This window comes from Pantoea sp. RG18 (assembly GCF_025910075.1).
Classification (GTDB): Bacteria; Pseudomonadota; Gammaproteobacteria; order Enterobacterales; family Enterobacteriaceae; genus Pantoea; species Pantoea agglomerans.
Map to the genome: position 1 here is coordinate 228,751 of NZ_JAPCIL010000002.1, position 115,343 is coordinate 344,093.

Sequence of the window (115,343 nt, forward strand, 5' to 3'; positions counted from 1 at the left end):
TGTTGTGCGCCCTGAGTGGCGTTGCAGTGCACGCGGCCTTTGCCGCACCGTTACCTAAAGCCGAATTTAACTGGCGCGCCGCGCCCACCGAAGAGCAGATTGCCAGCTTAACGCTGCGCGACGCCATTCTTCGGGCCTTCGCCCGCAATCCGAAAATCTCGGAAGCGGCGGCACAGATCCACATCGGTGAGGGGGATCTTGATGCCGCCCGCAGCGCCTGGTATCCGCAGATCTCACTGCAGGGCGCGGCGGGGCGCTCTCATCAGACTGACTCCGCCGGGAGCCTGAACAATAACGGCTCCGGTGGCATCACGCTTAGTCAGCTGCTCTACGACTTTGGCCGCACCGGCAGCGCCATCGATGAGCAGCACGCGCTGTCGGATGCTTATCGTTACAGCCTGTTCGACTCGATGACCACCGTGGCGGAAGATACGCTGCAGGCCTACCTCGAAGTCAAACGTTACCAGGCGCTGGCAGAAACGGCGCATACCAATATTGCCTCGCTGAAGCGCGTGCGGGATATCGCGAAGCTGCGCGCCGATGCCGGCCTCAATTCCCAGTCCGACGTGCTGCAGGCGGAAACCCGCATCGCCGCGATGCAGGCTACGCTGGAGCAATATCGTGCCCAGCACCGTTCCGCCACCGCGCAACTGACCGTGCTGACCGGCGTGGTCCCCGCCACGCTGCCTGAACTGCCACAGGCGCTGCTTAAGCAGCAGATCACCCTCGACAAAATCGCCTATGAAAGCAGCGCGGCGGTGCGCAGTGCGCAGTCGAAGCAGGAAGCCGCTCGTGAACGGGTGCGCCAGGCAGAGTCCGGTCACTGGCCGACGATTAAAGTGCAGGCGGGCCGGACCCGCTATGAAAACGATCGTCAATCTTACTGGGATGATGAAGTGCAGCTGCAGGTGGAAGCACCGCTTTATCAGGGCGGCCTGGTGAATGCGAAAACTCAGTCAGCAGAGGGCGATCGTGAAGCGGCGCAGGCCGCTATTCAGCAGGCCAAGCTCGCCATCAATCAAAACGCTTCTACCGCCTATGCCGACATGATTGGCGCGCAGCAGCGGCAGGCTGCCGGGGAAGTGCAGCTGGCCAGTGCCGACCATACCCGTAATGTCTACGCCGATGAATATCGCCTGAGTAAGCGCAGCCTGAACGATCTGCTTAGCGTGGAACAGGATGTGTTTCAGGCTGACAGCTCACGTATCACCGCGCTTTACGATGGCTGGGACGCCACCGTGCGTTATGCCGCCGCGGTAGACAATCTGCTCGATATCATGGGTATCGATCGCCAGCAAAGCAGCGGCGATCTCCTTCCTTCGCTGCAATAGCGATAAGGCATTAATAATGAGTACATCAACCCTGAATACCGATAACTGGATTGCCGCCATGCTGCGCGTAGCCGCGCGATTCGGTAAACCTGCCGATGGCAAAACCCTGCGTCAGCAGATGCGCTGGTTTGAACATCTGCCGGTGTCACAGCAGCTGGAACGACTCTCCGGCCTGCTGGGACTGCATCTGACTATGGTGCCGCAGAACAAACTGCGCTGGCGTCAGGAGATCACCCCGGTGGTGCTGGTGCTGGAGAATGCCAGCGTGGCGGTGCTGGAGAGCATCGATTCAGACAACAGCGCGCGCTACTGGCTCAGTGAAGGTGGCGATGTGGTGCGTGAAAGCGCGTTATCAGAACTGCTGGCACGCGCCCAGGGCGATGTCGGTGTGATTGGCGTAGCGGCGCGTGGCCGTGATGCGCGCATCGACGAATTCGTTCAGCCTTATGAACCACACTGGTTCTGGAAAAATTTTCGCGGTATGGGCCGCCGTATCACGGAAATTTCGCTGGCCTCGGTGATCAGTAATGTGCTGGCACTGGCCGGTATTCTCTTTTCGATGCAGGTCTACGATCGGGTCATTCCGGCCCAGTCGCAGTCCACGCTGTGGGTACTGTTTGTCGGCGTGCTGATCGCTGCGGCCATTGAGTATCTGATCCGGCTGATGCGGACCCAGGTGTCAGACTTAATGGGCAAACGCATCGACCTGAAAGTCTCGGCCATGCTGTTTGCCCGGGCGATGAGCATACGTAATGAGGCGCGTCCGAAATCGACCGGTTCGTTTATCTCGCAGCTGCGTGAGATCGACCAGGTGCGTGAGCTGCTCACCTCGACCACGGTAGGCGCAGCGGCCGATCTGCCGTTTGTTATCCTGTTCCTGTTTATTATGTCGTTTGTTGGCGGCTGGCTGGTGCTGATTCCGCTGGCGGCGATCCCGCTGATCGTCATTCCCGGTCTGCTGGTGCAGATCCCGATGGCGCGGCTGGCCAAAGAGGGGCTGCGCGAGGGCGCGCTGCGCAATGCGGTGCTGGTGGAGACCATTGAAGGGATTGAGGATATCAAGGCGCTGCAGGCGGAACCCTATTTTCAGCGTCAGTGGGAGCAGACGCACGAAGTCAGCGCCTCAATCAGTAACCAGCAGCGGTTGTGGGGCGCGCGTCTCACCGGCTGGGCCGCGACTGTGCAGCAGCTCACCTATGCGGGCATGCTGGTATTTGGTGTCTATCTGGTGCTCGATTCGCAAATCACTACCGGTACGCTGGTTGCCTGCAGCCTGCTCTCATCACGCACCATCGCCCCGCTGATGCAGCTGACCATGGTCTTCTCGCGCTGGCAGCACGCCAAAATGGCGATGAAAGGGCTGGATGAGTTGCTGAAAAAGCCGCTTGATCAACCTGAAGCGACCACGCTGGCACACTGCCCGACGCTCACCGGCCAGTACGATCTGCGCAATGTGCATTACAGCTATGACGAAGAGAATGAAAAAAATGTGCTCAACGTTCAGCAGCTGCAGATTAAGCCCGGCGAGAAGATTGCCATTCTGGGCAAAGTCGGGGCAGGGAAATCGACGCTGCTGAAGATCCTCGCCGGTCAGGCGCTGGCTACGCAGGGCAAAGTGATTGTCGATGGCGTCGATATTGAGCGTATCGATCCCACCGATTTACGTCGTCAGCTTGGCTGGCTGTCGCACGACTCCCGCCTCTTTTTTGGCACGCTGCGGCAGAATCTGATGCTGGGCAATCCCCATGCCAGCGAACAGGAGATGCTGCAGGCGCTGCGCATCAGTGGCGCGCTGTCGCTGGTCCAGCAGGATGCCGCCAGCCTGGACCGCATTATCAATGAAGGCGGGCGCGGACTTTCGGGCGGCCAGCGTCAGATGGTGATGCTGAGCCGGTTGATCCTGCGTCAGCCGCAGGTGGTGTTGCTGGATGAACCCACCGCGGCGATGGATGAACAGCTGGAGGAGCATGTGATCCGTCAGCTACAGGGCTGGATCAGCGGCCGGACGCTGGTGCTGGTGACGCACCGTCCGGCGCTGCTGAAGATGGTCGATCGTATTGTGGTGATGGATAACGGCCGGATTGTGGCCGACGGCCCGCGCGACGAGATCCTGCGCCGTGCGACGACACCCGCGTCGGCACCGTCGCCAGGTAAAGGAGACACCGCATGAGTCTGGTTATTGTTGATAAAGATCTTGCCCGTCATGAGCGCCGGACATCGGCGATTATCTGGCTCTGCACCGCCGCGCTGGCGATTTTTCTCATCTGGGCGCACTTTGCCATTCTGGATGAGGTCACGGTCGGCACCGGTAAAGTCACCCCTTCCAGCCGCGCGCAGGTGATCGACAGCCTGGATGGCGGCATCGTCAAACAGCTTAACGTGCATGAGGGCGACATTGTCGAAAAAGGGCAGGTGCTGGCGACCCTCGATCCGACACGCTTCCAGTCGAACTTCGGCGAGGCGCAGGCCAAAGTGCGCACCCTGCGCGCCTCGTCCGAGCGGCTGGAGGCGGAGCTGTCGGGCACGCCGCTGACATTCAGCGCCGAAACGCTGAAGGAGCCGAACCTGGTGACGCGCGAACGGCAGCTCTACGAGTCGCGACGCCGTAATCTCACCGAAACCATCAGTAATCTGCAGCAGTCGCTGCGACTGGTGCAGGATGAACTGCGCCTGACGGAACCGCTGGTTGCCAAAGGCGCAGCAGGGCAGGTCGAGGTGATTCGACTGCGTCGTCAGGTCAGCGATCTGCGCGGCAAAATCGATGAGGCGCGCAATGACTATCTGGTGCGCGCCCACGAAGAGCAGGTGAAAAATAATGCCGAACTGGATGCGCAATTGCAGGTTGCTGCAGGCAAAGAGGATCAGCTGACGCGTGCCACGCTCTATTCACCGGTGCGCGGCATTGTTAAAGATATTCAGGTCACCACGGTCGGTGGGGTACTGGAGCCTGGAGGCAAACTGATGGAAATCGTCCCGCTGGAGGATCAACTGCTGATTGAGACGCGCATCAATCCACGCGATATCGCCTATATCCGGCCCGGTCTGGCGGCTACCGTCAAAGTGACCGCCTATGACTCCTCTATCTATGGCGATCTGCACGGCGAAGTTGAAACGGTGTCGCCAGATACCCTGCAGGATGAGGTAAAACGTGATCAATATTACTATCGTGTTTATGTTCGTACCCAGAAAGCCGAGCTGACTAACCGTGCCGGACGAAAATTCCCGATCGTGCCCGGTATGGTGGCCAATGTAGAGATTAAAACCGGTCAGAAATCGGTTATGGATTATCTGATTAAGCCCCTGAATAAAGTTAAAGAATCGATGCGCGAGCGCTGAAAATCCGCACCAGCAAAAATATCCGCCTGCTTAATTACGGTGATAAATTAACATGGCGGATATTTGGGCAATCAGGGCGCAAAGCGTGCGCATTTTAACAATATGTGCGGAAACAGGCCGTAGTTAATTTAACCCGGTTAAGAAAGTTTACGAAGATATAACGGAACGGTAAATAGCAGGCAAAAAAATGCCGGACAACTTGTCCGGCGGGAAATAATAAGTTGTACATCTCATTCGGGGAGAATGAAGGTAATAATGGAATAAATGATGATAGCGGGGTCTATTCTATTACCAGATGCCGTATAAGTTTTATCATTCAGTGCTTCGGAATACTCTGATGTAACCTGTTGATAACATAGCTCTCTGAATCGGTTTATCGATTTGTGCGCCATTTTTTATCGATCCGTGCTGGTTATTAGTTCCCCGTTATTTACATTATGAAATAACTGTTTCGACGTATGAAACACTTTTGGAAATTTAGTAGCATTTTCCTGGTGGATTATTGCCCGTTATAAAACAACAATGGCCTGCCGGCTGAATTTTTAATCATTCAGTTAGCAGTGGCAAATAATAAAGGCACATAACAGAGGGTAATAAAATGAAACGTCGCGTTCTCTCCCTGATGATCCCTGCGTTGCTGGTTGCAGCAGGATCAGCAAACGCAGCTGAAATCTATAACAAAGACGGCAACAAATTAGATCTCTTTGGTAAAGTTGACGGTCTGCACTACTTCTCTGATAACGATGGTTCTGATGGCGATCAGTCTTACGTTCGCTTCGGCTTCAAAGGCGAAACCGAAATCAGCAATGAGCTGACCGGTTACGGCCAGTGGGAATACCAGGCCGCGCTGAACAACGCCGAGTCTGAAGGTACGGCTGACAGCTTCACCCGTGTTGGTTTTGCCGGTGTGAAATTTGGTGATGCAGGTTCGTTCGACTATGGTCGTAACTACGGCGTAGCTTACGACATCGGCGCATGGACCGACGTGCTGCCAGAGTTCGGCGGCGACACCTACGGCGCAGATAACTTTATGTATCAGCGCGGTAACGGCATGGCGACCTACCGTAACAATAACTTCTTCGGTCTGGTGGATGGCTGGAACTTTGCAGTCCAGTATCAGGGCAAGAATGGCAACAGCACCGAGTCTCCGAATGGCCGTGACGTACTGGGTCAGAATGGCGACGGCTGGGGTCTGAGCACAACTTATGATCTGGGTTCAGGTTTCGGCATTGGTGCGGCTGCTTTCCAGTCTGACCGTACCAACGACCAGAACAGCGCAACATCAGGCATCCTCGGGAGTGGCGATAAAGCGGAAGTCTATACTGGCGGTCTGAAATATGACGCGAACAACGTCTATCTGGCGGCTATGTACTCACGCTCGTACAATGCGACCCGCTTCGGCGACAGCACCAACGACTCTTCAGCTTATGGCTATGCGGATAAAGCGGACAACTGGGAACTGGTTGCGCAGTATCAGTTTGACTTTGGCCTGCGTCCATCCCTGGCGTACGTCACCTCACGCGGCACCGATGTTCAGAACTGGGGTAAACAGAATCTGAAAAAATATATCGACGTTGGCGCGACCTACTACTTCAACAAAAACATGTCCACCTATGTTGATTACCAGATCAACCTGCTGGACGACAACGCTTTCACCGACGCAGCCGGTATCAATACCGACGACGTGGTGGCACTGGGTCTGGTTTACCAGTTCTGAGTTGTACGGGAGCGCAGTTACCGCTGCGCTCCTGCGTCACCTTTCGGGCTGAGCGCTTCAGCCTTTCGCCACTTGGTGGCTTCCGGCGCGGTTGTCACTGACGACACCACGCTGCCGAATCGCGCGCCTTCAAATGCCACGCCTGCCAGGGTGAAGGCTGAAAAGCTCAGCCAGTGATGCCATGCTGACTGCCACTTCTGTGAATTTTTCATTCTGCACCTCTCAGAGATAAACACTGTTTCAACAGTGCAGAATTCATGCCAGCTTTACCGCTCTCATAGCCACAGACCTCGCGCGCACTTTGGTACACTTGCCGCGCGCGTCAGGGCGATCTTGCCCCAATCAGGTGCAGTTAAGCCTGTTATTGGCGCGGGCGTGAGGGTGTCATGTGACGATGACGACGCTGATGCAAGACTTTATAGCTACTGAAGATAAACAGCCCCAGGGCAATGACGAGAATCAGATAGATCATCTGCCGCTCCTTACTTTGATTAACGTTAGTCGCCTGATAAAAGGCGCATACAGGGTAGATGACCGGTGAATACTGATAGGTTTCAGAGAAATATTCAACTCTCTTTAAGCGTCTTTACCCGAAGTTTATGCTTTGTAGCAGAGCTGAATAAAGTGTTACAAGTGAGGAAAGATGCGTTCTCAGATTAATCTGCTGTTTATAGCGATGTTAGCATTGATGTTAACGGCCTGTGATAAGCCAGCGACCACATCCGCGCTGGTGCTGGAAGGAAAAACCATGGGAACCGTCTGGCGGGTAAGCCTGGCCGGTGTGGCGAGTGAGCGCAGAGCGGAACTGCAACAGCGGATTCAGCAGCAGCTGGATGCGGACGATGCGGAACTCTCTACCTGGAAGCCAGACTCCGCCTTATCGCGCTTCAACCAAAGCCGTGACCTGTCACCGCAGCCGGTGAGTGAAAACATGGCAGATATTGTCACGACCTCACTGCGGATTGGCCGTAAAACCGGCGGGGCGATGGATATTACCGTCGGGCCACTGGTCAACTTATGGGGCTTTGGCCCGACGAAGCAGCCCGGCCATACGCCGGATGCGGCACAAATCGCCGCCGCCCGGGCGCAGACCGGATTGCAGCATCTGCGGGTGGTGCAGGGCGCAGATGGACAGTGGCTGCAGAAAGATCTGCCAGGTCTCTATGTCGATCTCTCGACGGTGGGCGAGGGCTTCGCCACCGATCATCTGGCGCGACTGATGGAGCAGCTCGGCATCAATAACTATCTGGTGTCTGTGGGCGGCGCCGTGCTGAGCCGTGGCCTTAATGCGCAGCAGCAGCCGTGGCGGGTGGCGATTCAGAAACCGACCGATCGTGAGAATGCGGTTCAGGCGCGCGTTAATCTGCAGGGACACGGCATCAGTACCTCCGGCAGCTATCGCAACTATTATGAACTGGACGGCAAACGCATTTCTCATGTGATCGATCCCGTTACCGGACGGCCAATTGAGCATAAACTGGTTTCCGCCACGGTGATCGCCACCACGGCGCTGGAAGCCGATGGCTGGGATACCGGACTGATGGTACTTGGCACGGAAAAAGCCCAGGCGCTGGCGATTGAACAGCATCTGGCGGTCTATCTGATCAGCAAGCAGGGCGATAAATTTGTCAGCTGGATGTCGCCGCAGTTCGCTGCTTTCCTGATCCCCGCTGAATCCGGAGAACCCTGATGTTAGATCTGTTTAGTGAAGAACAACCCTGGCAGGAGACGCTGGCTGAGGGCGCGGTGATCCTGCGGCGTCGCGCACGTGAGGATGCAGAGGCGCTTTATCAGCAAATAATGGCAATTGCGGAGCAGAATCCGTTTGCCCATCGCATTACGCCCGGCGGCCATCGCATGTCGGTGGCGATGACCAACTGTGGCGATTTCGGCTGGTCGGTGGATTCACGCGGCTACCAGTATCAGCAGCAGGACAACCTGAACGGGCGTAAATGGCCGGCTATGCCGCCGCTGTTTCGTACTCTGGCGCAGCAGGCGGCGTCTGAGGCGGGGTTCCCTGGCTTTAATCCGGATGCCTGCCTGCTTAATCGCTATGAGCCGGGCGCGAAGCTGACGCTGCATCAGGATAAAGATGAGAAAGATCTGCGTCAGCCTATCGTTTCGGTGTCGCTGGGTTTACCGGCGGTCTTTCAGTTTGGCGGCTTCGAACGGGGTGACAGTACCCAGCGTGTGCTGCTGGAACATGGCGACATTGTGGTGTGGGGCGGGCCGTCGCGCCTGCGTTACCACGGCATCCTGCCACTTAAGCCAGGCGTTCATCCGCTGGTGGGTGCCTGGCGTTATAACCTGACGTTTCGACGCGCTTTCTGACCCACCACGCCGGTTACGGCGTGGTACGAATAACTATTGCTATCATTTTGCATCCCATTACACTGCAGGCTGTTTTTTGACTGCTGGATTGCCTGCATGACGTTGCTAAGCGTTGTTTTTCGCCAGTTCCGCTGGCCTTTTATCGGGGTGATTGCGCTCACGTTGTTAAGCGCCGTGCTGGGTATCGGCATGATCGCCTTTATCAATCGCGAAATGATTGTCGCCATCAACACCTCATTTGCGGTACTGCCGCAGTTTCTGTTGCAGCTGGTGGTGCTGATGGCGGTGACGCTGGCCTCGCAGCTGGCGCTGACCATGCTTGGCCATCAGTTTGTCTGGCGACTGCGCGGCGAATTTATCAAGCGTATCCTCGATACCCGCATTGAACGCATCGAGCAACTCGGCAGTGCGCAACTGCTGGCGGGACTGACCAGCGACGTGCGGGCCATTACTCTGGCCTTTGTGCGCCTGCCGGAGCTCTTTCAGGGCGTGATTATTACGCTTGGCTCGGCGATCTATCTTGCGTGGCTGTCGACTAAAATGCTGCTGGTAACCAGTGTCTGGCTGGGTGTCACGCTGGTTGGCGGCTGGCTGCTGGTCTCGCGGGTTTACCAGCACATGGCAAAGCTGCGGGAAATCGAAGATAACCTCTATCGTGATTATCAGACGGTGATTGAAGGGCGCAAAGAGCTACAGCTTAACCGCTCACGCGCTCAGCAGGTTTACGACACGGTTTATCAGGAAGATGCCCGCGCCTGGCGACACCACATTGTCCGCGCCGATACTTATCATCTCAGTGCGGTCAACTGGTCAAATATCATGACGTTAGGCGCTATCGGCATGGTCTTTTTTATGGCCAACAGCCTGGGCTGGGCCAATACCGCCGTCGCCGCTACCTTTTCCCTGACGCTGCTGTTTTTACGCACACCGCTGCTCTCCGCGGTGGGCGCGTTACCGACGTTGCTCAGTGCCCAGGTCGCATTCCGTAAGCTCAATGCCTTTGACCTCGCTCCTTATCAGTCAGGATTCCACTCCGCCTCCACGTCCTCAGACTGGCAAACGCTGGAGTTGCGCGACGTCTCTTTTCACTATGGTGATAACGGCTTCCAGGTCGGGCCGGTTAACCTGACGCTGCGCCGGGGCGAACTGGTCTTTCTGATTGGCGGCAACGGCAGCGGGAAATCGACGCTGGCGATGCTGCTGACCGGTCTTTATCAGCCTCAGTCCGGCACGCTGCTGCTGGATGGCAAGCCGATAACGGCGGATGAGCTTGATGTGTGGCGCAGTCAGTTCTCGGCGGTCTTTACCGACTTACACCTGTTTGACCGGTTAATGGGACGGGAAGGGGTTGCAGCCAACCCGGCGCTGGTTCAGCTCTGGCTGGAGAGACTGAAGATGCAGGATAAGCTGAAGATTGAAGGCAACAAAGTGCTGAATCTGCAGCTTTCTAAAGGACAGAGTAAGCGACTGGCACTGCTGCTGGCGGTGGCAGAAGAGCGCGATGTGCTGCTACTGGATGAGTGGGCGGCGGATCAGGACCCTCACTTCCGACGTATCTTCTATCGCGAGCTGCTGCCATGGCTACAGCAGGCGGGTAAAACGGTGTTTGCTATCAGCCATGACGATCACTACTTCATTCATGCCGATCGGCTGCTGGAGATGCGTGAAGGCAAGTTGACGGAGCTGACCGGTAATGAGCGCGATCTTGCCACGCTCGACTCGGTGAAACGCACCGACACCGGGCTTTAACGGCAGCTGGCAAAGCTTAGCAAAAAAGCGTAGTGGCGTGTTTCGCCTGAACCAGGCTACGTTAGCGATCAGCAGAAACCCCGGTTTCTGCCATTCTGAACCTTTTCTTTCGTCTGTGTTACCCCCGGCTAAACCGCAAAGTTTTAACGCGTATTGTTTAGCCGGTTTTTTTAAAGCCGATGTGTGATTAGCGTGATTACCTGAGTATCCCGCCACACAAAGCTCGCCTCCAGTAACGTCCCCATCGCAAAACATCCGCTGAAGTCCTTAGTCAGTCGCAACGTCGCGCGCTGCTGTGAGAAATCTACCGACACCAGTTCCGCATCCGGAAAGTCCATCGGCTGAAGCAGTTGCGGCCACATGGCTTTATAAACGCTCTCTTTGAGGGAGAAGAGCAGGGTAGCGGCAGCGCGGAAAGAGACGGGCAGCGTCCGTAACAGGTGCTGTTCCTGCTCGTTCATCAGCAACTCAGCCGTTTCATGCGCCGTCGTCTCCGACATGAACTGCTCGACATCCACCCCAACAGCGCAGGGCTGACGGGTTGCCGCTACCACAGCGATGCCTGCACTGTGCGACAGTGACGCCTGAATGCCAGCGGGCCAGCAGGGGGATCGATCGGCTGCATTGGTCAGAATGAAATCAGCAATACCCAGTTCTGCCATCACTGACCGGACCAGCAGACGGCTGGCGAGGTATTCAGCACGCCGTTTACTGACAGCCTGCTGCAGTCGGGCGGGCAGCGGAATATCCCATTCGACAGCCAGCCCGTCATGATACTTTTGCGGATCGAAGTGACTCACCGCCAGCAAAGGATCGCTGCGGTTAAGGTGCCGGGAAAGGATAAAGCCGCCTGCAACAGGCGGCAGCGGCAGGTCGGGATAGCGCATGCGGGACCATCATCAAAACCAAAAAGGCATTAAATCAGGCGCGATGGATCAGGGCAAGCAGCCCGCCGGAATCAGTCGTTGGGAGGAATGGCAAAACTCTTCAGAGAAACAACGAAATGGTGGTGACCCCTGCTGATGCGTGCACCTCGGTCGCACCAGTGGCTTGCCAGACGAAAGAAATCGTCGCTGCCAATGTCATACGCCAGTTCCACTTTGCTAATGCCTGAATGCAGCAACGCTTCTGCATCTTTCAGGCTTTTCGCTTTGATCGCCATAAAAATTATCCGTCAATTTCTGGGGATTTCAGGGTAGGCATTTTATGTGACATTTTTGTTTCAGTTTGATGAATAAGCGCAGCCGGTAGCCGATTTTGTGAAGCAGATCAGATTATAATGCAACTGTTAACCTGCTGATTGTAAGAGGAATGTTAACTGCCACACGGGACTATTCTGAATGTTAAACGGAGAGGTAAGCTGAGATAGAAAGGCCGCGTCAGACGCGGCCCCGTGGGTTACTTCTGGTCTGGCGGGGAAGGTTGCTTATCGCCTGACTCGGGTGCTTCTGTTGGATCGTCTTTTTCAATATATGTCATGAACTCTCCTCTTGTTACCCACACGCAGTTAAGTATAGAACGGATTGTGGAAGGTGCGAGGAACGTTAAGGTTTGATGACAGGGAGCAGGTCAGTCGTGATGTGTGAATGCCTGGTGGAGCAAGTCGAATTCTGGCCAAAAATATTTATTGCACCCTCTGAATATCACAGAGAGTGAGTACTGAAAGGGCGCTGTATGGCTTAAGGTCTGGCTCCATGAGTGGAAAGCCGGTAAGGCTAAAAATCAAGCTCCAGGCCAGCGATAGTAGTGACATGCATTGTCAAATGAGAGCCCTGGTCACTATAAAGAAGCTTTTTTGTTTCTGGTGTTTTATTAATTTTAATCAAAAATCGTCTCTCAGATTAAGTTTAAAGTTCGCCCGTTAATTTTTATCACAAAAGAACTTTAACTTTCTTTACAGAGACTAAAATAATGAAATTCCGGATGATAGCTTTATTCGTGAGCGCTGTTTCTTCAGTGTCTGCTTTTGCGGGTAACTATGCTGGTCAGAGTGCGAACGGTGGATTTACTTCGCCTGATGATGTTCATGCGGGTGTATCGCCTAAAGCAGAAAAGGGATTGAATAAAATGGCTGTTCCACATGCGGCTATTCAATCTGCACCTATGGCTACGCCTCAGAAGACGCCACAAACAACACCAACAATTCAGACACCTCAAAGAGTGCCAACTATTCAGCGTACTCCATCTTACAGTGTGCCTGCTCCTACAGCACAGTTAACACCTTCCTATAGCGTTCCGACTGTTAAAGCTCAACTGACGCCACAAATTGTATCAACAAAACAATTAACGCCTACTTACAGCGTTCCTGCGGTTAAGCAACAGCTAACCCCGCAAGCCGTATCATCTAAACAACCTCAGATTACCGGTGCCTCTTACCGTGCTTACGTCACACAGTTACAGGCGTCCTTACCTACTGAATCAATCAATGCTGTAAGCGTGGACAATACCAATAAAATAAACGTATCTGTAAGTAGCTTGAAATTTTCAACGCCGGTTAATGTAACTGTGGATGGAGTAACCACAACTACTACTGCTGGTGCTATCGCTGCTATTGACCCATCTATTCAGGTTGCGGTGCCACACGTTGCCGCTTTCCGGCGTACAACTATTAAAGGTGGTACGGAGGATAAATCAGGCCATGCCTCTCTATCCGGGCATGATGGAAGAGGTAGTGACAATGCACACTCACACGCTTTCGGCGGACATGGTTACGGCCATGATAACAGCAGTTCTGAGGGTTTCGGCGGTCATTCACATTTCCACTAATGAGTAAGCGATGAAGTTATTTTTTTTGGTTATGGCTATCTCTCTATCGATGGTTAATGTCTCTTTTGCAGTTTCTGGAAATAGCCATACTGAACAATTGGGAAAGGTATCGCAGTGGAAAGGGTACGGTGTCACTGTTAAAAGAGACAGCTCAGGGATTGTCACTGTTGACGGGAAACCAGCAGCCCCGGATGAAGTCACAGAGAAAGCGACAACCTATCAGCAAGGGTTGTTTAATGTGATCATCTATAAGAGCGGTAAAGTGGCGCTGATGAAGCAAGGGCAGTTTGTCGGTTATCTGAAAAGAGATCAATTAAGAGGGGGCTGATAAGCCTAATGCCAGTCAGTTAAGCGACAGGTGATAACGCAGTCTGGTGCCGGCCTGCTCTGAAACTTCAGTGTGTATTGTTAAAAAGGGCACGAGAGTGAAGGCCTGAGCGCCTCTGCTGCTGAAAGGGCTATCCGCAGCGCTGAGGCGTGACGGCGGGCCAGAAGTCCACGCCGGGAAGCGTGGACAGTTCGGGGCCGGCCAGGGAGGGCCGATCCCCGAACGGTTCGTCGGCACGACGTCAAAGCCGAAGGAACCGCGTGAGCGGCGCGAGGACGGCCCGGCAGCAGCAGAGGTGCTCAGGCCCGCACTGCGGCTCGCTCGCCCAGAAAAAAGGCTGTCACGTTTGACCGTGACAGCCTTTACAAATCTAATCTTAACTGACCAGCATTAGCCTTTAAGGCTGCTTTTCAGGGAATTTGGTCGGCACGAGAGGATTTGAACCTCCGACCCCGGACACCCCATGACCGTGCGCTACCAGGCTGCGCTACGTGCCGAACACTGGAGGATTAGTCTACTGGTTATCACCATTAATGCAAGATACCTGCCGACTATTTGCCTGATTATTAATCAGTTAGCGATAAACCGCTTCTCTTCAGTTAATACCTGCAACAGCAGCGCCAGTTCTGGCTTGTGATCTTTCAGGGCGTTGCCCTGCGCATCATAAGCGCGATAGCTGCCGTTATTGTTGAGTACCAGCGTCACCTGCGGCGTGGTAATCACCAGCTTATTCTCTTCGCTGCTGACGACCCAGTCATGGCGACGGCGCGCAGCAAACAGATCTTCACCCTGAGAGTAGTTCACCGGATTGGTCCGCACATGCAGCAGTCGCTGCATCAGCGTCGACATCACATCCTGATGATCAGAAAGGCGATCAACGGTCTGCGCGGGCGTATCAGGCCAGTGAATCACTAACGGCACCTGCAGCGTCTGGCGGTTTCCGGCGCTGTCAGGATTGCCATCCAGTGCCAGTCCACGCTGCGCCGTAATCACCACCACCGTGTTCTTCAGTAAATCACGCGCCTGCAGGCTGCTGAGCACCGCGTGAATCTGCTCATCAACGGCAGGAGCCTGGCGCAGATAGCTGCGCTGACGCGCTTTTGCACTGTCGCCGGTGACGTCCGGGCCGTTCAGGGCAATCCATGAGAACCACGGCGCCTGTGAACCGTTCTGTTTCTCCAGCCAGTTCTGCCATTGCGCCACAGTACTGGCGTTGGGCTGGCTGGTCGTTGCAGGCAGTGAATAATCAGTCAGCAACGCCTGTCGGTAGAGCGGCGGATTAAAGCCTTCTGAGGAGAAGAGGCCAAACTGGTAACCCTGGGTGCTAAGCGCGCCCAGCAGCGCCGACGGCGTTCGGGATGCCAGAATACCGTTCATGTAGCTGGATGAGATCCCATAGAACAGGCCAAACAACCCTTTCTCCGGCGTATCACCCGCGCTGTAGTGCTGGGTAAAACGCACGTTCTCGCTGGCGAACTGATTAAGCTCCGGCAGCGCTTTGGCCAGCGTGGCGTTGTTCAGACCATCGACCGTCAGCACCAGCAGGTTGTTGCGTGTGCCGGCATCACGGAAAGTAATCTCGCTCAGCGGATATTCCACCGCCACTGCTTCCGGGTCGCCCTGCTGAATCAGCCGACGCTGATACTCCTGCGCATCCAGCAGACCATGACGCTCAAGGAAGCGGCGGGCGGTCATCGGGTAGGAGAGCGGCAGGTTGGCACGCTGCATCGTAATCGGACGATAAAAATTCGCATCGGCCCAGATATACATCAGGTGGCTGGCAAAGAAGGCGCTGATAAACAGGGCGGCGACAGGCTTGCCAAATGAACGGCGATTCAGGCTGCGAAGCTTCTGCCAGCTCCAGGTCGCAAACAGCATCTCAACCAGGAAAATCAGCGGCACGCTGATAAACATCAGCTGCCAGTCGCGCGCCATCTCGCTCTGATCAGGGTTAATGACCAGCTCCCACACCACCGGATTCAGGTGCAGGTGGAAGCGGCTGAACACTGCACTGTCGACCATCACCAGCGTCAGCCCGGCGGTAGCGACCACCGCGGACAACACCCGCATCAGCCGTTGCGACATCACCACAAAGGTCAGCGGGAAGATAATCAGCAGATAGGCGGCAAAAACAACAAAACTGAAATGGCCAACCCAGCTGGTATAGGCGTAGATGCGCCCCGCCAGCGAAGAAGGCCAGTCGGCGACCAACAGGTAGCGACTGCCTAAAATCAGCGCGAATAAGATGTTAAACAGAGCAAACCAGTGACCCCAACTGATCATCTGGGAAACTTTTTCGCGGTAGCGCTGCCGGTTGGTTACCATATTATGAAGTCAAATCAGCCAATTAATGGGCGTTATCGTCACGCACAGACGCCTGAAGGGCATCGGCGAAAGATCGTGCCAGTGAACGACGTTGCGCCGGAGCGACATCGCTGTTAATTAAGTTGGTCACCATATTTCCCAGAACCATCAGGGAGAGATCGGTGGGGGCCTTGTCCTTGTGCAGGATTTGGGCCATTTCCGCGAGGAGTTGTTCCACGCGTTCGTCACTGTAACGGGATGATTGTGCCATATCGTCGTCTAAGCTCATTTCAAAAGGCGATATATTACCGGAACAGCGCACTTTTTACCGCAATTTTATCGAAAGCAGCGCGTTCGCTATACGCATGGAGTTGAAAGCCGATGCTGGCGGTGTTTGAATACGCGCCTGTGCTAAAAGGAGAGTCTACCATGAGTCTGGATATCGACCAGATTGCCCTGCATCAGTTAATTAAACGCGATGAAAACCAGCTTGAACTGGCGCTGCGCGATTCGCTGCTGCCTGCCACCAACACGGTCAACGCGATGGTGGAGGAGTTACACCGGGTTTATAGCGCAAAAAGCAAAGCCTATGGCCTGTTCAATGCAGAGAGTGAACTGGCAGAAGCGCTGCGTAATTGTCGTAAGGGCAACGATGATTTTCTCGCTTTTAGCCGTGCCGCGACCGGTCGTCTGCGCGATGAGCTTGCAAAATACCCCTTCGCTGAAGGCGGCGTGGTGCTGTTTATTCACTACCGCTATCTGGCGGTGGAATACCTGCTGATTGCGGTGCTGAACAGCCAGTCCAGCATGCGCGTCAACGAGCAGATGGATATCAGCAGCACCCACTATCTTGACATCAATCATGCCGACATCGTGGCACGCATCGATTTAACCGAGTGGGAAACTAACCCGGAATCGACCCGTTACCTGACTTTCCTGCGTGGCCGGGTCGGACGTAAAGTGGCTGACTTCTTTATGGACTTCCTGGGTGCCGAAGTGGGATTAGACACCAAGGCGCAGAATCGCGGTCTGTTGCAGGCGGTAGATGACTACTGCAACGAATCGGAACTGGATAAGCAGGAGCGGCAGAACTATCGCCAGCAGGTCTACAGCTACTGCAACGAGCAGCTGCAGGCGGGCGAGGAGATTGCGCTGGAAGAGTTGTCGAGCGAACTGCCACCACTGGGTGAAAAAACGTTCCAGGCCTTTACCCAGGAGCAGGGGTATGAACTGGAAGAGAGCTTCCCGGCGGATCGCAGTACTCTGCGCCAGCTGACGAAGTTTGCCGGAAGCGGCGGGGGCCTGACCCTGAACTTCGATGCGATGTTGCTGGGCGAACGCATTTTCTGGGATCCGGCAACGGACACCCTGACGATTAAGGGCACACCACCCAATCTGCGCGATCAGCTGCAGCGCCGTACCAGCAGCAAATAAAAAAGCCGGGCTTAGCCCGGCTTTCATTCCCTGCACGCGGCGATCATTTCACCGGGCAGCGCCAAAAGAAAAGGGCCGGTTTCGCAACCGGCCCTTCTGCTTTCAACGAAGTTCGCGATTAAGCGCGAACGAAGTCGATGTGGAACAGTTTTGGCTTGAACGGGTGACGCTGAACAGCCTGAACTTTCACTTTAGTTTCTTTACCGTCAACTGACAGGGTCAGCACTTCGTCGTAGAAACCTGGCTTAGATTGCAGGTTCATTACGGAGTCGTGATCCAGGTCGATGGCAACAGCCGCTTCAGAACCACCGTAGATGATGGCCGGGAAACGGTTTGCTGTACGCAGGCGGCGGCTCGCACCCTTACCCTGCTCTTTACGTTCTACTGCATTGATAGTGAGCATTAATATATCTCTTTATTTAATTCCTGCTACAGGCGACCCAGTAACAGGCTGGTTATTCAATACCGCTGATGCACATGCAAAAGCGGGCGGCAGTATAGCCGTTATGCCGGGTGGTAGCAAACGATATACCCGCCAGCCGGGCTCGGCATCCGGTTAGCCGGACCCGATAGCGCTCATTAGCGCAGCTCATTGGCACGGCGATAGCGACCCTGATAATCGAACATTTTTTCGCGGATCTGCCAGAACTGACCTTTGGCCCGCGCCACCACAAAGTCGGGATGACGCAGCAGCGGCTGCAGCGCCAGCACGTCAGCGGCGCTTTGCCAGCCCAGCGGCACGCCGGGCGCGCGCTGATGCGGGCGCATAAAGAGCTGTTCAAACGCTTTGCGCTGGGCCGGTGTCTGCAGACGAAACCGTTCGCTGACGCTGGTGCCTTCCTCGTCATAATAGGTCGCCTTGAGCCATTCACCTTTGGCGTCACGGCCCTGTTCCAGCGTCATGCCGCCACAGCGCAGTACCAGCGCATCTTTAAGCTTCAGCGCCGCTTTGAGCATATCGTCAGGATCGACCAGAATTTTGTCGCACTGGTGACAGCGCCGGGCGGCAATATCATTCTCTGCGCCACAGTCGGGGCAGCTTTTAAAGCGGAAGCGGAAGTCACACTGTTCGCGCTCGCCCTCATCATCTTCCAGCACGCCCTGACAGCGTCGGCCAAAATGTTCGATAACCATGCCATCTTCGGTCGCCTTGCCCCAGAAGGTGTTGGCGAAACCGCAGGCGGGACAAAAAACCTGTACCGGCTGATTGTCGCTGGCCCCTTTGGGCGCGCCGACCTCGGGCGTAAAAAGATCGTGCGGATTACCGGCATAATCGAGAATCAGACAGTCGGTTTTACCGGGCGAGAGCCGCAGGCCGCGTCCGACGATTTGCTGATAGAGGCTGACCGACTCGGTCGGGCGCAGAATCGCAATCAGATCAACGTGCGGAGCATCAAACCCGGTGGTCAGCACCGCCACGTTAACCAGGAATTTCAGCTGCTGCGCCTTAAAGGCCAGAATCAGAGCATCGCGCTCTCTGGCAGGCGTTTCGGCTGATACCAGCGCGCTGTTAGCGGGCAGCAGCCGCAAAATTTCATGCGCATGCTCCACCGTTGAGGCAAAAATCATCACCCCCAGCCGATCTTCAGCGAACTCCACGATCTGACGGATAATATGGGGCGTCACGCGCTGCTGCTGTTTCAGTTCACGATTAAGATCGGCTTCGCTGAACAAGCCGCTGCTTTGTGCCGTCAGGCGGCTGAAGTCATACTGCACCACCGGCATATCCAGTCGCTCCGGCGGCACCAGAAACTGATGTTTGATCATGTAGCGCAGCGGCAGTTCATAGATACAGTCGCGAAACAGCGATTTTTCGTCGCCACGCACCATGCCGTGATAGTGGAACTGATAAATCCAGCCCTTACCCAGCCGGAAAGGCGTGGCGGTCAGGCCCAGTAAACGCAGTTGCGGATTATGCTGACGCAGATGATTAAAGATCTGCTGATACTGACTCTCTTTATCATCACCGATACGGTGGCACTCATCGACAATCACCAGTGAAAAGGCGCTGTCGAACTGGTCGAGGTTACGCGCCACTGACTGCACGCTGCCAAACACCACTTTGCGCTGACTCTCTTTACGCTGAAGTCCGGCGGCAAAGATATCCGCCTCCAGCCCGTAAGCCTGATATTTACTGTGGTTCTGCGCTACCAGCTCTTTGACGTGCGCCAGCACCAGCACCCGGCCACGCGCCAGCCGTGCCAGCTCGGCAATGACCAGGCTCTTTCCGGCACCGGTCGGCAGCACAATGACTGCAGGCTGTTGATGACGACGGAAATGCGCCACGGTGGCATTCACCGCATCCTGTTGATAGGGGCGTAAGGTAAAAGACATGATGCTCACTTTTGCAAAACTGGGGGTAATTATGCCATGAAAGTGCGGTAAACGCGCTGTCAGGCTGGCGCGGATCACGTTATACTTCCCGCACATTTTCAACGGTTAACCAGGCCGTTTCAGATTCCCTCCGCAGTAACAGGCAAAACGAATTCATGCGACTCGACAAATTCATCTCTCAGCAACTGGAAATCAGCCGCGCCATCGCTCATCGCGAGATCCGTGGCCAGCGTGTCACCGTTAACGGGGAAATCGTACGCGATACCGCGTTTAAACTGCTGCCCGACCACGAAGTCGTCTATGACGGCAACGTACTGCAGATGCAGACCGGTCCACGCTACTTTATGCTGAACAAACCGCAGGGTTACGTCTGCTCAACCGACGATCCCGATCATCCCACCATCATCTATTTCATTGAAGAACCGATGTCATTCAAACTGCACGCGGCGGGGCGTCTTGATATCGACACCACCGGACTGGTGCTGCTGACAGATGATGGCCAGTGGTCACACCGTATTACCTCGCCACGTCATCACTGCGAGAAAACCTACCGTGTGACCCTGGAATCACCGGTCAGTGACGATACCGCCGCACAGTTTACGGCGGGCGTGCAGCTGCACAACGAGAAGAGCCTGACTAAACCGGCACAGCTGGAGGTGATCACCCCGACAGACGTCCGGCTGACACTGAGCGAAGGCCGTTATCATCAGGTAAAACGGATGTTTGCGGCAGTCGGCAATCGGGTCCTTGAGCTGCATCGCGAGCGCATCGGTGACATCGTACTGGACGCCGATCTGGAACCGGGCGAATATCGTGCGCTGACAGAAGAAGAGATCGCCAGCATCGGTCTGCCGAAAGAGCTGCAGACAAAATAACCGGACGGGCCCGGCGGCCCGCATCACGACCATAAGGGCAGGAGAGGGTGTGCGTAAGGAAAAGAATTCGCCAACAGGACTGGTGGTCATCCTCGGTCTGTTAGCCATGCTGATGCCGTTGTCGATCGACATGTATCTGCCCGCCATGCCGCAGATTGCACGTGAGTTCGGCGTTTCAGCCGGTAGCGTGCAGATGTCGCTCAACCTCTACATTCTTGGCTTCGCGATTGGGCAGCTGATCTATGGGCCGCTGGCAGACAGCTATGGGCGTAAGCCGGTGATTGCGCTCGGGACCCTGATCTTTGCCTGCGCTGCCGCGGCCTGTGCGCTGTCGCAAACCATCGATCAGCTGATTACGATGCGCTTTCTGCATGGACTGTCGGCTGCCGCAGCCAGTGTGGTGATCAATGCGTTAATGCGTGACAGTTACTCGAAAGAGGACTTCTCCCGCATGATGTCCTTTGTGATGCTGATTACCACCATTGCGCCGCTGCTGGCGCCGATCATCGGCGGCTGGCTGCTGGTGCTCTGGAGCTGGCACGCCATCTTCTGGGCGCTGGCGGGCGCGGCGTTAGTGACGACCGTGCTGGTGACCACGCAGATCCGTGAAACCCTGAAGCCGGAGCAGCGACAGCGCTTTCATCTGCGTACTACGCTGGGCAATTTCGTAACGCTGTTTCGCCACAAGCGCGCGTTCAGTTACATGCTGTCGAGCGGTTTCTCCTTTGCCGGGCTGTTTACCTTTCTCAATGCCGGTCCCTTTGTTTACATCGAACTGAATCACGTTTCACCGCAAAACTTTGGCTACTACTTTGGCCTCAATGTGGTGTTTCTGTTTGTCCTGACGCTGATTAACAGCCGCGCCGTGCGCCGCTTTGGCCCGGTGGCGATGTTCCGGATGGGACTGCTGATACAGTTCTGTATGGGGATCTGGCTGCTGCTGGTCAGCGCCTTCAGCCTCGGCTTTTTGCCGCTGGTGATGGGGATCGCGATGTTTATCGGTTGCGTATCGATGGTCTCATCGAATGCGATGGCGGTGATTCTGGATGAGTTTCCACATATGGCGGGTACGGCATCGTCGCTGGCGGGCACCCTGCGTTTTGGCGTCGGGGCATTTGTTGGCGCGCTGCTGTCGCTGGTGAGTTTCAACAGCGCCTGGCCAATGGTCGGCACGATTGCACTGTGCGCGACAATCTCTCTGCTGCTCTTTTTCTACGCTTCACGTCCCCGCACTGCGTCCCGGTAATCGGGCGCAGTGATTTCCCTCTGCAATGACGTGCCGACTTGCACGCCTCCTGACTTTGTTTCGATATTGTGAAAATATTTAGTTAAAAAAGTAATCACAATGCAGCTAAAATGATTGTTAACGGCGTGTGAACGCGGTACATATAGGCTGAAGTGCGATGTGAGTCGCAAAAAATGCGCTTCTGCAATCCACACGGACGGGCCATTAAACCCTGTCCGGACTCAGCGGTTATCAGGCCGCTTCCAGCTGGGCTGCTTTGTGTTGCGACATAAACTCATCCGGGGAGAGTAAACTATGCTGCAACTTTCGATTGTGCATCGTCTGCCACAGCATTTTCGCTGGGCCAGCGATCACCACAGTGCTATCGAATCCGATGACACCACGCTGGACGAGCAGGATTTCGTTGCGCTGCGATTGATCAGCCATGACGGCATTCCGGCGTGGGAGATCCTTCAGCAGCTAAAAGAGGTTCTGGCGGATATTCAGGTCGATTGTAAAGTGGCCGAGTGCGAAGGACAGCCCTGCCTGTTCATTCAGCGTCGTGACGAAAGCGCCACCAACTGCTGCCTGAAAAATCAGGGCGTAGCGATTGCCGAAACCTTTATTGCAGGTTGAGTTGCGCCGACTGCAGCAGCTCGCGGGTATATCCGGCCGCGGGTGAAGCAAACAACCTTTCACACTCTCCCTGTTCCACCACTTCTCCCTGACGCAGCACAATAAGCTGGTGACACAGGGCGCGTACCACATCCAGATCGTGACTGATAAACAGATAGCTGAGCTGCCGCTGCTGCTGTAAGCGGCGCAACAGCGTCAGAATCTGCTTCTGCACCGTGCGATCCAGCGATGAGGTCGGTTCATCCAGCACCAGCAACTCCGGTTCCAGAATCAGTGCACGCGCAATGGCAATACGCTGTCGCTGACCGCCCGAAAATTCGGCCGGATAACGATGGCGACTTTCCGCTTCAAGCCCCACCTCCGCCATTACCTCGATGACCCGCTGCTCCTGTTGCGCACGGCTAAGTTCGGGCTGATGTACCGCAAGCCCTTCCGCAATGATCTGCTGCACTGTCATACGCGGATTCAGTGAAGAGTTAGGATCCTGAAACACCACCTGAATGCGCTGACGCAGCGGCAATAACTGACGACGTGACAGCTGATGCAGCGGCTGGCCGTCAAACCAGACTTCGCCGCGTGAGGCAATCAGTCGCAGCAGTGCCAGCCCGGTAGTGCTTTTACCTGATCCGGACTCGCCCACCAGCCCCAGACTTTCGCCGCGCCGCAGGCTGAAGCTCAGCCCGGAGAGCACCTGTTTCTCACCACTCTGCCGGCGGAACAGCCCGCGCCGCAGCGGAAAGCTGACCTGAAGATTATCGACCCGAAGATTGACCGGCGCGTCTGCGGGCAGCGGCAGCGCTTTTCCTTCCGGTTCGGCAGCCAGCAACTGCTGGCTGTAAGGGTGTTGCGGCTGATTCAGCAGGACCTGGCAGCGGTTCTGTTCGACGATGTGACCATTGCGCATCACGCTAACGTTATCCGCCAGCTGACGCACGATATTCAGGTTATGGGTGATAAACAGCATGCCCATATTCAGCTCTCGCTGCAGTTCACGAAGCAGCGTCAGGATTTGTGCCTGCACCGTCACATCCAGCGCGGTAGTTGGCTCATCGGCAATCAGCAGCTGAGGCTCGGTCAGCAATGCCATAGCGATCATCACCCGCTGACGTTCTCCACCCGAAAGCTGGTGGGGGAAATCATTGAGCCGGGTGGCGGGCTGCCGTATCCCGACCCGATCAAGCACGCTGAGAATTTCACCGCGTGCCGCCGGACGACGCAGGCCGCGATGCAGCGACAGCACTTCATACAGCTGCTTCTCCACGGTGTGCAGCGGATTAAGCGATACCATCGGCTCCTGAAAAATCATCGCGATCTGGTTGCCGCGAATCCCGCGCAGGCGCTGCTCGCGCGCGCGCAGCAGATCTTCACCGTTAAACAGAATCTCACCGCTGGTATAAACCACCGCAGCCTCATGCAGCAATCGCATCACCGAGAGTGCCGTGACGCTCTTGCCGGAACCCGACTCGCCCACCAGCGCCAGCGTTTCGCCCGCGTCGATGCGCAGTGAAACGTCATTCACCACCTGGCGAAGCGTCTCGCCCTGACGAAAGGCGACCGAGAGATGATTGATGGCAAGCAATGGCGTGTTCATTCAGGCTCCTTTGCCCGGATCAAAAGCGTCGCGTACCGCTTCGCCAATAAAAATCAGCAGCGAAAGCAGGATCGCCAGGGTGAAAAAGCCCGCCAGGCCTAACCAGGGTGCCTGCAGGTTATTTTTGCCCTGCAGCAGTAACTCGCCCAGCGAGGGCGAACCCAGCGGCAGGCCAAAGCCGAGAAAGTCGAGTGAGGTCAGCGTGGTAATCGATCCGCACAGAATAAACGGCAGAAAGGTCAGGGTGGCGACCATGGCATTTGGCAGCATGTGGCGCAGCATAATCCGGCCGTCGCTGACCCCCAGCGCCTGCGCCGCACGGATGTAATCAAAGTTTCGGGTACGCAGAAACTCGGCCCGGACCACGCTGACCAGGCTCATCCAGCCGAAAGCCACGGTGACCAGCAGCAGCCACCAGAAACCCGGCTGGATCACGCTGGAGAGGAGAATCAGCAGAAACAGCGCAGGCATGCCGGACCAGACTTCAATCAGCCGCTGCCCAATCAGGTCAATCCTGCCGCCGAAATAGCCCTGCACCGCGCCGACCACAATCCCGATGACGCTGGAGAAGAGCGTCAGCATCAGTCCGAACAGCAGAGAAATGCGCGTGCCATAGAGCAGGCGTGCCATCACGTCGCCGCCGTTGGCATCCGTGCCAAGCCAGTTCTGCGCAGAGGGCGGAGAGGGGAAGGGCACCTCGGTGGCAAAGTTGATGGTGCTGTCGCTGAAACGAATCGGTGCCCATACTGCCCAGCCATTCTGCTCAATGCGCTGCCGCAGCCAGGGATCCTGATAATCCGCCGTTGTCGCCAGTGCGCCGCCATAGTCGGTCTCGCTGTAGTCAAACAGCAGCGGCACTGTCCAGCGCTGCTGGTAACGCACCAGCAGTGGCTTGTCATTGGCAATCAGTTCGGCACCCATCGACAGCAGAAAGATGATCAGAAAGATCCACAGCGACCAGTAGCCGCGCCGGTTATGACGAAAGCGCTGCCAGCGCTGTTGATTTAGCAGAGAGAGCGTCATGAGCGGCTCCCGAAATCGATGCGCGGATCGACCAGCGTATAGGTGAGATCACTGAGAATATTCATCAGCAAACCTATCAGCGTAAAAATATAGAGCGTGCCAAACATCACCGGATAGTCGCGTTGCAGAGTCGCATCATAGCCGAGTAGTCCAAGTCCGTTGAGCGAGAACATAACCTCGATCAGCACCGAGCTGGTAAAGAACATGCTGATGAAGGTGGCGGGGAAGCTGGCGATCACCAGCAGCATCGCATTGCGAAACACATGGTGATAGAGAATACGGCGCTCCGGCACCCCTTTGGCGCGGGCAGTCACCACATAGAGCTTGCGGATCTCATCCAGAAACGCGTTTTTCGTCAGCATGGTCAGCGTGGCGAAGCCGCCGATCACTGTCGCCAGCACCGGCAGGGCGATATGCCAGAAGTAGTCCAGCACTTTGCCATACCAGGGCAGTGTGTCGTGCTGCGCAGAGGTGAGCCCGCGCAGCGGAAACCAGTCCAGATAGCTGCCACCGGCAAATAGCACGATTAACATGATGCCGAACAGAAAAGCCGGGATGGAGTAGCCAATGATAATAAAAGCGCTGCTCCAGACATCGAAAGCGCTGCCATTGCGCACCGCTTTGCGGATCCCCAGCGGGATCGACACAAGGTAGATAATCAGTGTGCTCCATAATCCCAGACTGATCGAAACCGGCAGGCTCTCTTTGATCAGCCCGATCACCGAGGCACTGCGAAACAGGCTGTCGCCAAAATCCAGACGCAGGTAATTCCACAGCATCTCGCCGTAACGCTGCCAGAGAGGTTTATCGAAACCGTAACGCTGTTTAATCTCAGCAATCACTTCGGGATCCAGCCCGCGTGCGCCACGATACTGATTATCGGCAGGATTGAGATGACTGACGCTGGCGCGTGAACCGGCGCTGTCTGCGCCACTGCCGGGCAGACCGGTTGTCTGACCAAACTGAATGTTAGCCAGCGCCTGATCGACCGGTCCGCCGGGCGCGATTTGCACGATAAAAAAATTAAGCGTGATGATCGCCCATAACGTCGGGATGATCAGCAGCAATCTGCGCAGAAAGTAAGCGGCCAACGGTGATCTCCTTAGCGTTTGCTGGCCGGCAGGCGTCCGGCTTTGTTTGTGTCGTACCACCAGTTTTCCAGTCCGACGCTGTAGGCTGGCTTGCGGGCAGGGTGAGAAAACTTATCCCAGTACGCCAGCCGCTGCTCTGCGTTGTACCACATCGGGATCATATACGCATTCCACAGCAGCACCCGGTCCAGCGCCTGGGCCAGCGGCCGCAGCGCGGCGGGATCACCCTGATGCGCCACAATCTGTTTCACGAAATGATCGACTACAGGCTCTTTGACCCGCGCGGTATTCCACGACGAGGCGATAAAGTCAGACTGCCACAGGATCTGCAGACTGGAGGTCGGGATCGGCATCGCACCATAGACCGTGGCAATCATGTCATAGTCGCCTTCGCGCCAGCGCCGCAGATACTGCGAGTTATCGATCTGCCGCAGGTTCAGCGTAATGCCAAGTCGGGAAAGATTGTGCTGGAACGGTAACGCCCAGTCGGTATTGGTGCCACCGCGCAGCAGGAGTTCTATGGTAAACGGCTGACCGGTTTTATCATTGACCAGACGGCGATTTTTTATCTGCCAGCCCGCCTGTTTCAGCAGGTCAGACGCTTTTAACAGGCTGGCGCGGTCATAGCCGCTGCCGTCGGTTTTGTGTGGCTGATAAGGCTGGCTGAACAGCTCAGGTGGCAGTTGCGCGCGCCAGGGTTCAAGCAGGGCCTGCTGCTGTGCATCCGGCACGCCGCTGGCCGCATACGCCGTGTTCTGGAAATAGCTGCTGGCGCGCTGCCAGGCACCGTAATAGAGCGCCTTGTTCATCCACTCGAAATCGAACATCAGTGACAGCGCCTGACGCACGCGGCGATCCTGGAACAGCGGTTTTTCATTGTTGAATGCCAGCCAGCGGGTATCGATAGCGGCATCGTTAGGCGTGGTCTCTTTAACGATGCTGCCATCGTCAAAATTGCGGCCGCGATACTGGGTAGCCCATTTCTTTGCCGATGTCTCTTCACGCAGATCGTAAGCACCCGCCTTGAAGGCTTCAAATGCCACATTGTCATCCAGATAGTAGTCATAGCGCATTCGATCAAAATTAAAGCGTCCGCGATTGACCGGCAGATCAGCGGCCCAGTAATCTTTTACCCGGCTGAACTCAATAAACTGTCCCAGCTTCCAGCGAGTGATGCGATAGGGTCCGCTCGACAAGGGTGGCTCGCTTAACGGCTCATTAAACTTCTTATCGCGCCAGAACGACTCTGCGATAACCGGCAGCGTCAGTAAGCCAAGCAGCAGATCTTTATCCGGCTTCTGTGCCTCGATGCGTACAGTGAGATCGTTCAGCGCTTTAACGGTCACGCCACGGTAGGCGACGCGAAATTGAGGCACGCCCTCGCTCATGAATTTCTGATAGGTGAACGCCACGTCGCGGGCGGTGATGGGTGTGCCATTCTGAAAACGGGCGCGAGTGTTAAGGCGGATCTCAATCCACGTAAAATCGCTGGCGTAGCGCGCTGACTCGGCAATCAGCGGATAATAACTGCCAGGTTCATCGTCTGAGCTGGTGTAAAGCCCATCATAAAGCGTGCCGGTGTTAATGCCCGGATTACCGCGAGAAGCGTAGCGGTTGAAGTTGTCGTAAGTGCCCACCACCGCCATGGTGATGCTGCCGCCTTTGGGTGCGCGGGGATCGGCGTAGTCGTAATGGCTGAAGCCGGGCGGATATTTCGCTTCACCGGCCTGGGTGAACGCGTAGCTTTGCTGGACAGAGGCCGCCAGCAGCGGGGCGCTGAGCAGGCTGCACAGCAGCAGAAGTCCGGAACGAAACAGCATGCACTCTCCTGTCAGATGTCTGGCGCGATTCGGGCCAGGTAGTGTCAGGCGTTATGACGCCGGAAATAGTCTATCAGCGTTTCCGGCCGCAGCGGACGGCTAAAGATGTAACCCTGCAGATGGGTGACACCGCGGTTAATCAGCCAGGCAGCCTGCTCGCCGGTTTCTACCCCTTCGGCCACACTTTTCAGGTTCAGCTTCTTAGCCAGCTGCAGCACGGTATCGAGCACCGGCGAGGTCAGGCTATCCGTACCGATACTCTGAACAAAACCGCGATCGATTTTCAGATAATCAAAGTCATAACGTTCCAGATAGATCAGCGCGCTGTGACCGGTACCGAAATCATCAATGGCGATATGGATCTGCTGCTGATGCAGCCAGTCAAACAGTTCTCCAACGTTTTCGTCGCGCACCATGGCTCGCTCGGTGATCTCAAACACGTAAGTAAAGTGGTTCGCAGGCATAGTATCAAGCCAGCGCAGCACATCCTGACGGAAACCGCTGTCAGCCAGATGCAGGGGTGAAATGTTGAGGCTGAGGCAGGCATGACGGGGAATGGTATGACACAGCAGGTGGGCATCACGGGAAACAAGCTGAAACAGATGTCGGGTCAGGGGAATAATCAGGTTCTGCGCCTCGGCATAGTGAATAAACACATCGGGCGGAATCGGGCCTTTCGTCGGGTGGGTCCAGCGCAGTAACGCTTCCATCCCATACGGCTGACCATCATGGGAGGTGACCAGCGGCTGATATTCGACGTGAAATTCACCGCGCTTCATGCCCCGAATCAGCTCTTTACCAGGGCGCTGATAAACCGACAACAGCAGCCAGCAAGCGCCTGAAACCAGCAGCGACAGTAGCAGGCCGCTCAGCAGGATATTCTGATAATCGCTGAACGCCAGAGTGGAACCGTACAACACAAACTGCAGCGGATAGCCTGTCAGCGCCTGCCGGTGCAGCGGCATCGGCAGGTTTTTATTCTGCATGACGACGGATTGCCAGCTGGTTAAGGCACTGCGTTGTGCCACCAGTGCCATACCGGTGATTTCCGGATGCCCGGACGCCAGCAGCTGATAGGGTGCCAGGGTAATATTCAGCGTCGCGAAAACGCCTGACTGCAGGCTGCCGGGATTTTTGATCCACAACGCCAGCGCCGGTTTATTGGGCTGCAACGGCGTGCCCGGCATCAGCTGCAGATCGATATCACGCGAAATATCACTCAGGGGCGCAATTACATTGAGCGGCAGATTAAAACTGCCGGTGGCCGAGGAGCAAAAAGCATTACCTTCTTTAACCAGCAGGATGGCACGAAGATTTCCGGCAAAGGCGGCGCGTGAGGTGAGTTCACGATTGATGGTATTGCAGGCAGTGTGGGTAAACGGAAGCAGGGGACTGAGAGTACTGTTAATCAGGCTGGAGAGCGTTTGCTGCAATGCCGTGCGGCTGTTCTCCAGCAGTTGCTGATGCTGTCGTTCGCGCTTCTGCCAGGTCTGGTGAAGCGAGAGTGCAGCAAATAACAGAAAGAATAAGCCGCCAGCCATCGCACTACTCCATGCGATACGGCGAGGATAGGTGGCATGGCGCCGTAGCGCCCCCGACAGTGGCATGAGGAGCTTCCCCTAATCAAATTATTATTATGTTATTGCGCACGACGGCTTCGGTTTAAGCGACCGAGAATATAACGAGACGGCGGGAAATGTCTTGCTATTAATCTGAGTCAGAATGCTTTTATCTTATATAACTGCTGGTAAAAATGATTAAAGGCGAAAAAAAACGCTGCATAAGCAGCGTTTCATGTTCTCTGGCTGAGAGAAGATCGAAAGTGGTTATCAGGTCGGGTTACGACTTAATACACGGCGTCCTTCACGGTAGCGCTTTTTCCAGTAATCATCATTCAGACTGGAGATCATCACGCCACTGCTGGTCGAGGCATGAACGAAGTTATCGTTGCCAAGATAGATGCCAACGTGACGGCCCGTAGAGCCTGCACGGAACATCACCAGATCGCCGGGACGCAGTTTACTGCGGGTAATCTCTTTACCGGTGTCCTGCTGCTGAGAGGTAGAACGCGGTAATTCTAAGCCAAACTGATCGCGGAAGGTGCGTTGTACAAAGGCGGAACAATCGATCCCGCGTTTAGTATCGCCACCGAGGCGATAGCGCACACCTTTCCAGACGGCGTATTGTTCCATGATGCGCGACTTAACGTCGACATTACGCACCATTTCTTCAAACTCATCCTGAGACGCCTGAAGTAAAAAACCATTGTGGTTGTTAACTTCATGATTCTCGTTATTCGCGTTTTGACTGCTATGGGTACTGCTACAAGCTGAGAGGAGTGTTGCCAGCGCCACTGCGGGCACGATCCGCAAGATATATCTCAGTATTGGTTGAGACTTGACCATTATTCGGGTTTTCCTTCGATTTCCTTACGACAAGATTGTCGCCAGCCAGATGACAAAACAGGGAGATTAATAAGCGAAACAGACTAAGACAAATCCTTAATTACTAAAATGTGTTAATGGACACATTTTAACGGTAAAAAATCCGAATTTTCTGCCGCTTTTGCCTCACTGCGACTGAGGTTAACTGATTACAGACGCCGTGGCGAGTGCTTTTAATCAATTTCATATAGGTTTTTTTGATGTGAAATCAAACCGTAACACACTGACTACTTTAGCTACAATTGTGGTCAAATGATGGTGAGAACAGGGAGTTAAAGGGGGGCTAATTCGGGGCATAGCCGCTATTTTTAGAGTTTTCTTTATTGACAGAGGATATTGGCGACTATTTAACCTGCCAGCAGGGTCATAACCTTTTCTTTTCGTGAATTTAATTAGCAGGCTAATAGTGATGGGGTGTTTTTTATAAGCGCGGGCGGTTTAAACCAGGGGTTTAAATCGTCCGCGCTTAACATTTACGTCACGGGCTTATATTTACCCGGCAATTTGCGATAAAACCAGTTAACCAATACGTCACTGGCTGGCGTTAATAGCCACCAGCTCAGACCCACTAATACCACCGACATTGAACCGACAGCAACATCGGTAAACCAGTGCGCACCGGCCATGATGCGTGGCAGTGAAAATATCACCACAATAGCCGTGGCAATTAAAAAGCGGCTGAAACCAAAATAACGCCAGATAAAGCAGGCGAAAATGATCAGCATCATACCGTGGTCGCCGGGGAAGCTATCTTTTGAAGCATCTTTTGCGGGAATACCGGTCAGTTCACTGACGCGATGCACGTTCTCGAAGAACAGTGTCGGACTGGAGTGTTTAACCGGCAATAAATGGCCCAGCTGATTGAGAACGACGGCGGTCAGCAGCATGGTGATGCCGATTGCCAGCATCCGGCGCTGCGCCTGTGGCGTTTCGCGCCGCCAGATCGACAGGTAAAGCAGACCCATCGCCAGCAATGACACCGCATCAAAACCACGGTAATTCGTGATAGCGACGATCAGCGCGAACAGCGGATGGGTCACCATCTGGCTATTGAAGCCAAAGAAAATAGATTTATCGACGCCGAACCAGAAGCCATGTTCCGGGGGCAGATACCATGACAGAAATAGCACCACGCCCAGTGCATTAAGCAGCAGGATAGTAATAAGGCGAGTTACGCGCATAGTTAAACTCATTATTATTAAAAATAACCGCCGACAATACCTCTGTCAGCGTAAACGGCACTTCAACAATGCCGATTGTAGACGATTCCAGTCAGCCTGTTGAGAATGAATGAGCTCAATACGGCTATCGGATGGCGGTGAGGGGAGTATTTCACTCTGCAGCTCATTTGCCTCGCGATTGATACGCAGGGCGCCTTCTGTCGTGCGCATCACTCCTTTAACGCGATCTACCGGCGCCTGCCGAACCCATTCCAGCAGCGTGCCGCTGTCGAACAGCGTATCACCATCAAACAGCCAGCCGCAGGCGCTATAACCCTGGCCGTGGTTCAGCGCCCGACGCCAGCGCGCCTCGCCATTCAGTCGCAACGCCGCCAGACCGCTGGTGGGACCCGACGAATGATGGTGCTGCGGCACGGGAAGCTCGCGCGGCTGCCGGGGTGTATCCAGCAGGGAAAGGGGGATCTGACCAAATTCTGTCTCTATCAGAGGGCGCGCAGGCTGCATCTGCTGCTGCCAGTCAGCCAGGCGCTGACGATCCGCCTGATCCCAGCAGTCGCGCTTATTAGCGATGACAAGGTCGGCGGCAGCCAGCTGATCGCGGAAGTTTTCATTGGCAACGATACGAGGATCAGCCAGCTGACGCGCATCCAGCAGCGTCAGTGTGGCATTCAGTTGCAGCCACGACTGATAGACGGGCGCACTCAACATCTCCAGCACCTGACGAGGATGGCCCAGGCCGGTTGGCTCGATCAGCAGCCGATCGGGTTTGCTCTTCAGCAGCATATTCAGCCCGACCTGCATCGGCAGGCCATTCACACAGCACAGGCAGCCGCCGGGGATCTCTTTCAGCGTGGCACCGCGATCGGCCAGCAGGGCGCCGTCGATCCCGATCTCACCAAATTCATTAACCAGCACCGCCCAGTTTTCCCCGGACGGCCTGGCAGCCAGCAGATGGCAGAGCAGCGTGGTTTTGCCGCTGCCCAAAAAACCGGTAATCAGATTAACGCGTGTCATGGGAGTGACTCCTGCCGGGGAATAACGTGATAATGTAATAATATAACACTATCACGATCGGCAGCAGGCTTCTGATTTAGTCTGCACGGCCCATATAGCGGCGTTCAGCAATGTGGATGCGGATGCGGTCACCGTTGCTGAGGTATTCCGGTACCTGAATCGAGAGGCCTGTACTCATACCGGCGGGTTTGGTGCGGGCGCTGGCAGAAGCACCTTTAATACCTGGTGAAGTATCCACAATCTCCATATCCACGGTTTGTGGCAGTTCCAGCGCCAGCACCTGACCTTCCATCGTCAGCACGTGAATGCCAGGGATACCGCCTTCAGGGATAAACAGCAGCTCTTCTTCAATCTGCTCCTGTTTAAAGGCGTAGGGGGTGTAATCCTCATCATCCATAAAAATATATTCGTCACCATCTATATAAGAGAAGGTCACGCTGCGACGGCTGAGCGAAATTGCATCAATAATCTCGTCGCCTTTAAAGCGCTCTTCCACTTTTAAGCCGGTGCGGACATCGGTAAAGCGCATTTTATACAGGGTGGCGGCACCGCGTGCGCTGGGGCTCTGGACATCAATATCTTTAACCAGCAGCAGTTTACCGTTGTGCGTGACGGCCATCCCTTTTTTGATTTCATTGGCTTTTGGCATTGCTGTTCTCGCTATCTTGAGAGTGAAGTGCGCGCAACGTTACTCGCGCCGATGAAAACTGGCAATATCACCGGCGTGAAATTTTGTCTCAGGCCGCGGCTTTCATGGCAATTGCCGCCCCGGACTGCTATTGTCGCCGCGACTTTCTCTGCCTGAGCACAGCATGCAATGCCGTAGCCAGGGCGGTGCCTGTGGTACAGCGCCCTCTATCTCTTCACCGATTTCTGACATGGGTGACAGTGAACGATTTAAGCAGGAAGTTAAGAGCTGAAGGGTGTGGTGTCGCTCCCTCTGAGGTTCTGTTACTGTCTGTTGTATCCTGAAGGTCGCGTGAGAGGTGTTAATGCAGTGTCGTATTGATTGTGGAGCCTGCTGCATTGCGCCGTCAATCTCCAGCCCCATCCCCGGAATGCCGCAGGGTAAACCCGCGAATGTCCGATGCATTCAGTTATCGGATGAAAATTTGTGCATGATTTTCGGTTCAGCTTTAAGGCCGAAAGTATGTGGAAGTCTGCAACCTTCAGTTGATATGTGTCTTACAGACCGTACCTCAGCCATGACCTACCTGATTGAGCTTGAAGCCAGCACACGTGCCTGAGAACCCTCCCACTGCTTAGATTTAATCCCGCGTCAGCAGTTAGCTGACCCACTCTTCCAGCTGCAATCCGGGTACCCGTTCAAACTCGCGTGTGTTATTGGTCACCAGAATAGCCCTGGCCGCAATGGCATGCCCGGCAATCGCGGTGTCGTTGGGACCAATGGGCGTTCCGGCAGCAGCCAGCGCCGCTTTGATTTCAGTGGTTGCATCTGCCGCTGCGCGATCCCATGAAAGAACAGCATCAAGACGTGCGCAGAATGCATCCACCAATTGCAAACGTATCTGCTGTAAACCGAAGCGGATACCGCGCCCTGAGGCGCTGACGCTGCTGAAGTTTTTCGGTCCACCCATTCTCACTTTACAGCAGCAGCGTCAGCCTGTTCGCCCGCTAATCACCTAAACCTGCCCGAAATGTGCGTAACGTCAAAAATCTGCTACGCCGTTTGCGCATTTTCTTGCCTGGCGAAAGCGGCTGTACCACAATCCCTGAAACGTTTCAGCGGTGACTGCGCCATCTGTTTTCCTCAGCATGGCGTAAAATCTTTCCCACTAGCTGAAACGATTCAATCTCAGCAAGCGAGGAGAATTATGTTCCAGCTCGAATTGCAGGCCATCCATACCGGAGCCAGCGCCCAGAATAAAGAAGAGGCCATTCGTCAGGTTGCTGCCGCGTTAACCGCGGCGGGCAATGTGACCGAAGGGTACGTCAACGGCATGCTGGCGCGCGAACAGCAGACCTCAACCTTTCTTGGCAACGGCATCGCAATCCCTCATGGCACCACCGATACCCGCGATCTGGTGCTGAAAACCGGCGTTCAGGTTTTCCAGTTTCCGCAGGGCATCGCCTGGGGTGACGATCAGACAGCCTATGTTGCCATCGGGATTGCCGCTAAGTCGGATGAACATCTGGCGCTGCTGCGTCAGCTGACCCATGTGCTGAGCGATGACACCATTGCAGAACAGTTAAAAACCGCCTCTGCTGAAGATCTTCGTGCGTTGCTGATGGGCGAGAAACAAGCCGCTGAATTCAGCTTCGACACCTCATTAATCACGCTCAACGTGGCTGCCAGTGATCTGATCACCTTACAGGCGATGAACGCCGGTCGGCTGCAGTCCGCTGGTGTGGTGGATGCCAGTTACGTCGCAGACGTGGTTTCAACGCCTCCGCTGAATCTGGGTCAGGGCATCTGGCTCAGCGACAGCAGCCTCGGCAACCTGCGCAGCGGCGTGGCTATCAGCCGCGCTGAACATGCCTTCGACCATCAGGGCGAATCGGCTGCGATGTTAATCAGCGTTTCGGCGACCGATGAACGTCCGCTGGAAGTGCTGGGTTACCTCAGCGCATTGCTGCAGCAGGGCAAAGCGGATCGTCTGTTGAAAGCGGATGCTGCAGGCGTTTACGCACTGCTCACCAGCGAAGTCGATGAGCAGGCTGACGTGCTGACGGCTGAATTTACCATTCGCAACGAACACGGCCTGCACGCCCGTCCAGGCACGGCGCTGGTCAGCGTGATCAAGCAGTTCAACAGCGACATCACCGTGACCAATCTCGACGGCAGCGGCAAACCCGCTAATGGCCGCAGCCTGATGAAAGTGGTTGCGCTGGGCGTGAAGAAAGGTCATCGCCTGCGCTTCACCGCCAGCGGTGAAGATGCACAGCAGGCACTGAACGCGATTGAAGAAGCGATCACCAGTGGTCTGGGTGAGGGGGCATCATGAGCAGACGCGTCGCCACCATTACGCTGAATCCGGCGTATGACCTGGTGGGATATACCCCTGAAATTGAACGTGGCGAAGTTAACCTGGTGAAAACCACCGGGCTGCATGCTGCGGGCAAGGGCATCAACGTAGCCAAAGTACTTAAAGATCTAGGTATCGATGTCACCGTCGGTGGCTTCATGGGGAAAGAGAATCAGGACGGTTTCCAGCAGTTGTTCAGTGAGCTGGGCATAGCCAACCGTTTCCATGTCGTGCCTGGCCGTACCCGTATCAACGTTAAACTCACTGAACAGACCGGTGACGTCACCGATCTGAATTTCTCCGGTTTTCAGGTGACGGCGCAGGACTGGGATCGTTTTACTACCGATTCTCTGACCTGGCTGGGCCAGTTCGATATGGTCTGTGTCAGCGGTAGCCTGCCAGAGGGCGTCGACCACGATGCCTTTACCCGCTGGATGACCGAACTTCGCACCCACTGCCCATGCATCATCTTTGACAGCAGCCGCGAGGCGCTGGTGGCAGGACTGAAGGCGGCACCGTGGCTGGTTAAACCTAACCGACGTGAGCTGGAAATCTGGGCCGGTCGCAAACTGCCAACCCTGCAGGATGTGATTGGCGCTGCGCACGAACTGCGCGAGCAGGGTATCGCCCATGTGGTGATTTCGCTGGGCGCAGAAGGTGCTCTGTGGGTCAACGCTTCTGGCGAATGGATCGCTAAACCGCCGGTGTGCGAAGTGGTCAGCACCGTGGGTGCAGGCGACTCAATGGTTGGCGGCCTGATTTATGGCCTGCTGATGCGCGAATCCAGCGAACACACGCTGCGTCTTGCGACTGCCGTGGCGGCGATGGCCGTCAGCCAGAGCAATGTTGGCGTTTCCGATCGTACTCAGTTGGCCGCAATGATGGCGCGCGTCGACTTACAACCCGTTAACTGACAGCAGGAGAGCGATAATGAAAACGCTGCTGATTAAAGACCCTACACTGGGACTGGCTTCCGCATATATGGCACAACAGCGTCTGGCGGCTGCCGCCGCTGCGGCGGGCCTGACCCTGACTGATAATCCTGCCGACGCTGAGCTGGCGATTGTGCTGGGCAAAAACGTACCGGACGATGCGGCGCTGAACGGCAAAGCGGTCTGGCTGGGCGATATCCAGCTGGCAGTACGTGAGCCAGAAACCTTCCTGAACCGCGCGAAAGCAGAAGCGAAAACCTGGCAGGCTCCGGCTGCGGTAGCAACACCTGCAGCAGGCGCACCTGCTGCACCGGCTCAGGCTGGCGCGCAGAAACGCGTCGTCGCGGTGACCGCCTGTCCGACCGGCGTGGCGCACACCTTTATGGCTGCCGAGGCCATTCAGGCTGAAGCGACCCGTCGCGGCTGGTGGGTGAAAGTTGAAACCCGTGGTTCAGTGGGTGCCGGTAATGCGATCACTCCGGAAGAAGTCGCTGCCGCCGATCTGGTGATCGTCGCAGCTGATATCGAAGTCGATCTGGCGAAATTTGCCGGTAAGCCGATGTACCGTACCTCAACCGGTCTGGCGCTGAAGAAAACCGCGCAGGAGCTGGATAAAGCGGTAGCAGAAGCGAAGCCGTATAAAGCGGCGGCTGGCGGACAGAACAATAGCAGTGAAGAAGAGAAGAAAGGCGGAGCAGGGGCTTATCGTCACCTGCTGACCGGTGTTTCTTACATGCTGCCGATGGTGGTCGCAGGTGGTCTGAGCATCGCGCTGTCGTTTGCCTTTGGTATCACGGCGTTTAAAGAGCAGGGCACGCTGGCTGCGGCGCTGATGCAAATTGGTGGTGGCAGCGCCTTTGCCCTGATGGTGCCGGTGCTGGCGGGCTTTATCGCCTTCTCCATCGCTGACCGTCCGGGTCTGACGCCGGGTCTGATTGGCGGTATGATCGCCACCAGCATCAACGCAGGTTTCTTAGGCGGTATTATCGCGGGCTTTATTGCCGGTTATGCGGCGAAGCTGATCAGCGGCAAAGTTAAACTGCCGCAGAGTATGGAAGCGCTGAAACCGATACTGATTATTCCCCTGTTCGCCAGTCTGATCACCGGTCTGCTGATGATCTACGTAGTGGGTAAACCGGTTGCTGGCATCATGAACGGCCTGACGCACTGGCTGGCCAACATGGGAACGGCGAATGCGGTCCTGCTGGGTGCCATTCTGGGCGGCATGATGTGTACCGATATGGGCGGTCCGGTAAACAAAGTGGCTTACGCGTTTGGCGTCGGGTTACTGAGTTCGCAGACCTATGCGCCAATGGCAGCCATTATGGCAGCCGGTATGGTGCCACCGCTGGCGATGGGGCTGGCGACGCTGGTTGCCCGTCGTAAATTCAATAAAGGTCAGCAGGAAGGTGGTAAAGCAGCACTGGTTCTGGGTCTTTGCTTTATCTCTGAAGGCGCGATTCCGTTTGCCGCCCGTGACCCGATGCGCGTTCTGCCTTGCTGTATCGTTGGCGGTGCAACCACCGGCGCGATCTCCATGGCGATTGGCGCAAAACTGATGGCTCCGCACGGTGGACTGTTCGTGCTGCTGATCCCTGGCGCGATTACCCCGGTTATCGGCTATCTGATGGCGATCATCATCGGCACCGCGATTGCGGGTCTGAGCTATGCGGTACTGAAACGTCCGGAAGAGCAGCTGGTGAAAGCCTGATTTGCAGAAGTGCATAATCTGCTGAAGTGAAAATAACAGGGAGCCGGATGGCTCCCTGTTTGCTTTTACAGACGGTTCCCGAAGTCAAAGCGACGGGAGCATACGCCTGGAGTAAAGCATCGCGGGCCATGGACAAAAAGCCGGGAGCGTTTTTGAACAACGCAAAGCGTTGGCCCGGCTGCGGGCGCACCTTAGGGATGAGGTGCGTAATCGCCCGCGCTGCGCCTGCCAGGGATGGCGTTTTTTTGCGTCTTTACGGAAGGCGTATGCTCCCTGAGCCAGCGTTCTCTCTAAACGAAAAGGGAGCATGCCAGCCAGTTAAGCGACAGGTGATAACGCAGTCTGGTGCCGCTCAGGGGCTGGCGGTCCTCGCGCCGCTGCGCGGTTCCTTCACTTCATTCGCCTGCCTGACGGACCGCCGGGGATGGCACATCCTGTGCCGCCCCGCCTTTCGCCCGCGTCCTGCGGGCTCTCCTGGCAGACTCATTCCGTTCAGCGCTGCGGATTGCCTGCTCCTGATCGCCACCGGCCCGCACTGCGGCTCGCTCGCACTGACAAAAAAGCTGCCACGTTTGACCGTGACAGCCTTTACAAATCTAATCTTAACTGACCAGCATTAAGCCAGCTGGCTCCCTTTTACTATCCCTGCTGTTCGGCTTTCAGCCAGGCAATCTCATCTTTCCAGATATCGGGATTAATGGTTTCCAGAATCAACGGGATGCCATCAAACCGCGGATCTTTCATCAGCCAGCTAAACGCTGTTTTGCCGATATTGCCTTCACCCAGGCTGTGATGACGGTCGACGCGACTGTCGAAGGCACTTTTAGCATCGTTAAGGTGCATGCCGCGCAGATAGTTAAAGCCGACAATGCGCTCAAATTCGGCGAAGGTCGCTTCGCAATCCGCTTCGGTACGCAGATCATAGCCACCAGCAAACGCATGGCAGGTATCAATACAGACGCCGACACGCGATTTATCTTCAACATGCTCAATAATGGTGGCGAGATGCTCGAAGCGGAAACCCAGATTACTGCCCTGACCGGCGGTATTCTCAATGACGGCGGTGACGTTCTGGCTCTGGTCGAGAGCGATGTTGATCGACTCCGCAATCCGCTTCAGACAGGCCTCCTCATCAATCTGATGCAGATGGCTGCCAGGATGGAAGTTCAGCAAAGTCAGGCCGAGCTGGTCGGCACGTCGCAGCTCATCAATAAAAGCCGCGCGGGATTTCTCCAGCGCCTCTTCAACCGGATGACCCAGGTTTATCAGGAAACTGTCGTGCGGCAGGATTTGCTGCGGACCGAATTTGTACGTCTCGCAGGCGGCGCGAAAAGCATCAATCACCTCAGTCGAGAGCGGGGCAGCCTTCCACTGACGTTGATTTTTAGTAAAGAGCGCGAAGGCGGTGGCTTCTATTTCATGGGCGCGGATCACTGCCTGATCCACGCCACCTGCCGCACTCACGTGTGCGCCAATATATTTCATGCCTTTCTCCTGGGGCTGTGCACGGATGAGACGGCATGATACCCGATGCCGCTAGCCCATGAAATGTTGCACCAGCAGATTGATTGCACCGCCGCCCGCGATTAACCAGACAAACACCAGCGCACCCAGCAGCAGCGGTTTAACGCCTGCCTCACGCAATGCCCCGAAACGGGTGGTCAATCCCAGCGCCGCCATCGCCATCGCCAGCAGCAGACCCGCCAGCTGATTCAGCGTCGCCACCACCATGGCAGGCAGCAGCTGCAGCGAGTTAAACAGTGCAACACCGATAAACAGCAGGGCGAACCAGGGAAATGTCACAGCCTGGCGCGCGTTGCTCCCTTGACGTTTGCCGCGTATCACGGCGCTCAGGCAGAGCAAAAAGGGAGCCAGCATCATTACCCGCAGCATTTTGGCAATGACCGCGCTGTTCTCGGCTTCCGGGCTGATGCTGTGTCCGGCGGCCACCACCTGCGCCACTTCATGGATGGTTGAGCCGGTAAAAACCCCGAACTGCGCCGCACTCAGTCCCGGGAACAGCTCATGCGCCAGCGGCCACAGCAGTGGATAGATAAAGATCGCCAGCGTGCCGAACAGCACCACGGTCGCGATAGCCACCGCAACTTTCGACGGCGCGGCTTTCACTACCGGCTCGGTCGCCAGTACAGCCGCAGCACCGCAGATACTGCTGCCCGCACCAATCAGCCAGACGGTATCGCGATCCAGCTTCAGCAGCCGCATGCCCAGCAGGCAGGTTATCAGGAAGGTACTGGTCAGGGTCAGCGCATCAATCAGGATGCCGCTGAAACCGACGTCAGCAATTTGTTGTAAAGTGATGCGAAAGCCAAACAGGATGATCCCCAGCCGCAGCAGTTTCTGCTTAGCCAGCAGCACGCCGTTGTCGCAGCGTGACGCCAGCGGCGAATAGATGCTGTTACCGACCAGGATGCCCAGCATAATCGCCAGAGTCAGTGAACCCAGCCCCAGGGCGGCAATCATCGGCTGCTGCGCCAGCCAGCTGGCTGCCCCGGCAATCACGGCGGTCAGCAGCAGACCCGGGATCCAGAGCGGAACGGGATGATGCGGTTTAGCGATGCTCAGTTCAGTCATGGTGGTCACTCCTCCTGGTTGAGACCCGATCATGACGGCGACTGGCTTAAAAGTGAAATTGATAATATATTTATAATTAACCAGAATAAACGATAAGGCAGCAATCATGATAGTTTCGCGTCTGCGCCGCTGGGCGACGCTGATCAAAAGAGATGTGTTTGTGCTGGGGTTTGCTTTCCGCGATCCCCGCACACCCTGGTGGAACAAGCTGGGGATGCTGGGGCTGGTCGCCTATGGCATCAGCCCGATCGATCTCATTCCTGATGTGATCCCCTTTGTCGGTCTGCTGGATGACGCGGTGATTATCCCGACGGGCGTCATGGTGCTGCTGCGTTTACTGCCGCGAGAGGTGCGCATCAGCAGCAGCGAGCGGGCGCAGTCTCAACGTTCGCGTGGCAAAAAGATTGCAGGCTGGCTGGTGGCGATAGGGCTGATCTGGCTGGCATTAATCATTTACCTGGTCAGGCAGTCACTGAGTTAAGAGGCAACGATGCACATTACGCTGCGGCAAATTGAAGTTTTCACCGAAGTGCTTAAGAGCGGCTCCACCACTCAGGCTTCGCAACTGCTGGCGCTGTCGCAGTCCGCAGTGAGTGCAGCGCTGGCCGATCTGGAGAGTCAGCTCGGCGTGCAACTGTTTGACCGCGTCGGCAAACGGCTGGTGCTGAATGAGCATGGACGGCTGCTCTATCCCCGTGCAGTAGGGCTGCTGGAGCAGGCGGGCGAAATCGAGCAGCTGTTTAAAGAGGATAACGGCGCGATCCGCATCTTTGCCAGCAGCACCATCGGTAACTATCTGCTGCCAGGCATGATGGCCGCTTATCGTCGCGATTTTCCCCGCCTGCCGCTGGAGCTGAGTGTCGGCAACAGTCAGGATGTGATTCAGGCGGTTTCCGATTTCCGCGTCGATGTCGGATTAATTGAAGGGCCGTGCCATATGACCGAGCTGGTCAGTGAACCCTGGCTCGAAGATGAACTGGTGGTGTTTGCCGCGCCAGATGCGGCGATTCTGCAACAGCCGGTGACGCTGCAAACCCTGGCTGACGCCCCGTGGATCCTGCGCGAACGCGGCTCCGGCACCCGTGAAATTGTCGATTATCTGCTGCTGTCGCATCTGCCGAGTTTTCAGCTGGGCATGGAACTGGGCAATTCCGAGGCGATTAAACATGCGGTGCGGCACGGCATGGGCATCAGCTGTCTTTCGCGCCGGGTGATTGCCGATTTGCTGGAGGCGGGCACGCTGGTTGAACTGACGATTCCGCTGCCGCGTCTTATCCGCACGCTCTATCGCATCCACCACCGGCAGAAGCATATTTCCAAAGCACTGACGCGGTTTTTTTCCTATTGTCGCGAGTAATTACTAATAATTCCGGCGCGATCATGAAGTTAACTAATAACAGGTTGGCATTCGCTATACAGAGGCGATCTGGCTGCTACAATCGCGCCTCATTTTTACCCAGCGTAGCGTTAACACATGCATAATGACTCAAATACAACACAACAACCTGCATTACGACGTGCGTTAAAAGCCCGTCACCTGACGATGATCGCCATCGGCGGCTCCATTGGTACCGGCCTGTTTGTCGCCTCCGGTGCCACCATCGCTCAGGCTGGCCCCGGCGGAGCACTGCTCTCCTATATCCTCATCGGCCTGATGGTCTACTTCCTGATGACCAGCCTCGGCGAACTGGCTGCGTTCATGCCGGTATCGGGTTCCTTCGCCACCTACGGCGCAAAATATGTCGAAGAGGGCTTTGGTTTCGCACTCGGCTGGAACTACTGGTACAACTGGGCGGTGACCATCGCGGTTGACCTGGTGGCGTCCCAACTGGTGATGAACTACTGGTTCCCCGACACGCCTGGCTGGATCTGGAGCGCGCTGTTCCTGGGGCTGATGTTCCTGCTCAACTACATTTCGGTCAAAGGCTTTGGCGAGGCGGAATACTGGTTCTCGCTGATTAAAGTGGCCACCGTGATTATCTTTATCATCGTTGGCGTGCTGATGATCACCGGCATTATGCGCGGTGCTGAACATGCGGGCTGGCAGAACTGGCAGGTGGGCGACGCGCCGTTTGCGGGCGGCTTTGCGGCCATGATCGGGGTGGCGATGATTGTGGGATTCTCCTTCCAGGGCACCGAGCTGATCGGTATCGCGGCGGGCGAATCTGAAGATCCGGCGAAGAATATTCCGCGCGCTGTGCGGCAGATTTTCTGGCGTATCCTGCTGTTCTATGTGTTCGCTATCCTGATTATCAGCCTGATCCTGCCATACACCGATCCGCAGTTGCTGCACAATGATATCGACGATATCAGCGTCAGCCCGTTCACCCTGGTGTTCCAGAATGCCGGTCTGCTCTCTGCCGCCGCCGTCATGAATGCGGTGATCCTGACGGCTGTGCTGTCAGCGGGTAACTCCGGGATGTATGCGTCAACGCGTATGCTTTATAACCTGGCCAGCGAAGGTAAAGCGCCACGGATTTTCGCGAAGCTCTCAAAGGGCGGCGTGCCGCGTAATGCCCTGTGGGCCACCACCGTGGTGGCCGGACTGTGCTTCCTGACCTCAAAATTTGGTAATCAGGAAGTCTATCTGTGGCTGCTTAATACCTCAGGCATGACCGGGTTTATCGCCTGGCTGGGTATTGCCATCAGTCACTATCGCTTCCGTCGGGGCTATGTCGCCCAGGGACGTGACCTGAACGATCTGCCTTACCGTTCCGGCTTCTTCCCACTGGGTCCGATTTTCGCCTTTGTGCTCTGCCTGATCATCACGCTGGGTCAGAACTACCAGGCATTCCTTAACGACAGCATCGACTGGTATGGCGTGGCGGCAACCTATATCGGCATTCCGCTGTTCCTGATTATCTGGTTCGGCTACAAGCTGACGCGCGGCAGCCGTTTCGTTAAGTACAGCGAAATGGAGTTTCCGGTTCACAAAGATTAACTCTGTGTAATCGCCCGCACAAAACCCGCCAGGGATGGCGGGTTCTGCGTCTTTGCGAAAGGCGCAGGCTCCCTGAGCCATTCTCCTGCCTGCCACACCGTTTTTTACTGTTTTTTCACGTCTCGCTTATGTTCACGAATTGATAATTATTATCACCTGCACTATTGTGGCTGCGTTTTCTGACGTGATAGCCACACAGGGTTCAAACATGACTACCGAAACTTCGCTGCTGGCGGGGGAAGAGACGCTTCACCACACCATGCAGAACTATCATCAGGTGCTGCGCCGCCGCTTAATCTGGATTGGCGTGCTGCTGCTGGCGATACTCGCCTCGCTGATCCTCGACTTCACGCTGGGTCCGGCGGGACTCTCACTTGAAACGCTGTGGAATACGCTGCTCAGCCCCGAGAGCGTCGATGCCGGCACGCGCGTCATTGTCTGGGACATTCGTCTGCCCTATGCGCTGATGGCGCTGGTGGTGGGGCTGTCGCTGGGTCTGGCGGGCGCTGAAATGCAGACCATCCTGAATAACCCGCTGGCCAGTCCGTTTACTTTGGGTGTCTCATCGGCGGCGGCGTTTGGTGCCGCGCTGGCGATCATCCTCGGCGTGGGTATTCCCGGCATTCCCGATCAGTGGTTAATTTCTGCCAACGCCTTTGTCTTTGCCCTGTTTGCCGCGCTGATGCTGGATGCCGTGACCCGCTGGACTCAGGTCTCTTCGGCGGGCGTGGTGCTGTTCGGTATCGCGCTGGTCTTCACCTTTAACGCTCTGGTATCCATGATGCAGTTCATCGCCAGCGAAGATACCCTGCAGGGCCTGGTGTTCTGGACCATGGGTAGCCTGGCGCGCGCCTCCTGGGAAAAGCTGGGCGTGCTGAGCGTGGCGCTGGCCATTCTGGTACCGTTTTCAATGATGAGCAGCTGGAAGCTGACGGCGCTGCGTCTGGGCGAAGACCGCGCGGTAAGCTTTGGCATTGATGTGCGTCGTCTGCGCCTGACTACGTTACTGCGCATCAGTATCCTCTCTGCCCTGGCGGTCGCGTTTGTCGGCCCGATCGGTTTCATTGGGCTGGTCGCTCCCCATATCGCCCGCATGATGTTTGGTGAAGATCACCGTTTCTATCTGCCCGCCAGTGCGCTGGTCGGCGCGCTGGTGCTGTCGCTGGCGTCGGTCGCCTCGAAAAACCTGCTCCCTGGTGTAATCATCCCGGTTGGCATTGTCACCTCACTGATTGGCGTGCCGTTCTTCCTGAGTATTATTCTGCGTCATCGGGGGACGGTATGATGGAACAGGGTCTGACGTTACGTGGCTTCAGTGCCGGGTACCCAAAAAATAAAGTCATTGATAATCTTAATATTGCGCCGCTGCCGCGCGGCGAGATCACCGTGCTGCTGGGGCCGAATGGCTGTGGTAAATCGACGCTGCTGCGTGCACTGGCCGGTCTGAATAAAGGCCAGGGCGAGATGTGGCTCAACGGTGAGGATCTCATGACCCAGCCGTTTGCCCGGCGTGCGAAGAACGTGGTTTATCTGCCGCAGTCGCTGCCTGCGGGCGTACATCTGCATGTGCTGGAGTCGATCATCGTGGCGCAGCGTGCCTCCGGTGGTCTGCACAGCGCCAGCAGCGAAGCGGAAATCATGCATCTGCTGGAACAACTGGGCATTGCCCATCTGGCGATGCGATATCTCGATCAGCTCTCCGGCGGACAAAAACAGCTGGTCGGGCTGGCGCAGTCACTGATCCGTCGCCCTAAGCTGCTGCTGCTGGATGAACCGCTGAGCGCGCTGGATCTCAACTACCAGTTTCACGTGATGGATCTGGTGCGGCGCGAAACCGCTCAGCGTAACATCGTGACGGTGGTAGTGGTGCATGACATCAATATTGCACTGCGTCATGCGCAACATGCGCTGATGCTGAAGCAGGGCGCGCTGGTGGCGGAAGGGCAGCCAGATAAGGTGATCACGCCTGCCACTCTGGCAAAGGTGTATGGCGTCGATGGTCGTATCGAACACTGCTCGCGTGGTATCCCGCAGGTGATGATCGACGGGCTGACCGGCCCGGCACTGGTCTGATATTGAGGAGGCGTCCGGTAGGGCGCTGAGCATCACTGTTCTGAGAAAGGAATTTTTACAGGGCAGGCTGGCAGTATGCTGGCTCTGTGACAGAGCGTTAGCCAGCAGAGCAGGCATAAAATTTCAGGGCCGCGATTGCGGCCCTGATTGTTTACGCCAGCAGATGCTGCGCATGGAAGCGCAGATGATCTTCCACAAAGCTGGCTATAAAGAAGTAGCTATGGTCATAACCCGGCTGAATGCGCAGCGTCAGCGGGAAACCCACCTCATTCGCGACCTCTTGTAACCGCTCCGGTTGCAGCTGATCGGCCAGGAACTGATCGCTGTCGCCCTGATCGATCAGCATTGGCAGCCGATGCGACACCTCCGCCATCAGCTGGCAGCTGTCATATTCCCGCCACGTCGCACGATCGTCGCCCAGATAGGCCTGAAACGCTTTCTGGCCCCAGGGTACCTGCATCGGATTCACAATCGGTGCAAAAGCGGAAGCCGAGGCAAAGCGGTTACCCAGACGCAGCGCCAGCATCAGCGCACCGTGTCCGCCCATGGAGTGACCCATAATCGACTGACGTTCACTGACCTTGAAGTTATCCGCAATCAGGGCGGGTAACTCGCTGCTCAGATAATCGAACATGCGGAAATGGCTGGCCCAGGGCTGTTGGGTGGCATTGAGATAAAATCCCGCGCCCTGACCCAGATCGTATCCTTCATCATTCGCAACCCCTTCGCCGCGCGGGCTGGTATCCGGCATAATCAGCACCAGACCCAGTTCCGCTGCAACCCGTTGTGCACCGGCTTTGCTGGTGAAGTTCTCATCGTTGCAGGTCAGTCCGGCCAGAAACCAGACCACCGGCGGCGGCGCATCACCGTGCGGCCCAGGCAGATAGATGCTGAAGGTCATCGGGCAGTTCAGCAGCAAAGACTGATGACGCCAGCGCTGTTGCCAGCCGCCAAAAATACGGTGTTCTTCCAGTAGCTCCAGAGTGGATGCCATAACGCCTCCTGATTACTTGTTAAAGTGCACGACCGAGCGAATCGATTTTCCTTCGTGCATCAAATCAAAGGCGTCGTTGATCTCTTCCAGCGGCATGGTGTGGGTGATGAAGTCGTTCAGCGCAAATTTACCGTCGAGGTAATCCTGCACAATGCCAGGCAGCTGCGAACGGCCTTTGACGCCGCCAAACGCGGAACCGCGCCAGACGCGACCGGTGACCAGCTGGAACGGACGAGTGGAGATCTCTTCACCGGCACCGGCGACGCCGATAATCACGGACTCGCCCCAGCCTTTGTGGCAGCACTCCAGCGCGGAACGCATCACGTTGACATTGCCGATACATTCAAATGAGAAATCCACGCCGCCGTCGGTCAGCTCGACAATCACATCCTGAATCGGCTTGTCGTAATCTTTCGGGTTGATCAGATCGGTGGCACCCAGTTTGCGTGCCAGATCGAATTTGCTGGTGTTAAGGTCGATGGCAATGATGCGGCCCGCTTTCGCCATCTTCGCGCCGATGACCGCAGAGAGGCCAATGCCGCCGAGACCGAAAATCGCCACGGTGTCGCCTTCTTTCACCTTGGCGGTGTTCATCACCGCGCCCATGCCAGTGGTCACGCCACAGCCCAGCAGACAAACCTCTTCCAGCGGCGCTTCTTTACTGATTTTCGCCAGCGAGATCTCCGGAATTACCGTGTACTCAGAGAAGGTTGAGGTGCCCATATAGTGGAAAATGGGTTTGCCATCTTTAAAGAAACGGGTGGTGCCATCCGGCATCAGGCCTTTACCCTGCGTGGTGCGGATCGCCTGGCAGAGGTTAGTTTTGCCTGAAAGACAATATTTACATTTGCCACACTCCGGCGTGTAGAGTGGAATGACGTGGTCACCCACTTCAACGCTGGTCACGCCTTCGCCCACGGCTTCGACGATGCCGCCGCCTTCATGGCCAAGAATCGCCGGGAAAACGCCTTCCGGGTCGGTGCCGGACAGGGTGTAGGCGTCGGTATGACAGACGCCGGTCGCAACGATACGCACCAGTACTTCACCTTTCTGCGGTGGCATTAAATCAACTTCTTCGATTTTCAGCGGTTCGCCAGCAGCCCAGGCAACAGCGGCACGGGTTTTGATCATATTCATGCAATCCCTCTTCCAGTCAGATTGTGACGCGCAGTGGCGCCGGGTGGTCGTGATGATTCAAAGCCTGGTGGGTCAGGCTCTTAAACATAGCGTGGAACGCTTATTCCGCCGCCTGTAATGGGTAAATCAGCTCATCGTTGAGCGGACGATCGTCAAATTGTTCAATAATCAGGTACTTCAGTGCTTCAACATTCGGCGTAAAGGCGTCGCGTCGCCACATCAGCCAGGTGGCGGTGTCGCGATAAGCGGGAGGTAACGTATGCGCCTGCACCCGTGACCGATCCGCCATCTGCTTCAGCACCGAGGCCGGGATCATCGCTACGCCCGCACCGCCTGCCACGCAGGCCAGCATGGCGTGATAGGACTGAATCTCCATCACACTGTTGGGCGCGGTCTGGCTGTCCCGATACCAGCTCTCCAGCTTCACCCGGTAAGAGCAGCTGTTGCGAAAAGCAAACAGAGTGTCGTCCTGCACGTCGCGCGCGGTGGCGATTGGCGCATGATCGAGGCCGGTGATCAGTATCATCTCTTCGCGAAAGGCGATGCAGCCATTGAGATCGTCATGGGAGACCGGGCCATCCACCAGCGCGGCCGCCAGGGTGCCTTCACGCACCCGATCGATGATTTCGCCCGAGGTGCCGGTAATCAGCGACAGCGCCACTTTGGGAAAGCGCTGGTGATAGGCGGCGAGCAGGCCGGGCAGACGCGTCGCCGCGGTGCTCTCCATTGAGCCCAGCGCAAAGTTGCCCGCCGGTTCACCGGTGCGGGTCATGCTCATCGCTTCTTCACTTAATGCCAGGATACGCTGCGCATAATTCAGAAAATTATGGCCCATTGGTGACAGGCGAATGCGCTGTTTCTCACGAATAAAGAGATCCACACCTAATTCTTCTTCCAGCTGGCGCAGCCGCGTGGTGAGATTAGAGGGGACGCGATGCAGCTGTTCTGCTGCGCGCGCCAGTGAACCCGTTTCGGCGACGGAACAGAACATACGCAGCTGAACTAAATCCATATCTTCTCTTCCTGTAAGCAAGTTGGTTAAAATTATTCACTTTCCGTGAGTTTAATCATCCTGCATGCTGTTAGCAAGTCAGAAGAGATCTCAGGGCAGAACAACAGGAGTTCAGCAATGGCGTTACGCGTCGCGCTCAGCGCGTTTTTAACCTTATTTGTCGCGATGGGCATTGGCCGGTTTGCCTTTACGCCCCAGGTGCCGCTGATGATTCAGGCACACCAGCTGACACTCACCAGTGCCAGCCTGGTCGCGGCACTTAATTATCTTGGCTATCTGTGTGGCTCATTTGATGCCATGCGCGCACACCGGCGGGTTGAGCTGCGATTGCAGGCGGGCGTATGGGGCGCGGTGATCCTGACCCTGCTCTCAGCATTCGCCAGCGGACCGTGGCTGCACGGCGCAATCCGCTTTCTGATTGGCTGGTCCAGCGGCTGGGCGATGGTGCTGGTGGCGGCCTGGAGCAATGAACAGCTGCATCGTCATGGCCGGGCAGGGCTGTCGGCGGCCGTTTTTGCCGGGCCGGGCTGCGGCATTTTTGTCAGCGGTCTGCTGGGGGTAGCGCTGCACACATTGCAGGTTTCTGCCGGTCTGGCCTGGGCCGCTTACGGTGCGCTGGCGCTGCTGCTGATTGCGCTGATTACCCGTAATCTGCCGCGTCGGGGCGAACTGCATCGCCCGGATCAGGCACCCGAGCCGCTGGTGCTGGATCGCAACCTTAAACGGCTGGTACTGAGTTACAGTCTGGCGGGCTTTGGCTACATTCTGCCCGCCACCTTTTTGTCGCAGATGGCCGCCACGCGGTTTCCGGACGGCATCTTCGCGCAGTTTGTCTGGCCGATTTTTGGCGGCGCGGCGATGATCGGCATCCTGCTGGGGATCCTGACGCGACGCTGGGGGCACAGCCACGTCCGCCTGGCACTGGTGCTGTGGGCGCAGGCGCTGGGCGTATTTGCCGCGGCGCTGCTGCCAGGCTTTAGCGGCCTGCTGGCCGGTGCGCTGCTGGTGGGGGGCGGTTTCCTCAGCGTGGTGCAGCTGTCGCTGCTCTGCGCCCGTGAGCTGGCACCCAATCATCTGCGCTACATGGCTGGCCTGCTGACCACCGGCTATGCTATCGGGCAGCTGGTCGGCCCGCTGCTCTCTTTTCTCTCCACAGCCCTGTTACATCGGCTGGAGCCTGCCCTGTGGGTTGCAGGGGTTAGCCTGGTCTGGGCCGGCCTGCTGGTGTGGCGGCGAACCGGGTGAAAAGCTTTCATCACCAATCTGATTGATTGCTGGATTCCCCGCAAAGAAAGTTTCACAATACGCGCCTGATTACAGGGCCCGCTGGCAAAAGCTGGCGGGCGCAACACCAGCCGGAGAAGAGTAAGATGAGCACCCTAAGTCAGGAAGCTGCCCTGGTTCACGAAGCGCTGCTGGCGCGTGGACTGGAAACGCCGTTACGTGCACCGACGCGCGATATAGATGACAACACACGTAAAAGTCTGATTGCCGGGCACATGACCGAGATTATGCAGCTGCTGAATCTGGATCTTGAAGATGACAGCCTGATGGAAACGCCGCATCGCATCGCCAAAATGTATGTGGATGAAGTCTTTTCCGGTCTCGACTACGCCAACTTCCCGAAAATCACCGTCATTGAGAATAAAATGAAGGTTGATGAGATGGTGACCGTGCGTGATATCACGCTGACCAGCACCTGTGAACACCACTTTGTGATCATCGATGGCAAAGCGACCGTCGCCTACATTCCCAAAGAAAAGGTGATTGGCCTGTCGAAAATCAACCGTATCGTGCAGTTCTTCGCCCAGCGCCCGCAGGTGCAGGAGCGTCTGACGCAGCAGGTTCTGGTCGCATTGCAGACGCTGCTGGGCACCAACAATGTGGCTGTTTCTATTGATGCGGTGCATTACTGCGTGAAAGCGCGTGGCGTAAAAGATGCCACCAGTGCCACCACGACGACCTCTCTGGGCGGCCTGTTCAAGTCCAGCCAGAATACCCGCCAGGAATTTTTGCGCGCGGTGCGCCATAGTTGAGTCTACGGCGGGCGCATAACGTTGCCCGCCTCAATGGTGCAGGTGCCGCATGCAACGCTATCACGCGCTGGATTTCATTCGTGGATGTGCCATTCTCGGCATTCTGCTGCTCAATATTGTCGGCTTTGGCCTGCCTTCTGCCGCCTACCTTAATCCGGCCTGGCAGGGCAGCGTCAGCCTGTCCGATGTCTGGACATGGGCGATCTCTGACGCCTTTGCCCAGCTCAAATTCCTCACCCTGTTTGCGCTGCTGTTTGGCGCAGGTCTGCAAATGCAGCTGCCACGCGGCAGTCGCTGGCTGACTGCCCGGCTCTCACTGCTGGTGCTGATCGGTTTTCTGCACGGCGTCTTTCTCTGGGAGGGCGATATCCTGCTGGACTACGGCATTATCGGGCTGGTGGTCTGGCGGGTAGTGCGCGATGTCCCTTCCACCCGCAGCCTGATGAATACCGGCATTCTGCTCTACCTGGTGGGCTGTGGCGTTCTGCTGGTGTTTGGGTCGATCTCCGATCCTGAACCGACCCGATCCTGGCTGCCAGGTGCTGCCGATCTGCAATATGAACAGTACTGGAAACTGACTGGTGGCTGGGAAGCGATACAGAACCGGCTGGATCATCTCTCTTCAGGACTGATGGCGCTGGCGGCGCAGTATGGCTGGCAGCTGGCGGGCCTGATGATGATCGGTGGCGCACTGCTGCGCAGTGGCTGGCTGATCGGCGAGTTTTCAGCGCAACATTACCGTCAGGCGGCGGCGCTGCTGCTGACGATGGGGTTGTTGATTGCGGTGGCCGGTGTGGCAGCGCAATGGCTGTTACATTGGGAATTCCGCTGGACCGCTTTTTATCTGCAAGCCCCGCGCGATCTCGCCAGCCCGCTGATTAGCCTGGGCTATGCCGCGCTCTGTCTGGCTTACTGGCCGCAGATAGCGCGCTGGCGCATCAGCTATGCCATTCAGTGCGTGGGCCGCATGGCGCTGACCAACTATCTGCTGCAGTCGCTGATCTGCACCACGCTGTTCTATCGCTTCGGCTTCTATATGCACTTTACCCGGCTGGAGCTGGTGCTGATGGTGCCTGCGGTGTGGCTTATCAATATCCTCTTTTCACTCATCTGGTTACATTTCTTCGCACAGGGTCCGCTGGAGTGGCTGTGGCGGCGGCTCACGCTGATCTCAGCCGGTAAATCGCGCATCACTGACAACGCCAGATAATGACCGCCATCACAAAGGTTACAGAATTGTATGTAACCGTTTTCATTGATGTGACGCAATTCACGCTGTACGCCTCCTGCCCCTGACAAAATAGCGCCGGTGTTCAACCCGGCGTGATGCCTTATTTTTCCTCTGTGGAACTGCTGCATGATAACAATTCGTGATGTTGCCCGTCAGGCTGGCGTGTCGGTGGCGACCGTGTCGCGCGTCCTCAATCAGAGCAGCGCCGTCACCTCTGACACCCGCGACGCCGTGTTACAGGCGGTGGAAGCGCTGGGCTATCGCCCCAACGCCAATGCGCAGGCGCTGGCGACGCAGGTCAGTGATACCATTGGTGTGGTGGTGATGGATGTTTCGGATCCCTTCTTCGGTGCACTGGTTAAAGCGGTGGATACCGTGGCGCAGCGCGTGCACAAACATGTGTTAATCAGCAACTCCTGGCATCAGGAAGAGAAAGAGCGTCATGCCATTGAAGTGCTGATTCGTCAGCGTTGCAGCGCCCTGGTGGTGCACGCGAAAACGCTGCCTGACGCTGAGCTGGCGGATTTTATGCGCCACGTTCCGGGCATGGTGGTGATTAACCGCATCGTGCCCGGATTTGAACACCGCAGTGTCAGTCTGGATAACGTCACGGGTGCATTGATGGCTTCACGAACCCTGCTACAGCAGGGGCATAGCCGCATTGGCTATCTCTGTTCCAGCCATCCCATCGAAGATGTGGCGCAGCGCCGTGAAGGGTGGATTCAGGCGATGGCAGAGCAGGGCATCCGGCCCCAGGAGAGCTGGATAGCCAGCGCAGAGCCCGATATGCAGGGCGGCGAAGCGGCGATGGTGGAGCTGCTGGGACGCAATCTCAACCTCAGTGCGGTGTTTGCCTATAACGACGGCATGGCGGCTGGCGCACTCACTGCGCTGAAAGACAACGGCATCCAGGTGCCACAGCATTTTTCTGTCATTGGCTTTGATGATATCCCGATTTCCCGTTACACCGATCCGCAGTTAACTACTGTGCGCTATCCCATTGTATCTATGGCAAAAATCGCCACTGAACTGGCGCTACAGGGCGCAGCCGGACTGCTGGATGACACGGCAACGCACATCTTTATGCCAACGCTGGTGCGGCGTCATTCGGTGGCGCAGCGGCAAAATGTGGAGTCCGTCACTATTTCAGGCGATTCAGCCATGTAACCGTTTTCAATCTGTGATTACATTCACAGTTAATTAACATTGCTCTCACTATGATGGCAGCGTCTTACCGGACTGAAACATTATGTAACGCCAGTGTAACGGCATCAGTTGTGGTCTCAGTAGCCGGTTAAAGGGTTCATACCCTCTTCATGGAAGCATTCTGGCACAGGGAAGTCAGGTTTTAGACGGTGTTCAATGGCTTAACATTCTCATTACGTTAACCGACGCGCCGCTCTGTTTTACCGATTGCTCTCCCGCCTGTATGGCGCGGTAGCGCTAAAAAGACCCTGCATAATAAAACCGGAGATACCATGAATAAGAAGGTTTTCACGCTTACAGCACTGGTTGCCAGCATGATGTTTGGTGCAACCGCTCACGCAGCTGACACCCGTATCGGCGTGACCATTTACAAATATGATGACAACTTCATGTCAATGGTGCGCAAAGACATCGAGAAAGAAGCGAAAGCGATCGGTGGCGTGCAGTTGCTGATGAATGATTCACAGAATGACCAGTCCAAACAGAACGATCAGATTGACGTGCTGATGGCAAAAGGCGTGAAAGCGCTGGCGATTAACCTGGTTGACCCGGCTGCGGCTGCGGTGGTAGTAGACAAAGCGCGTGCCAACGACGTGCCGGTGGTCTTCTTCAACAAAGAACCTAACGCCAAAGTGCTGGCCGGTTATGACAAAGCTTACTATGTCGGTACCGACTCTAAAGAGTCAGGCATCATTCAGGGTCAGCTGATTGAGAAGCACTGGAAAGCCACACCCGCGTGGGATCTGAACAAAGATGGTCAGATTCAGTTCGTGCTGCTGAAAGGCGAACCGGGCCATCCTGATGCAGAAGCCCGTACCAAATATGTGATCGATACCCTGAACAAAGATGGTCTGAAAACCCAGCAGTTAGCGATGGATACTGCAATGTGGGATACCGCTCAGGCCAAAGATAAGATGGATGCGTGGCTGTCAGGCCCGAATGCCAAAAAAATCGAAGTGGTGATTGCCAACAACGATGCGATGGCGATGGGTGCGGTTGAAGCGCTGAAAGCGCACAACATGACCTCAATTCCGGTCTTTGGCGTCGATGCACTGCCAGAAGCGCTGGCGCTGGTGAAATCCGGTGCGCTGGCCGGTACCGTGCTGAACGATGCGGAAAACCAGGCGAAAGCAACGCTGGATATTGCCAACAATCTGGCTAACGGCAAAGCCGCCACCGACGGAACAAACTTCAAGATGGTTGATAAGATCGTCCGCGTTCCTTACGTGCCGGTTGATAAAGAAAATCTGTCTCAGTTCGTGAAATAAGATCGATTACGGGCGCGACCGCTGTCGCGCCTTTTTTATGTCACCACCGTTTTTTAGCCAGGTAAAATATGGCCAGTGATAATACGACCGCGCAGCGAGAATATCTGCTGGAAATGACGGATGTCTCAAAATCATTTCCCGGCGTTAAAGCGTTAGATAATGTGAATTTAAAAGTGCGGCCTCACTCTGTTCATGCATTAATGGGCGAGAACGGTGCCGGGAAATCCACCTTATTAAAATGCCTGTTTGGTATTTATAAAAAAGATACCGGCAGTATCCTGTTTCAGGGTAAAGAGATCGACTATAAAAGCTCTAAAGAGGCGCTGGAAAATGGCGTGTCGATGGTGCATCAGGAATTAAACCTGGTCCTGCAGCGTACCGTGATGGACAATATGTGGCTTGGGCGTTATCCGCGCAAAGGCTTCTTTGTCGATCAGGATAAAATGTACCGGGATACTAAAGCGATTTTTGACGAGCTGGATATTGATATCGATCCGCGAGACAAAGTTGCCAATCTTTCTGTATCGCAGATGCAGATGATTGAAATTGCCAAAGCGTTTTCCTATGACGCGAAAATTGTGATTATGGATGAGCCGACCTCCTCGTTAACCGAGAAAGAGGTTAATCACCTGTTCACGATTATTCGTAAGCTGAAAGATCGCGGCTGTGGCATTGTTTATATTTCGCACAAAATGGAAGAGATTTTCCAGCTGTGTGATGAGATCACTATCCTGCGTGATGGTCAGTGGATCACCTCTCAGCCGCTGGAAGGGCTGGATATGGATAAGATCATCTCCATGATGGTTGGCCGTTCACTGAACCAGCGTTTCCCTGACCGTACCAACGTGCCAGGCGAGACGATTCTTGAGGTGCGTCATCTGACGTCACTGCGTCAGCCATCGATTCGCGACATCTCATTTGATTTGCGTAAAGGGGAGATACTCGGCATTGCCGGGCTGGTGGGCGCCAAACGTACCGATATCGTCGAAACGCTGTTTGGCATTCGCGAAAAATCGGGCGGCACCATTAAACTGCATGGCAAACCGATTAATAATCACAGCGCCAATGAAGCCATTAACCACGGTTTTGCGCTGGTGACTGAAGAGCGTCGCTCAACCGGTATTTATGCTTTCCTCGACATTGGTTTTAACTCGCTTATTTCCAATATCAAAAAATATAAAAACAGTATGGGACTGCTGGATAATAAACGCATGAAGAGTGATACCCAATGGGTGATCGATTCTATGCGTGTAAAAACGCCAGGCCACCATACTCAGATTGGTTCGCTTTCGGGCGGTAACCAGCAAAAAGTGATTATTGGCCGCTGGTTATTGACCCAGCCTGAAATCCTGATGCTTGATGAACCCACTCGCGGTATTGATGTTGGTGCAAAATTCGAAATTTACCAGTTAATTGCTGAGCTGGCGAAAAGAGAAAAGGGCATCATTATTATCTCATCCGAAATGCCGGAGCTGTTAGGCATTACCGATCGTATTCTGGTAATGAGTAATGGTCTGGTAGCAGGCATAGTTGATACCAAAACGACCACGCAGAACGAAATATTGCGTTTAGCGTCATTACACCTTTAATGAAGCAAGGGCTGTTAACATGAAAGCGACTACAAAAAAGAATGCGCTAACCTGGTTAAAAGAGGGCGGCATTTATGTCGTGCTGCTGGTATTGCTGGCTATTATTATTTTCCAGGACCCCTCATTTTTAAGTTTAATGAACCTGAGTAATATTCTGACCCAATCTTCGGTGCGCATTATTATTGCACTGGGTGTGGCGGGTTTGATTGTGACGCAGGGTACTGACCTGTCAGCCGGACGTCAGGTCGGTCTGGCGGCGGTGGTCGCCGCGACGCTGCTGCAGGCGATGGATAACGCGAACAAGGTCTTCCCGACGCTGGATACGGTGCCGATTCCACTGGTTATTCTGACCGTGTGCATCATCGGCGGCGTGATTGGTCTGGTCAACGGTGTGATTATTGCTTACCTCAAGGTAACGCCATTTATCACCACGCTGGGCACCATGATCATCGTTTACGGTATCAACTCACTCTATTACGACTTTGTTGGCGCATCACCGATTGCCGGTTTTGATACAGGGTTCTCGAAATTTACCCAGGGCTTCTTACGCTTTGGTGATTTCAAGCTTTCGTTCATCACCTTCTACGCCGTGATTGCCATTATTTTCGTGTGGGTGCTGTGGAACAAAACCCGCTTCGGCAAAAACATTTTTGCTATCGGCGGTAATCCGGAAGCGGCGAAAGTCTCAGGCGTTAACGTCAACCTGAACCTGATCATGATTTATGCCCTGTCAGGTGTGTTCTATGCCTTCGGCGGGATGCTGGAAGCGGGTCGTATCGGTTCGGCCACCAACAACCTCGGCTTTATGTATGAGCTGGATGCGATTGCGGCCTGTGTGGTCGGCGGTGTCTCCTTCGCCGGTGGTGTGGGTAGCGTGGCGGGCGTAGTGACCGGTGTGTTGATCTTCACCGTTATCAACTACGGTCTGACCTATATCGGCGTCAACCCTTACTGGCAGTACATCATTAAAGGCGGCATCATTATCTTCGCCGTGGCGCTGGATTCCCTGAAATATTCCCGTAAGAAGTAAGTCCAACTCCACGCTAAAGAAGCGACCTTCGGGTCGCTTTTTTTATGGGGAGTCAAGGGGGAGCTGCTATGAGGTCGAGGCTGCGAAGGGAACACGGTCAGATCGGAAAGACGCTAAGGCCAGTAAATGATCTGCCCGTGTCATTCCCCCCGCAGAACGCTTTTTATAGCGGAGAGTGCTGGGGTCGTTGCTGTGAGATCGAGTATGCGCAGGAACACGGTCAGATCGGAAAGTCGCTAAGGCCAGTAAATGATCTGCCCGTGTCATTCCTCCGCAGAACGCTTTTTATAGCGGAGAGTGCTGGGGTCGTTGCTGTGAGATCGAGTATGCGTAGGGAACACGGTCAGATCGGAAAGTCGCAAAAGCCGTCATCCATGACACGCTCGGCCCACGCGATTACGCACCTCATCCCTGAGGTGCGCCCGTTTCCGGGCCAACGCTTTGCGTTGTTCAAAAACGCTCCCGGCGTTTTTGTCCCTGGCGTGGGACGCTTTCCTCTTCTGACCGTGTTCCCTGCGCGTTGAGCTTATTCATTGTTATAAGATTCACCCTCTTCAGATTTCTCAGCAGTCTAAGTCGGCTTTCAGAGGGGAAGTAGCACTGAATTATCTACCGTAGTCATGTAATTAATCAGCTTAATGATCGCTGCATAGTAACAGACGGCGACTAAACGTATGCTCCCTGAGCCAGCATATTACCGTCAGCTCCCTGAGCCCTGCACGTCACTGCCAGACTTCGGCACAGCAGTAACCAGCATAAATAAGCCGCAGCGCGTGAGCTATTTCCGCAGCTTCTGTTCCAGCTCCAGCAGCTGCTCCGGCGTCACTGCCGGGTAACTCTGCGCATCTTCAGGGACATCGCGTACGGCGGGGATCGGCACCAGTGGGCCCAGGAAGCGGGGTTCGCGCTTTAGCAGGAAGAGATCCACCAGCGCGCCCAGCCGGGCACCTACCTCACGGAAGCGTACGCTAAGCATGTTCTTCGGTGAGGGCACCGCATAACACTGCGCCTGAATACCCAGTTGTAAGGCGATAAACAGGGCACGCTCACAATGGAAACGCTGCGTGATAATAATGAAGTCGTTGGTATCAAACACTTTGCGGGTGCGCACAATCGAATCCAGCGTGCGGAAACCGGCATAGTCCAGCACGATATCAGCCGGATCGACACCGGCTTTGATGAGATCGCGGCGCATCGTCATCGGCTCGTTATAGCTTTGCAGCGCGTTATCACCGCTTAACAGCAGATAATTGACCTTGCCGCTGTTGTAGGCATTCAGCGCGCCCTGCATACGATAGAGGTAATACTGATTGATGACGCCGGTGCGATAATATTTCGCCGTACCCAGTACCACACCGACCTGACGATGTGGCAAAGAGGCGACATTTTCGTAGATAAAGGGCGCAGTTTTCCAGCTGATCCAGCGATCAAGGCCGAGCGCCGTTGCCATCATCAGTAAGATGATGAAAAGCAGACCAATGAAAACGCGTTTCAGCATGCGCCTGGAGACTCGATGTCAGAATAGTGAGATGGGACAAGGCTACTTGAGCCGTCACTGTGAAGCAAGTTACTGCCGGCTGGCTGTGCTCTTTTTGAACACTGCCGGATCGGATGCAATCCGGCAGTCTGAAGATTAAATCGAGGTACGACGATAATGACGGTACTGCGGCAGCCAGAAGTTGTTGGCGATAGCCTGTGACAACACATCTTCAGAGGTCACCACGGCGACACCCGCCAGCTGAGCAGCTTTACCCACTTCCATCGCAATGATTTTCGATACACCCTGGATATCTTTAATCTCAGGCAGCACCGGGCCTTCACCTTCATTCACCAGCGGAGAGCAGTCAGCAAGCGCGCGGCTGGCGGTCATCAGCATGGTATCGGTAACGCGGCTGGCACCCGAAGCAATCACACCCAGACCAATGCCCGGGAAGATGTAGGAGTTGTTGCACTGCGCAATCGGATAGGTTTTACCGTTCCAGCTCACCGGCGAGAACGGACTGCCGGTTGCGACCAGTGCGGCACCGTCAGTCCAGGCGATGATATCGGCTGGTGTCGCTTCCACGCGTGATGTCGGGTTCGATAGTGGCATCACGATAGGGCGCTTACAGTGCTTATGCATCTCGCGGATGATCTCTTCGGTGAAGAGGCCCGGCTGGCCAGAGACTCCAATCAGAATATCGGGCCTGGCATTGCGCACCACGTCCAGCAGCGAGATGGAATCATTGGTAACATCCCACTGCTGCAGGTTTTCGCTCTTTTGTACCAGCTTGCTCTGGAAATCGAGCAGGTTAGGCAGCTTGTCAGTGAGCAGACCAAAGCGATCCACCATCATTACCCGGCCACGCGCTTCCTCGTCACTCAGACCTTCGGATTTCATCTGTGCGATGATCTGTTCAGCGATACCACAACCCGCGGAACCGGCGCCCAGGAACACTACTTTCTGCTCGCACAGGCGGCTGCCGGCGGCGCGGCTTGCGGCAATCAGCGTACCCACGGTCACGGCGGCAGTGCCCTGAATATCATCATTAAAGCAGCAGACTTCATCGCGATAGCGGTTCAGCAGTGGCATGGCATTCTTCTGGGCGAAATCTTCAAACTGCAACAGCACTTTCGGCCAGCGGCGTTTAACGGCCTGAATAAAATCGTTCACGAACGCATCATACTCTTCACCGGTGATGCGCGGATGACGCCAGCCCATATAGAGCGGATCGTTCAGCAACTGCTGGTTGTTGGTACCCACATCCAGCACCACCGGCAGGGTGTAAGCCGGACTGATGCCGCCACAGGCGGTATAGAGTGAAAGCTTACCAATCGGGATACCCATACCACCGATGCCCTGATCGCCGAGGCCCAGAATACGCTCGCCATCAGTCACCACGATCACCTTCACATTCTGTTTGGTGGCGTTTTGCAGCATATCTTCGATATGGTCGCGGTTAGGGTAGGAGATGAACACGCCACGCGCACGACGGTAGATTTCAGAGAAGTGTTCACAGGCTGCGCCGACGGTCGGGGTGTAGATGATGGGCATCATCTCTTCGAGATGGTTATCCAGCAGGCGGTAGAACAGCGTTTCGTTGGTGTCCTGGATGTTACGCAGGTAGACATGCTTATCGTTATTGTTTTTGAAGTCCTGGAACTGACGCCAGGCTCGCTGCGCCTGCTCTTCAATCGATTCCACTGCTTCTGGCAGCAGACCGTTGAGGTTGAATTCGTTACGTTCTTCGATACTAAAGGCGCTGCCTTTGTTCAGCAGGGGAAATTCCAGCAAAATCGGGCCAGCATAAGGGATATACAGCGGGCGTTTACTTTCGTAGTCGAGTTCCATGCGGTAATGCTCCGGTTGCAGTGTTGTCTGGCGTCACGCCGGAAAGGTAGCGCCAGTTTTCTTACCCGTTATAGCTCAGACTGCAGGCCTGGCAGCGGCAGGGTAACCGCTGCAGAAACATTCACGACCGTGCTGCCATCCTGCAACCTGAATTATTCAGAGTAATTTGTAATGACGTGAATTCTGGCGCCAGATCCTATGAAATTTCCCGCAGAAGTACAGCGTTTGTTCATAAAAGCTCACAAAACTGTGGCCTCTCTGACAGCGGGTTATGCTTTGTACAGCGTCACCTGCAGCAGCTCACCGCAACCAAATGTCTCAAGCGTCGCCTGTGTGGCGGCGAACTGGCTTAGCGTGGCATTTTCCACTTCGGCTAATACCGCTTTTTTTATCTGATGAACATCGCCACCCTGCATGTTGAGCAGGACCAGCGCCGCCTGAAGGGGCGGGAAACTCGGGTTAAAGGCGGCATTTTCCGCATAGCGCCCGGTGACAATCGTGCCGGTTGCGGTCAGCAGCGCAACACCGGCGTGTGACTGGCTGTAAGGCGCGTGGCTGGTATTGGCAGCGGCAACTGCGGCCTGCACCAGTTCATCGCCTTCGGCTACATAGCCGTGATCCACGCGGTCCATCAGGAAGGTCGTGATGTCCAGATCGCGCGGTCCAAAGGCATCCGGCAGATAATCGGCCAGGGTGCTGATCGCGCGTTGTGGCAGGCTGATGCGAATGTTCGTGCCGCTGTTCAGCTCGTTCATAAACTGACGGCAGTGACCGCACGGCGTGTAGTTAACGGTGATCGTCTCAAGCTGACTTTCGCCACGCAGCCACGCATGAGTAATGGCGCTCTGCTCGGCGTGAACCGTCTGCTGCAACGGCGTACCGATAAATTCCATGTTGGCCCCGAAGTACCAGTTGCCGCTGACGCCACGGGCGATAGCCCCGACGTTAAAATGCGACACGGTAGCAACGGCACAGGCCGCCGCCAGGGGCAGCAGCGCCAGCGCCAGAGCATCGGCATCCATCTGTGTCTGTTGCTGCAGTGAGGCGACCTGGCCGGCGCTCAGCACCGCCTGAAAGCCAGGATCGTCCAGCAGGGGAGAGAGTGCGGTTTGCAGCGTTGACGGCAATGCCTCAAAGGCAGAGAGGAAACGGGATTGCATGTGAGCCTCATTAGATTCAGCAGGGCGATGTGCCAGTCACCGGTTTATATGTGATCCACATCGCTCTGACAATGTAACCTGTGTTGCATGTTTCAACTTTGCGAGATCTCTCGCAAACTTTCAGCCAAACCAGTGCAGCAGCAGCGGAAAAATAAACGGCGCCAGCAGTGAGGTGATGATGCCGCAGATCACCAGCGCCAGTGAGCTGAATGCCCCTTCCTGATAGTCGAGTTCAGCGGCGCGCGCTGTGCCGAGGGCGTGCGACGCGTTACCTATCGCCAGTCCGCGCGCTGCTTTAGATTTCACGCCAAGCAGATTCAGCACGGTATGTCCGAACACCGCCCCCAGTACCCCGGCAATCAGCACGCAGATGGCGCTGATGGCGGGAATACCGTGCAACGAACCGGAGACGGCCATCGCAATGGGCGTGGTAACGGATTTAGGAACAATGGTAGCGGCGATTTCAGGCGTGGCACCCATCCACAGAGCAATAGCGGTGCCAGAGGTCATGGCGGTCACACTGCCGATAAAGCAGACGCCAATAATCGATTTCCAGCGGGCTCGGATCTGGTGCATCTGCTCATACAGCGGCAGTGCCAGCGCGACAACTGCCGGTTGAAGCAGCTGATTAAGAATCTGACTGCCCGCGAAATAGCGCGAATAGGGCAGCTGCAACAGCAGCAGAATCGGGATAATAATCGCCATCGCGACCAGCAGCGGATTAAGCAGCGAGATTTTCAGCCGTATCGCCAGTTTGCGCGCCAGAAAAAATGCCGCCAGGGTCAGTGGCAGTGACCACCATATTTCACTCATCGCCTGACTCCCCGGCCGGACGGCGACTATGAAGCTGGTGGGCGCTTACGCCGACAATAGAGAGAACCAGGAAGGTGCTGACGACGCAGGAGATCACGATAGGGCCAAACTGCGCGGTCAGAATATCGGTGTAGCTCATTACCCCGACGCTGATTGGCACAAACAGCAGCGCCATATAGCGAATCAGCAGATGGCAGCCCGGTTTAACCCAGCTGACCGGCAGGATCTGCGAGGCGAGCAGGGCAAACAGAATTAACATCCCAAGGATGCTGCCAGGCAGTTTGATGGGCAGCAGAGAGGCGATGCCGATTCCGGCGTATAAGCAGAGATAAATGATGATAAAGGCGCGAAGATAGCGCCCGCAGACAGACAGCACGGTGAGCATGGCAGGCTCCTGTTTTCACTGAGCTTCATCATACGCATTAACCGCTTAGCGTGCTAGCGATCACATTTACGCAGCGGTGTGGCCGTAGCAGATACAGATTTTCAGGGGCGGGAGTGGAATAGAAGCGGTGCACATTCAGAGCGAGGAGAGATAGCCCTTCGCGCCCGTGATGAGGCACGAAGGGTTTGAGAACGGCACTGCGCTAAGCGGTTAAAGCCGCAGAATGCAGAGTGTTACTTAACGGGCATTCCCGGTACAGCACCGCTGTCGACGGACAGCACAAACAGATCTTTGCCGCCAGGACCCGCTGACAGCACCATGCCTTCAGAGATACCAAAGCGCATTTTACGTGGCGCGAGGTTGGCCACGATAATGGTCATTTTACCGACCAGCACAGAGGGATCGGGATAGGCGGCGCGAATACCCGAGAAGATCTGACGCTTTTCACCGCCCAGGTCGAGCTGCAGGCGCAGCAGCTTGTCCGAACCCTCAACCAGTTCCGCCTGCTCAATCAGCGCCACGCGCATATCAACTTTGGCGAAATCGTCGATGGTGATGGTGTCACCTACCGGCGAATCTGCCAGCGGGCCGCTTGCGGCCGGTGCACTGGCGGCAGCGGCATCCTCTTTCGAGGCCTCAATCAGTCCTTCAACCTTTGCCATCTCAATGCGGCTGTAAAGCGCTTTGAATGGCGCAACCTGGTGGTCCAGCAGCGGTTGCGCGATAGCATCCCAGCTCAGTTCGCAGCTCAGGAAGCCTTCTGCACGGGCGCTCAGTGACGGCAGCACCGGCTTCAGCCAGGTCATCAGAATGCGGAACAGGTTGATGCCCATTGAGCAGATCGCCTGCAGATCGGCATCACGGCCTTCCTGCTTCGCCACCACCCACGGAGCCTGCTCATCGACATAGCGGTTCGCCAGGTCGGCCAGCGCCATGATCTCACGAATAGCCCGGCTGTATTCACGACCGGCCCAGGCTTCACCAATCTTCTCTGACGCGTCCACAAAGGTCTGATAGAGCGCCGGATCGGCCAGCTCAGCCGCCAGTTTGCCGTCAAAGCGTTTAGTGATAAAGCCCGCGTTACGTGACGCCAGGTTAACCACTTTGTTGACGATGTCGGCGTTTACGCGCTGGACGAAATCTTCCAGATTCAGGTCGATATCGTCGATACGTGAAGAGAGTTTCGCCGCGTAGTAGTAACGCAGGCTGTCCGCATCCAGATGCTGCAGCCAGGTGCTGGCTTTAATAAAGGTGCCGCGCGACTTCGACATCTTGGCACCGTTGACGGTGACATAGCCGTGCACAAACAGGTTGTTCGGCTTGCGGAAGTTGCTGCCTTCCAGCATCGCTGGCCAGAACAGGCTGTGGAAGTAGACGATATCTTTACCGATGAAGTGATAGAGCTCGGTAGTAGAGTCTTTACGCCAGAATTCATCGAAGTCGATGTCGCCGCGCTTGTCGCACAGGTTCTTGAACGAGCCCATGTAGCCGATAGGCGCATCCAGCCAGACATAAAAATATTTGCCTGGCGCATCCGGAATTTCAAAGCCGAAGTAGGGCGCGTCGCGGGAGATATCCCACTGCTGCAGGCCCGATTCGAACCACTCCTGCATTTTGTTCGCCACCTGATCCTGCAGCGCACCCGAGCGGGTCCAGGCCTGCAGCATGGCGCTGAAGGATGGCAGATCAAAGAAGAAGTGTTCAGAGTCGCGCAGAACCGGCGTCGCGCCAGAGACCACCGATTTTGGCTCGATCAGCTCGGTCGGGCTGTAGGTCGCGCCACACACTTCGCAGTTATCGCCATACTGATCGGCAGATTTACATTTCGGGCAGGTGCCTTTTACAAAACGGTCCGGCAGGAACATCCCTTTTTCCGGATCGTAAAGCTGGGAGATGGTGCGGTTTTTAATAAAACCGTTCTCTTTCAGACGGCCATAAATCAGCGCAGAAAGCTCACGGTTTTCGTCGCCGTGGGTCGAGTGATAGTTGTCATAGCTGACGTTGAAACCGGCAAAGTCGGCCTCATGCTCGCTTTTCATTTCTGCAATCATCTGCTCCGGTGCAATCCCTAACTGCTGAGCTTTCAGCATGATAGGCGTGCCGTGCGCATCATCGGCGCAGATGAAATAAACCTGATTGCCACGCATTCGCTGATAACGCACCCAAATGTCGGCCTGGATATGCTCGAGCATGTGGCCGAGATGGATTGATCCGTTCGCGTAAGGCAGTGCGCACGTTACCAGAATTTTTTTAGCGACTTGAGTCATAGTTTGCGTAGCTTTCTGTTGATTGAAAAAACGGGCTTAGATGGTAACTGAAGGCTTCTCCTGCGTAAACACAAGGGATTCACCCCCTCCGGTCACCGCAGATCCACGAGCATCTGATATCATTGACAATACATCGCTGAAACACAGCGTAAGCACAGCAGAAATAAGGAGTAGGGGATGACAGCACAATCCCGGGAACCGCAGACGCCAGAAGGCCTGCGCGCCATCGTGGCTGGCGTATTGAGAAGCTTTGAGCATCCGACCCTTAAGCAGAATCTCACCGCCCTGAAGGCGTTACATCACGTGGCACAGCTTGACGGTACGCTGCATGTGGAGCTGCTGATGCCGTTTGCCTGGGCCAGCGGGTTCGACGTCCTGAAAGAGCAGGTCAGCGCCGAACTGCTGCGTCAGACCGGCGCGAGTGCCATCGACTGGCGACTCAGCCATGACATTGCCACCCTGAAACGGGTGAAAAACCAGCCGGGCGTCAACGGCGTGAAAAATATTATTGCGGTCAGCTCTGGCAAAGGCGGCGTGGGTAAATCCAGCACCGCCGTGAACATGGCGCTGGCGCTGGCAGCAGAGGGGGCGCGGGTCGGCATTCTTGACGCCGACATTTATGGCCCGTCAGTGCCGAACATGCTTGGCACCCAGGATCAACGGCCTACCTCGCCGGATGGCACCCACATGGCGCCGATCATGGCGCACGGGCTGGCAACCAACTCTATTGGTTATCTGGTCACGGACGACAATGCCATGGTGTGGCGCGGGCCGATGGCCAGCAAAGCGCTGATGCAGCTGCTGAACGAGACGCTGTGGCCTGAGCTGGATTATCTGGTGCTGGATATGCCACCCGGTACCGGCGATATTCAGCTGACGCTGGCGCAGAACGTACCGGTCACCGGCGCGCTGGTGGTGACTACGCCGCAGGATATCGCCCTGATTGATGCCCGCAAAGGGCTGGTGATGTTTGAAAAGGTTAATGTGCCGGTACTTGGTGTGGTGGAAAACATGAGCCTGCATGTCTGCAGTCAGTGTGGCTTCCATGAGCCGATTTTCGGCACTGGCGGCGCACAGAAACTGGTAGAGGATTACCAGACGCAGCTGCTGGCCCAGCTGCCGCTGCACATTGACCTGCGCGAAGATCTCGATGAAGGACAGCCGACGGTGATTCGCCGGCCCGATAGCGAGTTTACCGCGCTTTATCGCCAGCTGGCCGGACGCGTTGCTGCCCAGCTTTACTGGCAGGGCGAAGTCATCCCCGGCGACATCGCCTTCCGCGCGCTTTAAGCCCGACCCGACCCGCTGGCATATTGCGAGGCCAGCGGGTAGTGCATTAACACGTAGCCGCCGTGTTCGCCTTCGCCCTGTGAAATCATCTTCCAGCCATGTTTCAGGTAAAAGGCCTGCGCCGCTTTATTCTTCTGCAGGCACTTCAGCGCACCGGTTGAGGTAAAGCGCGCCTCTGCCGCCTTAAGCAAAGCGCTGCCCACGCCGCGCCCCTGCCAGTCAGGATCGACATAGAGGCTGTGCAGGAAATTATCGTTCTCCAGCAGGCCGGCAAATCCGACCCGCTGTCCGTCAGCTTCCGCGACCAGCACGGTTTCACCCAGGATTACCCCATCAAAATCTTCCAGCTGCCACTCGCTGCCGTCCAGCCAGCGCCAGTTATGCCGACGCGCCGCCAGAAACAGCGTACGCAGAAAAGGACGATCGGCTTCAGTAAACGGACGAATCTCCACAAGTCAGCTCCCTTTTAATCCGGTCTAACAAAACTAGCAGCGATTTGCGGAGAGGGGCGGAAAAGATAAAGCGGGTTAAATGTCACGTAAATCGCTGTACACTGCCTGCCGGGCCAGAGAGCATCAGGCTCTTAGCGTTTGATAGCTTTCGTTAATCAAATTGATAACGACTGCATATTAGATGTTGGCCCGGAAATTATGTAACCTGCATCACATATTTTAACGGAGGCCACCAGATGTCTATTATCAATACCAAAATCAAGCCGTTCAAAAACGCAGCATTCAAAAACGGCGAATTCATCGACGTAACCGAGAAAGACGTTGAAGGTAAATGGAGTGTGTTCTTCTTCTATCCAGCTGACTTCACCTTCGTCTGCCCGACCGAGTTGGGCGACGTGGCTGATCACTACGAAGAGTTCCAGAAACTGGGCGTAGATATCTACTCCGTTTCTACCGATACCCACTTTACCCACAAAGCCTGGCACGGTTCTTCTGACACCATCGCGAAAATCCAGTACACGATGATCGGTGACCCGACTGGCGCGCTGACCCGTAACTTCGAAATCATGCGCGAAGACGAAGGTCTGGCTGACCGTGGTACCTTTATCGTTGACCCGGAAGGCGTTATCCAGGCAATCGAAATCACTGCTGAAGGCATTGGCCGTGACGCCTCTGACCTGCTGCGCAAAGTGAAAGCGGCTCAGTACGTGGCTTCTCACCCAGGTGAAGTGTGCCCGGCTAAATGGAAAGAAGGTGATGCAACACTGGCTCCGTCTCTGGACCTGGTTGGCAAAATCTAATTCCGCTTCGGCCTTTCGACCATTCTCCAATCGGGTGCTGCGGCACCCGATTTTTTGACCAGGATATCACTATGCTCGACACAAATCTGAAAACCCAGCTCAAGGCTTACCTTGAGAAATTAACCAAACCTGTTGAGTTGATTGCCACGCTGGACGAAGGTGCAAAATCAACCGAGATCCGTGAACTGTTGGTTGATATCGCCGGTTTGTCTGACAAAGTCAGCTTCCGCGAAGAGAACGATCGTCAGGTGCGTAAGCCCTCATTTCTAATCACCAATCCAGGTTCGAACAGCGGCCCGCGTTTTGCCGGTTCACCTCTGGGTCACGAATTTACCTCACTGGTGCTGGCACTGTTACAGACCGGTGGGCATCCGTCGAAAGAAGCACAAAGCCTGCTGGATCAGATTGCCGCGCTGGACAGCGACTTCCATTTCGAAACCTACTATTCACTCTCATGCCATAACTGCCCTGACGTCGTACAGGCGCTGAACCTGATGGCGGTGATTAACCCGCGCATCAGCCACACCGCTATCGATGGTGGCCTGTTCCAGAACGAGATTCAGGAACGTAACGTGATGGGCGTGCCAGCGGTTTACCTCAATGGTAAAGAGTTTGGTCAGGGTCGCATGAGCCTGGCGGAAATCGTCAGCAAAGTGGATACCAATGCAGACAAACGTGCGGCAGAAGAGCTGAACAAGCGTGACGCGTATGAAGTCCTGATTATCGGCAGCGGCCCGGCGGGCGCAGCGGCAGCCATCTACTCAGCACGTAAAGGTATCCGTACCGGCCTGCTGGGTGAGCGTTTTGGCGGCCAGGTGCTGGACACGGTCGATATCGAAAACTATATCTCCGTACCGAAAACCGAAGGGGCAAAACTGGCCGGTTCACTGCGCGCACACGTGGATGATTACAACGTGGACGTCATTGAAAGCCAGAGCGCCATCAAACTGATCCCGGCAGCGAAAGAGGGCGGAATGCACGCCATCGAAACCGCCTCCGGCGCAGTATTGAAATCCCGCAGCATCATCCTAGCGACCGGGGCACGCTGGCGTAACATGGGCGTGCCGGGTGAAGAAGAGTATCGCACCAAAGGCGTGACCTACTGCCCACACTGCGATGGCCCGCTGTTTAAAGGCAAACGCACGGCGGTGATCGGCGGCGGTAACTCCGGCGTGGAAGCGGCCATTGACCTGGCCGGTATCGTTGAACACGTTACGCTGCTGGAGTTTGCCGGTGAGATGCGCGCCGATCAGGTGCTGCAGGATAAGCTGCGCAGCCTGAAGAACGTGGATGTGATCCTGAACGCGCAGACCACCGAAGTGAAAGGCGACGGCACCAAAGTCACCGGCCTGCACTATATCGACCGTACGACGCAGACCACTCATGAGCTGCCGCTCTCCGGTATCTTCGTTCAGATCGGTCTGCTGCCGAATACCCCATGGCTGGAAGGTGCGGTTGAGCGCAACAAAATGGGTGAGATCATCATCGATGGTAAATGCGAAACCAGCCTGAAAGGCGTGTTCGCCGCGGGCGACTGCACCACCGTACCGTACAAGCAGATCATCATCGCCAGCGGCGAGGGTGCTAAAGCCTCACTGAGCGCTTTTGACTATCTGATTCGTACCAAATCGGCTGAGTAACATTTAGTTAGCCAGACAATAGCCCTTCAGCACGCCTGCTGAGGGGCTTTTTTGTTAATAGCCCGCCAGCGTCATCAGCATCATCCAGATTGGCGTCGTCACCGCCGCAAACACGGTAGAAAAGAGCATGCTCGCCGCCGCCGGGCCGGTAATGACATTGAACTTCTGCGACATCAGATAGACGTTAACCCCGACTGCCATCGATCCCAGCAGCACCACCACTTTACTCTCCAGCGGCGGCAGATCGGTCAGCCACGCGATAGCCCATACCGTCATCGGTTGCAGCACCAGCTTCAGCAGGCAGATGGTATAGCTCTCTTTTAAGCCATCCCGCACCCGATAGTGTGCCAGGCTCATGCCCAGCGTCACCAGCGACAGAGGTGCAGCCAGTGAGGCCAGCATCTTTAGCGGTTCAGCGGCCAGCAGCGGCAAGGGACGTTGCAGAAAGCTCCAGGCTGTACCGCTGAGAATACCGATGATCAGCGGATTCTTCAGCACGCCGAGCAGGGTGCGCCAGAGTCCTTCCAGCGAGAAGCTGCCCTGTTTTGCCCACTCGACCGAAACGGTCAGTAAGGTCCAGAGGATCAGGCTGTTAAAAACCAGCACCAGCGCCACCGGTGGCAGGGCTTCTGGCCCCAGCAGTACCGTGGCCACCGGGATCCCCAGCATCACGTTATTGGAAAAGATGCCGCCCAGCGCAAAAACCGACGCCGCTACGCCATCCAGATTAAACAGCCTTGTTGCCAGCAGTCGCCCCACGATAAACACCAGCAGGCAACTGCCGAAAAAGGCCAGCAACAGGCGCGCATCCACCGGCGGACTTTGCGAGAAGGTGCTCATCACCCGAAACAGCATGCAGGGCAGAGCAACGTTAAACACAAAGCGGTTCATCCCTTCACTGATGCTGGCGGGCCATTTCCCCAGGCGCGTCAGGCAGTACCCCAGCAGGATCAGGATAAACAGCGGGGCTGACAGGTAAATTTGATGGCTTAAGCTTTCAAACAGCAGTGGCATAGAGAGAGTCTGGTCAGACGATGATTAGTTACCAGACTAACAAATTGCTAACTAACTGTTAACCTGAACTGTGTCCGGAATGACCGTTGCCGGGACGTTAACCTAACCAGCGGCGCGCCTGCCGATCGCTGATGTCGCGATAATAGACACGGTGAATAATTTCGCCACAGCCTGTGCAACGGGCGGAGATATAGGTGGAGAGGTACTGTCTGCCATTGGGTGCCACGGCACCCCTGCGTTCAATATTAATATCCTGCCATCGATGGCGGTGTGGAATAAGCGCTAAAAATCGCATCATACATCCTGAATAGTATGAAGTTCCGCTTCAGGAGTTTTCTAACCCCATGAAATAAAGTGTTTTTTACGATGATGCTGCGAGCAGGTTAATTATTATGGGGTAACCAGAGTCACTGCGGGAAATATTACCCATCCGGGTAATAAGCGGAGCTACCTATAAAGAGGTATCTCGTTAACCCGCAGCATTAAGCCTTTTTTTGCACCCTCAGGCGTTGATCGGGATCATGTGAATTGTTTCAGCTCTGATTATTTCCCAGGCGGGAGTCGCTTGCTTTCGCTGCGCGGCTTGCCTATGCTGCAAGCCGTAACACGACTCGGGGTGCCGCTTTCCACACGGAAAGGGCTGAGAAAAACCCGCTGACCTGAACTGGATAATGCCAGCGTAGGGAAGTCTGATGCCTGACCGCATTCGCCTTCTTGTTCGCCGGTTGGGAGCTACGATGACACATCAATCTCAACACCTTTCTGCCGCGCACTTCGCGCCCATTCTGCACGCTTTCCGCCGCCAGTCACCGCTGGTGCACTGTATGACCAATGACGTGGTCCAGAACTTCACCGCCAACGTGTTGCTGGCACTCCATGCCTCACCGGCGATGGTGATCGATGCCGCTGAGGCCGCCCAGTTCAGTAGCATGGCCGATGCACTGCTGATTAACGTGGGCACCTTAACCCGCGAGCGCCAGCAGGCGATGCAGGCTGCCGTCACTGCGGCTAATCAGGCGGGCACGCCCTGGACACTCGATCCGGTTGCCGTCGGCGCGCTGACGCTGCGCAGTGACTTCTGCCAGCAATTGTTAAGCCAGCAACCGGCGGTGATTCGGGGTAATGCGTCAGAGATTCTGGCGCTGGCACAACAGGCCAGCGGCGGGCGCGGTGTCGACACGCTGCATCAGGCGGATGCAGCACTCGATGCGGCCCAACAGCTCGCGGAAACCTGGAGCACGCTGGTGGTCGTCACCGGTGAAGTGGACTACGCCACTGATGGTCAGCGACTCCTTGCTGTACACGGTGGAAACCCCTTAATGACACGGGTAGTCGGGACCGGCTGCGCCCTCTCGGCAGTGGTGGCGGGTTTCAGCTCTCTGCCTGGCGATCGGCTGATGAATGTCGCGGCCGCCTGTCAGGTGATGGCGCTGGCGGGTGAAAAGGCAGCGGCGCAGGCTGCCGGCCCCGGCAGCTTTGCCACGGCGTTTATTGATGTACTCTGGACGCTGGAGGGTAATCATGAAGCGTATTAACGCTCTGACGATTGCGGGTACCGATCCCAGCGGCGGCGCAGGGATTCAGGCCGATCTCAAGACCTTCTCCGCTCTGGGAGCCTATGGCACCAGCGTCATCACCGCGCTGGTGGCACAGAACACCTGCGGCGTGCAGTCGGTTTATCGCATTACGCCTGACTTTGTGGCCGCCCAGCTCGATTCGGTGCTCAGTGATGTGCGCATCGACAGCGCAAAAATTGGCATGCTGTCAGAAACGGCTATCGTGGAGCAGGTGGCGGCCCGGCTGAGCAATGCGGCAATCCCGTTTATCGTGCTGGACACGGTCATGGTTGCGAAAAGTGGTGATGCGCTGCTCTCGCCAGACGCCGTAGCCAGTGTACGAGAGCTGTTATTGCCGCAGGTCTCGCTGATCACGCCTAATCTGCCGGAAGCGGCGGCGTTGCTGGATTGCGCCATTGCGGCAGATGAAGAGGAAATGCGCGAGCAGGGACGGGCATTGCTGGCACTGGGCTGTCAGGCTGTGCTGATGAAGGGCGGTCACCTTACGGCGGCGGAGAGCCCGGACTGGCTGATCACGCACTCAGCAGAGCAGCGATTCAGTACGCCGCGCGTGAATACCCGTCATACGCACGGCACCGGCTGTACGCTGTCGGCAGCCTTAGCCGCGTTGCGACCACGTCATGCTGACTGGGCAGAGACGATTGGAGAAGCCAAAAACTGGTTACAGCAGGCGCTGCTGCAGGCGGATTCGCTGGAGGTCGGGAAGGGTATCGGGCCGGTTCACCATTTTCATCAATGGTGGTAACGACGAAGGCCCGCATCGACCTGGTAATCAGGTGGTGCGGGCGGTTTCAGGTTCAGGGTGCTTCAAACCAGGCGCTGTTACGCTCGGCAATCGGGGTGATAGAGAAGATCATCTCCTGCAGATGACGACGCATTGCCGCTTCGGCTGCATCGGCGTCATGACGCTTCAGCGCCGCAAAAATCTCTTCATGCTGCTCAATCAGCTTGTCTGGTGGAGAGACTTCACTCAGCGTCAAAAACCGCACCCGGTCCATGGCCGCTTTGATGTTCTCCACCGTTTCCCAGGCCAGCTTACAGTCAATGCTTTCAGCAATCAGGCGATGAAACTCATCGTCCAGAGTGAGAAAAGCCTGGCTGTCATGCCGCTCAGCGGCCATGCGCTGCAGCTGCAGGTTATGCTCCAGCGCCATCAGAGCCGGATCATCAATCTCCAGTGCCGCACGGCGAACCACCGACACCTCAACGGCCTCCCGGATAAAGCGGCCATCCGCCACCCGCTTAGCGGAGATTTTGCGCACGAAAGTGCCACGCTGCGGCAATACCTGTACCAGTCCGGCTTCGGCCAGCTTGATGAACGCTTCGCGCACCGGCTGGCGTGAAACGTTGAAGCGCGCGGACACCTCTTTTTCCGAGAGCAGCGAGCCCGGCTGAATTGCGCAGGTGACGATATCTTTGCGCAGATACCGGTAAATCTGCTGATTTACCGGTTCGCTGGTAGTAATGGTATAGGCGATCGACATGCAGCAATATCCATATTACGGCTGGCAGGGGCCAGCGCGATGGGAAAGTGTCAGTCTAATCAGCGCGCTGCATCTGCGCCAGCGCTTTGTCACCAGGCTGTTATGCCTGACTCATACACTGCTGCACCGTCGCCCGCGCGCCCTGAGTCGTCAGTTGCTGGTAATACGTCGTCAGTCGGGCCACCAGATCGGCGTTCTGCGCTAAATCTTCGCCAAAGATGTCGCGCAGACCCAATAGCGCACGGACACGTGCTTCGCCTTCTTCGCTACCGGCAACCGTCTCTGCCAGCGTGGCTTTCAGCGGATCGCGGATCTCAATCGGCTGACCCTGCTCATTGACGCCGCCGACATAGCGCATCCAGCCCGCCACGCCCAGCAGCAGCAGGTCGCAGCGGCTGCCGCGCTGCAGATGCCAGCGCAGGCTGTCGAGCATGCGTTGTGGCAATTTTTGCGATCCGTCAGTGGCGATTTGATATGTACGATGTTTAATGGCACGGTTTTCGTAACGGGCGATCAGCGAATCGGCGTAGGCGTTGAGATCCACGCCCTGGGTACGCAGCGTCGGCGCCTGCTCATCAATCATCAGTGAACGGGCGGCGGCGCGGAAATGGGGATCGGCCACGCAGTCACTGATGTACTCATAACCGGCCAGAAAGCCGAGATAGGCCAGGAAAGAGTGGCTGCCATTCAGCATGCGCAGTTTCATCTCTTCATAGGGCAGAACGTCACTGACCAGTTCTGCGCCCGCTTTTTCCCACGCCGGACGGCCATTGACGAAGTTATCTTCAATCACCCACTGAAAGAAGGGCTCCGCTTCAACCGCAACCGGGTCATCGGAACCCAGACGCGCGCCTAGTGCCGCAAACGCCGCATCGGTCATGGCCGGAACGATACGATCGACCATGGTCGAGGGGAAGGTAATGTGTTGCTGAATATAGTCTGCCAGTGCCGGATCCTGATGCTGTGCCAGTTGCACAACAACGTTGCGAGTCACGTGACCATTTTCCGGCATGTTGTCACAGGACATCACGCTAAAGGCGGGTAAGCCCTGATCACGTCGGCGGCGAATCGCGGCCAGAATCAGACCGGGCAGCGAACGCGGCGAATGCGGATTCTGCAGGTCATGCACGATGTCAGGGTGATCGGGATTTAAATTGCCACTGGCAGGCTGGTGGCAATAGCCTTTCTCGGTGACGGTCATGGAGACAATGGCTACCTCAGGCTGGCTCATGGCATTGATCACCGCCTCAATACCGTCACTTTTGCCGTGCAGTGCCTGAGTAATGACGCCAATCACCCGGGTATGCAATGAATCATCGGCCATCTCGGTGAGAGTATAAAGCAGCTGCTGCTCTCGCAGGGCCTCAATCAACGCGCCACTGTTGAGGTTCACTTCACAATAACCCCAGTCGCTGCCCTGTTCAGCCAGCTTATCGCTGCAGAGCGCCTGATGGGCACGGTGAAATGCACCAAAACCGATATGTACCATACGGGTTTTTAACTGGCTGCGGTCGTAAGCGGGGCGCTTGACCTCAGCGGGCAGGCGATCAATCTGTAACATAGTCCATCCTTATGGCAAACGGGGCGCAAAGCGCCCCGAAATCATACATCTGTTAGCGAAACAACACTCAGACCGAAACCGGTTTATCCTGTGTTTTCGGACTGCGAATCACAAATAACACCAGGAAGGCACCCAGCGCGGCGACACAGCCCGCAAGGATAAAGGCGCTATCGAATTTACCGGTGTGATGAACAATAAACCCGGTGACAATAGGCCCGATGATGCCGGAGAGGCTACCCACCAGATGGATAAAGCCGCTGATGCTGCCGATACGGCTCTTGTGCACCACATCCTGAATAATCGCCCAGTAGATTGCGCCGGTGATATAGAGAAAGAAAATCGACACCGACATCATAATTACCGCAGGCACCACATCTTTTATCGTACCCGCCAGCGCCACACAAATTGCGGCGGCCAGCAGTGAGACCACCAGCACAATTTTGCGGGACAACAACAGCTTGCCGGTGATGTTAAAGATCTTATCGGAGATCCAGCCACCCAGCGCCAGGCCAACGAAACCGACGATCCACGGGATCATGGTGGTGATGCTCATCGATTTGATATCCAGGCCGTGCGCCTGCACCAGGTAGGCCGGGAACCAGCTCAGGAAGAAGAACAGAATGTAGTTGTAGCAGAAGAAGGCAAAAGCGGTGACCAGGATAATCGGCTGGCGCAGGTAGTAGCCAAACGGATGTGACGTTTCTGACAGATCAACCTCATCATTCGGGTTCGTTGCTTTCAGGCGATCAATCAGCAGACGTTCCTCTTCGCTGACACGCTTGCTCTTCGCCGGATTGTCAGCGGCGAAGAAGAGCCAGAACGCCATCCACACCAGACCGATACAGCAGACAATTACGAACGCCGGACGCCAGCCATAGGCGAGCGCCAGATAACCAATGATCGGGCCAGCGACCGCACCACCCAAAGGTGATCCTGCACTCAGTAAGCCCATGGCCGTCGCGGCCTGTTTTTTCGGGAACCAGCCGTTAATCGCTTTGTTGGCCGAGGAGCAGATCGGGCCTTCAGCCATGCCGAACAGCACACGCAGGATCAGCAGCGACCAGAAGCCGGTGGCCAGTGCGGTCATGCCGCAGAAAATGGACCAGGCACCTACCGCCACGGCCAGCACGATTTTAGGGCCATAGCGGTCAGTGGCAAGGCCGCCAAGGAAGTTAAACAGGGCATAGCCAAAGAAAAAGCTGCCGAAGATCATGCCAAATTGCTCAGCATTGATCGCCAGATCTTTTTCCACCAGCGGCACCGTCAGCGACAGGGCGACACGATCGAGGTAGTTAATCATGTAAACCAGGAACAGCAGCAAAACGAGGGTCCAGCGCAGATTCTTGAACATACAAACTCCGTGATCTGTTTTATCTTTATAGTCATGCCGGCGGGTACGCACCGGCTGAGGAGACCTGGTGTTCAGCGGATAATTAACCCATCTGAAGTATGACTTTGCAGCAGGTGCGCGGATCTTTTTCAAACAGGGTCATCGCACGCTCAATCTCCTGCAGCGGGAAGTAGTGCGTGACCAGTTTCTCTGGCTGGATTAACCCTTCTTCCATCCATTCGATCACCTGGGGGAAACGATTGCTGTTAAGACGTGAGGTAAACAGCGACAGCTCCTTACTGGTCAGGCTCTGCTGAGTAATGCTGCACGGCTCGCCGGAGAAACCCAGCAGGCCAATGCGCGCGGCCGGTGAGGCGAGGGCAGCCGCTTCAGCCAGAATGGTGGGATGGCAGGCCGCGTCGATAATCAGCGTAGGCTGCACGCCCTCAAGCTGTGCCGCCAGCGGGATTTCGCTGTTATCGAACAGTTGATCGGCACCGCTCTGCTCTGCAAGTGCCAGCCTTTCCGGCAGGCGATCCACCACCATCACCTTTTTAACCTTATAGACGCCCTTCAGCACCTGAATCGCAGTGAGCCCCATCGGACCGGCACCGTAAATCAGCGCCACATCGTCTGGCTGCGGCTTGAGAAACGCGGTGATATTGGCGGCGATAGTGAAAGGCTCAACCAGACTGGCGAGCCGATCGGGGATGCTGTCCGGCAGGGAAAAAGCATTTTTTGCCGGAGCCAACGCAAACTCGCTGAAGCCGCCGTCACGGTGCACGCCAATCACCTGCAGTGTGGTGCAGACATTGGGACGGCCCACCGAGCAGGGGTAGCAGCTGCCGCAGCTCACCACCGGATCCACCGCCACGCGGTCGCCCAGCCGGGCCGGATCAACACCGTCGCCCACCGCGTCAATGACGCCGAAAAATTCGTGACCAATTACCCGTGGATATTTCGCGAACGGGTTATGACCGTGCCAGATATGCACATCAGAGCCGCAGATACTGGCATAAGCCACTTTGACCCGGACTTCGCCCGCCGCAGGTTGTGGCAGTGGACGTTCAGCCACCACCAGTTCACCCGGCTGTTCAATAACAACGCTTTTCATCAGCTTCTCCTTACCAGTTCCACAGGGTGCCATCTTCAAGACGGGCGACCGGGAGATAGGCAGGTTCATAGGGATATTTCGACGCCAGTTTCTCGTTGAATTCAATGCCGAGACCGGGTTTGTCGCCTGGATGCATGTAGCCCTGGTCAAAGGTCCAGTTTGCATCAAACAGCTCCATCATCTGTTCGGAGAAGCCCATGTACTCCTGCACACCGAAGTTCGGCACCCAGAGGTCAAAGTGCAGTGCAGCCGCCATGCAGACAGGGGAGAGATCAGAAGGACCGTGCGAGCCGGTGCGCACCTGATAGAGCGAGGCAAAATCAGCAATACGCCGCATACCGGTGATGCCGCCCGCATGCGTAATGGTGGTGCGGATGTAGTCGATCAGCTGTTCTTCAATCAGCTGCTTACAATCCCAGATGCTGTTGAATACCTCACCCACGGCAATCGGGGTAACGGTATGCTGGCGGATCAGGCGGAAGCACTCCTGATTCTCAGCAGGCGTCGGATCTTCCATCCAGAACAGGCGATAATCTTCCACGCTCTTGCCAAAACGCGCCGCTTCAATTGGCGTCAGGCGATGATGCATGTCATGCAGCAAGTGCTCATCGAAACCAAACTTGTCACGGATGGCCGCGAACAGTTTCGGGGTAAAATCGAGGTATTTCTCGGTTGACCAGAGCTGCTCTTCCGGCCAGTTACCTTTGGTTGCAGGCTCATAGGCCAGACCTTTGCCTTTCGCCATGCCGTAGGTGGTTTTCATGCCCGGAACGCCGCACTGCGCGCGAATCGCTTTGAAGCCCAGCTCTTTGTGCTTCGCGTAGTCATCCATCACTTCATCAATGGAGTGGCCGGTGGTGTGGCAATAGACCATCACGCCGGTGCGTGATGCGCCACCCAGCAGCTGATAGACCGGCATATTGGCGGCTTTGCCTTTGATATCCCACAGTGCCATATCGACGGCCGAGATAGCGGACATGGTGACCGGGCCACGACGCCAGTAAGCGCCCTTGTAGAAATATTGCCAGATGTCTTCGATCTGATGCGCATCGCGGCCAATCAGCTGCGGGCAGACGTGATCTTTCAGGTAGGAGGCGACCGGTAATTCACGGCCATTCAGCGTTGCGTCGCCAATGCCGGTCAGACCCTGATCGGTGGTGATCTTTACGGTGACAAAGTTTCTGCCTGCGCAGGTTACAAATACTTCTGCCTTAACAATTTTCATCCTGGTTGCCTTAAGTCAGCGTTCAATGATGAAAAAGTACGCTCTTTAATACTACCATACAAGTTAGGGTGGCAGAGTTGTGAACGGAATCACAGAGTGTTTACATTGCCTGAAAACGCCCGTTAAGGCGTGATAAAGCGAGGCAGCAGGAGGGATGTTACGGAGAAAATGGGCGCTAATGGTAGCAGAAGAAAAAAGGGGCTTTCGCCCCTGATGTCGGTTCAGGCAAGCAGCGCGCACTGCGGCGGCAGGCGGCAGCTCAGCGCGCCCGCCATCACCTCAATCACGAATTCGCGCCCGGAAAGCGGCTCGCCATCGAGATTAAAGGTCATCTCATGCGGAGAACGGATCGTCAGTGACTCCAGTTGCGTGGTGACGATGCCGGGATTGTCATCGTCGCCGGTCAGCGAGTGCAGCAGGGTAGGCAGCAACTCCTGCGCGGTGACAACACTGACGTCCAGTCGGCCATCGTTGATCAGGGCAGAAGGGCATAACCGCTGACCGCCGCCTGCCTGACGACCATTACCGATACCGATCACCAGCGCATCACCCTGCCAGGCGAAATCGGGGCCGCTGATCTCGCAGGTATCCGGTTTCAGCGTATCCATGCGCATCAGGCCGTGAATAAAGTAGGAGACGCCACCCAGCGCCGACTTCAGCTTTTCCGGGGTTTCAGTCGTGATACGGGTGCCAAACCCGCCGGTCGCCATATTGATGAAGTAGTGGCTCTGGTTTACCCTGGCCAGATCGATGGCACTGGCTTTGCCCTGAATCGCCAGTCGCAGTGCTGGTTCCATCTCTTCCGGGATGCCGACGCTGGTGGCAAAATCGTTGGCGGTACCCAGCGGCAGGATGCCCAGCACCGGGCGATGATCCGCTTCAGAAGAAGCCAGCGCAGTCGCAATTTCATTGATGGTGCCATCGCCACCACCGGCCACCACGGTCGCGGCCTGCAGCGCAATGGCCTCTTTGACGTACCGATCGCCGTCACCTTTTTCAAACGTGACACGCACCGCAATGTCGAAGCCTTCTTCACGCAGGGTCGTAATAGCTTCGCGCAGATCATCATTACCCGCGCCTTTCCCATTCAGGATGAGCAGCGTAAGCGGTTTATTATCCATTTTGCGTTCCTTGAAGATCTACAGAGTAAGAAGGGATTTATAACACAGCTGCCAGCAGTAAATTATTGGCGAAAGAGAGAAAAAAGAAAACCCGCACGGGGGAGCCGGGCGGGTAAATGAGGTGGTTCCTGGTAAATCTGCCGTTTGTTGTTACTCGTTAGCAGCAGGCGGGACTATAAAGCAGCGCCGCGCAGGGGTCTGTGATCCTGTTCTGATTTCCTCAAAATGTTTCCGTTGGTAAACGATTATGAGGGTCCCGGGTATCTTCACCATGATCGAAGTTGCGCAGCAGCAGTGCAAAACGCAGATCCACCTCCTCTGGCACCCGCAGCCAGACGCGATGGCCATCGCCCGGCGCAACTTCAGTGGGTTCGCCGCGCGCATTCTGCAGCGCGTCCAGCTGGCAATTCAGGTTCCCCTGAGGCGTCATGATCTCCACGCTGTCGTGCAGCATAAACTTATTCTTCACCGCCACTTCAGCCCATTCGCCCCGGCGTTCGCCGGTGAATTCGCCGACAAACTGCTGGCGGTCGGACACCGAAAAGCCCTGCTGATAATTCTGGTAGCTGTCGTGAGTGTGGCGGCGCAGGAAGCCTTCGGTATAGCCACGATGTGCCAGGCCTTCCAGGGTTAACAGCAGTGAGGGATCAAACGGCTTACCGGCAGCGGCATCATCAATCGCCCGGCGATAAACCTGAGCGGTGCGGGCGCAGTAGTAGTAGGACTTGGTGCGTCCCTCAATCTTCAGCGAATGAACGCCCATCTCGCTGAGCCGCTCCACGTGCGCAACCGCGCGCAGATCCCGCGAGTTCATGATGTAGGTGCCGTGCTCATCTTCGAACGCGCTCATCACCTCGCCGGGCTTCATCTTCTCTTCCAGCAGAAACACCTTGTCGGTGGGCTGACCAACGCCCAGCGTTGGTGTCACATCCTGTACGGCGACAGGTGTGTGGATACCAACGATATTCCCCACCTCATCCTGCTGACCCTCCGCCACTTTATACTCCCAGCGGCAGGCGTTGGTGCAGGTTCCCTGATTCGGGTCGCGTTTGTTCATATAGCCGGAGAGCAGGCAACGACCGGAGTAGGCCATGCAGAGTGCGCCATGGACAAAGACTTCCAGCTCCATCTCCGGGACCTGCTGGCGGATCTCGGCGATCTCCTCCAGCGACAGCTCGCGTGACAGAATCACCCGGCTCAGGCCCATCTGCTGCCAGAACTTTACCGTGGCCCAGTTAACCGCATTGGCCTGCACCGACAGATGAACCGGCATCGTCGGGAAAGCGTCGCGTACCAGCATGATCAGGCCGGGATCGGACATGATCAGCGCGTCGGGCTGCATCGCCACTACCGGCGCTAAGTCACGAATAAAGGTTTTCAGCTTGGCGTTGTGCGGCGCAATGTTCACCACCACGTAGAATTTTTTACCCAGCGCGTGCGCTTCACTGATGCCCAGTGCGAGGTTTTCGTGGGTGAATTCGTTGTTGCGCACCCGCAGGCTGTAGCGCGGCTGGCCGGCATAAACGGCATCGGCACCATAAGCAAACGCGTAACGCATGTTCTTCAGGGTGCCAGCGGGGGAAAGCAGTTCGGGTTTCATGATTTTCTCACTGATGTCAGGTCAGCATGTCGCCTCAGGCGGCAGGTGCAGGGCAGTGAAGCCCTGCAAAAGGTGCGGAATTGTAGGCAGTGAGAAAAGGGAAGTAAATTGATCGGGATCAAACTAGATCAAATGACAGGCATCGGCTTCCCAGCGATAGCCCATGCCGTAGACGGCGCGGATAAAAGGTTGCTCGCTATCGAGATTCTCCAGCTTGCGCCGCAGGTTCTTGATATGGCTGTCGATGGTGCGGTCCGTGACCACGCGATAGTCATCATAGAGATGGTTAAGCAGCTGTTCGCGTGAAAAGACCTTGCCCGGCTCCAGCGACAGCGTTTTCAGCAGGCGGAACTCCGCCGGGGTGAGATCCAGCGGTTTTCCGCGCCAGCTGGCGAAGAAGCGGCTCTCATCGACGCGAAGTAACGAGGCGCTTTGCGGCTCTTCCGCCGACCGTTTTACCCGGCGCAGAATCGTTTTAACTCGCGCCACTACTTCACGCGGGCTGAAGGGCTTACAGATGTAGTCATCCGCGCCCAGCTCCAGCCCCAGCAGCCGATCGATCTCCTCGGTACGGGCGGTGACCATAATAATCGGCAGCTCGGAATGACGACGGATTTCACGGCACAGCGTTAAACCGTCGGTGCCTGGCAGCATCAAATCCAGCAGCATCAGGTCCGGTGGCGTCTGGCGCACGTACTCCAGCACCGCGTTGCCGTCAGCAATGTGATGGGTACGGTAGTTCGAGGCATGCAGATAATCGATCATCAGCTGCGCCAGTTTCGGCTCATCTTCGACCACCAGAATCAGCGGGTCGTGGTTTTCCAGGCTCATAAGCGTCTACACAAGGGGAACATAGCGCAAGTGTAGCGCGATTTTCAGTCCACCTAAATCAGAGTGCGCCGCATGAATATCGCCGCCATGCGCGTCAGCGATATTTTTACAGATGGCCAGGCCCAGGCCCGAGCCACCGCTGGCGCGATTGCGCGAGCCTTCGGTGCGGAAGAAGCGCTCAAAAATCTGCGCCTGATGTTCCCCATCCACGCCCGGCGCGCTGTCATCAAACTCGATGCGCCAGTTGGGTGCCTCATAGTTCAGCGTCACTTCAACCCGGCCCCCGCTGTCGGTGTAGCGCAGGCTGTTCTCCAGCAGATTAGTGAACAACTGCATCAGGCGGTCGGGATCGCCAAAGAAGAGGGCGTTATCGGGCAGATTGAGTTTCAGCGTCAGCCCGTGTGCACGATAGCGTTCGGCAAAGCTGCCTGCCGTCACTTCCAGCAGCTGCACCAGATCGGTTGCCTGTTTGCGGTAGGCAAGGGCGCCCTCATCGGACAGCGACAGCTGGTGCAGATCGTCGACCAGCTTGGTCAGCACCACCACTTCGCTTTGTAGCGAGGCGATCGCTTCCGGCGTCAGTTTGCGCACGCCATCCTGCATCGCTTCCAGTTCACCGCGCAGGATCGCCAGTGGTGTGCGTAACTCATGGGAGATATCGGCCATAAAGGCGCGGCGCATGCTCTCATTTTTCTCCAGCGAGCTGGCAAGGAGGTTAAAGTCCCTGGCCAGCTGGCCCAGCTCATCCCGGCTGCTGACCTCAACCCGGGTGGCAAAATTACCGGCCGCCAGATGATGGGTGCCGTCAACCAGCCGTTTGACCGGAGCCAGCAGACCGCGCCCCATCAGCCAGGTCGCCAGTGCCGCCAGCAGCGTAGACAGCCCGACGATAATCCAGCTGGTGCGCCGCTGCTGCTGATCAAAGTTAATGTCGGTGCTGCGCGTCAGCCGCTCCGGCGGCGAGCCGATGACCCAGCCGACCACTTTATTATTGCTGGTGGTGATATTGCGTCGCGTGCCTTCGGGCGGAACCGGCGATTTTGGCCCGGCCAGCACTTTATATTGCTGATCGAGGATCCAGAACTGGGTGCGCCAGCCGTGCGGCGGCAGCTGACTGTTACTGTCGGGATTCTGCTCCAGCGAGCGCAGCATGGTGAACACCAGCCGGTCGTTGTGGCGCAAAAAATCCCAGTTGCCGTGCTGCTCATACTGATCGGCCAGGGCATCGCTGAGCAGATTTAACCGCTGCTCGTTGCCGCGCTTAATGTAGTCGACAAAGCCATGCTCGAAACTGAGGCGAACTCCCCAGTGCATGGTAATCAGCACCAGCATGCAGGTGGCGAAAATCGCCATAAACAGTTTGGCACCGATGCCCAGGCGCAGGTTATCTCTCATTTTTTTCTCCGGCGTCGCAAATCAACGTTGGTACTCACCTGTGGCGGCACGCGCCAGAACACCAGCGCGGGCAGGATGATAATCAGCGACATGCAAAGGTAGGTATAAATAAACATCTGATGTTCCGCCGTGCTGTTCGCTGCGCTCTCCTGAGCAAATGCCCCCAGCAGCAGCCCGGCCACGGTAACGCCGATACTCATCGACAGCTGCATAATCATCGACAGCAGGCTGTTGCCGCTGGACGCCAGCTCATCGGGCAGCTCTTTCAGCGTCAGGGTATTCATTGAAGAGAAGCGGATGGCGTTGACCATGCCCTGCAGAAACAGCACCAGCGGCAGCAGCCAGACCCAGCCCAGAATTGCCACCAGCGGGAATAGCAGGACCACCAGCGCCAGCGCCACGGTCGACATCACCAGCACGTTGCGGTAGCCATAAAGATTGACGATGCGCACCACAATGCGCTTCATTCCCATATTTCCCAGCACCATCGGAATCATCATCAGACCGGCGTGAAACGGGCTGTAACCCATGCCGAGCTGCAGAAAGATAGGCGTCATAAAGGGCAGCATGCCGCTGCCGATGCGGCCGGTAAAACTGCCGAGCAGGCCAATGGAGTAGATGCGATTATCAAACAGCTTCAGGCTGAACAGCGCATTATCATTGCTGCGCGCATGCATCAGGTAGAACAGCAGAGAGAACATACCAATGAGGATCATGGCACCCAGCAGCAGCGGAGAGCCGCCACTGCTGCGCTGACCATCCAGCGCCAGCGTCAGGGTTGCCATTCCGGCGGCCAGCAGGATAAAACCGCCGAAATCAAAGCGACGCGTCTGCATGCTGTAGTTGGGCATCAGCATCAGGGTGGCGATAGCGCCTGCGATGCCGACCGGGATATTGATCAGAAAGATCCAGTGCCAGCTGGCGTACTCCACCAGCACACCGCCCAGCGCCGGACCCAGCAGCGGACCAATCTGGCCGGGCAGAGTGACAAACGTCATGGCGGACATATACTGCTCGCGCGGCACGATTTTCATCACCGTCAGGCGACCCACCGGCACCATCATGGCCCCGCCAATCCCCTGAACCACCCGCGACAGCACCAGCTGATCGAGGGTGCCGGAAAGGGCGCACAGCAGTGATCCCAGGCTGAACAGCACAATCGCGCAGAAGAAAATGTTGCGCACGCCAAAACGGTCGGCCAGCCAGCCGCTGACCGGCAGCATCACCGCCACCGTCAGCACGTAATAGACGATGACCGAGTGCATGTGCAGCGGGCTGACACCCAGATCGTGCGCCATCGACGGGATCGCGGTATTCACGATGGTGGTATCCAGCGTCTGCATAAAGAAGCCGATGGCAACAATCCACAGTTGCCAGCGGACGTTAGTGCTTTGCGTACTCATCGATCCCCCCGATAAAGGCGTCACGTCCGATGCCTGCTGCCGCCATACCTGTTACGGCTGCTGCGCGGCAGCCAGCGGGCGTTTTTTACGGCGCAACTTATCCATCATTAAATAGACCACCGGCGTGGTGTAGAGCGTCAGTAACTGGCTCATTACCAGCCCGCCTGCAATGGTAATCCCCAGCGGCTGACGCAGCTCTGCGCCGTCGCCGCTGGTCAGCACCAGCGGCAGCGCGCCAAACAGCGCTGCCAGCGTCGTCATCATAATCGGCCGGAAGCGCAACAGGCACGCCTGGAAAATTGCCTCCCGCGCGCTGAGCTGGCCGTTGCGCTCTGCCTCCAGCGCAAAATCGACCATCATGATGGCGTTCTTTTTCACGATACCGATCAGCAGCAGAATACCGATCAGCGCAATCAGGCTGAAGGGCGTATCGAACAGCTCCAGCGCCAGCAGCGCACCGACACCCGCCGAGGGCAGGGTAGAGAGGATCGTCAGCGGATGGACATAGCTTTCATAGAGGATCCCCAGCACGATATAGACCGCTGCAATCGCCGCCAGCATCAGCCAGAGCTGATTGCTTTGCGACTGCTGAAACACCTGCGCCGTACCGGCAAAGCTGCCGCGCACGCTGGAGGGCACGCCAATCGCGGTCATGGTGCGTTCAATTGCCTCCGACGCCTGCGACAGCGACACCCCTTCCGGCAGGTTAAATGAGATGGTCGAGGCGGCAGACAGCCCTTCATGATTGACCGAGAGCGGCGCATTCGCGGGCTGCCAGTGGGCGAACCACGACAGCGGAATCGCTTTACCTTCGCTGTTTATCACGAACATCTGCGACAGGGCGCTGATATCCTGGGTGTAGCGCGGATCGACCTCCATCACCACTTTGTACTGGTTAAGCGGCTGATAGATGGTGGAGATCTGACGCTGACCAAAGGCGTTATTCAGCAGGGCATTGGCCTGAGAGACATCGATGCCAAGCCGCGCCATGCTTTCCCGGTCATAGGTCAGCGCCATCTCGCTGCCTTTATCCTGCTGATCGGAGTTCACATCCGCCAGCTGCGGCAGGGCAGAGAACGCCTGACGGATTTTTGGCTCCCACTCACGCAGGGCGTTGAGGTCGTCCGACAGCAGGGAATATTGATAACCGGCATTCGATTCCCGACCGCCGACGCGCAGATCCTGCACCGCATTCAGATAGAGACTCGCCCCGGGTTCTTTCGCCAGCTTATTGCGCAGGCGGGCGATAATCTCCACTGCACTCTCTTTCCGCTCCGACAGCGGCTTCAGCGAAATAAACATGGAGCCGCTGTTGGTACGCATCCCGCCGGTGAAGCCCACCACGCTCTCTACCGCCGGATCGGCCCCGACAATCTCCATAAAATCCTGCAGTTTACTGCGCATCGCCTGAAACGAGATGCTCTGGTCGGCAGAGATAAAACCGGAAAGTCGTCCGGTATCCTGCTCCGGCATAAAGGTTTTCGGAATATGAACAAACAGCCAGCCGGTCAGGACGATGGTGGCGAAAAACAGCACCATCACCCAGCGCGCATGGTTCAGTACCACGCTAAGCGAGCGGCCATAGCCCTGCTGGACCGCCATCAGCAGCCGGCCCGCGCCGCGCTGACGCGGCTGACTGCGCGGCGCGTGCGGCTTCAGCAGATAGGCGCACATCACCGGCGTCAGGGTGACCGAGATAAACAGCGAGATGACGATAGCCACCGACAGCGTAATGGCAAATTCTGAGAAGAAGCGGCCAATCAGTCCGCCGATCATCAGCAGCGGCAGGAACACGGCAATCAGTGACAGGCTCATCGACAACACGGTAAAACCGACTTCCCGCACCCCTTTCAGCGCGGCGGCCAGCGGCTTCATGCCCGCTTCCACGTGTCGGGCAATGTTCTCCAGCACTACAATCGCATCATCCACCACAAAGCCGGTGGCGATGGTCAGCGCCATCAGCGACAGATTGTTGAGGCTGAAGCCACACAGATACATCGCGGCAAAGGTGCCGATCAGCGAAACCGGCACCGCAACGGCGGGGATCAGCGTGGCGCGGCCCGAACGCAGGAAAACAAACACTACCAGAATCACCAGCGCCACGGCGATCACCAGCGACTGCTCCACCTCATGCAGCGAGGCGCGAATGGTAGGTGAGCGATCCTGAGCGATCTGCAGATCGATGGCGGCCGGGATCACCTCATGCAGCAGCGGCATTTCGGCGCGGATGCGGTCCACCGTATCGATGACGTTGGCTTCAGGCGTTTTGCGGATCAGCAGCAGCACCGCCGGTTTACCGCGCGACATCCCGGCGTTGCGTACGTCCTGCACTGAATCTTCGACTGTCGCCACATCCGACAGCCTGACCGCCGCGCCGTTGTTGTAATGCACTATCAGCGGCTGATACTCACTGGCGGTCTGCAGCGCGTCATTGGTACGCAACTGCCAGCGCTGCTGCGAATCATCCAGTGCGCCCTGCGGCCGTCGCTGATTGGCGTTGGAAATGGCGGTGCGCACCGCATCCAGCGAGACGCCCTGATTAAACAGCGCCTGTGGATTCAGGGCCACGCGGACCGCAGGCAGCGAGCTGCCACCCACGGTGACGTCGCCCACGCCCTCAATCTGTGACAGTTTCTGCGCCAGCTGGGTCGAGGCGTAATCGTAGAGCTGACCCGGATTATAGGTATCCGAAGTCAGCGTCATGATCATAATCGGCGCATCTGAAGGGTTTACTTTGCGATAGGTCGGGCGCGACGGCATCCCGGTAGGCAGCAGGCTTTGCGCCGCGTTAATCGCGGCCTGAACATCGCGCGCGGCTCCGTTGATGTCGCGATCAAAATCAAACACCAGAATGATGCGGGTGCTGCCCAGCGAACTGGTGGAGGTCATTTCACTGACGCCCGCGATGCGTCCCAGCGAGCGCTCCAGCGGCGTGGCCACCGACGACGCCATGATCTCCGGTGCGGCACCCGGCAGCGAAGCCGAGATAACGATCACCGGAAAATCAACCTGCGGCAGCGGCGCCACCGGCAGCAGCCGGAAACCCAGCATCCCCGCCAGTGCGATGGCCAGCGTCAGCAGCGTGGTGGCGACGGGCCGGTTGATGAACAGGGCAAAGAACTTCACTCTGCGGCCTCCGTGCGGGCAAAGCGGCGGCGGGTGGCGTGCGCCAGTCGATCAAACAGCAGGTAGATCACCGGGGTGGTAAACAGGGTCAGCACCTGGCTCAGAATCAGCCCGCCGACCATGGCAATCCCCAGCGGATGACGCAGTTCGGCACCGACGCCGGTGCTGAGCATCAGCGGCAGCGCGCCGAGCAGGGCGGCCAGCGTGGTCATCAGAATCGGGCGGAAGCGCAGCAGGCAGGCCTGATAGATGGCATCAACAGGCTTCATACCCTGTTCACGTTCGGCCGCCAGCGCAAAGTCGATCATCATGATGGCGTTCTTTTTAACGATGCCGATCAGCAGGATGATGCCGATTATCGCCACGATATCCAGCTCATTGCCGCTGAGCATCAGCGCCAGCAGCGCGCCGACACCCGCCGTGGGCAGCGTTGAGAGAATCGTGATGGGGTGAATAAAGCTCTCATAAAGCACGCCCAGCACGATGTACATCGCCACAATGGCCGCCACAATCAGCCAGACGGTGCTGCTCAGCGCTGCTTCAAACGCCAGCGTGCTGCCCTGGAACTGCGTCATCAGCTCTGCGGGCATGCCAAGCTCGGCTTCAGCCTGCGACACCGCTTTCACCGCATCTTCCAGCGAATAGCCGTCAGCCACGTTGAAGGAGAAGGTCGCCGACGGGAACTGGTCGAGATGATTAATGCTGAGCGGCGTGTTGCGCTGTTCAATGCGGGCAATGGCGCTCAGCGGTACGCTGCCGCCGTCGCTGCTGTTAAGGCGAATCGCCTCCAGGCTCTCCATGCCTGGAGTGGCACTATTGTCCTGCTCCAGCACCACCCGATACTGGTTCGCCTGGGTATAAATGGTGGAGATGAGCCGCTGACCGAAGGCGTTGTACAGCGCGTTATCGACATCCGCCATGCTGATGCCGAGGCGGCTGGCGCTGTCGCGGTCCACTTTGACATAGGCTTCCAGCCCCTGATCCTGCCAGTCACTGCTGACATCGCGCAGCTGTGGCAGGGTACTGAGCCGGGTCAGCAGCGCCGGAACCCAGGTGCTGAGCGACGACAGTGAACCCGATTGCAGCGTGAACTGATAGGGCGTGCGGCTCGCCTGGGTATCGATGGTGAGATCCTGCACCGCCTGCAGCCACAGCTGCACGCCCGGTACCTCACTGACCTGCTGTTGCAGGCGCTGCTGAATGGCAGGAATGCGGTCGTCGCGTTGATCCAGCGGTTTGAGATTGATCTGCAGACGCGCGCTGTTCAGCGAGGCATTGGTGCCATCCACGCCGACAAACGAAGTCATGCTCTCCACTGCCGGATCTTTCATGATGATGGAGGCGACGTCGCGGGTGCGCTGCGCCATGCTGGCATAGGAGACTGACTGCGGTGCCTGCAGCGTGCCCTGAATAATGCTGTTGTCCTGCTGCGGGAAAAAGCCTTTCGGGATGATCATCCACAGCAACAGCGTCAGCACCAGGGTGCCAAGCGCCACCGACAGCGTGAGCCAGGGATGATTAAGTACCCGTTTCAGGCCGCGGCCATAGGCGGCCACGATACGATCAAACATCGCTTCGCTGGCCCGCGAAAAGCGGTTCTGTTTGCGCAGCGACTCCGCGCTCAGCATCCTGGCACACATCATCGGCGTCAGGGTTAGTGAGACCACCGCTGAAATCAGAATCGCCACCGCCAGCGTCACAGCAAATTCGCGGAACAGACGGCCGATTACGTCGCCCATAAACAGCAGCGGGATCAGGACCGCAATCAGCGAGAAGGTGAGGGAGATAATGGTAAAGCCGATCTCGCCGGCACCTTTCAGCGCGGCGGTCAGCGGCTTTTCCCCTTTCTCGATATAGCGTGAGATGTTCTCAATCACCACGATGGCATCATCGACCACAAAGCCGGTGGCGATGGTCAGCGCCATCAGCGTCAGGTTGTTAATTGAAAAGCCGAGGAAGTACATCGCCGCAAAGGTGCCGATCAGCGACAGAGGCACCGCAACCGCCGGGATCAGCGTGGCGGGCACGTTGCGCAGAAACAGATAGATGATCATCACCACCAGCGCCATCGCCAGCATCAGCTCATACTGCGTGTCGTTGACCGAAGCGCGAATATTGGTGGTGCGGTCGGTGAGCAGTTTAACTTCCACCGACTTCGGCAGGGCTGCGGTCAGGGCGGGCAACATGGCACGGATATTATCTGCTGTGGCAATGATATTGGCACCAGGCTGACGCTGAACGTTGAGCACAATCGCCGCATCGCGGTTGGCCCAGGCGCCGAGCCAGCTGTTTTCTGCTCCCTGTTCTATGGTCGCCACGTCGCCAAGACGCACCGGTGCGCCGTTTTTGTAGCTGATAATCAGCTGGCGATAATCCTCCGCTGATTTCATCTGATCATTGGCTGACAGGGTAACTGAGCGGGTCGGACCATCCAGGCTGCCTTTGGCCGAATTTACGTTGGCATTGCTGATGGCGGTCCGCACCGTTTCGCTGGTCAGACCCAGCGCAGCCAGCGCCTGCGCATTCATTTTCACCCGCACCGCCGGACGCTGACCGCCCGATAGCGTCACCAGTCCGACGCCGCTGACCTGAGAGATTTTCTGCGCCACCCGCGTTTCCACCATGTCCTGCACCTGCGTCAGCGGCATGCTGCGCGTGGTGACGGCAAGCGTCATGATCGGTGGATCGGCAGGATTCACTTTGCTGTAGACCGGCGGATTAGGCAGGTCGTTGGGCAGCAGGTTAGTGGCGGAGTTAATGGCAGCCTGCACCTCCTGCTCTGCCACATCCAGCGGCAGCGTCAGCTGGAACTGCAGCGTCACCACCGAGGCACCGCCGGAGCTTTGCGACGCCATCTGTTTCAGGCCAGACATCTGACCAAACTGGCGCTCAAGCGGCGCGGTGATGGAGGAGGTGACCACATCCGGGCTGGCACCCGGATAGAGCGTGACGACCTGGATCGTCGGATAGTCGACTTCCGGCAGCGCCGAGACCGGCAGGAAGCGGTAGCCCAGCACCCCGGCCAGCAGGATCGCAATCATCAACAGCGTGGTGGCGACCGGCCGCAGGATAAACTGGCGTGACGGTCCGCCACTGTGATCGGGAGGCATGACCTGCATTACTCACGCTCTCCTTTTGACGGCAGGGTGGCGCGGGTAGCGCGAGGTGCGTTGCTCTGCGGCGCGACCACCTCGACTTTTGCGCCTTCCGTCAGGCGATCCAGCCCATCGGTCACGACGCGTTCGCCCGCCTCCAGACCGGCGCTGACCACCACTTTCTCGCTATCCTGCAAGCCGGCAATCACGCTTTTCTTGCTGACCTTGTTGTCGCTGTTAACCACCCAGACAAAGTTGCCTTCGTTGCCCATCTGCAGCGCGGCAGGTGGGATAACAATCGCATCCTGCAGGGTGTTGACCTTCAGCCGCACATTCACGAACTGATTGGGGAACAGCGTGTCGTCCTGATTATCAAAACGCGCTTTGATTTTGATGGTACCGGTGGTGACATCAATCTGGTTATCGAGGCTCAGCAGTTTGCCATTGGCGATCAGATTCTGATTACTGCGATCCCAGGCTTCCACCAGCAGCGACTCACCGCTCTTCTGCGCCTTGAGTATGGAACTGATGCTGTTCTCAGCCAGGGTAAAAACCACATCAATCGGGTGCGTCTGGGTGATCACCACGATACCGGTGGTGTCGCCGCTGGTGACGTAGTTGCCGACGTCAACCTGTTTCAGCCCGACCCGGCCGGCAATCGGCGCGGTGATCCGGCTGTAGGTAAGATTGAGCTGCGCACTGGCGACGCTTCCCTCATCCGCTTTCAGCGTGCCGAGCGTTTCACTGACCAGTGAGCGCTGGGTATCCAGCTCCTGCTGCGAAACCAGCGAGGTTTTTGCCAGCTTCTCGAAGCGCGCCAGGTCACGACGGGCGTTAGCCAGCGTCGCCTGATCTTTCGCCAATTGGCCCTGCGCCTGCGTTAACGCCACCTGATAAGGCCGCGGGTCGACTTCTGCCAGTAGCTCGCCCGCTTTCACCTGCTGGCCTTCAGTGAAGTGGATTGCCAGCAGATCGCCATTGACCCGGCTGCGCACCGTGGCCGTGTTAGCCGCGGTCACCGTACCCAGTCCACTCAGATAGTGCGGCACGCTCTGGCTGGTGGCCGTAGCGGCCTGAACCGGCGCGAGGGGACGACGGGCACCGTCACCGCCGCCTTTGCCGCCACGTGGCGCAGGTGCGTCACTCTGACTGCTGCTCTGCGGCTGGGCATGGCGCTGCCAGGCATAATAGCCGCCAGCGGCCACGGCGATCAGGGCCAGCACGATAAGGGTTTTCTTCATAACAGGATGTCGGGTGCTCATGATTGTTGGTGCTCTCCAGCAGTGACGTAGTCCCAGGCGCAGGCATCAAATGGGTAGCCTGCAAACGACAGAGTGTAGCCGCCTCTGACGGGCAGAAGTTGAAGGAAATAAGGATATCTGTCAGGGCGGGGTAATTATGCCTGTTCTTTCATTAATCGCATCACAATCGTCATAAAGCCGTGAAATCACTTTGCTATGCTGAAAGACAGACGGTTTTTTCAGGCAAATAAGGAGCAGGAAATGAGTCAGAATCAAACCCGGCAGTTGGGTGACAGTGGTATCGCGGTGCCGTTGCTGACGTTTGGCGGCAACGTGTTTGGCTGGACAGTGGATCAAACCACCTCCTTTTCTCTGCTGGATGCGCTGGTGGATCGAGGCCTGTGGTTTATCGATACCGCCGACGTCTATTCCCGCTGGGCACCGGGCAATAAAGGCGGTGAATCGGAAACCATTATGGGTGAATGGCTGAAAAAAAGCGGCAAACGCGACCAGATCGTGCTGGCAACCAAGGTTGGCATGGAATTGTCGCCGGAGAAAACCGGGCTGAAACCGCAATATATTCGTCAGGCAGTCGAAGATTCACTGCGCCGGTTGCAGACCGACTATATCGATCTCTACCAGGCGCACCGCGACGATCAGGATACGCCGCTGGCGGAAACCCTGAGCGCCTTCGACAGCCTGATCAGAGAGGGCAAAGTGCGGGCGATTGGTGCTTCCAATTACAGCGCGGCACGGCTGCAGGAGGCGTTGCAGGTCAGTGAAACGCAGGGGCTGGCGCGCTATGAAACCCTGCAACCTGAATACAACCTTTATGACCGCCAGCCCTATGAGTCGGAGCTGGAGCCGGTGGTGATGGCGCAGGGGCTGGGCGTGATCAACTACTATTCACTCGCCAGCGGCTTTCTCAGTGGCAAATATCGCGAGGCGGCGGATGCCGGTAAAAGCGCGCGCGGTCAGGGTGTCGTAGATAAATACCTTAACCCGCGCGGTTTGCGGATCCTCGACGCACTGGACGCTATCAGCGAAGCGCATCAGGTGACGCCGACGCAGGTGGCGCTGGCCTGGCTGATCGCCCGTCCCGGTATCACCGCACCGATTGTCAGTGCCACCTCGCTGAAACAGCTCGACGATCTGACTGGCGCGATGCAACTGACGCTGACCCCGGCGCAGATTGAACAACTGAATCAGGCAAGCCAGTAAACACAAGGGGCGATAGCGCCCCTTTTTACGCTGCACCTGTCAAAAAAGACGCACCCCGCCCAGAGAATAACCAATCAGCGATCCCGATCACAAATGCGTTAATAAACGGATGTTACGGGTAATTATGCGCACGTATTTACAAAAAACAGAGGTTATCCAGCACTATCCTCTGCGCGTCATTTTCCGTAACTTACATAAGAATAAGCAAGATGAAAAACAGAAAAGCAGAGCAGCGTTTCCCGCTGCGCCGTGTGGCAACCGGCACCCTGATCCTGGCCATGTTTTCCGCGCAGGCGTTTGCCGCTGACGCCCTGAGCCCGGACTCCGAATGGATGTTTGGTGACTGGGGCGGGTACCGAACGCAGCTGCAGGACGACGGCATTAAGTTTGACGTTAACTACACCATGGAAAGCGCCGCGAATTTAGGCGGCGGGGCAGATACCAATACCACCATGCGCTACAGCGATCAGTGGTCGTTTGGCACCAATTTCGATCTGCAGAAGCTGCTGGACTGGCAGGATGCCGAGTTCCAGATGACCGTGACCAGTCGTAACGGACAGAATCTTTCTGAACAGGTCGCGGATCAACGCACCGGTATGCTCTCCTCGGTGCAGGAGGTTTACGGTCGCGGCCAGACCTGGCGTCTGACCCAGTTCTGGTTACGCAAAGGATTGTTTAACGATGTGGTCGATGTGAAAGCCGGGCGGGTGACGGTAGGGGAAGACTTCGATAACTTCGATGGCAATCTGTTCCAGAACCTGGCGCTGGGTAGCGGGCAGGCGGGTAACTGGCGCGGCGATCGCTGGTTTAACTGGCCGGTCTCGCAGTGGGGCGGCCGGGTGAAATTCAATATCACGCCGGACGTTTTCTTCCAGGTCGGTTTCTATAATCAGAACCGCGCTAACTACGATCGCGGTGATGGTTTCCGTCTGGATACCAGCAATTCAGAAGGGAATCTGGTGCCGGTCGAACTGGGCTGGAAGCCAACCTTCGGGCCGGAGAAATTACCGGGTAACTACCGCATCGGCTATTACTATTCCTCGGTGGATGGCGATGTTTATGGCAGCTGGCGCAACGGCGGCTATCAGGATCAGGCCCATTCCTATGGCGGCTATCTGCTGTTACAGCAACAGCTGACCGCGCAGGACGGCGATGTGAATCGCGGTCTGGGTGTGCGGGTGCAGGCGGTGATGAACGATCACAAGACCTCAAAGACCGACAACTATCAGTCTATTGCGTTTACCTGGACAGGACCGTTTGATGCCCGTCCTCAGGATGAGATCGGCGTGGGCGCGTCACGTATTCATGTGAACAGCGACTATACCCGCTCACTGCGTCAGCAGAATCAGGCTAATGGCGAGAGCCGCTTTGACAGCCCGACCTATCTGCCGATTCAGGAAGGTTCAGAGTACAACTATGAGGTTTACTACAACGCTAAAGTAACTAACTGGATGTCACTGCGTCCTAACCTGCAGTATGTGGTTGCCCCTGGCGCAGTCAGTGAAGTGAAAGATGCGTTTATCGGCGGTATCAGCGCCAATATTGCATTCTGATTTTCCGGGCGAGCGAGCCGCAGTACGGGCCTGAGCACCTCTGCTGCTGCCGGGCCGTCCTCGCGCCGCTCACGCGGTACCTTCGGCTTTGACGTCGTGCCGACGAACCGTTCGGGGATCGGCCCTCCCTGGCCGGCCCCGAACTGTCCACGCTTCCCGGCGTCACGCCTCAGCGCTGCGGATAGCCCTTTCAGCAGCAGAGGCGCTCAGGCCTCCACTCTCGTGTCTCGTGCCCTTTCTGACAACATGCACTCAAGCTTCAGAGCAGGCCGGGGCCCGGCACCAGACTGCGTTATCACCTGTCGCTTAACTGACTGGCATTACACCCTCAGGTGCCGTCTTTGTTATTGCAGTGCAAGCCTAGCGGAACATCACTTCCGCCCAGCGGGCCAGCCCTGCGGTGACGGAGGCGAAATCATCGCCGCCCGCAATCGGTGTATCCGGCAGCGTCTGCTGCAGCGCCGCGCGCAGCAACGGCGAACGCGCACTGCCGCCGGTCAGGTAAATCACATCAGGCTTAATCTGGCTGGTGGCTAATGCCAGCTGCACCTGTTCCAGAATTTTCTCCAGCGGCTGACTGATGGCGTCCTGCAGCTGATCCACGCCAATCTCTGTCTCTAATGCGGCGGCAATAAAGTCCAGGGAGGCGGTATGCGCCGGGCTGGCTGACAGCGCAATCTTGCTCTCTTCCGCTGCGCGTACCAGGCGATAACTGAGCTTCTGCTGCCACACTTTCAGCAGGCGAGCCACTACGTCACCCTGTTCCGCATCCCGCACTAAATCCCGCAGCCACTTTCCGCAGGCGGGGCTGTAAAAGTCACTTTGTGCCGGAACATCATTGATGGCGATCGCATTCCACCACGGCAGCGCAGGCAGGGCGGTGCCTTTCTGGGTGTTACCGCCCAGACCGAGTAGCGGCATCAGGGTCTTAAACGTCAGCATGATGTCCAGGTCGTTACCGCCGACACGGCAACCGCTGTGGCCCAGCAGGCTTTCACGGCGGTCAGCTTTATCACGCCACTTCGGCCCCATCAGCAACATTGAGCAGTCGGTAGTACCACCGCCAATATCCACCACCAGTACCCGCGTCTCCTGCTGCAGCGTGGCTTCGAAATCGAGTCCGGCCGCCACCGGTTCGAACTGAAACTCCACGTCGCGGAAACCGGCGCGGTGGGCGGCGCGCAGCAGAATACCTTCAGCCTGCTGGTTAGACTCTTCACTGCCTAAACCCTGGAAGTTGACCGGGCGTCCGATTACCGCCTGATCGATAGCCTGATCAAGCTGGCTTTCACCCTGCTTGCGGATGTGCAGCATCATGGCGCAGACCAGATCTTCAAACAGGGCAATCTGCTGTGGCTTCAGGCCAGTAGCACCGAGGAACGATTTGGGGGATTTAACGAACCAGACATCTTCGGGATCGACCATATAGTGCTGCAGCGCAGTGAGGCCAAACTGCACGCTATTGGGCTGGACCTCGATATCTTCTTCGCGGTTATATCGCAGCGCGCGCTGCAGCAGCGCCGTGGTTTCGCTGTCAGGCGTCGCGACCTGATGATGACGATAGAGCCATTCGCTGATCGACTCGCGGGTCGGCGCACAGATCATCGACGGCAGCAGGCGCTGATCATTTTCCAGCGTTAACAGACGTGGCGTGCCATTTTCGCTGACTGCAATAGAGCAGTTAGCCGTGCCGTAATCGAATCCTATGAACATTTTCGCCCCCATGCCGGAAAAAAGGGGGCGACTTTAGCGCAGCTTCAGCAGGGTGGCAAGCGGGCAGCGCCGGAATTAACGAATAGCGAAGATGTGATCTTCAGCCAGTGAACGCAACGGCTGGCGCTCCGCCACGGCACTGCCCCAGACGCCGTTAACATCAAGGTTAGCCAGGGTGCTGAGCAGGGCCGGTACCGAAACCGGACCGGCCAGCACCGAGATATTGCGCTGTGTTGCCTGGCCCTGAATGATGGTCAGCAGCATCTCATCCATCAGATTATTGTGAACGTTGGCAACCAGTTCAGGCGCCAGCACCAGATAATCGACCACCTCGTCACTCAGCAGATTGAAAGCATCCAGATTACGGCCAAAATGCTGCAATACGATGCGGCAGCCGCACTGCCGCAGTTGCAGCAGCGCGGCATAGAGCTGATCGCCCTGGCTCAGCACGCTGGCGGCAGGGAAAGCAAAACCACAGCCGCTGCTGGAGAGACCGGCGGCAACAAAGCGCTGACAGAGTTGCTGCACAAAGGCGGCATCACTCAGCACCTGAGCATTGAGCGGCAGAATCACCGGGATGCCTTTGTTATTGAGCCGCTGCACGTCGTGGCGGAAAAAAGCCTCAAGAATATTGTTATCCAGCCGGCGACGCAGCGTTTCATCAGGCAGGTTATTGCGCAGCAGTGTCTCATCCAGCAGCAACCCGTCAGCGGTCAACAGCTGGACCTCAAGCAGCCAGATAAAGGCTGCCTGCGGCGTTTTTGGCGGGGCAACGGCCCAGGCGGGCAGTTCGATCTGCAGCGCATCAATCATCGCCGCATCCATGCCCTGATGGTTGCCCGACAGCGGTAAGCGATGCTGTTCGTAGACCACCAGCCGTCCACGCCCGCTGCGTTTGGCGTTGTAACAGGCGATGTCCGCCTGCGAAAGCACGTCGCTGCTCTGACAGTTTTCTGCTGAAATCTGCGTCACGCCCGCGCTGGCACCGACCTGATAAAGGCGTCCCAGCCACTGGAACCGGTAATCATTTACCGCGGCGACAATGCGCTGCACCACATCATGTGCCTGTGCGATATCGCAATCGGGCATCAGTAGTGCAAACTCATCACCGCCCAGTCGCGCAAGGAAATCGCTGCTGCGCAGAGGGTGCTGCATCAGATCGGAGAGTTCGCGCAGTAACGCATCGCCTGCAGCATGCCCGGCGCTGTCATTGACCGCTTTAAACTTATCAAGGTCGATAAACACCAGCACGTGCTGATGCTGATGTTCAGCGGCATCAAACAGCAGACGCTTAAGCTGAAGTTCGAAGCTGGCGCGGTTAGGCAGACGGGTCAGGGTGTCATGCAGCGCGCTGTAGCTCAGGCGCTTCATCAGTTTGCGTGACTCACTCACATCCTGAATGACCATCACCGCCCCCTGTTCCAGACCCGCTTCCGAACGCAGCGGCGTGATGCTGTAGTGAATATCGATATGGCCGCCGTCCGGGGTATGCAGCACCAGATCTTCAGCGAGACCGGGGGTGACTTTTTCCGGCGGCAGCTGGCATAACAGCAAACTCTCTACCTCAGGGCCGTTACGTCCCTGCGTGATATGCAGCAGCTCACTCAGCGGCTGACCGGCGGCCTGCTCCTGCGACCAGCCACTCATTTTCTCCGCCACCGGGTTCATAAAGGCAACGCGCATCTCTTTATCGGTGCTGATGACCGCTTCGCCGATCGAATCCAGGGTGATCGCCATGCGCTCTTTCTCCTGAAACAGCGCCTCATTAAGATTGCGTAGCGGCGTGATGTCCTGACAGATGCCCAGCATGCGCTCAATGCGGCCTTCTTTACTCAGCAGCCGGTTGGCCTGAGTGCGCACCCAGCGATGTCCCTGGTCATCGACCACGCGGTACTCCATGTGAAACGCGCTGCGAAGCTCAATCGCCTGTTGCACCGTCAGTGCGGCATACTCGCGATCGGCGGGATGCAGCAGATGGATCCAGAGGTCATAGCTGGGCGACTCATGCGGGGCAAGACCAAACAGCGCGTACATGCGCTTGTCCCATAACATCTCGCCGGTCAGCAGGTTCCACTCCCATACGCCAATGCCACCCGCTTCGTTGGCCAGCGTAATACGCTCCATCAGCCGGCGATTCACCTGCTCGCTCTGCTTCAGCTCAGAGATATCGATAATCTGCGCAATAAAGTAGAGCGGTTCCTGGTTACCATCGCGCACCAGCGATACCGTCAGCCGCGCCCAGACAATCTCGCCATCTTTGCGGAAATAGCGCTTCTCAAAGGTGTAGGTATCAATCTCACCCGCCAGCAGTCGGTTCGCATGTTGCAAATCCAGGCTGAGATCGTCGGGATGGGTGATCTGCTGAAAAGTCAGCCGCTTCAGCTCCTCAGCCGGGTAGCCCAGGATCTGGCACAGCGAGCGGTTGACCTGCAACCAGCTGCCGTGGGGTGCCACCAGCGCCATCCCGATGGCGGAGTACTCCATGGCGTGACGGAAGCGGGTTTCACTGTCAGTGATATGGAGCTTTTCGCGCCGGAACGCATCCATCACCAGCGACATAATGTGACTGGGGATTAGCACCAGCAGGAACGGCAGCCAGCTGGAGACCGGGCCCAGCGCGCTGTTGTTGTTCACCACGGTGACCAGATCAAAGGCGAGCAGTATCGAGATAAAACTGGCGTTCAGGAAGAACAGCACAAACGCCTGCAGCTTGGGCAGGCGGACCGCGCACCAGAACAGGATCACCACGATGAAAGTAAAGGGCCACGGCAAAAAGCGCAGCGCCAGATAACTGGCCCCGAGGGTGAGAAGAAGCGTCAGCAGAGCTTCGGCCAGGCGCAGATTGCTGAACACCGTGCGACGCAGCGGCCACGGCAGCAGTAACAGCATCGGGCCTAACACCAGCATGCCGATGATTTCGGAGATCACCCAGGTATAAAAGAAGGGAAACGAGGCGTGGCCGGTGACCTGTAGCGTCCAGAGTGCCAGCAGGCCGCCGAGCACCGGCGTCACGATGCCCACCGACAGTACCATCCGTGCCCAGTCATGCAGCGAATCCAGCGGCGCGCGCCGATCCAGCAGGGCGCGCAGCAGCATGCCACCCACACCGGCCTGGATAAGATTGAGCAGGGCGAATTTAATGTTCGAGAGGGCAGGCCCGATGATGATGGCGTTAGCCCCGGCGGTGCCAAGCACGCAGGCTGTCAGCAGCAGCGGGAGCTGGCGTGACGGGCAGCGGAAAACCACGACGGTCATTAACGTAGTCGGAAACCAGAGCGGGGAGATTTTGCCGCTGACGACGATCAGTTCCAGACAGAAGAGTGTCAGGACAAACACCACGCAGCCAAGGAGCAGCGCCGAGAGCCAGCGGTTTGGCGTGCTATTTTGCGGGGACAGGATCTCTATCGTCATGCGGACTTCCGGCAGGGTGCAGCGCTCCACAATGGCGAATCAGGCACCAGTCATTCTCTCACTGCATGCTAGCACATCCGGCAAAGAAAAAAGGGGTGAAATCAATATTGCCCGTTATTCGGCGAATTGACGGGCACGGTAAGATTGATTGCCAGCACGTTGATTACTGGCGGAAAAGATCGGCGCGGGTATAGGGTTTCTCCATGCCCGCAAGGCTGGCGGCGAAACGCTCCAGGAACTGCTGCGTGGTGGCGACACGACCGTGACTCATCAATACAAACGGCACTAACAGCGCAGCACCGACCTGCGGCCAGCTGAAGCCTTTGAGCGAGGTGCGACGCTGGGAGATCAGAAACGCCGTGCTCAGCGTGAAGCCCAGCAGCAGCCCGGTGACCACCTCACTTTTTGAGTGTGCGTGGATGACCAGACGGGAGAAACCGACCATCAGGGGAATCAGATAGCCAACCCCAATCGCCGCAATGCGCCACATCGCGGACCAGCGCCCGGAAATCAGCCATAGCATGACCGGCCACAGCGTGGCGGACATGGCGCTGTGGCCGCTGAAACCGGTAAAATTAAAGCGGGCGCTGCCGATGCCAAACCCCAGAAACAGAATTTTAGAGATGCTGACGGTCAGGCCAGCCAGGCCGAATGCCACAATCCAGTAAAAGACCGTATGACGATTATCACTCTTCCACGGCAAAATCAGCGCAATAATCACGGCTGTTGGAATCAACAGCATGCTGTCGCCAAAATAGGTCAAAGTCTTCCAGTGCATACCACTCCTGATGCATCTTCGGTCGTCACGTTAGCGACACGCGTTGTCTGAACAGCGCGCCGCGCAGGCCATTTTTTTTATAGTATGGTGTGCCGCTAGTTTATCGGTGAAATGAGTGGCGTCCAAAGGAGAAAGTCTGAAAAGTCGCCGACGCCATTTCTCTGGCATCAAAAGGCCGAAATCCCTATACTTAGCGCGAACACACCCTCTCCATTTCGGCCCGTCCGCTGCCCGCGTAATGTGTGACCAGTGGCAGGCTCCAGTTATCAGGTCTTAAAAAAGTATGACTGACAAGTCTCATCAGTGCGTGATTGTAGGCATTGCCGGCGCTTCCGCATCCGGTAAAAGTTTAATTGCCAGCACGCTCTATCGTGAAATCCGTGATCAGGTAGGTGGCGAGCATATCGGGGTCATCCCGGAAGATGCTTATTACAAAGATCAAAGTCACCTCACCATGGAAGAGAGGGTTAAAACCAATTATGACCATCCGAGCGCGATGGATCATGATTTGCTGTTGCAGCATCTGCAGGCGGTCAAAGCCGGTCAGGATATTGAGCTGCCGGTCTACAGCTACGTTGAGCACACCCGCACCCAGCAAACGCATCATCTGAGCGCAAAAAAGGTCATTATCCTTGAAGGCATTCTGCTGTTAACCGATGCCCGTCTGCGCCAGGAACTCAACTTCTCTATCTTCGTGGACACGCCGCTCGACATCTGTCTGATGCGTCGTATGAAACGTGACGTTAATGAGCGTGGCCGCTCAATGGATTCGGTAATGAGTCAGTATCAGAAGACCGTGCGTCCGATGTTCCTGCAGTTTATCGAGCCATCAAAACAGTACGCCGATATCATTGTGCCGCGCGGCGGAAAAAACCGTATCGCCATCGATATCCTCAAGGCGAAAATCAACCAGTTTTTTGAATAACACACGTCCGTCCGGACGTGGTGCAGACCGGCGGCAGGCAAGCATGCCGGTTTGCTACACTTATGCCATGGAGTTACCGCAATGAGATTATGCGATCGCGATATTGAAGCCTGGCTGGACAATGGCAAACTGGCCATTGAGCCACGCCCGCCGGTCGAGCGCATTAACGGAGCCACCGTCGATGTGCGTCTGGGTAATCAGTTCCGCACCTTCAGCGGTCATACCGCGGCCTTTATCGATCTGAGCGGCCCGAAACAGGAAGTGAGCGCGGCACTGGATCGGGTCATGAGCGATGAGATCGTGTTGCCTGATGGCGAAGCCTTTTTCCTCCATCCGGGAGAGCTGGCGCTGGCGGTGACGCTGGAGTCCGTGACGCTGCCTGACGATCTGGTCGGCTGGCTGGATGGCCGTTCATCGCTGGCGCGACTTGGGTTGATGGTACACGTTACGGCTCACCGCATCGATCCTGGCTGGCAGGGCCGTATCGTGCTGGAGTTCTACAATTCAGGTAAACTGCCGCTGGCTCTGCGTCCCGGCATGTTGATCGGCGCGCTGAGTTTTGAACCGCTTTCAGGCCCGGCTGCGCGTCCCTACAACCGGCGTGAAGATGCGAAATATCGCGGTCAGCAGGGCGCTGATGCCAGCCGTATCGACAAAGACTGATCTGAGGATGTAATGAAAAGAGTGATAACCACGCTGGCCATCCTGTTAGTGGTGGTCGTAACGGGAATGAGCGCGCTGGTGCTGCTGGTCAATCCCAACGACTTTCGTGCCTATATGGTGCAGCAGGTCGAACAACGCAGTGGTTATCGCCTTGAGGTCAGCAGCGATCTGCGCTGGCACGTCTGGCCTCAGCTCAGCATTCTGGCCGGCCGGATGAGCCTTACCGCGCCGGGTGCCAGCCAGCCGATGGTCTCGGCGGAAAACATGCGGCTGGATGTTGATCTCTGGCCACTGTTATCCCATCAGCTCAGCGTCAGCCAGGTGATGCTGAAAAATGCGATAGTGCGGGTGACGCCAGATAGCCGCGCGCAGCGTGCCAGAAATGCGCCCCAGGGTCCGCGTGATGCGGAGCCGGCTTCGCCTTCCAGCGGCTGGTCATTTGATATCGCTAAACTGCGGGTAGCAGACAGTCTGTTGATCTGGCAGCAGCCAGGCGGCGACGAGTATAATTTCCGCGACCTCAACATTAATATGGAACAGGACGCGAACAAGCTGGCGACGCTGTCGCTTAGCACCACGCTGATGCGCAACCAGCGCAACGCCACACTGAATCTCAAAGGCCAGCTGGATGCCGCGCAATATCCCCATCGCCTCAGCGGCCAGTTGCAGCAGCTTGATTACACGTTGTCCGGCGCCGATATTCCGGCACAGGGGATCAAAGGCTCGCTGAGCCTGCAGGGCGAGTGGGATGGTGACCGCCAGCAGCTCTCCTTCAGTAATCTGCAGCTCACCGCCAATGACAGCACCCTGACCGGGCAGGGCAGTGGCCATATTGCGCCACCGCAGCAGCTGGCGCTGGATCTGAAAGCCAGCAACCTTAACGTCGATAATTTACTCACCAGTGCGTCCGTCTCTGACGTACCTGGCGTGCAGCACGCCACCGTGGCCCGTTCGCCGGTGATTGCTGCGCCGCGGGAACGCAGCAACGCCGACTCTCCGCTGAATGATCTGGATCTGGCGCTGAAGTTACAGGCTGACAATGCGGTATGGCGCGGACTCTCTCTGACCAGTCTTTCGGTGAACGCCAGCAATCAGCAGGGAGTGATGACGCTGAAGACGCTCAGCGGCAAGCTGGGCAATGGCAGCTTCTCCATTCCCGGCAGTATCGATATCCGTCAGCCAGAGACGCGGGTCAGCCTTAAACCCCAACTCCGTTTAATTGCGATTCAGCCGCTGCTTAAAGCGTTTGAACTGCCGGAAAGTGTGCAGGGGAACCTGAGTCTGGATGGCGACCTGTCGGGTGATACGCTGACGGTCGAAGCAGCCAAACGTCGCTGGCAGGGCAGGGCGACCATCAGCGCCAGCAACCTGAAGCTGGCACAGCTGAATCTGCAGCAGATGGTGCAGCGTGCCGTGGCGCGGGTCAGCGATAAGGTCAGCAGCGATCAGGCGGTGGATGAGGGGATTGAGTCGATTAGCGCACAGGTGGCGCTGAATAAGGGCGTACTCAGCTTCAGCGATATCAATGGCAACGGACAGAATCTGGGCCTGCAGGGTGCGGGCAAAGTTGACATGGTGCAGCAACAGCTGGATATGACCCTGGGGCTGAAAATCAGCGGCTGGCATGGCGATGATGCGCTGGTGAAGGCGCTCTCCAGTCAGCCGGTTCCGCTGCGCATGTATGGTCGCTGGGACAGCCTGCAATACTCTCTGCCGGTGGATGACGTTCTGCGTAACCGGCTGCAGAGTGAAGCGAAATCACGGCTGAATCAGTGGATCGATCGCCAGAAAGAGGGCGAGAACAAAGAGAACCTGAAGAAAATCATGCGCCCGTAGCGGGCGCATTCCATTCTGCCTGCTAATCGCTCAGACCTCGTAACTGATATCGTGCTGCAGCAGGATCTCGACTTTCTGCACCCGATGATTTTCGACCTGCAGCGTTCGCAGCAGATAGTCACCCAGTTGCAACACTTCGCCTTCCTGAGGGATGTGTTGCAGCTTATCCATCAGTAATCCCGCCAGCGTATGATAGTCACCCTGCTCATCGAGCGGCAATTTCACGTAGAGCGCCAGATCTTCCAGCGGCATATGACCGTTAGCAATCCAGTGACCTTCATCCTGAATCTGAATATCGTAGCGAGCATCGATTTCACCCGCCTCATTCGGCAGATTGCCGGCGATGGTCTCCATTACATCGCTCAGCGTCACCACGCCTTCCACCGAACCAAACTCATCAACCACAAAGGCGAAGTGAGTATGGGCCTGACGAAACTGTTCCAGCGCCTGCAGCACCGTCAGCCGTTCAGGAAAGACCAGCGGCTGTCGAATCAGGGCGCGTAAATCGAGGGAATTGTGGTGCAGTGACTGGTGCAGCAGATCGATAACGTGAACCACGCCCAGCGGTTCGCTGGAGTGATCCGTAATCAGTATTCGCGTGTGCTGGTTGCGGTCGAGGCGCGACATAATCTCTGCCGGATCATCACTGAGATCGATATGTTCGACGTCGTGGCGCGAGGTCATGATGCTGTTAATGTGGCGCTGACCCATGCCCAGTACGCGGGCAATCATCACCCGTTCCTGCCGGTTAAACAGCATGCTGTCATCGCTGTCAGCAATCAGTGACGAAGTTTTCGCATCCAGCTCCGCCGGTTCTGCCGCGCCGCGCAGCAGCCGTAACACCGCTTCCGCCGTGCGCTGGCGTAGCGGACGACCGGCCGAAAGCACCCGACGACGATTAAAGTGCGCCAGCTGGTTCAGTGCCTCAATGACCACCGAGAAGCCGATTGCCGCATAGAGGTAGCCTTTGGGGATCACAAAGCCAAAGCCTTCCGCCACCAGGCTGAAGCCGATCATCAGCAGAAAGCTTAAGCAGAGGATCACAATCGTTGGATGGTTGTTCACGAAGCGGGTTAACGGCTTGCTGGCGAGCAGCATCAGCAGAATGGCGATGGTGACCGCAATCATCATGACCGGTAAGTCATTAACCATGCCGACGGCAGTAATCACCGCATCCAGCGAGAAGATGGCATCCAGCACCACGATTTGCGCCACCACCGGCCAGAATTTAGCGCCGCCTTTTTGTTGACCGGAGGCCTCATCATCCCCTTCAAGACGCTCATTCAACTCTGTGGTGGCTTTAAATAGCAGGAAAATCCCGCCTGTCAGCAGCAGTAAATCGCGCGCACTGAAGGGGTGGCCCGCAAGCGTAATCCAGGGTTCTTTCAGCGTAACCAGCCAGGAAAGCGATGCCAGCAGCAATAATCGGCACAATAACGCCAGCAGCAGTCCAATCACGCGCGCGCGGTCGCGAAGCGGCCCTGGAAGCTTCTCCACCAGGATGGCGATGAAGATCAGATTGTCGATGCCTAAAACCAGTTCCAGAAGGATTAGCGTTACTAATCCCGCCCATAGCGAGGGATCTGCAATTACCTCCAGCATGCGTTGTTCACCTGAATGTCTTAAATTGAGTTTTCTCTGATGATAGTGGAGTGCGAAGCCACGTACAAATGGCAGGGCAGGGGGCATGTTCTCAGATAACCGCGCTATATCGTGCAAAATATGAACATAATAGTGTGACGCTTTGATTAACTTCACAGGGCGCAGTAGAGATAATTCTTAGTCATTGGCTGACAGGAAAGAGATATTCACCTGTCGGGCTTATGCGATTTATCTCATCGGGAGTATGGCATTAATCCGAATTGTGAAGAAAGGATTGCACTGCCCGTCAGGCCTCAATACTAATTGCTGGTAGTCTTTTTCCTAAAATAGTCCAGGGATGGCGGGACCTGCTTGTAAACAAGCCAGTAATAACTAGTATAGCAACAAGTTAGCAAACTCTGCCCCAGAGTCGTAATCTGCGTACCTATTCGACATTAATCGCAATGTCACGAATGAGTAATTCGCCTGTGAACGTCTGTATGATGCGTTGCGGTAACGCTAACACATTACGGGGAGCATTATGAATGATGACAGCGATATTGGCAGCGACAGCCAAGGGCGGTAGCGTGCCCGAATCGCGTTTTTGTTGATAAAGTGAGCAGCGCTGGCGGTGGTTAAGTCAGAGTAATCTGTTGGTATTCATCACGATATTATTGGTTTCATGGTTAAGATCATTGGCGTAAACGCCGCAGGAGCTCCCCTTAGAAACGGCTCACTCTGGAGAGGTTTCGTCGCTTAATGATTAAACAGGCGATAGCCGTTGCGGGTTTAAGGAAATAAAATAAAGAGTTAAATATGCGCGATACAGAATTTACGTTTAAAAGTCTTATTACCAAATTAATGCTGGCATGTTCAGACTTAATTTGTTTCAACGCAGCGTTCTTTTTGGCGATGATGCTAATTAATTTGCAGTCAGATTCGCCGCTGGCAGATATTTCTGAAAAAGAAATGAATTTAAAAATTGCCACACACATTTGTCTGTCGGTAATTTGTATTGGCTGGTTCTGGGTAAGGCTGCGTCACTACACTTACCGCAAACCTTTCTGGTTCGAATTAAAAGAAGTTTTTCGTACCATTCTTATATTTTCTGTTATCGACCTGTCGATTACCGCCCTGTCGCAGTGGCAGATGTCGCGTTTCGTCTGGTTACTGACCTGGATCCTGGCGCTGATTTTAATTCCGACCTGCCGCGCGCTTTCTAAACGTCTGCTGAATAAAAATGGCTTGTGGAAAAAACAGACCATTATTATCGGCAGCAGCAAAAATGCGCACGAAGCCTGGCAGGCGCTGCAAAGCGAAGAGGTCATGGGTTTTGACGTTATCGCCTTCTATGACGTTGATGGAACCTGTCCGCAGGAGATCATGAACGGCGTGCCGGTGCTGCGCGACGAGCAGGAGCTCTGGAGCCTCACCAACAGCGAAACGCAGTTTATCGTTGCGGTTGAGTATGAGCAGAGTCAGTACCGTGATGTCTGGCTTAAATCGCTGGCGATGCACAACTGCCGTTCAGTGTCAGTGATCCCAACCCTGCGTGGTGTACCGCTCTACGGTACCGACATGGCCTATATCTTCAGCCATGAAGTGATGATCCTGCGGGTTCAGAACAACCTGGCTAAACGCACGTCGCGCTTCCTGAAGCGGGCATTCGATATCGTGGGTGCGCTCTCGATTATCCTGATGCTGATGCCAGCGCTGCTGGTACTGGGCTTCCTGGTGGGTCGTGACGGTGGACCACCGATTTATGGTCACGAGCGTGTGGGAATGAATGGCCGTAAATTCAAATGCCTGAAATTCCGCTCGATGGTCATTAATTCAAAAGAAGTGCTGGAAGAGGTGCTGCGCACTGATCCGATTGCCCGTGCGGAATGGGATAAAGATTTCAAACTCAAAAATGATCCACGTATTACTAAAGTGGGCCACTTCATCCGTAAAACAAGCCTCGATGAGCTCCCTCAGCTCTGGAACGTGGTGCGCGGTGATATGAGTCTGGTCGGACCGCGTCCGGTCATTGAAGATGAACTCTGTCGTTATGCCGGTGATGTTGATTATTACCTGATGGCAAAGCCAGGCATGACGGGATTGTGGCAGGTCAGCGGTCGTAATGATGTTGACTATGAAACCCGCGTCTATTTCGACTCGTGGTACGTGAAAAACTGGTCACTGTGGAACGACATCGCGATTCTGTTTAAAACAGTGGGCGTGGTGTTGAAACGCGATGGTGCCTATTAATCGTGAGTCGGAATGAGCGCGTTAATGCGCGCTCAGAGGTGTTTTGCCGTTGTCAGGCGTGTCGTTGATAGTGGCCATCATCAGGGATATCGCTGTGCATCCATAGTCCGCTATGATGCGTGGCGTTCAGGGTACACCCTGGTAGATGGCCGCTACTTATAACAAGTGGAGCAAGGATAATGAACGACAGGTTCAGTGCTTAAGTCAGGTAGGATTTACTTTTTGTTGGACGCTTACACAGCGGCGGTTTCGCCTCTATCAATAAATAACTGATAGCGAAGATCTAAATGATTACAATCAAAATGAAATTGATACCCTTGCTGGTATCCGCCACATTCCTTAGCGGGTGTACGATCGAACCAGGTTCTCACCTTTCTACATCAGGAAAAGATGTTGTTGAACAGCAGGATAGCAACTTTGACATCGATAAATATGTCAACGTCTTCCCGTTAACGCCTTCACTGGTTGAAAGGATGCGTCCGAAGCCACTGGTGGCTCAGACGAATCCTGCCCTGCAGAACGAAATTCAGAACTACGAATACCGTATCGGTGTGGGCGATGTCCTGACCGTAACGGTCTGGGACCACCCGGAACTGACCACCCCAGCGGGTCAGTACCGTAGCGCCAGCGACACCGGTAACTGGGTGCATTCTGACGGCACCATTTTCTATCCCTACATCGGTCGTGTGCGTGTAGCGGGCCGTACCGTCGGCGAAGTGCGTGACGAAGTGTCACGTCGTCTGGCTCAGTACATTGAAAGCCCACAGGTTGATGTCAGCATCGCCTCGTTCAAATCACAGAAAACCTATGTGACGGGTTCAGTGACCACTTCTGGTCAGCAGCCCATCACCAACGTTCCGTTGACGGTGCTGGATGCGATCAACGCCGCTGGCGGCCTGGCCGCTGATGCTGACTGGCGCAACGTGGTGCTGACGCACAACGGTCGTGAACAGCGCATCTCTCTGCAGGCACTGATGCAGAATGGTGACCTGAGCCAGAACCACCTCCTCTATCCAGGCGATATTCTTTACGTTCCGCGTAACGATGATCTGAAAATCTTCGTGATGGGTGAAGTGAAGCAGCAGACCACCCTGAAAATGGACCGTAGCGGCATGACGCTGGCGGAAGCACTGGGCAATGCGGCCGGGATGGATCAAACCACCTCTGACGCCACCGGTGTATTCGTTATCCGTCCACTGCACGGCACCGATCGCAACAAGATTGCCAACATCTATCAGTTGAACACCAAAGATGCGGCATCCATGGTGATGGGAACCGATTTCCAGCTCCAGCCTTACGACATCGTTTATGTCACCTCTACGCCGCTGACGCGCTGGAACCGTGTGATTGGGCAGTTGATACCGACCATCGCAGGTATCAACGATGCAACACAGGCCGCATCGCGTATCCGTACCTGGGGTAATTAAGGTCCCGTCATGATTAAGTCCGTGTTAGTCGTTTGCGTCGGCAACATCTGCCGCTCTCCTACCGGAGAGCGCCTGTTTAAACGTGCGCTGCCTGATTTAGACGTTCGCTCTGCTGGCCTGGGGGCGCTGGTCGGCCACCCGGCCGACAAGACGGCGTCTGAAGTCGCTGCTGCGCAGGGTCTGTCGCTGGAAGGACATGAGGCGCAACAGTTGACGGCAGAGATGTGCCGCAACGTTGACCTGATTCTGGTGATGGAAAAGCGACATATTGAACAGGTGAATCGCATCGACCCGGCCGCGCGTGGCAAAACCATGCTGCTTGGGCACTGGCTCAATCAGAAAGAAATTGCGGATCCGTACAGAAAAAGCCGTGAGGCCTTTGAAGAGATTTACGGATTACTGGAAAACGCTACCCAGAAGTGGGTGAACGTATTAAGCCGATAGTTGGGATTATCCATGAATATAAAAAATAAGGTCAGAACCGCGCCGGGAGAGGATTCGAATGGATGGGATCTGGCGCATCTTGTGGGACAGCTAATTGATCATCGCTGGATCATTGTTGCCGTTACCGCTTTTTTCATGCTGGCGGGAACACTCTACACACTGTTTGCAACACCCATTTATAGCGCAGATGCGTTAGTTCAGGTTGAGCAGAAGAATGCCAGCACCGTTCTGAACGAAATTGACAGCATTCTGCCACCGACACCAGCCTCTGATACGGAAATCGAGATTCTGGAATCCCGTATGGTCATCGGCAAAACCGTTGACGATCTGGGTCTGGATACCGTCGTTGAGCAGAACTATTTCCCGGTTATCGGTAAAGGTCTGTCGCGCCTGATGGGCAACAAACCCGCCAGTATCGCGATTTCGCGCCTGGAAATCCCACGCACTATCGACAAACGTAACGTTGAACTGGAAGTGACCGGTCCGGATAGCTACACCGTCTCAAAAGATGGCGATGAGCTGTTCAAAGGTAAAGTCGGCCAGCTGGAGTCGCACGGCGACATCAGCATGCTGGTCAGCGAGATTCACGCTGATGAAGGCACCAGCTTCACCGTGACCAAGCTTAATAACCTGCAGGCGATCCGTTCAGTGCTCTCTAACCTGACCGTGGCAGACAAAGGTAAAGATACCGGCGTGCTGGGTCTGGAGTATCTGGGTGAAGATCCAGAGCAGATCAGTAAAGTGCTGAACCAGATTGTGAATAACTATCTGTTACAGAACGTTGAACGCAAGTCAGCGCAGGCAGAAAAAAGCCTGGAGTTCTTACGCACTCAGCTGCCTGCCGTGCGCAGCAAGCTGGATGAAGCGGAAGACAAGCTGAACACCTTCCGTCGTCAGAACGAATCTGTTGACCTGTCACTGGAAGCGAAATCCGCTCTGGACTCCTCTGTCAGCGTGCAGAGTCAGCTGAACGAACTGACCTTCCGTGAAGCTGAAGTCTCTCAGCTGTTTACCAAAGATCACCCGACGTATCGCGCGCTGCTTGAAAAACGCAAAACGCTGGAAGGTGAGCAGGCTCAGCTGAACAAGAAAATTGCTGGCATGCCACAGACTCAGCAGGAAATCCTGCGTCTGACCCGTGACGTTCAGTCTGGTCAGGAGATCTACATGCAGCTGCTGAACCGTCAGCAGGAGCTGGGTATCAGTAAAGCGAGCACCGTGGGTGATGTCCGCATCATCGATGGCGCGCAGACCGCTAACTCGCCTGTTGCACCGAAGAAGCTGCTGATCATCGCCGCGAGCCTGATTTTCGGTCTGTTCGTGTCAGTGGGTCTGGTTCTGCTGAAAGCGCTGCTGCATCACGGCATCGAGAACCCGGATCAGCTGGAAGAGCTGGGCATGAATGTCTATGCCAGCGTTCCACTGTCAGACTGGCAGCGTAAGAAGGATACCGAAGCCCTGGCGCGTCGTGGCAGCAAGGTGAAAACCGATCCGCACGAAACGCTGCTGGCGCTGGGTAATCCGACTGACCTCTCCATCGAAGCGATTCGTAGCCTGCGTACCAGCCTGCACTTCGCGATGATGGAAGCGAAAAACAACATCCTGATGATCACCGGTGCCAGCCCGGGTATTGGTAAAACCTTTATCTGTGCCAACCTGGCGACCCTGGTCGCGAAAGCGGGTCAGCGTGTTCTGTTTATCGATGGCGACATGCGTCGTGGTTATACCCACGAACTGCTGGGCGCAGATAACAAATCAGGTCTGTCCAACGTGCTGTCCGGTAAAACTGAGTTCAGCCCGGCGCTGATTCAGCAGGGCGTGTACGGTTTCGACTTCCTGCCACGTGGTCAGGTTCCGCCGAACCCGTCTGAGCTGCTGATGCATCGTCGCATGGGTGAGCTGCTGGAGTGGGCGAGCAAGAACTACGACCTGGTGTTAATCGATACGCCGCCAATCCTGGCCGTCACCGATGCCTCTATCATCGGTAAGCTGGCCGGCACCTCACTGATGGTGGCGCGTTTCGAAGCCAACACCACCAAAGAAGTAGACGTCAGCTTCAAACGCTTTGCCCAGAACGGTATTGAGATTAAAGGTGTGATCCTCAACGCCGTGGTGCGCAAAGCCGCTAATGCGTATGGCTATGGGTATGACTACTACGCCTATGACTACGGCAAGACGAACAAAAGCTGATCATTGAGCAATAAAACAGGGGGCGGTCTGACCGCCCCTTTTTATCGTCCCTTTGAATGACGACACGCATCAATTTACACAGGTTATTCTGTCCAAACCCACAAAAGCGATACATCTATAAATCGCATGGCGAGCGTCACTCAACAGAATTCATCACCAGCAGGCATCGCCCGCACGCAATTTGTGACCGTGCAATCAGACTCGCTGTAAAGCCAGTCGGGAAGGCGAAGCGTGATTATTGCTGGCATGAGAACTTGTGGAATTAAGGAATCACACCATGGCTCCATATTGGTATGTATCAGGCTTTTTACTGCTGCTTTCGCTGTTTGAAATAGCGCTAAAAAAAGACGAACGCACAAATTATATTCTGACCTGGCTACTCTGTTTTGCCGCCGTGACTTTGATTATTTTCGGGGGAATACGCGGTCTTGGTACCGGCATGGATGACTTTCAGTACCGGAGCTTCTTCGAAGACTTTGTAAGACGTATTGAGATTAATGGCTTCTTTAATACCGTTGCGTTTTTCCGTTACGAACCGCTGATTTTTGCGATGGCCTGGCTCACCAGCCTGTTTTCGCACAATGCCAGCATCTTCCTGTTTGTCTTCTGCGCCATTGCCGTTTCCATCAATACCTGGTTTTTCAGGAAGATGTCTCCGTATCCGGTGCTGGCGCTGGTGCTCTATTCGGCGCACATCTTTATCAACAAAGACATTAACCAGATTCGCTTTGGCCTGAGTTCTGCGCTGTTCCTTGGCGTTCTCTGGTCGATCTATCTCAAGCGCTACTGGTGGGCATTTGCCTTCTTTATTCTGTCGTTCACGAGCCATAACACCGGTGTCATGGTGGTGACGCTTGTGCCGTTCCTGTTTATCCGGGACTGGCGCTGGTGGCCGGTCATTATCATCGTTGCCAGTCTGCCGCTATCGGTTGTGGGTGGCTCGGGCTTTATTGCCCTGATTGCCGGTCATCTGGGATCGCTGGGAGAGAGGGCATCGGGCTATAACAATGACCCCTCCTATGCAATGGGTGGCAGCATCCTGGCCGTATCGAACCTGAAAAACATCATGCTGGTGTTCGTCTTCTTCTATTTCATGCTGACCGATAAGCTGAAGCGCGAGAATTACGCCCAGTATCGCCTTAACTATCTGCTGATTTTAAGTTTTGCCATCGGCGGGGCGATCAGGATCTTCCTGTACAACTTCCCGTCAGGTTCGCGCCTGTCCAACTATCTGCAGCAGGTTGAGCCGATCATCCTGACCTCGCTGATTTATCAGGCAAGGCGATCCTGGAAGCCAGCGCTGTATGCCATGCTGGTGTTCTTCCTGCTCTATTACCTCTACTACAACACCATTTCAACCAAACAGGCCGTTACCGGTTATGAAGTGGCGCGGGAGTTTTGGCTGATCCACTAATCAATCTGACGACCGCCTCTGGATGACGAGTTTCACCCAGGGGCGGTCGCCGGTCAGAACACAGGTTTTTCATCGACCGTTGTCGAATGAACTGTTTATTTTTGAACTACTTTAATGAGGTGCTGGCAATGAAGGACATTCGTTTCTCCATCGTAATTCCGGCTTATAACGCGTCAGAATCGATTGTCACGACGCTGGATTGCGTTAAAGCACAAACGTATCGCAATTTCGAAGTCATCATCGTTGATGATAAATCTGCGGATGCCGCCGCGCTGGCGGATGTGGTGCGCAGCGAACGCTACCGGGATCTCGATATCAATCTGGTGCTCTCCGAGGTCAAACTCAACGGAGCCGGTGCACGTAACAAAGGCATTGAGCTGGCGACCGGTGACTACGTCAGCTTCCTTGACGCCGATGATGAGTGGGCGGCGGACAAACTGCAGCAGGTGAGCGAAAAAATTGCTCAGCTGGACGCGCAGGGCAAAAAGAATTTCGTCATTTTCAGCCAGGTGAATATCTATCAGGATGGCACGTTCCTGAAAGTGATGCCGATGCAGCCGCCAGGCAACAATGAAACGGTCGCGGAGTATCTGTTCGGCTGCTACGGCTTTATCCAGACCAGCACCATTGTGCTGAAGCGGGAAGACGCGGCGAAAATTCAGTTCGATACCCGCTACATCCGTCATCAGGACTATGATTTCTGCATTCGTGCCGACCGCATGGGCTATGACTTTGTGATGATCGCCGCACCGCTGGCGAACTACCACCTGGTCACTAAGTTTGGCTCGAAACACAAAGGCGAATCGGTGAACTACTCGATGTTCTGGCTCGATAGCATGAAGCCGCATCTGACCCCGCGTGACATCCACACCTACAAAGCTTTTAAGCTGCCGCTGCGCTACAAGATGGATGGTAAGTCGCTGATGGCAAGCCTGAGCTTTGCGCGCTACTTCTTCCTCACCAACAAAGACAACCGTGCTTATTTTATGAACCGGGTTAAAGACAAGGTCAAAGCACGTTTCGGCGGTGAGAAAGCGATCTCCTGACGCGCGCCGCGCCTCGCTCTGCTCCTGATGCCAGGAGCGACTCTTTTTACGATCAATTCAGGGTTGAAGATGAATACTTCTGTTGGAACCGTTGGCATTGTCATGCCTATGTATAATGCACGTCAGACGGTGTTACGCGCTGTGCAATCGGTTATCAATCAGCACTATACCGACTGGCATCTCTATCTGGTCAACGATAAATCGACCGATGATTCGCTGGAATTTGTGCGTGAGCATTGTCAGGATCCGCGCATTACCATTCTGGATAACGCGGTCAACATGGGCGCAGCAGAGACCCGAAACGTCGGGCTGCGCGCGGCCACTGAAGAGATTATTGCCTTTCTCGACAGCGACGATGAGTGGCATG

Annotated in this window: 94 protein-coding genes, 1 tRNA gene, 1 pseudogene and 1 riboswitch (2 of these 97 only partly in view); of the genes and pseudogenes, 46 read left to right on the plus strand and 50 right to left on the minus strand. The window is 56.1% G+C overall.

Features of this window, described 5'->3' with window-relative positions:
• The 4 genes from OK409_RS01510 to ompC form a co-directional block, all read left to right on the plus strand.
• Positions 1-1,331, plus strand: partial view of a TolC family outer membrane protein gene (locus OK409_RS01510; protein WP_010248373.1) — the 3' portion only. It extends 25 nt beyond the left edge of the window; 1,331 of the gene's 1,356 nt are visible here — the last part of the coding sequence; its start codon lies off the left edge, out of view; the stop codon is at positions 1,329-1,331.
• Positions 1,332-1,347: 16 nt separating this feature from the next.
• Positions 1,348-3,501 (plus strand): type I secretion system permease/ATPase, encoded by a 2,154-nt coding sequence (locus tag OK409_RS01515; protein WP_187505557.1) that lies wholly within the window; start codon positions 1,348-1,350, stop codon positions 3,499-3,501.
• Positions 3,498-4,667, plus strand: a complete 1,170-nt coding sequence (locus OK409_RS01520) for an HlyD family efflux transporter periplasmic adaptor subunit (RefSeq protein ID WP_010248368.1) — start codon at positions 3,498-3,500, stop codon at positions 4,665-4,667. Before OK409_RS01515 ends, OK409_RS01520 begins: the two co-directional genes overlap by 4 nt.
• Positions 4,668-5,265: 598 nt before the next feature.
• Positions 5,266-6,384, plus strand: a complete 1,119-nt coding sequence (gene ompC, locus OK409_RS01525) for a porin OmpC (protein ID WP_031292696.1) — start codon at positions 5,266-5,268, stop codon at positions 6,382-6,384.
• 17 nt (positions 6,385-6,401) lie between these two features.
• On the opposite strand, the gene OK409_RS01530 is transcribed toward ompC, so the two are convergent.
• Both OK409_RS01530 and OK409_RS01535 read right to left on the minus strand, forming a co-directional pair.
• The gene (locus tag OK409_RS01530) at positions 6,402-6,596 is read right to left on the minus strand and encodes a hypothetical protein (RefSeq protein WP_010248364.1); all 195 of its coding nucleotides are present in this window, start codon (positions 6,594-6,596) and stop codon (positions 6,402-6,404) included.
• Positions 6,597-6,745: 149 nt separating this feature from the next.
• Positions 6,746-6,856: a hypothetical protein gene (locus tag OK409_RS01535; protein ID WP_010248361.1), complete on the minus strand. Its 111-nt coding sequence runs from the start codon at positions 6,854-6,856 to the stop codon at positions 6,746-6,748.
• A gap of 171 nt (positions 6,857-7,027) precedes the next feature.
• On the opposite strand from OK409_RS01535, the gene apbE reads away from it, so the two are divergent.
• From apbE to OK409_RS01550, 3 genes are all read left to right on the plus strand, one after another.
• A complete protein-coding gene (gene apbE, locus OK409_RS01540; RefSeq protein ID WP_010671024.1) occupies positions 7,028-8,074 on the plus strand; it encodes an FAD:protein FMN transferase ApbE in 1,047 nt (348 codons plus the stop codon).
• The gene (alkB, locus tag OK409_RS01545; protein WP_033767444.1) at positions 8,074-8,715 is read left to right on the plus strand and encodes a DNA oxidative demethylase AlkB; all 642 of its coding nucleotides are present in this window, start codon (positions 8,074-8,076) and stop codon (positions 8,713-8,715) included. The genes apbE and alkB overlap by 1 nt, the downstream gene beginning before the upstream one ends.
• Before the next feature lie 96 nt (positions 8,716-8,811).
• Positions 8,812-10,464: a multidrug ABC transporter permease/ATP-binding protein gene (locus OK409_RS01550; RefSeq protein ID WP_264366669.1), complete on the plus strand. Its 1,653-nt coding sequence runs from the start codon at positions 8,812-8,814 to the stop codon at positions 10,462-10,464.
• Between the two features lie 170 nt (positions 10,465-10,634).
• Here the strand turns inward: OK409_RS01550 and OK409_RS01555 are convergent, their stop codons facing one another.
• Together OK409_RS01555 and OK409_RS01560 are read right to left on the minus strand one after the other, a co-directional pair.
• Complete coding sequence (locus tag OK409_RS01555) at positions 10,635-11,351, minus strand: 4'-phosphopantetheinyl transferase family protein (protein WP_033778744.1); 717 nt, start codon at positions 11,349-11,351, stop codon at positions 10,635-10,637.
• Between the two features lie 71 nt (positions 11,352-11,422).
• On the minus strand, positions 11,423-11,626 hold the full coding sequence (locus OK409_RS01560; RefSeq protein ID WP_003854174.1) for a hypothetical protein: 204 nt from the start codon (positions 11,624-11,626) through the stop codon (positions 11,423-11,425).
• A gap of 761 nt (positions 11,627-12,387) precedes the next feature.
• Between OK409_RS01560 and OK409_RS01570 the strand changes: the two genes are divergently transcribed.
• Positions 12,388-13,230, plus strand: coding sequence for a hypothetical protein (locus tag OK409_RS01570; RefSeq protein ID WP_264366670.1), 843 nt, complete (start codon positions 12,388-12,390; stop codon positions 13,228-13,230).
• Positions 13,231-13,240: 10 nt separating this feature from the next.
• Positions 13,241-13,558 (plus strand): hypothetical protein, encoded by a 318-nt coding sequence (locus OK409_RS22515; RefSeq protein WP_052272100.1) that lies wholly within the window; start codon positions 13,241-13,243, stop codon positions 13,556-13,558.
• Positions 13,559-13,978: 420 nt separating this feature from the next.
• On the opposite strand, the gene OK409_RS01580 is transcribed toward OK409_RS22515, so the two are convergent.
• The 3 genes from OK409_RS01580 to OK409_RS01590 all read right to left on the minus strand — a co-directional run bounded on the left by OK409_RS01580 (position 13,979) and on the right by OK409_RS01590 (position 16,133).
• Positions 13,979-14,055 (minus strand) — tRNA-Pro (locus OK409_RS01580).
• Positions 14,056-14,128: 73 nt separating this feature from the next.
• The gene (gene yejM / locus OK409_RS01585; RefSeq protein WP_022625056.1) at positions 14,129-15,883 is read right to left on the minus strand and encodes an LPS biosynthesis-modulating metalloenzyme YejM; all 1,755 of its coding nucleotides are present in this window, start codon (positions 15,881-15,883) and stop codon (positions 14,129-14,131) included.
• Between the two features lie 22 nt (positions 15,884-15,905).
• Positions 15,906-16,133, minus strand: a complete 228-nt coding sequence (locus OK409_RS01590; RefSeq protein ID WP_010248348.1) for a YejL family protein — start codon at positions 16,131-16,133, stop codon at positions 15,906-15,908.
• Between the two features lie 158 nt (positions 16,134-16,291).
• On the opposite strand from OK409_RS01590, the gene yejK reads away from it, so the two are divergent.
• On the plus strand, positions 16,292-17,296 hold the full coding sequence (gene yejK / locus OK409_RS01595) for a nucleoid-associated protein YejK (protein WP_010248346.1): 1,005 nt from the start codon (positions 16,292-16,294) through the stop codon (positions 17,294-17,296).
• A gap of 118 nt (positions 17,297-17,414) precedes the next feature.
• On the opposite strand, the gene rplY is transcribed toward yejK, so the two are convergent.
• Positions 17,415-17,699, minus strand: coding sequence for a 50S ribosomal protein L25 (gene rplY / locus OK409_RS01600; RefSeq protein ID WP_003854168.1), 285 nt, complete (start codon positions 17,697-17,699; stop codon positions 17,415-17,417).
• 176 nt (positions 17,700-17,875) lie between these two features.
• Positions 17,876-19,630 (minus strand): DEAD/DEAH box helicase, encoded by a 1,755-nt coding sequence (locus tag OK409_RS01605; protein WP_010248344.1) that lies wholly within the window; start codon positions 19,628-19,630, stop codon positions 17,876-17,878.
• Between the two features lie 155 nt (positions 19,631-19,785).
• Here OK409_RS01605 and rsuA point away from each other — a divergent pair, with 155 nt between their 5' ends.
• The 3 genes from rsuA to OK409_RS01620 all read left to right on the plus strand — a co-directional run bounded on the left by rsuA (position 19,786) and on the right by OK409_RS01620 (position 22,366).
• The gene (rsuA, locus tag OK409_RS01610; RefSeq protein ID WP_010248342.1) at positions 19,786-20,505 is read left to right on the plus strand and encodes a 16S rRNA pseudouridine(516) synthase RsuA; all 720 of its coding nucleotides are present in this window, start codon (positions 19,786-19,788) and stop codon (positions 20,503-20,505) included.
• A gap of 49 nt (positions 20,506-20,554) precedes the next feature.
• Positions 20,555-21,751: a Bcr/CflA family multidrug efflux MFS transporter gene (locus OK409_RS01615; protein ID WP_010248339.1), complete on the plus strand. Its 1,197-nt coding sequence runs from the start codon at positions 20,555-20,557 to the stop codon at positions 21,749-21,751.
• Positions 21,752-22,045: 294 nt separating this feature from the next.
• The gene (locus tag OK409_RS01620; protein ID WP_010248336.1) at positions 22,046-22,366 is read left to right on the plus strand and encodes a hypothetical protein; all 321 of its coding nucleotides are present in this window, start codon (positions 22,046-22,048) and stop codon (positions 22,364-22,366) included.
• On the opposite strand, the gene yejF is transcribed toward OK409_RS01620, so the two are convergent.
• From yejF to yeiP, 9 genes are all read right to left on the minus strand, one after another.
• Positions 22,353-23,957: a microcin C ABC transporter ATP-binding protein YejF gene (gene yejF / locus OK409_RS01625; protein WP_264366671.1), complete on the minus strand. Its 1,605-nt coding sequence runs from the start codon at positions 23,955-23,957 to the stop codon at positions 22,353-22,355. The genes OK409_RS01620 and yejF overlap by 14 nt on opposite strands.
• Positions 23,958-24,980, minus strand: a complete 1,023-nt coding sequence (locus tag OK409_RS01630; protein ID WP_264366672.1) for an ABC transporter permease — start codon at positions 24,978-24,980, stop codon at positions 23,958-23,960.
• The gene (locus OK409_RS01635; protein ID WP_010248326.1) at positions 24,977-26,071 is read right to left on the minus strand and encodes a microcin C ABC transporter permease YejB; all 1,095 of its coding nucleotides are present in this window, start codon (positions 26,069-26,071) and stop codon (positions 24,977-24,979) included. The genes OK409_RS01630 and OK409_RS01635 overlap by 4 nt, the downstream gene beginning before the upstream one ends.
• An 11-nt stretch (positions 26,072-26,082) precedes the next feature.
• On the minus strand, positions 26,083-27,891 hold the full coding sequence (locus tag OK409_RS01640; RefSeq protein ID WP_157352631.1) for an extracellular solute-binding protein: 1,809 nt from the start codon (positions 27,889-27,891) through the stop codon (positions 26,083-26,085).
• Positions 27,892-27,935: 44 nt separating this feature from the next.
• The gene (locus tag OK409_RS01645) at positions 27,936-29,498 is read right to left on the minus strand and encodes a cyclic di-GMP phosphodiesterase (RefSeq protein WP_245116339.1); all 1,563 of its coding nucleotides are present in this window, start codon (positions 29,496-29,498) and stop codon (positions 27,936-27,938) included.
• Between the two features lie 222 nt (positions 29,499-29,720).
• Positions 29,721-30,296: a bifunctional murein DD-endopeptidase/murein LD-carboxypeptidase gene (gene mepS / locus OK409_RS01650; RefSeq protein WP_010248316.1), complete on the minus strand. Its 576-nt coding sequence runs from the start codon at positions 30,294-30,296 to the stop codon at positions 29,721-29,723.
• Between the two features lie 512 nt (positions 30,297-30,808).
• A complete protein-coding gene (locus OK409_RS01655) occupies positions 30,809-31,516 on the minus strand; it encodes a phosphatase PAP2 family protein (protein ID WP_010671014.1) in 708 nt (235 codons plus the stop codon).
• Between the two features lie 45 nt (positions 31,517-31,561).
• Positions 31,562-32,530 (minus strand): CobW family GTP-binding protein, encoded by a 969-nt coding sequence (locus tag OK409_RS01660; protein WP_264366673.1) that lies wholly within the window; start codon positions 32,528-32,530, stop codon positions 31,562-31,564.
• A gap of 76 nt (positions 32,531-32,606) precedes the next feature.
• Positions 32,607-33,179 (minus strand): elongation factor P-like protein YeiP, encoded by a 573-nt coding sequence (gene yeiP, locus OK409_RS01665; RefSeq protein WP_163636661.1) that lies wholly within the window; start codon positions 33,177-33,179, stop codon positions 32,607-32,609.
• Positions 33,180-33,522: 343 nt separating this feature from the next.
• Here yeiP and OK409_RS01670 point away from each other — a divergent pair, with 343 nt between their 5' ends.
• Positions 33,523-33,777 (plus strand): YkgJ family cysteine cluster protein, encoded by a 255-nt coding sequence (locus OK409_RS01670; RefSeq protein WP_010248308.1) that lies wholly within the window; start codon positions 33,523-33,525, stop codon positions 33,775-33,777.
• A gap of 39 nt (positions 33,778-33,816) precedes the next feature.
• On the opposite strand, the pseudogene OK409_RS01675 reads toward OK409_RS01670, so the two are convergent.
• Positions 33,817-34,053 (minus strand): annotated as a pseudogene (locus OK409_RS01675) (type II toxin-antitoxin system VapC family toxin); the annotation flags it as partial.
• Positions 34,054-34,365: 312 nt separating this feature from the next.
• On the opposite strand from OK409_RS01675, the gene fruB reads away from it, so the two are divergent.
• Genes fruB through fruA form a run of 3 tightly spaced genes read left to right on the plus strand, consistent with a single transcriptional unit; the run spans position 34,366 to position 38,160 of the window.
• On the plus strand, positions 34,366-35,496 hold the full coding sequence (gene fruB / locus OK409_RS01680) for a fused PTS fructose transporter subunit IIA/HPr protein (RefSeq protein WP_010248303.1): 1,131 nt from the start codon (positions 34,366-34,368) through the stop codon (positions 35,494-35,496).
• The gene (gene fruK, locus OK409_RS01685) at positions 35,493-36,431 is read left to right on the plus strand and encodes a 1-phosphofructokinase (protein WP_010248301.1); all 939 of its coding nucleotides are present in this window, start codon (positions 35,493-35,495) and stop codon (positions 36,429-36,431) included. Before fruB ends, fruK begins: the two co-directional genes overlap by 4 nt.
• A gap of 16 nt (positions 36,432-36,447) precedes the next feature.
• Entirely contained in the window at positions 36,448-38,160 is a 1,713-nt protein-coding gene (gene fruA, locus OK409_RS01690) for a PTS fructose transporter subunit IIBC (protein ID WP_033767421.1), read from the plus strand.
• 639 nt (positions 38,161-38,799) lie between these two features.
• On the opposite strand, the gene nfo is transcribed toward fruA, so the two are convergent.
• Both nfo and OK409_RS01700 read right to left on the minus strand, forming a co-directional pair.
• Positions 38,800-39,645: a deoxyribonuclease IV gene (gene nfo, locus OK409_RS01695; protein ID WP_010671008.1), complete on the minus strand. Its 846-nt coding sequence runs from the start codon at positions 39,643-39,645 to the stop codon at positions 38,800-38,802.
• Positions 39,646-39,696: 51 nt separating this feature from the next.
• Entirely contained in the window at positions 39,697-40,752 is a 1,056-nt protein-coding gene (locus OK409_RS01700; RefSeq protein ID WP_256844383.1) for a YeiH family protein, read from the minus strand.
• A 106-nt stretch (positions 40,753-40,858) separates the two neighbouring features.
• Here OK409_RS01700 and OK409_RS01705 point away from each other — a divergent pair, with 106 nt between their 5' ends.
• The 5 genes from OK409_RS01705 to OK409_RS01725 all read left to right on the plus strand — a co-directional run bounded on the left by OK409_RS01705 (position 40,859) and on the right by OK409_RS01725 (position 45,766).
• Positions 40,859-41,233, plus strand: a complete 375-nt coding sequence (locus OK409_RS01705; protein ID WP_031592072.1) for a YkvA family protein — start codon at positions 40,859-40,861, stop codon at positions 41,231-41,233.
• Positions 41,234-41,242: 9 nt separating this feature from the next.
• Positions 41,243-42,109: a DNA-binding transcriptional regulator YeiE gene (yieE, locus tag OK409_RS01710; protein ID WP_010248285.1), complete on the plus strand. Its 867-nt coding sequence runs from the start codon at positions 41,243-41,245 to the stop codon at positions 42,107-42,109.
• A 117-nt stretch (positions 42,110-42,226) separates the two neighbouring features.
• Positions 42,227-43,693: an amino acid permease gene (locus OK409_RS01715; protein WP_022625044.1), complete on the plus strand. Its 1,467-nt coding sequence runs from the start codon at positions 42,227-42,229 to the stop codon at positions 43,691-43,693.
• Positions 43,694-43,901: 208 nt separating this feature from the next.
• Complete coding sequence (locus OK409_RS01720) at positions 43,902-44,978, plus strand: FecCD family ABC transporter permease (RefSeq protein WP_010248280.1); 1,077 nt, start codon at positions 43,902-43,904, stop codon at positions 44,976-44,978.
• Positions 44,978-45,766, plus strand: a complete 789-nt coding sequence (locus tag OK409_RS01725; protein ID WP_010248276.1) for an ABC transporter ATP-binding protein — start codon at positions 44,978-44,980, stop codon at positions 45,764-45,766. The genes OK409_RS01720 and OK409_RS01725 overlap by 1 nt, the downstream gene beginning before the upstream one ends.
• 151 nt (positions 45,767-45,917) lie before the next feature.
• On the opposite strand, the gene fghA is transcribed toward OK409_RS01725, so the two are convergent.
• The 3 genes from fghA to ptrR form a co-directional block, all read right to left on the minus strand.
• On the minus strand, positions 45,918-46,760 hold the full coding sequence (gene fghA / locus OK409_RS01730) for an S-formylglutathione hydrolase (protein WP_083069094.1): 843 nt from the start codon (positions 46,758-46,760) through the stop codon (positions 45,918-45,920).
• A 12-nt stretch (positions 46,761-46,772) separates the two neighbouring features.
• Positions 46,773-47,897: an S-(hydroxymethyl)glutathione dehydrogenase/class III alcohol dehydrogenase gene (locus tag OK409_RS01735; RefSeq protein WP_010248270.1), complete on the minus strand. Its 1,125-nt coding sequence runs from the start codon at positions 47,895-47,897 to the stop codon at positions 46,773-46,775.
• A gap of 100 nt (positions 47,898-47,997) precedes the next feature.
• Positions 47,998-48,909 (minus strand): putrescine utilization regulator PtrR, encoded by a 912-nt coding sequence (gene ptrR / locus OK409_RS01740; protein WP_010248266.1) that lies wholly within the window; start codon positions 48,907-48,909, stop codon positions 47,998-48,000.
• A gap of 117 nt (positions 48,910-49,026) precedes the next feature.
• Here ptrR and OK409_RS01745 point away from each other — a divergent pair, with 117 nt between their 5' ends.
• From OK409_RS01745 to mglC, 7 genes are all read left to right on the plus strand, one after another.
• Positions 49,027-50,154, plus strand: a complete 1,128-nt coding sequence (locus OK409_RS01745) for a YbfB/YjiJ family MFS transporter (protein ID WP_061703764.1) — start codon at positions 49,027-49,029, stop codon at positions 50,152-50,154.
• Positions 50,155-50,279: 125 nt separating this feature from the next.
• The gene (folE, locus tag OK409_RS01750; RefSeq protein WP_010248259.1) at positions 50,280-50,945 is read left to right on the plus strand and encodes a GTP cyclohydrolase I FolE; all 666 of its coding nucleotides are present in this window, start codon (positions 50,280-50,282) and stop codon (positions 50,943-50,945) included.
• Between the two features lie 49 nt (positions 50,946-50,994).
• Positions 50,995-52,155, plus strand: a complete 1,161-nt coding sequence (gene yeiB, locus OK409_RS01755; protein WP_010248256.1) for a DUF418 domain-containing protein YeiB — start codon at positions 50,995-50,997, stop codon at positions 52,153-52,155.
• Positions 52,156-52,302: 147 nt separating this feature from the next.
• Complete coding sequence (gene galS / locus OK409_RS01760) at positions 52,303-53,343, plus strand: HTH-type transcriptional regulator GalS (protein WP_157352621.1); 1,041 nt, start codon at positions 52,303-52,305, stop codon at positions 53,341-53,343.
• 311 nt (positions 53,344-53,654) lie between these two features.
• Complete coding sequence (gene mglB, locus OK409_RS01765) at positions 53,655-54,650, plus strand: galactose/glucose ABC transporter substrate-binding protein MglB (protein WP_010248252.1); 996 nt, start codon at positions 53,655-53,657, stop codon at positions 54,648-54,650.
• Positions 54,651-54,718: 68 nt separating this feature from the next.
• A complete protein-coding gene (gene mglA, locus OK409_RS01770; protein WP_010248250.1) occupies positions 54,719-56,239 on the plus strand; it encodes a galactose/methyl galactoside ABC transporter ATP-binding protein MglA in 1,521 nt (506 codons plus the stop codon).
• Positions 56,240-56,258: 19 nt separating this feature from the next.
• Positions 56,259-57,269, plus strand: coding sequence for a galactose/methyl galactoside ABC transporter permease MglC (mglC, locus tag OK409_RS01775; protein ID WP_010248248.1), 1,011 nt, complete (start codon positions 56,259-56,261; stop codon positions 57,267-57,269).
• Positions 57,270-58,047: 778 nt separating this feature from the next.
• Here the strand turns inward: mglC and sanA are convergent.
• The 6 genes from sanA to metG all read right to left on the minus strand — a co-directional run bounded on the left by sanA (position 58,048) and on the right by metG (position 65,225).
• Complete coding sequence (gene sanA, locus OK409_RS01780; protein ID WP_010248246.1) at positions 58,048-58,767, minus strand: outer membrane permeability protein SanA; 720 nt, start codon at positions 58,765-58,767, stop codon at positions 58,048-58,050.
• Between the two features lie 135 nt (positions 58,768-58,902).
• The gene (locus OK409_RS01785; RefSeq protein ID WP_031592077.1) at positions 58,903-60,600 is read right to left on the minus strand and encodes an NAD-dependent malic enzyme; all 1,698 of its coding nucleotides are present in this window, start codon (positions 60,598-60,600) and stop codon (positions 58,903-58,905) included.
• Between the two features lie 269 nt (positions 60,601-60,869).
• On the minus strand, positions 60,870-61,760 hold the full coding sequence (cdd, locus tag OK409_RS01790; RefSeq protein WP_264366674.1) for a cytidine deaminase: 891 nt from the start codon (positions 61,758-61,760) through the stop codon (positions 60,870-60,872).
• Between the two features lie 120 nt (positions 61,761-61,880).
• Positions 61,881-62,573, minus strand: a complete 693-nt coding sequence (locus tag OK409_RS01795; protein WP_010248240.1) for a CidB/LrgB family autolysis modulator — start codon at positions 62,571-62,573, stop codon at positions 61,881-61,883.
• Positions 62,566-62,958 (minus strand): CidA/LrgA family protein, encoded by a 393-nt coding sequence (locus OK409_RS01800; protein WP_010248237.1) that lies wholly within the window; start codon positions 62,956-62,958, stop codon positions 62,566-62,568. Before OK409_RS01800 ends, OK409_RS01795 begins: the two co-directional genes overlap by 8 nt.
• Positions 62,959-63,191: 233 nt before the next feature.
• Positions 63,192-65,225, minus strand: coding sequence for a methionine--tRNA ligase (gene metG / locus OK409_RS01805; RefSeq protein ID WP_159226591.1), 2,034 nt, complete (start codon positions 65,223-65,225; stop codon positions 63,192-63,194).
• Between the two features lie 177 nt (positions 65,226-65,402).
• Between metG and apbC the strand changes: the two genes are divergently transcribed.
• Complete coding sequence (gene apbC, locus OK409_RS01810) at positions 65,403-66,515, plus strand: iron-sulfur cluster carrier protein ApbC (RefSeq protein ID WP_172607985.1); 1,113 nt, start codon at positions 65,403-65,405, stop codon at positions 66,513-66,515.
• Here the strand turns inward: apbC and OK409_RS01815 are convergent.
• On the minus strand, positions 66,512-66,967 hold the full coding sequence (locus tag OK409_RS01815; protein ID WP_010670997.1) for a GNAT family N-acetyltransferase: 456 nt from the start codon (positions 66,965-66,967) through the stop codon (positions 66,512-66,514). The genes apbC and OK409_RS01815 overlap by 4 nt on opposite strands.
• A gap of 236 nt (positions 66,968-67,203) precedes the next feature.
• On the opposite strand from OK409_RS01815, the gene ahpC reads away from it, so the two are divergent.
• Both ahpC and ahpF read left to right on the plus strand, forming a co-directional pair.
• Positions 67,204-67,767, plus strand: a complete 564-nt coding sequence (gene ahpC / locus OK409_RS01820; RefSeq protein ID WP_010248225.1) for an alkyl hydroperoxide reductase subunit C — start codon at positions 67,204-67,206, stop codon at positions 67,765-67,767.
• A gap of 71 nt (positions 67,768-67,838) precedes the next feature.
• On the plus strand, positions 67,839-69,407 hold the full coding sequence (gene ahpF / locus OK409_RS01825) for an alkyl hydroperoxide reductase subunit F (RefSeq protein WP_010248223.1): 1,569 nt from the start codon (positions 67,839-67,841) through the stop codon (positions 69,405-69,407).
• A gap of 54 nt (positions 69,408-69,461) precedes the next feature.
• Here ahpF and OK409_RS01830 read toward each other — a convergent pair whose 3' ends face one another.
• Both OK409_RS01830 and OK409_RS01835 read right to left on the minus strand, forming a co-directional pair.
• Positions 69,462-70,421: an AEC family transporter gene (locus OK409_RS01830; protein ID WP_022625034.1), complete on the minus strand. Its 960-nt coding sequence runs from the start codon at positions 70,419-70,421 to the stop codon at positions 69,462-69,464.
• 97 nt (positions 70,422-70,518) lie between these two features.
• A complete protein-coding gene (locus tag OK409_RS01835) occupies positions 70,519-70,716 on the minus strand; it encodes a hypothetical protein (RefSeq protein ID WP_010670995.1) in 198 nt (65 codons plus the stop codon).
• Between the two features lie 307 nt (positions 70,717-71,023).
• Positions 71,024-71,124, plus strand: a riboswitch (TPP riboswitch).
• A 34-nt stretch (positions 71,125-71,158) separates the two neighbouring features.
• On the opposite strand from OK409_RS01835, the gene thiM reads away from it, so the two are divergent.
• Complete coding sequence (gene thiM, locus OK409_RS01840) at positions 71,159-71,956, plus strand: hydroxyethylthiazole kinase (protein WP_264366675.1); 798 nt, start codon at positions 71,159-71,161, stop codon at positions 71,954-71,956.
• Positions 71,943-72,743 (plus strand): bifunctional hydroxymethylpyrimidine kinase/phosphomethylpyrimidine kinase, encoded by an 801-nt coding sequence (thiD, locus tag OK409_RS01845; RefSeq protein ID WP_033778762.1) that lies wholly within the window; start codon positions 71,943-71,945, stop codon positions 72,741-72,743. The genes thiM and thiD overlap by 14 nt, the downstream gene beginning before the upstream one ends.
• Positions 72,744-72,795: 52 nt before the next feature.
• Here thiD and OK409_RS01850 read toward each other — a convergent pair whose 3' ends face one another.
• From OK409_RS01850 to OK409_RS01910, 13 genes are all read right to left on the minus strand, one after another.
• A complete protein-coding gene (locus OK409_RS01850; RefSeq protein WP_010248206.1) occupies positions 72,796-73,482 on the minus strand; it encodes a GntR family transcriptional regulator in 687 nt (228 codons plus the stop codon).
• 100 nt (positions 73,483-73,582) lie between these two features.
• Positions 73,583-75,043 carry a mannitol dehydrogenase family protein gene (locus OK409_RS01855; RefSeq protein ID WP_264366676.1) on the minus strand — a complete coding sequence of 487 codons (1,461 nt, stop codon included), beginning with the start codon at positions 75,041-75,043 and terminating at the stop codon, positions 73,583-73,585.
• Between the two features lie 67 nt (positions 75,044-75,110).
• Entirely contained in the window at positions 75,111-76,394 is a 1,284-nt protein-coding gene (locus OK409_RS01860; protein WP_010248200.1) for an MFS transporter, read from the minus strand.
• 82 nt (positions 76,395-76,476) lie between these two features.
• Positions 76,477-77,487, minus strand: a complete 1,011-nt coding sequence (locus tag OK409_RS01865; RefSeq protein ID WP_010248197.1) for a Zn-dependent oxidoreductase — start codon at positions 77,485-77,487, stop codon at positions 76,477-76,479.
• 10 nt (positions 77,488-77,497) lie between these two features.
• Positions 77,498-78,712 carry a D-mannonate dehydratase ManD gene (manD, locus tag OK409_RS01870; RefSeq protein ID WP_010670990.1) on the minus strand — a complete coding sequence of 405 codons (1,215 nt, stop codon included), beginning with the start codon at positions 78,710-78,712 and terminating at the stop codon, positions 77,498-77,500.
• A gap of 221 nt (positions 78,713-78,933) precedes the next feature.
• Positions 78,934-79,833 carry a lipid kinase YegS gene (yegS, locus tag OK409_RS01875; RefSeq protein WP_033772226.1) on the minus strand — a complete coding sequence of 300 codons (900 nt, stop codon included), beginning with the start codon at positions 79,831-79,833 and terminating at the stop codon, positions 78,934-78,936.
• 220 nt (positions 79,834-80,053) lie between these two features.
• Complete coding sequence (gene yegQ / locus OK409_RS01880; protein ID WP_033743970.1) at positions 80,054-81,436, minus strand: tRNA 5-hydroxyuridine modification protein YegQ; 1,383 nt, start codon at positions 81,434-81,436, stop codon at positions 80,054-80,056.
• Positions 81,437-81,556: 120 nt separating this feature from the next.
• On the minus strand, positions 81,557-82,264 hold the full coding sequence (baeR, locus tag OK409_RS01885; protein ID WP_158131553.1) for a two-component system response regulator BaeR: 708 nt from the start codon (positions 82,262-82,264) through the stop codon (positions 81,557-81,559).
• A 6-nt stretch (positions 82,265-82,270) separates the two neighbouring features.
• The gene (gene baeS, locus OK409_RS01890; protein WP_264366677.1) at positions 82,271-83,659 is read right to left on the minus strand and encodes a two-component system sensor histidine kinase BaeS; all 1,389 of its coding nucleotides are present in this window, start codon (positions 83,657-83,659) and stop codon (positions 82,271-82,273) included.
• The gene (locus OK409_RS01895) at positions 83,656-85,062 is read right to left on the minus strand and encodes an MFS transporter (RefSeq protein WP_010248184.1); all 1,407 of its coding nucleotides are present in this window, start codon (positions 85,060-85,062) and stop codon (positions 83,656-83,658) included. Before OK409_RS01895 ends, baeS begins: the two co-directional genes overlap by 4 nt.
• A 51-nt stretch (positions 85,063-85,113) precedes the next feature.
• The gene (mdtC, locus tag OK409_RS01900) at positions 85,114-88,188 is read right to left on the minus strand and encodes a multidrug efflux RND transporter permease subunit MdtC (RefSeq protein ID WP_033778769.1); all 3,075 of its coding nucleotides are present in this window, start codon (positions 88,186-88,188) and stop codon (positions 85,114-85,116) included.
• Positions 88,185-91,307, minus strand: coding sequence for an MdtB/MuxB family multidrug efflux RND transporter permease subunit (locus tag OK409_RS01905; protein WP_033788263.1), 3,123 nt, complete (start codon positions 91,305-91,307; stop codon positions 88,185-88,187). Before OK409_RS01905 ends, mdtC begins: the two co-directional genes overlap by 4 nt.
• Positions 91,307-92,545, minus strand: a complete 1,239-nt coding sequence (locus OK409_RS01910; protein WP_010670986.1) for an MdtA/MuxA family multidrug efflux RND transporter periplasmic adaptor subunit — start codon at positions 92,543-92,545, stop codon at positions 91,307-91,309. The genes OK409_RS01905 and OK409_RS01910 overlap by 1 nt, the downstream gene beginning before the upstream one ends.
• A 240-nt stretch (positions 92,546-92,785) precedes the next feature.
• On the opposite strand from OK409_RS01910, the gene OK409_RS01915 reads away from it, so the two are divergent.
• Positions 92,786-93,745, plus strand: coding sequence for an aldo/keto reductase (locus OK409_RS01915; protein WP_010670985.1), 960 nt, complete (start codon positions 92,786-92,788; stop codon positions 93,743-93,745).
• 209 nt (positions 93,746-93,954) lie between these two features.
• A complete protein-coding gene (locus OK409_RS01920) occupies positions 93,955-95,298 on the plus strand; it encodes a carbohydrate porin (protein ID WP_187511764.1) in 1,344 nt (447 codons plus the stop codon).
• A 360-nt stretch (positions 95,299-95,658) separates the two neighbouring features.
• On the opposite strand, the gene yegD is transcribed toward OK409_RS01920, so the two are convergent.
• From yegD to OK409_RS01935, 3 genes are all read right to left on the minus strand, one after another.
• The gene (yegD, locus tag OK409_RS01925) at positions 95,659-97,011 is read right to left on the minus strand and encodes a molecular chaperone (protein ID WP_031591370.1); all 1,353 of its coding nucleotides are present in this window, start codon (positions 97,009-97,011) and stop codon (positions 95,659-95,661) included.
• 75 nt (positions 97,012-97,086) lie between these two features.
• Positions 97,087-100,422, minus strand: a complete 3,336-nt coding sequence (locus OK409_RS01930) for a diguanylate cyclase (protein ID WP_264366678.1) — start codon at positions 100,420-100,422, stop codon at positions 97,087-97,089.
• A 163-nt stretch (positions 100,423-100,585) separates the two neighbouring features.
• A complete protein-coding gene (locus OK409_RS01935; RefSeq protein WP_010248160.1) occupies positions 100,586-101,200 on the minus strand; it encodes a phosphatase PAP2 family protein in 615 nt (204 codons plus the stop codon).
• A gap of 283 nt (positions 101,201-101,483) precedes the next feature.
• Here OK409_RS01935 and udk point away from each other — a divergent pair, with 283 nt between their 5' ends.
• From udk to asmA, 3 genes are all read left to right on the plus strand, one after another.
• Positions 101,484-102,125: a uridine kinase gene (gene udk, locus OK409_RS01940; RefSeq protein WP_010670982.1), complete on the plus strand. Its 642-nt coding sequence runs from the start codon at positions 101,484-101,486 to the stop codon at positions 102,123-102,125.
• A gap of 81 nt (positions 102,126-102,206) precedes the next feature.
• A complete protein-coding gene (gene dcd, locus OK409_RS01945; RefSeq protein WP_004571280.1) occupies positions 102,207-102,788 on the plus strand; it encodes a dCTP deaminase in 582 nt (193 codons plus the stop codon).
• A gap of 12 nt (positions 102,789-102,800) precedes the next feature.
• Positions 102,801-104,624 (plus strand): outer membrane assembly protein AsmA, encoded by a 1,824-nt coding sequence (gene asmA / locus OK409_RS01950; RefSeq protein WP_264366679.1) that lies wholly within the window; start codon positions 102,801-102,803, stop codon positions 104,622-104,624.
• Positions 104,625-104,654: 30 nt separating this feature from the next.
• On the opposite strand, the gene OK409_RS01955 is transcribed toward asmA, so the two are convergent.
• Positions 104,655-106,226: a TerC family protein gene (locus OK409_RS01955; protein ID WP_264366680.1), complete on the minus strand. Its 1,572-nt coding sequence runs from the start codon at positions 106,224-106,226 to the stop codon at positions 104,655-104,657.
• 795 nt (positions 106,227-107,021) lie between these two features.
• On the opposite strand from OK409_RS01955, the gene wbaP reads away from it, so the two are divergent.
• The 7 genes from wbaP to OK409_RS01990 all read left to right on the plus strand — a co-directional run.
• Positions 107,022-108,455: an undecaprenyl-phosphate galactose phosphotransferase WbaP gene (gene wbaP / locus OK409_RS01960; RefSeq protein ID WP_010248148.1), complete on the plus strand. Its 1,434-nt coding sequence runs from the start codon at positions 107,022-107,024 to the stop codon at positions 108,453-108,455.
• A 287-nt stretch (positions 108,456-108,742) separates the two neighbouring features.
• Entirely contained in the window at positions 108,743-109,882 is a 1,140-nt protein-coding gene (locus tag OK409_RS01965) for a polysaccharide export protein (RefSeq protein WP_010248145.1), read from the plus strand.
• A gap of 9 nt (positions 109,883-109,891) precedes the next feature.
• On the plus strand, positions 109,892-110,326 hold the full coding sequence (locus OK409_RS01970; protein ID WP_010248142.1) for a protein-tyrosine-phosphatase: 435 nt from the start codon (positions 109,892-109,894) through the stop codon (positions 110,324-110,326).
• A gap of 12 nt (positions 110,327-110,338) precedes the next feature.
• Complete coding sequence (gene wzc / locus OK409_RS01975; RefSeq protein WP_010248139.1) at positions 110,339-112,516, plus strand: tyrosine-protein kinase Wzc; 2,178 nt, start codon at positions 110,339-110,341, stop codon at positions 112,514-112,516.
• Between the two features lie 277 nt (positions 112,517-112,793).
• Positions 112,794-113,930, plus strand: a complete 1,137-nt coding sequence (locus OK409_RS01980; protein ID WP_010248137.1) for an EpsG family protein — start codon at positions 112,794-112,796, stop codon at positions 113,928-113,930.
• A 128-nt stretch (positions 113,931-114,058) separates the two neighbouring features.
• Positions 114,059-114,976 (plus strand): glycosyltransferase family 2 protein, encoded by a 918-nt coding sequence (locus OK409_RS01985; RefSeq protein ID WP_033788454.1) that lies wholly within the window; start codon positions 114,059-114,061, stop codon positions 114,974-114,976.
• A 69-nt stretch (positions 114,977-115,045) separates the two neighbouring features.
• Positions 115,046-115,343, plus strand: partial view of a glycosyltransferase family 2 protein gene (locus OK409_RS01990; protein WP_010670978.1) — the 5' portion only. The gene runs 455 nt beyond the window's last position; 298 of the gene's 753 nt are visible here — the first part of the coding sequence; it begins with the start codon at positions 115,046-115,048; the stop codon falls past the right edge of the window.

Coding starts and splice junctions, on each gene's coding strand:
- OK409_RS01515 (WP_187505557.1), top strand. CDS start 1,348: ATGAGTACATCAACCCTGAATACCGATAACTGGATTGCCGCCATGCTG.
- OK409_RS01520 (WP_010248368.1), top strand. CDS start 3,498: ATGAGTCTGGTTATTGTTGATAAAGATCTTGCCCGTCATGAGCGCCGG.
- ompC (WP_031292696.1), top strand. CDS start 5,266: ATGAAACGTCGCGTTCTCTCCCTGATGATCCCTGCGTTGCTGGTTGCA.
- OK409_RS01530 (WP_010248364.1), bottom strand. CDS start 6,596: ATGAAAAATTCACAGAAGTGGCAGTCAGCATGGCATCACTGGCTGAGC.
- OK409_RS01535 (WP_010248361.1), bottom strand. CDS start 6,856: ATGATCTATCTGATTCTCGTCATTGCCCTGGGGCTGTTTATCTTCAGT.
- apbE (WP_010671024.1), top strand. CDS start 7,028: ATGCGTTCTCAGATTAATCTGCTGTTTATAGCGATGTTAGCATTGATG.
- alkB (WP_033767444.1), top strand. CDS start 8,074: ATGTTAGATCTGTTTAGTGAAGAACAACCCTGGCAGGAGACGCTGGCT.
- OK409_RS01550 (WP_264366669.1), top strand. CDS start 8,812: ATGACGTTGCTAAGCGTTGTTTTTCGCCAGTTCCGCTGGCCTTTTATC.
- OK409_RS01555 (WP_033778744.1), bottom strand. CDS start 11,351: ATGCGCTATCCCGACCTGCCGCTGCCGCCTGTTGCAGGCGGCTTTATC.
- OK409_RS01560 (WP_003854174.1), bottom strand. CDS start 11,626: ATGGCGATCAAAGCGAAAAGCCTGAAAGATGCAGAAGCGTTGCTGCAT.
- OK409_RS01570 (WP_264366670.1), top strand. CDS start 12,388: ATGATAGCTTTATTCGTGAGCGCTGTTTCTTCAGTGTCTGCTTTTGCG.
- OK409_RS22515 (WP_052272100.1), top strand. CDS start 13,241: ATGAAGTTATTTTTTTTGGTTATGGCTATCTCTCTATCGATGGTTAAT.
- yejM (WP_022625056.1), bottom strand. CDS start 15,883: ATGGTAACCAACCGGCAGCGCTACCGCGAAAAAGTTTCCCAGATGATC.
- OK409_RS01590 (WP_010248348.1), bottom strand. CDS start 16,133: ATGGCACAATCATCCCGTTACAGTGACGAACGCGTGGAACAACTCCTC.
- yejK (WP_010248346.1), top strand. CDS start 16,292: ATGAGTCTGGATATCGACCAGATTGCCCTGCATCAGTTAATTAAACGC.
- rplY (WP_003854168.1), bottom strand. CDS start 17,699: ATGCTCACTATCAATGCAGTAGAACGTAAAGAGCAGGGTAAGGGTGCG.
- OK409_RS01605 (WP_010248344.1), bottom strand. CDS start 19,630: ATGTCTTTTACCTTACGCCCCTATCAACAGGATGCGGTGAATGCCACC.
- rsuA (WP_010248342.1), top strand. CDS start 19,786: ATGCGACTCGACAAATTCATCTCTCAGCAACTGGAAATCAGCCGCGCC.
- OK409_RS01620 (WP_010248336.1), top strand. CDS start 22,046: ATGCTGCAACTTTCGATTGTGCATCGTCTGCCACAGCATTTTCGCTGG.
- yejF (WP_264366671.1), bottom strand. CDS start 23,957: ATGAACACGCCATTGCTTGCCATCAATCATCTCTCGGTCGCCTTTCGT.
- OK409_RS01630 (WP_264366672.1), bottom strand. CDS start 24,980: ATGACGCTCTCTCTGCTAAATCAACAGCGCTGGCAGCGCTTTCGTCAT.
- OK409_RS01640 (WP_157352631.1), bottom strand. CDS start 27,891: ATGCTGTTTCGTTCCGGACTTCTGCTGCTGTGCAGCCTGCTCAGCGCC.
- OK409_RS01645 (WP_245116339.1), bottom strand. CDS start 29,498: ATGCCACTGTCGGGGGCGCTACGGCGCCATGCCACCTATCCTCGCCGT.
- mepS (WP_010248316.1), bottom strand. CDS start 30,296: ATGGTCAAGTCTCAACCAATACTGAGATATATCTTGCGGATCGTGCCC.
- OK409_RS01655 (WP_010671014.1), bottom strand. CDS start 31,516: ATGCGCGTAACTCGCCTTATTACTATCCTGCTGCTTAATGCACTGGGC.
- OK409_RS01660 (WP_264366673.1), bottom strand. CDS start 32,530: ATGACACGCGTTAATCTGATTACCGGTTTTTTGGGCAGCGGCAAAACC.
- yeiP (WP_163636661.1), bottom strand. CDS start 33,179: ATGCCAAAAGCCAATGAAATCAAAAAAGGGATGGCCGTCACGCACAAC.
- OK409_RS01670 (WP_010248308.1), top strand. CDS start 33,523: ATGCAGTGTCGTATTGATTGTGGAGCCTGCTGCATTGCGCCGTCAATC.
- fruB (WP_010248303.1), top strand. CDS start 34,366: ATGTTCCAGCTCGAATTGCAGGCCATCCATACCGGAGCCAGCGCCCAG.
- fruK (WP_010248301.1), top strand. CDS start 35,493: ATGAGCAGACGCGTCGCCACCATTACGCTGAATCCGGCGTATGACCTG.
- fruA (WP_033767421.1), top strand. CDS start 36,448: ATGAAAACGCTGCTGATTAAAGACCCTACACTGGGACTGGCTTCCGCA.
- nfo (WP_010671008.1), bottom strand. CDS start 39,645: ATGAAATATATTGGCGCACACGTGAGTGCGGCAGGTGGCGTGGATCAG.
- OK409_RS01700 (WP_256844383.1), bottom strand. CDS start 40,752: ATGACTGAACTGAGCATCGCTAAACCGCATCATCCCGTTCCGCTCTGG.
- OK409_RS01705 (WP_031592072.1), top strand. CDS start 40,859: ATGATAGTTTCGCGTCTGCGCCGCTGGGCGACGCTGATCAAAAGAGAT.
- yieE (WP_010248285.1), top strand. CDS start 41,243: ATGCACATTACGCTGCGGCAAATTGAAGTTTTCACCGAAGTGCTTAAG.
- OK409_RS01715 (WP_022625044.1), top strand. CDS start 42,227: ATGCATAATGACTCAAATACAACACAACAACCTGCATTACGACGTGCG.
- OK409_RS01720 (WP_010248280.1), top strand. CDS start 43,902: ATGACTACCGAAACTTCGCTGCTGGCGGGGGAAGAGACGCTTCACCAC.
- OK409_RS01725 (WP_010248276.1), top strand. CDS start 44,978: ATGGAACAGGGTCTGACGTTACGTGGCTTCAGTGCCGGGTACCCAAAA.
- fghA (WP_083069094.1), bottom strand. CDS start 46,760: ATGGCATCCACTCTGGAGCTACTGGAAGAACACCGTATTTTTGGCGGC.
- OK409_RS01735 (WP_010248270.1), bottom strand. CDS start 47,897: ATGAATATGATCAAAACCCGTGCCGCTGTTGCCTGGGCTGCTGGCGAA.
- ptrR (WP_010248266.1), bottom strand. CDS start 48,909: ATGGATTTAGTTCAGCTGCGTATGTTCTGTTCCGTCGCCGAAACGGGT.
- OK409_RS01745 (WP_061703764.1), top strand. CDS start 49,027: ATGGCGTTACGCGTCGCGCTCAGCGCGTTTTTAACCTTATTTGTCGCG.
- folE (WP_010248259.1), top strand. CDS start 50,280: ATGAGCACCCTAAGTCAGGAAGCTGCCCTGGTTCACGAAGCGCTGCTG.
- yeiB (WP_010248256.1), top strand. CDS start 50,995: ATGCAACGCTATCACGCGCTGGATTTCATTCGTGGATGTGCCATTCTC.
- galS (WP_157352621.1), top strand. CDS start 52,303: ATGATAACAATTCGTGATGTTGCCCGTCAGGCTGGCGTGTCGGTGGCG.
- mglB (WP_010248252.1), top strand. CDS start 53,655: ATGAATAAGAAGGTTTTCACGCTTACAGCACTGGTTGCCAGCATGATG.
- mglA (WP_010248250.1), top strand. CDS start 54,719: ATGGCCAGTGATAATACGACCGCGCAGCGAGAATATCTGCTGGAAATG.
- mglC (WP_010248248.1), top strand. CDS start 56,259: ATGAAAGCGACTACAAAAAAGAATGCGCTAACCTGGTTAAAAGAGGGC.
- sanA (WP_010248246.1), bottom strand. CDS start 58,767: ATGCTGAAACGCGTTTTCATTGGTCTGCTTTTCATCATCTTACTGATG.
- OK409_RS01785 (WP_031592077.1), bottom strand. CDS start 60,600: ATGGAACTCGACTACGAAAGTAAACGCCCGCTGTATATCCCTTATGCT.
- cdd (WP_264366674.1), bottom strand. CDS start 61,760: ATGCAATCCCGTTTCCTCTCTGCCTTTGAGGCATTGCCGTCAACGCTG.
- OK409_RS01795 (WP_010248240.1), bottom strand. CDS start 62,573: ATGAGTGAAATATGGTGGTCACTGCCACTGACCCTGGCGGCATTTTTT.
- OK409_RS01800 (WP_010248237.1), bottom strand. CDS start 62,958: ATGCTCACCGTGCTGTCTGTCTGCGGGCGCTATCTTCGCGCCTTTATC.
- metG (WP_159226591.1), bottom strand. CDS start 65,225: ATGACTCAAGTCGCTAAAAAAATTCTGGTAACGTGCGCACTGCCTTAC.
- apbC (WP_172607985.1), top strand. CDS start 65,403: ATGACAGCACAATCCCGGGAACCGCAGACGCCAGAAGGCCTGCGCGCC.
- ahpC (WP_010248225.1), top strand. CDS start 67,204: ATGTCTATTATCAATACCAAAATCAAGCCGTTCAAAAACGCAGCATTC.
- ahpF (WP_010248223.1), top strand. CDS start 67,839: ATGCTCGACACAAATCTGAAAACCCAGCTCAAGGCTTACCTTGAGAAA.
- OK409_RS01830 (WP_022625034.1), bottom strand. CDS start 70,421: ATGCCACTGCTGTTTGAAAGCTTAAGCCATCAAATTTACCTGTCAGCC.
- OK409_RS01835 (WP_010670995.1), bottom strand. CDS start 70,716: ATGCGATTTTTAGCGCTTATTCCACACCGCCATCGATGGCAGGATATT.
- thiM (WP_264366675.1), top strand. CDS start 71,159: ATGACACATCAATCTCAACACCTTTCTGCCGCGCACTTCGCGCCCATT.
- thiD (WP_033778762.1), top strand. CDS start 71,943: ATGAAGCGTATTAACGCTCTGACGATTGCGGGTACCGATCCCAGCGGC.
- OK409_RS01850 (WP_010248206.1), bottom strand. CDS start 73,482: ATGTCGATCGCCTATACCATTACTACCAGCGAACCGGTAAATCAGCAG.
- OK409_RS01855 (WP_264366676.1), bottom strand. CDS start 75,043: ATGTTACAGATTGATCGCCTGCCCGCTGAGGTCAAGCGCCCCGCTTAC.
- OK409_RS01860 (WP_010248200.1), bottom strand. CDS start 76,394: ATGTTCAAGAATCTGCGCTGGACCCTCGTTTTGCTGCTGTTCCTGGTT.
- OK409_RS01865 (WP_010248197.1), bottom strand. CDS start 77,487: ATGAAAAGCGTTGTTATTGAACAGCCGGGTGAACTGGTGGTGGCTGAA.
- manD (WP_010670990.1), bottom strand. CDS start 78,712: ATGAAAATTGTTAAGGCAGAAGTATTTGTAACCTGCGCAGGCAGAAAC.
- yegS (WP_033772226.1), bottom strand. CDS start 79,833: ATGGATAATAAACCGCTTACGCTGCTCATCCTGAATGGGAAAGGCGCG.
- baeR (WP_158131553.1), bottom strand. CDS start 82,264: ATGAGCCTGGAAAACCACGACCCGCTGATTCTGGTGGTCGAAGATGAG.
- baeS (WP_264366677.1), bottom strand. CDS start 83,659: ATGAGAGATAACCTGCGCCTGGGCATCGGTGCCAAACTGTTTATGGCG.
- OK409_RS01895 (WP_010248184.1), bottom strand. CDS start 85,062: ATGAGTACGCAAAGCACTAACGTCCGCTGGCAACTGTGGATTGTTGCC.
- OK409_RS01905 (WP_033788263.1), bottom strand. CDS start 91,307: ATGCAGGTCATGCCTCCCGATCACAGTGGCGGACCGTCACGCCAGTTT.
- OK409_RS01910 (WP_010670986.1), bottom strand. CDS start 92,545: ATGAGCACCCGACATCCTGTTATGAAGAAAACCCTTATCGTGCTGGCC.
- OK409_RS01915 (WP_010670985.1), top strand. CDS start 92,786: ATGAGTCAGAATCAAACCCGGCAGTTGGGTGACAGTGGTATCGCGGTG.
- OK409_RS01920 (WP_187511764.1), top strand. CDS start 93,955: ATGAAAAACAGAAAAGCAGAGCAGCGTTTCCCGCTGCGCCGTGTGGCA.
- yegD (WP_031591370.1), bottom strand. CDS start 97,011: ATGTTCATAGGATTCGATTACGGCACGGCTAACTGCTCTATTGCAGTC.
- OK409_RS01930 (WP_264366678.1), bottom strand. CDS start 100,422: ATGACGATAGAGATCCTGTCCCCGCAAAATAGCACGCCAAACCGCTGG.
- OK409_RS01935 (WP_010248160.1), bottom strand. CDS start 101,200: ATGCACTGGAAGACTTTGACCTATTTTGGCGACAGCATGCTGTTGATT.
- udk (WP_010670982.1), top strand. CDS start 101,484: ATGACTGACAAGTCTCATCAGTGCGTGATTGTAGGCATTGCCGGCGCT.
- dcd (WP_004571280.1), top strand. CDS start 102,207: ATGAGATTATGCGATCGCGATATTGAAGCCTGGCTGGACAATGGCAAA.
- asmA (WP_264366679.1), top strand. CDS start 102,801: ATGAAAAGAGTGATAACCACGCTGGCCATCCTGTTAGTGGTGGTCGTA.
- OK409_RS01955 (WP_264366680.1), bottom strand. CDS start 106,226: ATGCTGGAGGTAATTGCAGATCCCTCGCTATGGGCGGGATTAGTAACG.
- wbaP (WP_010248148.1), top strand. CDS start 107,022: ATGCGCGATACAGAATTTACGTTTAAAAGTCTTATTACCAAATTAATG.
- OK409_RS01965 (WP_010248145.1), top strand. CDS start 108,743: ATGATTACAATCAAAATGAAATTGATACCCTTGCTGGTATCCGCCACA.
- OK409_RS01970 (WP_010248142.1), top strand. CDS start 109,892: ATGATTAAGTCCGTGTTAGTCGTTTGCGTCGGCAACATCTGCCGCTCT.
- wzc (WP_010248139.1), top strand. CDS start 110,339: ATGAATATAAAAAATAAGGTCAGAACCGCGCCGGGAGAGGATTCGAAT.
- OK409_RS01980 (WP_010248137.1), top strand. CDS start 112,794: ATGGCTCCATATTGGTATGTATCAGGCTTTTTACTGCTGCTTTCGCTG.
- OK409_RS01985 (WP_033788454.1), top strand. CDS start 114,059: ATGAAGGACATTCGTTTCTCCATCGTAATTCCGGCTTATAACGCGTCA.